The sequence below is a fragment of the Aminobacter anthyllidis genome, from assembly GCF_018555685.1.
Lineage (GTDB): Bacteria > Pseudomonadota > Alphaproteobacteria > Rhizobiales > Rhizobiaceae > Aminobacter > Aminobacter anthyllidis.
In genome coordinates, this window is record NZ_JAFLWW010000006.1 from 112889 (window position 1) to 222649 (window position 109761).

Annotated in this window: 111 protein-coding genes (2 of these 111 only partly in view); 66 read left to right on the plus strand and 45 right to left on the minus strand. The window is 64.5% G+C overall.

What is annotated here, in order from left to right:
• On the minus strand, nucleotides 1–2027 hold the 5' portion of the coding sequence (locus J1C56_RS20680; protein WP_214391954.1) for an autotransporter-associated beta strand repeat-containing protein. It extends 7702 nt beyond the left edge of the window; the window shows 2027 of its 9729 coding nt (coding positions 1–2027); its start codon is at nucleotides 2025–2027; its stop codon lies beyond the left edge, outside the window.
• A gap of 233 nt (nucleotides 2028–2260) precedes the next feature.
• Nucleotides 2261–3112, minus strand: coding sequence for a hypothetical protein (locus J1C56_RS20685; RefSeq protein WP_246591677.1), 852 nt, complete (start codon nucleotides 3110–3112; stop codon nucleotides 2261–2263).
• Between the two features lie 364 nt (nucleotides 3113–3476).
• Between J1C56_RS20685 and J1C56_RS20690 the strand changes: the two genes are divergently transcribed.
• From J1C56_RS20690 to J1C56_RS20700, 3 genes are all read left to right on the plus strand, one after another.
• Nucleotides 3477–4640 (plus strand): efflux RND transporter periplasmic adaptor subunit, encoded by a 1164-nt coding sequence (locus J1C56_RS20690; RefSeq protein ID WP_214391956.1) that lies wholly within the window; start codon nucleotides 3477–3479, stop codon nucleotides 4638–4640.
• Nucleotides 4637–7720 carry an efflux RND transporter permease subunit gene (locus tag J1C56_RS20695; RefSeq protein ID WP_214391957.1) on the plus strand — a complete coding sequence of 1028 codons (3084 nt, stop codon included), beginning with the start codon at nucleotides 4637–4639 and terminating at the stop codon, nucleotides 7718–7720. The genes J1C56_RS20690 and J1C56_RS20695 overlap by 4 nt, the downstream gene beginning before the upstream one ends.
• Nucleotides 7721–7887: 167 nt before the next feature.
• On the plus strand, nucleotides 7888–9018 hold the full coding sequence (locus tag J1C56_RS20700) for a glycoside hydrolase family 3 protein (RefSeq protein WP_214391958.1): 1131 nt from the start codon (nucleotides 7888–7890) through the stop codon (nucleotides 9016–9018).
• A gap of 36 nt (nucleotides 9019–9054) precedes the next feature.
• Here the strand turns inward: J1C56_RS20700 and J1C56_RS20705 are convergent, their stop codons facing one another.
• Nucleotides 9055–10026: a bile acid:sodium symporter family protein gene (locus J1C56_RS20705; RefSeq protein WP_214392358.1), complete on the minus strand. Its 972-nt coding sequence runs from the start codon at nucleotides 10024–10026 to the stop codon at nucleotides 9055–9057.
• A 151-nt stretch (nucleotides 10027–10177) separates the two neighbouring features.
• Here J1C56_RS20705 and J1C56_RS20710 point away from each other — a divergent pair, with 151 nt between their 5' ends.
• From J1C56_RS20710 to J1C56_RS20735, 6 genes are all read left to right on the plus strand, one after another.
• A complete protein-coding gene (locus J1C56_RS20710; protein ID WP_214391959.1) occupies nucleotides 10178–11074 on the plus strand; it encodes a LysR substrate-binding domain-containing protein in 897 nt (298 codons plus the stop codon).
• Between the two features lie 77 nt (nucleotides 11075–11151).
• A complete protein-coding gene (locus tag J1C56_RS20715; protein WP_214391960.1) occupies nucleotides 11152–12399 on the plus strand; it encodes a flavin-dependent oxidoreductase in 1248 nt (415 codons plus the stop codon).
• Between the two features lie 288 nt (nucleotides 12400–12687).
• Nucleotides 12688–13065, plus strand: a complete 378-nt coding sequence (locus J1C56_RS20720) for a COG4315 family predicted lipoprotein (RefSeq protein WP_214391961.1) — start codon at nucleotides 12688–12690, stop codon at nucleotides 13063–13065.
• 119 nt (nucleotides 13066–13184) lie between these two features.
• A complete protein-coding gene (locus J1C56_RS20725) occupies nucleotides 13185–13649 on the plus strand; it encodes a pyridoxamine 5'-phosphate oxidase family protein (RefSeq protein ID WP_214391962.1) in 465 nt (154 codons plus the stop codon).
• A 108-nt stretch (nucleotides 13650–13757) separates the two neighbouring features.
• On the plus strand, nucleotides 13758–15053 hold the full coding sequence (locus J1C56_RS20730) for a glucoamylase family protein (RefSeq protein WP_338001477.1): 1296 nt from the start codon (nucleotides 13758–13760) through the stop codon (nucleotides 15051–15053).
• A gap of 666 nt (nucleotides 15054–15719) precedes the next feature.
• Nucleotides 15720–16358: a class I SAM-dependent methyltransferase gene (locus J1C56_RS20735; RefSeq protein ID WP_214391964.1), complete on the plus strand. Its 639-nt coding sequence runs from the start codon at nucleotides 15720–15722 to the stop codon at nucleotides 16356–16358.
• Nucleotides 16359–16377: 19 nt separating this feature from the next.
• Here the strand turns inward: J1C56_RS20735 and maiA are convergent, their stop codons facing one another.
• Together maiA and J1C56_RS20745 are read right to left on the minus strand one after the other, a co-directional pair.
• A complete protein-coding gene (gene maiA / locus J1C56_RS20740; RefSeq protein WP_214391965.1) occupies nucleotides 16378–17019 on the minus strand; it encodes a maleylacetoacetate isomerase in 642 nt (213 codons plus the stop codon).
• An 11-nt stretch (nucleotides 17020–17030) separates the two neighbouring features.
• A complete protein-coding gene (locus J1C56_RS20745; protein ID WP_246591679.1) occupies nucleotides 17031–17399 on the minus strand; it encodes a hypothetical protein in 369 nt (122 codons plus the stop codon).
• A gap of 212 nt (nucleotides 17400–17611) precedes the next feature.
• On the opposite strand from J1C56_RS20745, the gene J1C56_RS20750 reads away from it, so the two are divergent.
• Nucleotides 17612–18160, plus strand: a complete 549-nt coding sequence (locus J1C56_RS20750; RefSeq protein WP_338001478.1) for a MarR family winged helix-turn-helix transcriptional regulator — start codon at nucleotides 17612–17614, stop codon at nucleotides 18158–18160.
• Between the two features lie 33 nt (nucleotides 18161–18193).
• Here J1C56_RS20750 and J1C56_RS20755 read toward each other — a convergent pair whose 3' ends face one another.
• The 7 genes from J1C56_RS20755 to J1C56_RS20785 all read right to left on the minus strand — a co-directional run bounded on the left by J1C56_RS20755 (nucleotide 18194) and on the right by J1C56_RS20785 (nucleotide 25940).
• Nucleotides 18194–19195, minus strand: coding sequence for an ABC transporter ATP-binding protein (locus J1C56_RS20755; protein WP_214391968.1), 1002 nt, complete (start codon nucleotides 19193–19195; stop codon nucleotides 18194–18196).
• Nucleotides 19196–19204: 9 nt separating this feature from the next.
• Entirely contained in the window at nucleotides 19205–20236 is a 1032-nt protein-coding gene (locus J1C56_RS20760; RefSeq protein WP_214391969.1) for an ABC transporter ATP-binding protein, read from the minus strand.
• Complete coding sequence (locus J1C56_RS20765) at nucleotides 20233–21219, minus strand: ABC transporter permease (protein ID WP_420797425.1); 987 nt, start codon at nucleotides 21217–21219, stop codon at nucleotides 20233–20235. Before J1C56_RS20765 ends, J1C56_RS20760 begins: the two co-directional genes overlap by 4 nt.
• A 31-nt stretch (nucleotides 21220–21250) precedes the next feature.
• The gene (locus J1C56_RS20770; RefSeq protein WP_214391970.1) at nucleotides 21251–22171 is read right to left on the minus strand and encodes an ABC transporter permease; all 921 of its coding nucleotides are present in this window, start codon (nucleotides 22169–22171) and stop codon (nucleotides 21251–21253) included.
• 99 nt (nucleotides 22172–22270) lie between these two features.
• Entirely contained in the window at nucleotides 22271–23707 is a 1437-nt protein-coding gene (locus tag J1C56_RS20775) for an ABC transporter substrate-binding protein (RefSeq protein WP_214392360.1), read from the minus strand.
• Nucleotides 23708–24414: 707 nt separating this feature from the next.
• Nucleotides 24415–25785: an amidase gene (locus J1C56_RS20780; protein ID WP_214391971.1), complete on the minus strand. Its 1371-nt coding sequence runs from the start codon at nucleotides 25783–25785 to the stop codon at nucleotides 24415–24417.
• Nucleotides 25782–25940 (minus strand): hypothetical protein, encoded by a 159-nt coding sequence (locus J1C56_RS20785; RefSeq protein WP_214391972.1) that lies wholly within the window; start codon nucleotides 25938–25940, stop codon nucleotides 25782–25784. The genes J1C56_RS20780 and J1C56_RS20785 overlap by 4 nt, the downstream gene beginning before the upstream one ends.
• Before the next feature lie 110 nt (nucleotides 25941–26050).
• Between J1C56_RS20785 and J1C56_RS20790 the strand changes: the two genes are divergently transcribed.
• Nucleotides 26051–27310: an NAD(P)/FAD-dependent oxidoreductase gene (locus J1C56_RS20790; protein WP_214391973.1), complete on the plus strand. Its 1260-nt coding sequence runs from the start codon at nucleotides 26051–26053 to the stop codon at nucleotides 27308–27310.
• A 14-nt stretch (nucleotides 27311–27324) separates the two neighbouring features.
• On the opposite strand, the gene J1C56_RS20795 is transcribed toward J1C56_RS20790, so the two are convergent.
• Together J1C56_RS20795 and J1C56_RS20800 are read right to left on the minus strand one after the other, a co-directional pair.
• Nucleotides 27325–28089, minus strand: coding sequence for an SDR family NAD(P)-dependent oxidoreductase (locus tag J1C56_RS20795; protein WP_214391974.1), 765 nt, complete (start codon nucleotides 28087–28089; stop codon nucleotides 27325–27327).
• 45 nt (nucleotides 28090–28134) lie between these two features.
• A complete protein-coding gene (locus tag J1C56_RS20800) occupies nucleotides 28135–29607 on the minus strand; it encodes a gamma-glutamyltransferase family protein (protein ID WP_214391975.1) in 1473 nt (490 codons plus the stop codon).
• Nucleotides 29608–29773: 166 nt separating this feature from the next.
• Here J1C56_RS20800 and J1C56_RS20805 point away from each other — a divergent pair, with 166 nt between their 5' ends.
• From J1C56_RS20805 to J1C56_RS20835, 7 genes are all read left to right on the plus strand, one after another.
• Complete coding sequence (locus J1C56_RS20805) at nucleotides 29774–30532, plus strand: iron-containing redox enzyme family protein (protein ID WP_214391976.1); 759 nt, start codon at nucleotides 29774–29776, stop codon at nucleotides 30530–30532.
• Nucleotides 30533–30541: 9 nt separating this feature from the next.
• The gene (locus tag J1C56_RS20810) at nucleotides 30542–30850 is read left to right on the plus strand and encodes a 2Fe-2S iron-sulfur cluster-binding protein (RefSeq protein WP_214391977.1); all 309 of its coding nucleotides are present in this window, start codon (nucleotides 30542–30544) and stop codon (nucleotides 30848–30850) included.
• A gap of 99 nt (nucleotides 30851–30949) precedes the next feature.
• Nucleotides 30950–31249 (plus strand): ferredoxin, encoded by a 300-nt coding sequence (locus J1C56_RS20815; protein WP_214391978.1) that lies wholly within the window; start codon nucleotides 30950–30952, stop codon nucleotides 31247–31249.
• Between the two features lie 53 nt (nucleotides 31250–31302).
• Nucleotides 31303–31596, plus strand: a complete 294-nt coding sequence (locus J1C56_RS20820) for a 2Fe-2S iron-sulfur cluster-binding protein (RefSeq protein ID WP_184769871.1) — start codon at nucleotides 31303–31305, stop codon at nucleotides 31594–31596.
• A gap of 45 nt (nucleotides 31597–31641) precedes the next feature.
• The gene (locus tag J1C56_RS20825) at nucleotides 31642–33096 is read left to right on the plus strand and encodes an aldehyde dehydrogenase family protein (RefSeq protein WP_214391979.1); all 1455 of its coding nucleotides are present in this window, start codon (nucleotides 31642–31644) and stop codon (nucleotides 33094–33096) included.
• A gap of 1 nt (nucleotide 33097) precedes the next feature.
• Nucleotides 33098–33853, plus strand: a complete 756-nt coding sequence (locus J1C56_RS20830) for a sulfite exporter TauE/SafE family protein (protein ID WP_246591683.1) — start codon at nucleotides 33098–33100, stop codon at nucleotides 33851–33853.
• Nucleotides 33850–34764: an ornithine cyclodeaminase family protein gene (locus J1C56_RS20835; protein WP_214391981.1), complete on the plus strand. Its 915-nt coding sequence runs from the start codon at nucleotides 33850–33852 to the stop codon at nucleotides 34762–34764. Before J1C56_RS20830 ends, J1C56_RS20835 begins: the two co-directional genes overlap by 4 nt.
• A gap of 126 nt (nucleotides 34765–34890) precedes the next feature.
• On the opposite strand, the gene J1C56_RS20840 is transcribed toward J1C56_RS20835, so the two are convergent.
• The 6 genes from J1C56_RS20840 to J1C56_RS20865 form a co-directional block, all read right to left on the minus strand.
• Complete coding sequence (locus J1C56_RS20840; RefSeq protein ID WP_214391982.1) at nucleotides 34891–35172, minus strand: hypothetical protein; 282 nt, start codon at nucleotides 35170–35172, stop codon at nucleotides 34891–34893.
• A 77-nt stretch (nucleotides 35173–35249) separates the two neighbouring features.
• On the minus strand, nucleotides 35250–35594 hold the full coding sequence (locus tag J1C56_RS20845; RefSeq protein ID WP_214391983.1) for a hypothetical protein: 345 nt from the start codon (nucleotides 35592–35594) through the stop codon (nucleotides 35250–35252).
• A gap of 230 nt (nucleotides 35595–35824) precedes the next feature.
• Nucleotides 35825–36082 carry a hypothetical protein gene (locus J1C56_RS20850; RefSeq protein WP_214391984.1) on the minus strand — a complete coding sequence of 86 codons (258 nt, stop codon included), beginning with the start codon at nucleotides 36080–36082 and terminating at the stop codon, nucleotides 35825–35827.
• A gap of 167 nt (nucleotides 36083–36249) precedes the next feature.
• Nucleotides 36250–37761 carry a S8 family serine peptidase gene (locus tag J1C56_RS20855; RefSeq protein ID WP_214391985.1) on the minus strand — a complete coding sequence of 504 codons (1512 nt, stop codon included), beginning with the start codon at nucleotides 37759–37761 and terminating at the stop codon, nucleotides 36250–36252.
• Nucleotides 37758–38420, minus strand: a complete 663-nt coding sequence (locus J1C56_RS20860; protein WP_214391986.1) for an anti-sigma factor — start codon at nucleotides 38418–38420, stop codon at nucleotides 37758–37760. Before J1C56_RS20860 ends, J1C56_RS20855 begins: the two co-directional genes overlap by 4 nt.
• Nucleotides 38417–38989 carry a sigma-70 family RNA polymerase sigma factor gene (locus tag J1C56_RS20865; protein WP_184769877.1) on the minus strand — a complete coding sequence of 191 codons (573 nt, stop codon included), beginning with the start codon at nucleotides 38987–38989 and terminating at the stop codon, nucleotides 38417–38419. Before J1C56_RS20865 ends, J1C56_RS20860 begins: the two co-directional genes overlap by 4 nt.
• Before the next feature lie 222 nt (nucleotides 38990–39211).
• On the opposite strand from J1C56_RS20865, the gene J1C56_RS20870 reads away from it, so the two are divergent.
• The 5 genes from J1C56_RS20870 (at nucleotide 39212) to J1C56_RS20890 (ending at nucleotide 43900) form a co-directional block, all read left to right on the plus strand.
• The gene (locus J1C56_RS20870; RefSeq protein WP_214391987.1) at nucleotides 39212–39940 is read left to right on the plus strand and encodes an iron-containing redox enzyme family protein; all 729 of its coding nucleotides are present in this window, start codon (nucleotides 39212–39214) and stop codon (nucleotides 39938–39940) included.
• Nucleotides 39941–40033: 93 nt separating this feature from the next.
• Nucleotides 40034–40513 (plus strand): GlcG/HbpS family heme-binding protein, encoded by a 480-nt coding sequence (locus J1C56_RS20875; RefSeq protein WP_214391988.1) that lies wholly within the window; start codon nucleotides 40034–40036, stop codon nucleotides 40511–40513.
• A gap of 41 nt (nucleotides 40514–40554) precedes the next feature.
• Nucleotides 40555–41568, plus strand: a complete 1014-nt coding sequence (locus J1C56_RS20880; RefSeq protein WP_214391989.1) for a 2Fe-2S iron-sulfur cluster-binding protein — start codon at nucleotides 40555–40557, stop codon at nucleotides 41566–41568.
• Between the two features lie 31 nt (nucleotides 41569–41599).
• Complete coding sequence (locus J1C56_RS20885; RefSeq protein ID WP_214391990.1) at nucleotides 41600–43165, plus strand: carboxylesterase/lipase family protein; 1566 nt, start codon at nucleotides 41600–41602, stop codon at nucleotides 43163–43165.
• Nucleotides 43166–43258: 93 nt separating this feature from the next.
• Nucleotides 43259–43900, plus strand: a complete 642-nt coding sequence (locus J1C56_RS20890; protein WP_184769882.1) for a GntR family transcriptional regulator — start codon at nucleotides 43259–43261, stop codon at nucleotides 43898–43900.
• A gap of 13 nt (nucleotides 43901–43913) precedes the next feature.
• Here the strand turns inward: J1C56_RS20890 and J1C56_RS20895 are convergent, their stop codons facing one another.
• Complete coding sequence (locus J1C56_RS20895; protein WP_214391991.1) at nucleotides 43914–44933, minus strand: substrate-binding domain-containing protein; 1020 nt, start codon at nucleotides 44931–44933, stop codon at nucleotides 43914–43916.
• 355 nt (nucleotides 44934–45288) lie between these two features.
• On the opposite strand from J1C56_RS20895, the gene J1C56_RS20900 reads away from it, so the two are divergent.
• The 5 genes from J1C56_RS20900 to J1C56_RS20920 all read left to right on the plus strand — a co-directional run bounded on the left by J1C56_RS20900 (nucleotide 45289) and on the right by J1C56_RS20920 (nucleotide 51951).
• Nucleotides 45289–46644, plus strand: a complete 1356-nt coding sequence (locus J1C56_RS20900; RefSeq protein ID WP_214391992.1) for an ABC transporter substrate-binding protein — start codon at nucleotides 45289–45291, stop codon at nucleotides 46642–46644.
• A gap of 218 nt (nucleotides 46645–46862) precedes the next feature.
• Entirely contained in the window at nucleotides 46863–47879 is a 1017-nt protein-coding gene (locus tag J1C56_RS20905) for a carbohydrate ABC transporter permease (protein ID WP_214391993.1), read from the plus strand.
• Nucleotide 47880: 1 nt separating this feature from the next.
• Entirely contained in the window at nucleotides 47881–49035 is a 1155-nt protein-coding gene (locus J1C56_RS20910; RefSeq protein ID WP_214391994.1) for a carbohydrate ABC transporter permease, read from the plus strand.
• A 4-nt stretch (nucleotides 49036–49039) separates the two neighbouring features.
• The gene (gene bglA / locus J1C56_RS20915) at nucleotides 49040–50704 is read left to right on the plus strand and encodes a beta-galactosidase BglA (RefSeq protein ID WP_214391995.1); all 1665 of its coding nucleotides are present in this window, start codon (nucleotides 49040–49042) and stop codon (nucleotides 50702–50704) included.
• Nucleotides 50705–50838: 134 nt separating this feature from the next.
• The gene (locus J1C56_RS20920) at nucleotides 50839–51951 is read left to right on the plus strand and encodes an ABC transporter ATP-binding protein (RefSeq protein WP_214391996.1); all 1113 of its coding nucleotides are present in this window, start codon (nucleotides 50839–50841) and stop codon (nucleotides 51949–51951) included.
• Nucleotides 51952–52083: 132 nt separating this feature from the next.
• Here J1C56_RS20920 and J1C56_RS20925 read toward each other — a convergent pair whose 3' ends face one another.
• From J1C56_RS20925 to J1C56_RS20940, 4 genes are all read right to left on the minus strand, one after another.
• Entirely contained in the window at nucleotides 52084–52929 is an 846-nt protein-coding gene (locus tag J1C56_RS20925; protein ID WP_214391997.1) for a metal ABC transporter permease, read from the minus strand.
• A 142-nt stretch (nucleotides 52930–53071) separates the two neighbouring features.
• Entirely contained in the window at nucleotides 53072–53932 is an 861-nt protein-coding gene (locus J1C56_RS20930) for a metal ABC transporter permease (RefSeq protein ID WP_214391998.1), read from the minus strand.
• Nucleotides 53929–54843, minus strand: a complete 915-nt coding sequence (locus J1C56_RS20935; RefSeq protein ID WP_214391999.1) for a manganese/iron ABC transporter ATP-binding protein — start codon at nucleotides 54841–54843, stop codon at nucleotides 53929–53931. Before J1C56_RS20935 ends, J1C56_RS20930 begins: the two co-directional genes overlap by 4 nt.
• Nucleotides 54840–55700: a metal ABC transporter substrate-binding protein gene (locus J1C56_RS20940; RefSeq protein WP_246591743.1), complete on the minus strand. Its 861-nt coding sequence runs from the start codon at nucleotides 55698–55700 to the stop codon at nucleotides 54840–54842. Before J1C56_RS20940 ends, J1C56_RS20935 begins: the two co-directional genes overlap by 4 nt.
• 271 nt (nucleotides 55701–55971) lie before the next feature.
• Between J1C56_RS20940 and J1C56_RS20945 the strand changes: the two genes are divergently transcribed.
• On the plus strand, nucleotides 55972–56193 hold the full coding sequence (locus tag J1C56_RS20945) for a DUF2171 domain-containing protein (RefSeq protein ID WP_214392361.1): 222 nt from the start codon (nucleotides 55972–55974) through the stop codon (nucleotides 56191–56193).
• A gap of 9 nt (nucleotides 56194–56202) precedes the next feature.
• Here the strand turns inward: J1C56_RS20945 and J1C56_RS20950 are convergent, their stop codons facing one another.
• Entirely contained in the window at nucleotides 56203–56427 is a 225-nt protein-coding gene (locus tag J1C56_RS20950) for a hypothetical protein (protein WP_214392001.1), read from the minus strand.
• A 606-nt stretch (nucleotides 56428–57033) separates the two neighbouring features.
• Between J1C56_RS20950 and J1C56_RS20955 the strand changes: the two genes are divergently transcribed.
• Together J1C56_RS20955 and gndA are read left to right on the plus strand one after the other, a co-directional pair.
• Nucleotides 57034–57474 (plus strand): Fur family transcriptional regulator, encoded by a 441-nt coding sequence (locus J1C56_RS20955; RefSeq protein ID WP_214392002.1) that lies wholly within the window; start codon nucleotides 57034–57036, stop codon nucleotides 57472–57474.
• Nucleotides 57475–57609: 135 nt separating this feature from the next.
• Complete coding sequence (gndA, locus tag J1C56_RS20960; RefSeq protein ID WP_214392003.1) at nucleotides 57610–59031, plus strand: NADP-dependent phosphogluconate dehydrogenase; 1422 nt, start codon at nucleotides 57610–57612, stop codon at nucleotides 59029–59031.
• Here the strand turns inward: gndA and J1C56_RS20965 are convergent.
• Nucleotides 59028–60083, minus strand: a complete 1056-nt coding sequence (locus tag J1C56_RS20965; protein ID WP_214392004.1) for a LacI family transcriptional regulator — start codon at nucleotides 60081–60083, stop codon at nucleotides 59028–59030. The two genes, gndA and J1C56_RS20965, sit on opposite strands and share 4 nt — an antisense overlap.
• Before the next feature lie 363 nt (nucleotides 60084–60446).
• Between J1C56_RS20965 and J1C56_RS20970 the strand changes: the two genes are divergently transcribed.
• The 8 genes from J1C56_RS20970 (at nucleotide 60447) to J1C56_RS21005 (ending at nucleotide 68699) form a co-directional block, all read left to right on the plus strand.
• Complete coding sequence (locus J1C56_RS20970; protein WP_214392005.1) at nucleotides 60447–61685, plus strand: ABC transporter substrate-binding protein; 1239 nt, start codon at nucleotides 60447–60449, stop codon at nucleotides 61683–61685.
• Between the two features lie 126 nt (nucleotides 61686–61811).
• Nucleotides 61812–62714 carry a carbohydrate ABC transporter permease gene (locus tag J1C56_RS20975; RefSeq protein WP_214392006.1) on the plus strand — a complete coding sequence of 301 codons (903 nt, stop codon included), beginning with the start codon at nucleotides 61812–61814 and terminating at the stop codon, nucleotides 62712–62714.
• Nucleotides 62715–62739: 25 nt separating this feature from the next.
• Entirely contained in the window at nucleotides 62740–63660 is a 921-nt protein-coding gene (locus J1C56_RS20980; RefSeq protein ID WP_214392362.1) for a carbohydrate ABC transporter permease, read from the plus strand.
• Nucleotides 63661–63664: 4 nt separating this feature from the next.
• Nucleotides 63665–64747, plus strand: coding sequence for an ABC transporter ATP-binding protein (locus J1C56_RS20985; protein WP_214392007.1), 1083 nt, complete (start codon nucleotides 63665–63667; stop codon nucleotides 64745–64747).
• A 26-nt stretch (nucleotides 64748–64773) separates the two neighbouring features.
• Nucleotides 64774–65520, plus strand: a complete 747-nt coding sequence (locus tag J1C56_RS20990) for a sugar phosphate isomerase/epimerase family protein (RefSeq protein ID WP_214392008.1) — start codon at nucleotides 64774–64776, stop codon at nucleotides 65518–65520.
• 12 nt (nucleotides 65521–65532) lie between these two features.
• Entirely contained in the window at nucleotides 65533–66669 is a 1137-nt protein-coding gene (locus tag J1C56_RS20995) for a Gfo/Idh/MocA family protein (RefSeq protein WP_214392009.1), read from the plus strand.
• Between the two features lie 393 nt (nucleotides 66670–67062).
• Nucleotides 67063–68115 carry an L-glyceraldehyde 3-phosphate reductase gene (gene mgrA / locus J1C56_RS21000; RefSeq protein ID WP_214392010.1) on the plus strand — a complete coding sequence of 351 codons (1053 nt, stop codon included), beginning with the start codon at nucleotides 67063–67065 and terminating at the stop codon, nucleotides 68113–68115.
• Between the two features lie 170 nt (nucleotides 68116–68285).
• On the plus strand, nucleotides 68286–68699 hold the full coding sequence (locus J1C56_RS21005; RefSeq protein ID WP_214392011.1) for a Fur family transcriptional regulator: 414 nt from the start codon (nucleotides 68286–68288) through the stop codon (nucleotides 68697–68699).
• Between the two features lie 3 nt (nucleotides 68700–68702).
• On the opposite strand, the gene J1C56_RS21010 is transcribed toward J1C56_RS21005, so the two are convergent.
• The 4 genes from J1C56_RS21010 to J1C56_RS21025 all read right to left on the minus strand — a co-directional run bounded on the left by J1C56_RS21010 (nucleotide 68703) and on the right by J1C56_RS21025 (nucleotide 73354).
• Nucleotides 68703–69332 carry a LysE family translocator gene (locus J1C56_RS21010; RefSeq protein ID WP_214392012.1) on the minus strand — a complete coding sequence of 210 codons (630 nt, stop codon included), beginning with the start codon at nucleotides 69330–69332 and terminating at the stop codon, nucleotides 68703–68705.
• A gap of 1 nt (nucleotide 69333) precedes the next feature.
• Nucleotides 69334–72336, minus strand: a complete 3003-nt coding sequence (gene polA, locus J1C56_RS21015; protein ID WP_214392013.1) for a DNA polymerase I — start codon at nucleotides 72334–72336, stop codon at nucleotides 69334–69336.
• 99 nt (nucleotides 72337–72435) lie between these two features.
• Nucleotides 72436–72912, minus strand: coding sequence for a GNAT family N-acetyltransferase (locus J1C56_RS21020; protein ID WP_214392014.1), 477 nt, complete (start codon nucleotides 72910–72912; stop codon nucleotides 72436–72438).
• A gap of 115 nt (nucleotides 72913–73027) precedes the next feature.
• Nucleotides 73028–73354, minus strand: coding sequence for a winged helix-turn-helix transcriptional regulator (locus tag J1C56_RS21025; protein WP_246591685.1), 327 nt, complete (start codon nucleotides 73352–73354; stop codon nucleotides 73028–73030).
• A gap of 208 nt (nucleotides 73355–73562) precedes the next feature.
• On the opposite strand from J1C56_RS21025, the gene gstA reads away from it, so the two are divergent.
• From gstA to J1C56_RS21085, 12 genes are all read left to right on the plus strand, one after another.
• Nucleotides 73563–74168, plus strand: a complete 606-nt coding sequence (gene gstA, locus J1C56_RS21030) for a glutathione transferase GstA (protein WP_214392016.1) — start codon at nucleotides 73563–73565, stop codon at nucleotides 74166–74168.
• On the plus strand, nucleotides 74165–74560 hold the full coding sequence (locus tag J1C56_RS21035; RefSeq protein ID WP_246591687.1) for a nuclear transport factor 2 family protein: 396 nt from the start codon (nucleotides 74165–74167) through the stop codon (nucleotides 74558–74560). The genes gstA and J1C56_RS21035 overlap by 4 nt, the downstream gene beginning before the upstream one ends.
• Before the next feature lie 24 nt (nucleotides 74561–74584).
• Nucleotides 74585–74794 carry a tautomerase family protein gene (locus tag J1C56_RS21040; RefSeq protein WP_214392017.1) on the plus strand — a complete coding sequence of 70 codons (210 nt, stop codon included), beginning with the start codon at nucleotides 74585–74587 and terminating at the stop codon, nucleotides 74792–74794.
• Between the two features lie 344 nt (nucleotides 74795–75138).
• Nucleotides 75139–76530 (plus strand): dipeptidase, encoded by a 1392-nt coding sequence (locus J1C56_RS21045; protein ID WP_214392018.1) that lies wholly within the window; start codon nucleotides 75139–75141, stop codon nucleotides 76528–76530.
• A 76-nt stretch (nucleotides 76531–76606) separates the two neighbouring features.
• Entirely contained in the window at nucleotides 76607–77224 is a 618-nt protein-coding gene (locus J1C56_RS21050) for a ribonuclease D (protein ID WP_214392019.1), read from the plus strand.
• 81 nt (nucleotides 77225–77305) lie between these two features.
• Nucleotides 77306–77605: a hypothetical protein gene (locus J1C56_RS21055; protein ID WP_214392020.1), complete on the plus strand. Its 300-nt coding sequence runs from the start codon at nucleotides 77306–77308 to the stop codon at nucleotides 77603–77605.
• Between the two features lie 74 nt (nucleotides 77606–77679).
• A complete protein-coding gene (locus J1C56_RS21060) occupies nucleotides 77680–77928 on the plus strand; it encodes a hypothetical protein (protein WP_214392021.1) in 249 nt (82 codons plus the stop codon).
• Between the two features lie 36 nt (nucleotides 77929–77964).
• Nucleotides 77965–78168, plus strand: coding sequence for a hypothetical protein (locus J1C56_RS21065; protein ID WP_214392022.1), 204 nt, complete (start codon nucleotides 77965–77967; stop codon nucleotides 78166–78168).
• A 127-nt stretch (nucleotides 78169–78295) separates the two neighbouring features.
• Entirely contained in the window at nucleotides 78296–78538 is a 243-nt protein-coding gene (locus J1C56_RS21070) for a hypothetical protein (RefSeq protein WP_214392023.1), read from the plus strand.
• A gap of 189 nt (nucleotides 78539–78727) precedes the next feature.
• Nucleotides 78728–80944, plus strand: coding sequence for a transglycosylase domain-containing protein (locus tag J1C56_RS21075; RefSeq protein WP_214392024.1), 2217 nt, complete (start codon nucleotides 78728–78730; stop codon nucleotides 80942–80944).
• Nucleotides 80945–81137: 193 nt separating this feature from the next.
• Nucleotides 81138–82034, plus strand: coding sequence for a DUF2865 domain-containing protein (locus J1C56_RS21080; protein WP_246591745.1), 897 nt, complete (start codon nucleotides 81138–81140; stop codon nucleotides 82032–82034).
• 184 nt (nucleotides 82035–82218) lie between these two features.
• Nucleotides 82219–83073: a hypothetical protein gene (locus J1C56_RS21085; RefSeq protein ID WP_214392026.1), complete on the plus strand. Its 855-nt coding sequence runs from the start codon at nucleotides 82219–82221 to the stop codon at nucleotides 83071–83073.
• An 88-nt stretch (nucleotides 83074–83161) separates the two neighbouring features.
• Here the strand turns inward: J1C56_RS21085 and J1C56_RS21090 are convergent, their stop codons facing one another.
• Both J1C56_RS21090 and J1C56_RS21095 read right to left on the minus strand, forming a co-directional pair.
• Nucleotides 83162–84973, minus strand: coding sequence for a cation:proton antiporter domain-containing protein (locus J1C56_RS21090; RefSeq protein ID WP_214392027.1), 1812 nt, complete (start codon nucleotides 84971–84973; stop codon nucleotides 83162–83164).
• Between the two features lie 192 nt (nucleotides 84974–85165).
• On the minus strand, nucleotides 85166–85615 hold the full coding sequence (locus tag J1C56_RS21095) for a baeRF12 domain-containing protein (RefSeq protein WP_214392028.1): 450 nt from the start codon (nucleotides 85613–85615) through the stop codon (nucleotides 85166–85168).
• A gap of 419 nt (nucleotides 85616–86034) precedes the next feature.
• Here J1C56_RS21095 and cysG point away from each other — a divergent pair, with 419 nt between their 5' ends.
• The 5 genes from cysG to J1C56_RS21120 are packed head-to-tail and all read left to right on the plus strand — an operon-like array spanning nucleotide 86035 to nucleotide 90764.
• On the plus strand, nucleotides 86035–87486 hold the full coding sequence (gene cysG, locus J1C56_RS21100) for a siroheme synthase CysG (RefSeq protein ID WP_214392029.1): 1452 nt from the start codon (nucleotides 86035–86037) through the stop codon (nucleotides 87484–87486).
• Complete coding sequence (locus J1C56_RS21105) at nucleotides 87483–87788, plus strand: DUF2849 domain-containing protein (protein WP_214392030.1); 306 nt, start codon at nucleotides 87483–87485, stop codon at nucleotides 87786–87788. Before cysG ends, J1C56_RS21105 begins: the two co-directional genes overlap by 4 nt.
• A gap of 20 nt (nucleotides 87789–87808) precedes the next feature.
• On the plus strand, nucleotides 87809–89479 hold the full coding sequence (locus tag J1C56_RS21110; protein ID WP_214392031.1) for a nitrite/sulfite reductase: 1671 nt from the start codon (nucleotides 87809–87811) through the stop codon (nucleotides 89477–89479).
• Nucleotides 89454–90212, plus strand: coding sequence for a phosphoadenylyl-sulfate reductase (locus tag J1C56_RS21115; RefSeq protein WP_214392032.1), 759 nt, complete (start codon nucleotides 89454–89456; stop codon nucleotides 90210–90212). Before J1C56_RS21110 ends, J1C56_RS21115 begins: the two co-directional genes overlap by 26 nt.
• A gap of 12 nt (nucleotides 90213–90224) precedes the next feature.
• Nucleotides 90225–90764 carry a DUF934 domain-containing protein gene (locus J1C56_RS21120; RefSeq protein ID WP_214392033.1) on the plus strand — a complete coding sequence of 180 codons (540 nt, stop codon included), beginning with the start codon at nucleotides 90225–90227 and terminating at the stop codon, nucleotides 90762–90764.
• Nucleotides 90765–90801: 37 nt separating this feature from the next.
• On the opposite strand, the gene J1C56_RS21125 is transcribed toward J1C56_RS21120, so the two are convergent.
• Entirely contained in the window at nucleotides 90802–91032 is a 231-nt protein-coding gene (locus J1C56_RS21125) for a hypothetical protein (RefSeq protein ID WP_246591689.1), read from the minus strand.
• Between the two features lie 235 nt (nucleotides 91033–91267).
• Here J1C56_RS21125 and grpE point away from each other — a divergent pair, with 235 nt between their 5' ends.
• The 3 genes from grpE to J1C56_RS21140 all read left to right on the plus strand — a co-directional run bounded on the left by grpE (nucleotide 91268) and on the right by J1C56_RS21140 (nucleotide 94026).
• A complete protein-coding gene (gene grpE / locus J1C56_RS21130) occupies nucleotides 91268–91900 on the plus strand; it encodes a nucleotide exchange factor GrpE (protein ID WP_214392034.1) in 633 nt (210 codons plus the stop codon).
• A gap of 113 nt (nucleotides 91901–92013) precedes the next feature.
• Nucleotides 92014–92646 carry a trimeric intracellular cation channel family protein gene (locus J1C56_RS21135; RefSeq protein ID WP_214392035.1) on the plus strand — a complete coding sequence of 211 codons (633 nt, stop codon included), beginning with the start codon at nucleotides 92014–92016 and terminating at the stop codon, nucleotides 92644–92646.
• A 69-nt stretch (nucleotides 92647–92715) separates the two neighbouring features.
• Entirely contained in the window at nucleotides 92716–94026 is a 1311-nt protein-coding gene (locus J1C56_RS21140) for an NAD(P)/FAD-dependent oxidoreductase (RefSeq protein ID WP_214392036.1), read from the plus strand.
• A 112-nt stretch (nucleotides 94027–94138) separates the two neighbouring features.
• Here J1C56_RS21140 and J1C56_RS21145 read toward each other — a convergent pair whose 3' ends face one another.
• From J1C56_RS21145 to J1C56_RS21175, 7 genes are all read right to left on the minus strand, one after another.
• On the minus strand, nucleotides 94139–94492 hold the full coding sequence (locus J1C56_RS21145; protein ID WP_338001480.1) for an MmcQ/YjbR family DNA-binding protein: 354 nt from the start codon (nucleotides 94490–94492) through the stop codon (nucleotides 94139–94141).
• A gap of 4 nt (nucleotides 94493–94496) precedes the next feature.
• Complete coding sequence (gene olsB, locus J1C56_RS21150; protein WP_214392038.1) at nucleotides 94497–95378, minus strand: l-ornithine N(alpha)-acyltransferase; 882 nt, start codon at nucleotides 95376–95378, stop codon at nucleotides 94497–94499.
• A 150-nt stretch (nucleotides 95379–95528) separates the two neighbouring features.
• Entirely contained in the window at nucleotides 95529–97814 is a 2286-nt protein-coding gene (locus J1C56_RS21155; RefSeq protein WP_214392039.1) for a PAS domain-containing hybrid sensor histidine kinase/response regulator, read from the minus strand.
• 103 nt (nucleotides 97815–97917) lie between these two features.
• Nucleotides 97918–98625 carry an SH3 domain-containing protein gene (locus J1C56_RS21160; protein ID WP_214392040.1) on the minus strand — a complete coding sequence of 236 codons (708 nt, stop codon included), beginning with the start codon at nucleotides 98623–98625 and terminating at the stop codon, nucleotides 97918–97920.
• A gap of 329 nt (nucleotides 98626–98954) precedes the next feature.
• Entirely contained in the window at nucleotides 98955–99446 is a 492-nt protein-coding gene (lspA, locus tag J1C56_RS21165; protein WP_214392041.1) for a signal peptidase II, read from the minus strand.
• A gap of 9 nt (nucleotides 99447–99455) precedes the next feature.
• Entirely contained in the window at nucleotides 99456–100292 is an 837-nt protein-coding gene (locus J1C56_RS21170) for a TrmH family RNA methyltransferase (RefSeq protein WP_214392042.1), read from the minus strand.
• Complete coding sequence (locus J1C56_RS21175) at nucleotides 100289–101398, minus strand: RsmD family RNA methyltransferase (protein ID WP_214392043.1); 1110 nt, start codon at nucleotides 101396–101398, stop codon at nucleotides 100289–100291. The genes J1C56_RS21170 and J1C56_RS21175 overlap by 4 nt, the downstream gene beginning before the upstream one ends.
• Before the next feature lie 343 nt (nucleotides 101399–101741).
• Here J1C56_RS21175 and J1C56_RS21180 point away from each other — a divergent pair, with 343 nt between their 5' ends.
• The 3 genes from J1C56_RS21180 to J1C56_RS21190 all read left to right on the plus strand — a co-directional run bounded on the left by J1C56_RS21180 (nucleotide 101742) and on the right by J1C56_RS21190 (nucleotide 103229).
• Entirely contained in the window at nucleotides 101742–102434 is a 693-nt protein-coding gene (locus tag J1C56_RS21180; protein WP_214392044.1) for a helix-turn-helix transcriptional regulator, read from the plus strand.
• A 67-nt stretch (nucleotides 102435–102501) separates the two neighbouring features.
• Nucleotides 102502–102888: a VOC family protein gene (locus J1C56_RS21185; RefSeq protein WP_214392045.1), complete on the plus strand. Its 387-nt coding sequence runs from the start codon at nucleotides 102502–102504 to the stop codon at nucleotides 102886–102888.
• On the plus strand, nucleotides 102885–103229 hold the full coding sequence (locus J1C56_RS21190) for an EVE domain-containing protein (protein ID WP_338001481.1): 345 nt from the start codon (nucleotides 102885–102887) through the stop codon (nucleotides 103227–103229). The genes J1C56_RS21185 and J1C56_RS21190 overlap by 4 nt, the downstream gene beginning before the upstream one ends.
• 85 nt (nucleotides 103230–103314) lie before the next feature.
• Here the strand turns inward: J1C56_RS21190 and lhpI are convergent, their stop codons facing one another.
• From lhpI to sppA, 4 genes are read right to left on the minus strand one after another with little or no spacing between them, the layout of a single operon-like run.
• Complete coding sequence (gene lhpI, locus J1C56_RS21195) at nucleotides 103315–104280, minus strand: bifunctional Delta(1)-pyrroline-2-carboxylate/Delta(1)-piperideine-2-carboxylate reductase (protein WP_214392046.1); 966 nt, start codon at nucleotides 104278–104280, stop codon at nucleotides 103315–103317.
• Nucleotides 104281–104329: 49 nt separating this feature from the next.
• Nucleotides 104330–104659 carry a DUF1049 domain-containing protein gene (locus tag J1C56_RS21200; protein ID WP_214392047.1) on the minus strand — a complete coding sequence of 110 codons (330 nt, stop codon included), beginning with the start codon at nucleotides 104657–104659 and terminating at the stop codon, nucleotides 104330–104332.
• A 44-nt stretch (nucleotides 104660–104703) separates the two neighbouring features.
• The gene (locus J1C56_RS21205) at nucleotides 104704–104988 is read right to left on the minus strand and encodes an integration host factor subunit beta (protein ID WP_055981346.1); all 285 of its coding nucleotides are present in this window, start codon (nucleotides 104986–104988) and stop codon (nucleotides 104704–104706) included.
• A gap of 42 nt (nucleotides 104989–105030) precedes the next feature.
• The gene (sppA, locus tag J1C56_RS21210) at nucleotides 105031–106005 is read right to left on the minus strand and encodes a signal peptide peptidase SppA (RefSeq protein WP_214392048.1); all 975 of its coding nucleotides are present in this window, start codon (nucleotides 106003–106005) and stop codon (nucleotides 105031–105033) included.
• A gap of 267 nt (nucleotides 106006–106272) precedes the next feature.
• Between sppA and lptC the strand changes: the two genes are divergently transcribed.
• The 4 genes from lptC to rpoN form a co-directional block, all read left to right on the plus strand.
• Nucleotides 106273–106992, plus strand: coding sequence for an LPS export ABC transporter periplasmic protein LptC (lptC, locus tag J1C56_RS21215; protein WP_214392049.1), 720 nt, complete (start codon nucleotides 106273–106275; stop codon nucleotides 106990–106992).
• Nucleotides 106961–107542: an LptA/OstA family protein gene (locus tag J1C56_RS21220; RefSeq protein WP_246591691.1), complete on the plus strand. Its 582-nt coding sequence runs from the start codon at nucleotides 106961–106963 to the stop codon at nucleotides 107540–107542. Before lptC ends, J1C56_RS21220 begins: the two co-directional genes overlap by 32 nt.
• Nucleotides 107543–108364, plus strand: a complete 822-nt coding sequence (gene lptB / locus J1C56_RS21225; RefSeq protein ID WP_214392051.1) for an LPS export ABC transporter ATP-binding protein — start codon at nucleotides 107543–107545, stop codon at nucleotides 108362–108364.
• A 189-nt stretch (nucleotides 108365–108553) separates the two neighbouring features.
• Nucleotides 108554–109761: the 5' portion of an RNA polymerase factor sigma-54 gene (gene rpoN / locus J1C56_RS21230; RefSeq protein WP_214392052.1), read on the plus strand. It continues 325 nt past the right edge of the window; the window shows 1208 of its 1533 coding nt (coding positions 1–1208); it begins with the start codon at nucleotides 108554–108556; its stop codon lies beyond the right edge, outside the window.

The window sequence follows — 109761 nt, forward strand, 5'->3', positions numbered from 1 at the left end:
AGCGTACCGGCGTTGACCGCGGTGCCGCCGGCATAGGTGTTGGCGGCGCCGAGCACCACCGTGCCGGCACCGGATGTGCTCAGCGCGCCAGCGCCGCTGAGCAGGCCGTTATAGGTCAGCGTCATGCCGGCATCAGCCGAAAGCCCGCCGCCGCTGGCGCCAAGGGTCGCGTCGCGGCCGGTGGCGAAGGACGCGGTGGCATTCAGCGTACCGCCGCTGAAGCTCAGCGCGCCGTTGCCGAGGCTGGCGTCGGACGCCACCGACAGCATGCCGCCCGAGAGATTGGTGCCGCCGGTGTAGGTGTTGGTACCGGTCAGGGTGACCGTGCCGGAACCGATCTTGTTGAGCACTGCCGTGCCGGTGAGTTTCGTCGCGTAGGACCCGGCATTGAAGTTGAAGGCAGTCGACGCCTCGATCGTGCCGGCGCCCGTGGCGCTGCCGCCGGTCGAGGTCAGGGTGGCGAGCGAAAGCGTGCGCCCCGCGCCGATGTCGATGGAACCGCCCGTGCCGTTGGTCAGTTCGCCGATGCCGGTCAGGTTGCCGCCCGTCAGCGACAGCGTGCCGTTGTTGTTGAAGGTGACGTTGCTGGCGGTGACGTCGCCGTTCTTCACATTGACGGTGCCGCGATTGACGAACTGGCCCCAGCCGCCCGACAGCGTGCCGCGGCCGTTGAAGTTCAGTGTCGCGCCGGTTTCGTTCGTCCATCCACCGGCAGCGGAGACTGTGCCGGTGTCCGCGACATTGACGGTGCCGTTGTTGACGAAGCCGCCATTTGTCGTTTCGAGCGTCGCACCCGAGGCAACGTTCATCGTCGCGAAGTTGGTGCCCATGTCCAGGCTGAGCGACCTGCCCGTGTCGACAGTGACGAGGCCATAGTTCTTCAGGTCGTAGATGGACCTGGCATTGTTGGCGGCGCTGGCGCCTTGCACCTTCATTTCGGCGCCGCCGTCGATCAGGACCCAGGTCGGCCTGGTGCCGTAGGAATAGGTGCCCGAGATCGTCGTGACGCCGGCGCCGAGATGGATCGCGCCCTGCACCGTGCCCTGGTTTGGGGCGGAGCCCAGGCTGTTGATGCTGTTGGTGCCGCCGGTGATGTAGATCGCGTCCTGCCCGCTGAGCGTGCGCCTGATCGCGCCTGCGGTGCCGATTGTGATGTTCAGGTTCTGGCCGCGAATACCGACACCGCTGGCGCCGCTCGCTGCCCTGTTGCCATTCCAGCCGCCGCCGCCGGCGCCTTCGACACCTGTGACATCGCCATTGACGATGATCGTTGCGCCATTCGGGTCGGTGACCGAGATGCCATGGCCACCACTGCCGCCGACGCCGTGATCGCGTGGGTACAGTGTTCCACCTGGCCCGCCATTGGAGTTTCCGGCTTCCCCCGCTCCTCCCAGGCCACCACGCACGAACACGCCGGCGCCAACCGTTACGGTTGTCGAGCCGCTGGTGCCGCCGATCACAATGCCGCTGCCGCCGCCGCCGCCACCGCCGCCGCCGGCGATCGAGGTGCCGCCAATCTGGACGCCGCCGTAGCCACCCTTGCCGCCTTTGCCGCCAGTCGAGTCCTGGCTGACGGTAACGTTGCCCGAGTTGATCACCAGCCCCGCGCCACCGCCGCCACCGCCGCCGCCGCCGCCAGCGCCGTTATTGCCTGCGCCACCGCCAGCGCCGCTGTCGGCAGCACCACCACCGCCGCCACCGAAGCCGTTGGTGCCGCCGTTGCCGCCGTTGGTGCCGGAAGGCTGGCCGTTGCCCGACTGGCCGCCGCCACCGCCGTTGCCGCCCGCCGCAAGCACGGCACCCATGCCGGTACCACCGGCCCGGGTGCCGGAACCGTTGCCGCCATTGCCGCCGTCTGCGCCAGTGGTCTGTGCAACAGCCGGGCCCGCGGCGGCGGTCATCACCAGCGGCGCCACGAGTGCTGTGCAGGTCAAAAGCGCGGCGCGGTAGAGGCCATGGCGGGACGGCGCGGAGCGATCCCTGGTTGCATGCTGCGCTGCTTCATTTCGACTGCGGGTGCTGCTCACGTGATATTCCCCGGATCGCGGACGCAAACCGGCGGCCGGCGGCGCGCAAGGCTCCGCCGGCGCCGCGACAAGTGCTGTCGGCGCAGTTCACATCGGCTGCTAAGTTCAGCTCCGGCGCCCGCCCAAAAACCCCAAGCGCCGGGATGAGCGGGACCCTATGCCCGCCGCAAAAAGGGGTCAATTGTTAGAAACTGACTATTATTGGGGGGAATTTCGGCCGTTATTGCAGGTGGTTAGCCGATTTCGCGGGCGAGCGAGGCGTCGTACGCCGAGTCGATGACGGCGAGCTTGGCCGCCTGCGCGGCGGCGATTTCGCCGAGGAAACCCCTGGATACCCACATCACCGAACTGCCGCGCTTGCCGCGCCAGCCGATGCTGCCCAGGCTCTCGGCCTCGCGCAACTTGCGGGCGAGATGCGAGCGCGACAATTGCAGCCATAGGCCCATTTCGGCGATCGAGGTGATGCTCGTCGACAGCTGCTCGGCATCGGTGGTGGCTTCCTCCAGCCCGGCGATCAGCCGTTCCATGATGATGCCGCCATTGTTGAGCCAGGTGAACAGCGAAAACGTGTTGGCCGGCTCGCGGATGGCATGCGAGGACAACAGCCCGTCGCAGATCAGCGGTTCGATGCGGGCCAGGCCGTCTGGTGTCGCCAGGTAAGTGGCCAGGCGCTGGCCACCATCGAGGCCGTCGAGCGTCGCCAGATGCACCATCACCCAGCCGTGTATGGCATCGATCGTCGATTGCGACGGACGCACCGGCCGTGCCCGGCGGTCGTCGGTCTCGGGGCAATACTCGATGTAGCCGTAGTTGAGCAGCTCCTTGAGGAAGGCGTCGGCGGTGTTGCGGCTCGCCACCGCATGGGCCTGGGTCATGTCGAGGAAGCGCGACGTCAGGAGCCCAGGCTCGCCGGCTTCGCGCTTGAAGTACAGGGCGAAGCCGATATGGCCCATCAGCCAGCGCTGCTGGGTGGCGAAGACGGAGGACTGCCGGGGATTGGCCTCGTAGGCCATCAGCAATGCTTGCGACTGCCGCCGGATGAACTCCTGCAGCGCGGGGTGGCTGGCGATTTCGTCCGCAGTCATTGCCAAGAATCGGCCCTCGAACTGTTCGCTATATCCACGCTTCGACGGCGTTCTGTCTAGCCCCATCGAAGTAGTCGAACTGGATCGCTCATGAAGTAATGGGAATGGCACGTGGTCGGGCAAATCTATCGCGGCAAATGACCTTCGGCCGGTCTTGTGGCAGGAAATTCAAGCTGCGGATGCAAAAGCTGCGCCCGGCCGGCGTCACGACAGACTGCCGCAATGGTCCCCTGTCATTTGGCAGATCATGAAAGCTGCTCTGGACCAAATATTAGATTGATCAATCGAATAATGATGCGCTGGCTTGGAGGATGCCGGCGGCGGCCATTCTTCGGAGACATCTGACTGTGGAAAGTTTGTACAAATGACGCACTACCTTCACCGCCGGGCGGGGATTGCGGCAGCTGCCGTCGCCCTGCTGGCAAGCGCGGTCATGCCTGCCGTGGCCGACGGCGCCAATGCCGCGGTGCAGGCCGAAACCGCGAAACGTTTGGTGTCGACCTTTGTCGTTGCCAGCGACATGACCGAATGGACGCTGTCGTTTACCGGCATCCTCGCGGCTCGCGAGGAGGTGGCCGTCGGCGCGCCGTTCCAGGAGCAGCGCATATCAAGCGTCGAGGTCGAGGTCGGCGATCGCGTCACGGCGGGGCAGATTCTCGTGCGGCTCGACACGGCGATGCGCGACAACCAGCTGCGCGAGAGCGAAGGCCGCCTGGCGCGGGCCAATGCAGCACTCGCCCAGCAGCAGGCAAAGGCGGCGCAAGCCCTGGCCGCGCTGCAGCGTGCGGCACCGCTCAAGCAGTCGGGCGCCCTGTCGACGCAAGCCTTCGCCGACCGAGCATCCACCGAGGCTGTCGAGCGCCAGGGCGTCGCGCTGGCACAGGCCGAGGTCGACCAGGCCGTGGCCCAGCTCACCGAGTCCCGCCGGCTGGTCGAACGCAACGTCATCGTCGCGCCTGTCGCCGGTGTCGTTTCCGAACGCAATGCCAATGCCGGCGCGCTGACCGGCGCGGATCCGCTGATCCGCCTGATCCGCGACGGTGAGGTCGAGCTGGCGGCGGAGATCCCGGAACGCGAGCTGCCGCGCCTGGCCGTCGGCCAGGCTGCCTCGGTCAGCCTGCCGGGAGTGGACGGGAAGATCCCGGGCAAGGTCAGGCTGATCTCGCCGAAGATCGACCGCGACACCCGTCTCGGCGTGGCACGCATCGCTTTCGAGACGGATACCGCCCTGTTCCCGGGCGCCTTCGCCCGCGCCGTGGTCGTGGTGGCGAATCGCCAGGCGATCGTCATCGCCGATTCGGCGCTTGTCTATGGCGGCAAGGACAAGACCGCCGTCTTCGTTGTCGAGGACGGCAAGGTCGACCTGCGGCCGGTCCAGACCGGCATGCGCAACAATGGCAGGCTGGAAATCCGCGCCGGCCTGAAGGAAGGCGACGTCGTCGTCGCCAAGGCCGGTGCCTCGCTGCGCGACGGCGACGTGGTCGCCACCACCGACATCGGCGCCAAGACCGGAAGCGTCAGGCCATGATCAGCAACATATCCGCCTGGGCGATCCGCAAGCCGGTGCCCACCATCGTCCTGTTCGTCGTGGCGACGCTGGCCGGCAGCGCCGCTTTCATGCGCCTGCCGGTCAATGCCAATCCCAGCCTGTCGTTTCCGATTGTCACCGTCGCGGTGACGCAGCCAAGCGCTGCACCCGCCGAGATGGAAAGCCAGATAACCCGCAAGGTCGAGGGGTCGATCTCCGGGCTCGCCGGGGTCAAGAACATCCGCTCGACGATCAAGGACGGCGTCTCGACCACGACGGTCGAGTTCAAGATCGGCGTCAATCCGGACCGCGCGACCAACGACGTCCGTGAGTCGGTCGGCCAGATCAGGTCCGACCTGCCGCAGTCTGTCCAGGAGCCGATCATCTCGCGTGTCGACGTCGAAGGCGGGGCGATCCTCTATTTCACCATGCAGGCGCCCAACATGTCGGGGCTCGATGCGTCATGGTTCGTCGAAGACATGATCAGCCGCGAGCTTCTTGCCGTGCCGGGCGTCCAGAAGGTCGAGCGGTTCGGCGGCGTCAACCGCGAGATTACCGTTTCCCTCGATCCCGACAGGCTGCTTGCGCTCGGCGTCACCGCCGACCAGGTCAACACCGCACTGCGCGGCATCAACGTCAACGTTCCCGGCGGACGCGGCGAGATCGGCGACAGGGAACAGTCGATCCGCACGCTGGGCAGCGTCACCTCGTTCGACCAGTTGCTCAACCTTTCGGTGTCACTGCCGGGCAAGCGCTGGGTGCAGCTCAGCGACATCGCCACGATCACCGACGGGCCGACAGAGGCCCGCGGCTTTGCCCGTTACAATGGCGAAGCTGTCGTCGGCTTTTCGGTCTATCGCGCCAAGGGCTACAGTGACACCGCTGTCGCCGACGCGGTGACCAAGCGGCTCGGCGAAGTTTCCGCACGCACGCCCGACGTGTCGTTCAACGAGGTGATCTCCAACGTCGAATACACGCTGGAGAGCTACAACGCCGCGGTGACCGCGCTGGTCGAAGGCGCTGGCCTGACCGTGCTTGTGGTGTTCCTGTTCCTGCGCAACTGGCGCGCCACGCTGATCGCCGCGGTTGCCATGCCGCTGTCGATCCTGCCCACCTTCGCGGTCATGGATTTGCTCGGCTATACGCTGAACGGCGTCAGCCTGCTGGCGCTGACGCTGGTGATCGGCATCCTCGTCGACGACGCCATCGTCGAGATCGAAAACATCGAGCGTCATGTCGACATGGGCAAAAGGCCGTATCTCGCCTCGATCGAGGCGGCCGACGCCATCGGCCTGGCGGTCGTTGCAACGACCTTGACCATCGTTGCGGTGTTTGCGCCGGTCAGCTTCATCGGCGGCGCCGTCGGCCAGTATTTCCGCCAGTTCGGCATCACCGTTGCGGTTGCCGTGATGATCTCGCTGGTCGTGGCGCGCCTGCTGACGCCGCTGATGGCGGCCTATCTGCTGCAGCCGAAACCTGCCGGCCATCACGCCGCCGAACCGTCACGCATGTCGCGCCGCTATCTCGCCGTGCTCGGCTGGACGCTCGACCACCGCAAGACGACCTTCGCGCTGGTTGCCGCATTCTTTGCCGGCTCGGTCTTCCTGCTGACCCAGCTTTCGACCGGCTTCGTGCCGGGGACCGACAGCAATATTTCGGAGGCCAACGTGACGCTGCCCCCGGGCACCCGGCTCGATGAGACCGCACGCGTTGCCGACGAGATCGTCAGGCAGCTGAAAGAGCGCAAGGAAGTGGCGAGCGTCCTGGCTCTCACCAGCGATGCCACCAAGGTGACTCTGGTCATCCGGCTCGTGCCGCGAAGCGAGCGCGAACTCAACCGCAAGGAGTTCGAGCTGTCGGCGCTGCCGATCCTGGCGGGCATTCCCGACATCCAGTTCAGCTTCGCCTCTGACAGCGGCGGCAAGGAGCTGTCGATCTTCCTGGCCGGCAACAACCCGGAAGAGCTGAACATGGCCGCGCGCCAGCTCGAAGAAGAGATGCGCAAGCTGCGGCAGCTGGCGAACGTGCTGTCCAACCAGGCTCCGCTGGCGCCCGAACTGCTGGTCAAGCCGCGCATGGACGAGGCGGCGCGGCTCGGGGTTTCGGTGGTATCGCTCGGCACCGTGGCCCGCATTGCGACGCTCGGCGAGAGCGACGCCAATTCGGCGCAGTTCAATCTCGGCGACAGGCTGGTGCCGATCCGCGTGCTGCTCGACAAGTCGGCGCGCGGCGACCTCGAGACGTTGCGCAATCTCAGGGTCGGCACCGATAGTGGTACGGTGGTGCCGCTGACGTCGGTTGCCGACATCGACTTCGGTGCCGAGGAAGGCAAGGTCGAACGGCTCGACCGCAAGCGCATGGTGGCTGTCGAAGCAAACCTGAACGGCGTGACGATCGGCGACGCGATGAAGGCCGTCGAGGCGCTGCCCTTGCTGAAGAACCTTCCCGCCAGCGTCACGAACGTCAAATATGGCGCCTCGGAGGAAATGGGCGAGATGTTCCGCGGCTTCGCGCTGGCGCTGGTGGCGGGCATCCTGATGGTCATGGCAGTGCTGGTGCTGCTGTTCAGGAACTTCCTGCAGCCGATCACCATCCTGATCGCCCTGCCGCTGTCGCTGGGCGGTGCTGCCCTGGCCTTGCTGCTCTACGGGGCCGCGCTCGACCTGTCGTCGACGATCGGCATCCTTATGCTGATGGGCATCGTCTGCAAGAACTCGATCCTGCTCGTCGACTACGCCATCGATTGCCGCGCCCAGGGCATGGAGCGCCGCGAGGCGCTGATGCAGGCCGGCGTCACCCGCGCGCGGCCGATCATCATGACCACGATCGCCATGGTCGCCGGCATGGTGCCGGCAGCGATAGGCATCGGCGCCGACGCCAGCTTCCGCGCGCCGATGGCGGTGGCGGTGATCGGCGGCCTGATCACCTCGACGCTGCTCAGCCTTGTCGTGGTGCCGGTCATGTTCACCTCGATGGACGACCTCAACGCCTGGTTCGCCCGCCACCTCAAGCGACTGACGTCGGTCACCGAGGCGGACCGCGCCGAAGGCGAGCTGATCGCCGAACGGGCGAGGGGCTGAAGGGCGACCTGGCAGGCGGAAATTCCGGCCACCCCCTGGCGCCTCGCATCTTTTGCGGGGCGGCGGAACCAAAACCGATTCCGAATCCCGCGCTCATGCACTAAGAAACTGTTTGCATCGGTCTGCCACATTTTTTGGCACCGGACATCAGGCGGAGTTGGCACAGCATGGATCTCTCTTTCGATCTCGGGCGCGGTCCTGCGTCCTTCGGACACCGGTTCCTCATCGGTCTCCAGCCAGGGCATGTGCTCGGCGACAAGGACAAGCGGCTGCTGTCGTTGCTGAAGCCGGCTGGCGTCGTTCTGTTCCGCGCCAATTTCTTGCCCGACGCGCCTTACGAGGACTGGCTCGACAACCATGCCCGGCTGCTGTCCGACGTGCGCGAATACATCGAGCGCGACGAAGTCATCATCTCGATCGACCATGAGGGCGGCGGCGTGTTGCGGCCGCCGGCGCCGATCACGCCTTTCGCCTATGCGCGCGAATGGCCCAAGCAGGCCGCCGATGTCGGCAAGGCGATGGGCATCGAGCTGCGTTCGCTCGGCTTCAACGTCAATTTCGCCCCCGTCGTCGACGTCAATTCCAATCCGGCAAATCCCGTCATCGGCCAGCGTTCGTTTGGCACGACGCCTGATGACGTGGTGCCGGCGGCGCGCGAGTTTCTCGACGCGATGCAGGCCGAAGGCGTTTTGGGCTGTCCCAAGCATTTCCCCGGCCATGGCGACACGGCGGTGGATTCGCACTATTCGCTGCCGGTCATCGACGTCGACCCCAGGACGTTCCGCAGCCGCGAGCTCGAAGCCTTCCGCCATTTCAACGATGCGCAGACGCGCATGATCATGACGGCGCATATCGTCATCTCGCAGATCGATCCGGGCATTCCGGCGACGATGTCGAAGGTGATCCTGCAGGACATCCTGCGCAAGGAGCTCGGCTATGAGGGCGTCGTCGTCAGCGACGATCTCGGCATGAAGGCGATCTCCGACCGGCTCGACAAGCCCGAGACGACGATCCGGATCATCAATGCCGGCTGCGACCTGCTGTGCATGTGCGCCTACTGGGCCGACACCGAGGTCATCCTGCGCATGATCGACTACATGTCGGCCGGCCTGAAGGCCGGACAGATCAAGGAGCGGGAACTCGAGCAGTCCTTCACAAGGGTCGCGGGCCTGTTGTCGGACCTGCCCAATCACAAGGTCGAAGTGCTTGAAGAAGAGACCTTCCAGCGCCACGCCTCGGTCGCCCCGCTTCGCTCGCGCGCAATACCTGCCAATCACGGTGGCGCCACCAAGATCTGACGTATCGCAAAGCCGAGCGCCTTTGCGCCGGCGCGGCTACTGTGCCGCGCCTTGCGGTTCGGTGACGAGCGCGCGTTCGGCGGCGGTGCGCTCGGCGTAGCGCCGCGCCATCCAGGCGCACACCATCAGCTGCATCTGGTGATAGAGCATCAGTGGTAGCACGATCGCGCCGATCTCCTGGCCGGCGAAGATGACGTTGGCCATCGGCACGCCCGAGGCCAGGCTCTTGTGCGAGCCGCAGAAGGCGACGGTGATCTCGTCCTGCCGGGAAAAGCCAAGGAAGCGGCTGGCGAAGATGGTGATCGCCAGCACTGTCGACAACAGGAAGGCGGCGATCAGCAACAGCACGACAAGCGATTGCAGCGGCAATTGCTGCCACAGGCCGGCGACCATCGCCTTGGAGAAGGCGAGATAGATCACCATCAGGATCGAACCGCGGTCGACGACCGTCACCAGCCATTTGTGCCGGCCGAGCCAGCCGGCGAGCCAGGGCTGGACGAGTTGGCCTGCGATGAATGGCGCCAGAAGCTGCAGCATGATGCCCTCGATCGCCGACAGCGACACACCGCCGCCGCCCGTCCTGGCAAACAGCAGCCCGACCAGCAGCGGCGTCAGGAACATGCCGATGATGTTGGAAGCCGAGGCCGAGCACACGGCGGCGGGAACGTTGCCGCCGGCAAGGGCGGTGAAGGCGATGGACGACTGCACGGTCGACGGCAGCACGCACAAAAACAGCACGCCGGCATAAAGTGCTGTCGGCAGCACTGTCGGCACCAGCAGGCCAAGCGCCAGCCCTATGATCGGGAACAGCACGAAGGTGGTCGAAAACACCAGCAGGTGCAGCCGCCAGTGCGTCATGCCTGCAATCACTGTCGCCCGCGACAGCCGTGCGCCGTGCAGGAAAAACAAAAGCGCTATCGCGATGTTGGTCGCGGTGCCGAAATGGCCGGCGAAACTGCCTTGCGCCGGCAGCAGCGAAGCCAGCGCGATGCAGGCGATCATCAGCATGATGAAGGTGTCTGGACGAAAACGTGCGAACAAACGCGTGATCCCTTGGCAGCGAGCTAAATTTGTATACAGTATGCCAAATGCCGGTTGCATTGTGAATGGCGCATACAAAAATGATGATCATTGCGTTTCGTGAACACTAGGAGGGATCATGTTCGATCCGATACTCCTCCAGACCTTCGTGGCCGTCGCCGGCTCGCGCAGCTTCACCGGGGCCGCCGTGCATCTCAGGCTCGGTCAGTCGACGGTGAGCCAGCACATCCGCCGGCTCGAGGTTAGCGTCGGCAGGCGCCTTCTGGTGCGCGACACCCATTCGGTGATGCTGACGCCCGACGGCGAGGCGATGCTGGGTTTTGCCCGCTCGATCCTCGACGCCAATGAACGCGCCCGCAGCTATCTCCAGGGCGCCAGGCTCAGCGGCCGCATCCGCTTCGGCGCATCGGAGGATTTCGTCACCACCAGGCTCGCCGACGTTCTGCACAAGTTCACCGAGCGCCACCCTTCCGTCGAGCTCGAACTGACGGTGGCGCTGTCGAGCACCTTGTTCGACCTGCTCGACGAAGGTGCGCTCGACCTCGTCATCGCCAAGCGGCGCGTCGGGCTCAACCAGCAGCGCGAGGCGCGCAGCGGCGTTGCCGTGCGCACCGAACGGCTGGTCTGGGCCGCGCGCGACCCCTCCGTGGTCGAGGCCGGCAAGCCGTTGCCATTGATCCTGTTCTCGCGCCCCGGCATCACCCGCGTCGCGGCAATCGAGGCGCTCGACCGCAAGGGCATCGCCTGGCGCATCGTCTGCACCAGCGGCAGCCTGAGCGGGCTGCAGGCAGCAGCCCGCGCCGGCCTGGGCGTCATGGTGCAGCCGCGCGGCATGGTGTCATCGGGCCTGATGGTGCTGCCGACGAGCCCGCAGCTGCCGCAACTCGAGGAGGTCGAGTTCATCCTGACCAGCGCCGCCAACGAGCCGACGGGCGTGGCGGCGGCGCTCGCCAAGGAAATTCTCGACCGCAATGCCCGCCAGGAGTTCGAACTGCCGTTCCGCGAGGCCGTCTAGAGGAGCCCGCGCAGCGTCTTGGGGTCTTTCGAGTCGAAAAATACTCAGTATACTGTCTTTATCTGGTGGAGAGCCACATGGACGTGATGATCATCGGGGCAGGCATAGGCGGGCTGACACTGGCGCTGATGCTGCACAAGGCGGGCGTTCGGTTCCGCGTCTACGAAAGCGCGCAGGAGATCAAGCCGGTCGGCGTCGGCATCTCGATCCTGCCGCATGCCAGCCGCCAGCTGACCGAGCTTGGCCTGCAGGATGCGCTGGCCGAGGTCGCGGTCACGGCGCGCGAATCCTGCTTCTTCAACCGCTTCGGCCAGCTGATCTACAAGGAGCCGGTCGGCACCTTTGCCGGCTACGACTACCCGCAGTTCCAGATCCATCGCGGCGACCTGCAGCAGATACTCTACCAGGCGCTGGTCGAGCGGGCCGGCCCCGAATGCGTTGTCACCGGCTGGAAATGCATCGATGTCGAGCAGTCCGATACCGCCGCCACCGCCCGCTTCGTCGACGGCCGCACTGGCGAGGACCGACCCGTCCAGCATGGTGTGGCCGTTGTCGGCTGCGACGGCATCCACTCCGTCGTGCGCCGCAAGCTCGTGCCCGACGATGGCGGCCCGATCTATTCCGGCGTCAACATGTGGCGCGGCACGACCTGGTGGCAGCCCTTTCTCGGCGGCGCGAGCTATGTCCGCGCCGGCTGGCTGACGCATGGCAAGATGGTCATCTATCCGATCCGCAACAAGCTCGATGCCGAGGGGCGTCAGCTGATCAACTGGGTCGCCGAGATCGAGACGCCTGACTATCACCAGCAGGACTGGAACCGCCGCGGCCGGCTCGACGATTTCATCGGCGCCTTCGCCGACTGGCGCTTCGATTTCCTCGACGTGCCAGGCCTGATCCGCGGCACCGAGGCGATCCTCGAATATCCGATGGTCGACAAGGACCCGCTCGCCCGCTGGAGCTTTGGCCGCATCACGCTGCTCGGCGATGCGGCGCATCCGATGTATCCGCGCGGTTCCAACGGCGCCGGCCAGGCCATCCTCGACGCGCGCGCGCTGGCCGACAGCTTTGCATCGGGCGGCGACGTCGCAAGCGTGCTCAAGTCCTACGAGGACAAGCGGCTGGAGGCGACGGCGACTGTCGTGCGCACCAACCGCACCACCCCGCCCGACGTCATCCTCAAGGAGGTCTACGAGCGCACCGGCGACCGGCCGTTCGCGCGGCTCGACGACGTCATCACCCAGGATGAGCTGGCGGCGCTTTCGAACAGCTACAAGAAGGTCGCCGGCTACGACAAGGCGACGGTGGCCGAGCGGCGAAGGGCGTGAGGGGAAGGCGTTTTAGGACCTTGACGAGGCGTCACTGATGCAAGACCGCTATTGAAGGGACGCTTCCGTCCCAAACATCCGTAGCCGACCGCTCAACGGGATGTTTGCGCTTGGCCCTCAATCAGCCGGGCCCTGAGCCCGCCGTGCGTCTCTAAATAACCCGTCTTCGCCAAAAGTTAAATTTTCAAAAAATCAGATAATTGTGGAAATATCGGAACGGATGTTCCTTGCTATCCGTTGTGGTTACGGCGGTGTTTTTGTCGCCCACCAATAACAAGGAATATGAATATGAAGCGCATTGCATTGGGAATTTCAGCTGTACTTATGACCGCGGGGATGGGTTTTGCAGCTGAGCCGGCAATGATGGCGAAGACACCGAAGGGTGAAATATACACGAACATGAAGGGCATGACGCTCTATACGTTCGACAAGGACAAGGCCGGTGCATCAAGCTGTTACGATGCCTGCGCAACAAGCTGGCCGGCGCTCGAGGCTGACGCCAAGGCAAAGGCCGATGGCGCATGGACTGTGATTGACCGTACAGACGGCACCAAGATGTGGGCGTATGATGGAAAGCCGCTCTACACCTATGCCAAGGACAAGAAGGCCGGCGACATGAACGGCGAAGGCGTTGGCGGTGTCTGGCATATGGCCAAGGCCAGCTAGTCATTATTGTCGGCGGCGTCCAAGGGCGCCGCATCCCTGTGTTTTTTGAAACCGCGTATCGTGCTTTCCGAAAATCGCTTCCGATTTTCGGGCCGAGCGGCAAGCCGAGGAGGCAAGCCATGGTCGTACAGGAGATGACGCGCGAGGAAAGTATCGCCATGCTGTTGTCACGCCGGCTAGCCCGGTTGGCCTGCGTCAGGGACAACCAGCCGTATCTGGTGCCGTGCCATTACGCATTTTCCGACAATCATCTCTACAGCTTTGCGCTGCCAGGGAAGAAGATCGACTGGATGCGGCAGAATGCACATGTGTGTGTTCAGGTCGACGAATTGGGCGCCAATCGCCAATGGCGCAGCGTCGTCGTTTACGGCCGGTTTGAAGAGTTGCCGGAGACCCCGCAATGGCACCGGGAGCGGATGCATGCCTGGTCATTGCTTGAACAGCACGCTAACTGGTGGGAGCCAGGAAGCCTGAAGCCCCCGTTCGCTTCAGCCGAGACCGGATCGGCACTGATATTCTACCGGATCAAGATCGACAGCATCACCGGCCGGCATGCACATGACGAAGACGACGGATCCGGCTAAGAACAAGCATCTTGATGACGTGGTTGGCTGCATACTGTTTCGATGATTCTTGACTCGCCTCCCACGCACGAACTTGCGCCAGATCCATCAACGCTTGCCGATGACGCCTTGCTCGACATCGTGCAGCGGCAGACCGTGCGCTACTTCTGGGAAGGCGGCCATCCCGCCAGTGGGCTTGCGCGGGATCGCCTGAAGACGACAGGCAACGAGCCAAACGATCTCGTTGCGATCGGAGGCTCCGGCTTCGGCATCATGGCGATCATCGTCGCGGTCGAGCGCGGCTGGCTCGATCGTATTGAAGCGCTGGGCCGTCTGCACCGAATGCTCGATTTGCTGGAGGCATCGCCGCGCTACCACGGCATGTTCCCGCATTTCATCAACGGCAGTACGGGCGACACCATTCCGTTCCGACGAAAGGACGATGGCGCCGACCTCGTCGAGACGACGTTTCTGTTCCAGGGCCTGATTTGCGCGCGCGAATATCTGGACCGGGCGGCAGGCGAGGAACAGCGTTTTCGCGGACGCGTGGATGCGCTGCTGGCGCAGGCCGAATGGGGCTGGTTTCAGCGGAAAGGCAAGCTCTATTGGCACTGGAGCCCGAAGCACCAATGGGCAATGAACACCCCGATCGAAGGCTGGAACGAGTGCCTGCTGGCTTTCGTGCTGGCGGCGGGATCACAACATCACGCAATCGACCCAGATTGCTACCACAACGGCTTTGCGGCCGGGCCGGGTTTTCATAACAGTCGTGAACATCACGGCATCGTATTGCCGCTCGGGATGGATTTTGGCGGGCCGCTGTTTTTCGCGCACTATTCCTTCTGCGGCCTCGATCCACGCGGCCTGAAAGACCGCCATGCCGATTATTGGGAGCAAAATGTCCGCCACGCGCGGATCAATCATCGGCATTGCGTGCTCAACCCCCATGGCCATCACGGTTACGGTCCCGATTGCTGGGGGCTTACCGCGTCGCATGGGCCGACGGGTTATGTTGCGCATGCGCCCGACCGGGACGTTGGCGTCATCACGCCGAGTGCCGCCCTGTCGAGCTTTCCCTACATGCCCGCTCAGGCGATGTCCGCCTTGCGCGGTTTCCTGGCCAGGCCGAGGAAGCGCATCTGGGGCCGCTTCGGTTTTGTCGATGCGTTCTGCGAAAACCAGAACTGGTACGCGCGAACCTACCTTGCCATCAATCAGGGCCCGATTGTCGCGATGATCGAGAACCATCGGACTGGGCTTTTGTGGAAACTGTTCATGGGCGCGCCGGAAGTTCGTCTCGGGATGGCCCGGCTCGGCTTCATCGAATCGATGCCGAAAGGGCTGATGCACGTGAGAGCGCAAGCCGACTGCCCTGCTGTGCCCCAAAGGGCGAGCGGCGACCTGCGCGGTCGCGCCTGGAGCTAGGCGAAAAATGCGGTTCTGATCTGCTCCCGTGATGCACCGGGCAGCATTTCCGGTCGCCGCGTGGCAGGCCCCGGATTTCCCACCTATGAGGGTGGCAGCCGCTTCGGTCGTGACATGCTCATCCCGGTGAGTAGCGCCTCGCTGATGCTTTGCGAGTAGGACGCAGTTTCCTCGAGGCCTGAGAAGTGGTTCAGTCGGATCGTGCTGCCCTTCTTGCTCATCACGATGCCAACTTTACGAAGCTGTTCCTGAACTTGCCGGTATGTAAGGGGCACTGGTTCTCCTTCATGGCGCTAGCCGGTCATCGACGAGGACTTAACCCCTGGCGATTGCCATTTCGCAGGCGAGCGCCACGTCCGAGATCGGCTTTGGGCACCAAACGGGGGTGGCACGGCAATGCTGCGCAAGATCGCGCGCACAAATATTAGCATAGCATGAAAGACACCCTGCGGCTGGCATTTTACCGCCGCGGGGCAGTGGCCGAGCCAGACAGGACGCCGGGTTCGCTGCAACGTCGGCAGCCGATGATCTGCGCCAATCGTGGGCGCGGCTGGTTGGCGCCCCTCGTGTGGCAATTAGCCGAGTGCGATCCATCTTTTCTGCAATGTTGCCGCAAGGCTGTCGGTTTAGTCATGGCATTGCTGTCGGGGTGGAGGAGCATGCTGCATGAGCATTTCGAGCGACGCTCGTTTCTGGGACCGGTCGTCACGCAGATATGCCAAATCGGCCGTTGCCGATCAGGACGGTTATGCACGCACGCTGGATCGGACACGTTCGCTGCTGCGCGCCGGCGACCAGGTTCTGGAGCTTGGCTGCGGCACCGGATCGACGGCGATGCTGCTTGCCGGCGACGTGAAAACCTATCTCGCGACGGATTTTTCGCCTGCGATGATCGCGATCGCCGAGGAAAAGCGCCTGGTATGCCCCATAAGGGGGCTCGATTTCCTGACCGCGACGGCCGAGGCTCCCGAACTCGGGTCCGGGCAGTTCGAGGTGGTTCTCGGCTTCAACTATTTGCATCTGGTACGCGATCTGCCCGGCACCTTGCGGCGCATCCATGTGCTGCTCGCCAGCGACGGCCTGTTCGTCTCCAAGACGCCTTGCCTCAGTGACATGAACCCGCTGATCCGCCTCGCGCTGCTGCCGGTGATGCGTGCCACTGGCCTTGCGCCCCATGCCGGCGCCTTCAGCACGGCGGAACTGGTCAGGCTCGTCTCGTCCGCTGGCTTCGAGGTCGTCGCGACCGAAAACCACGCGACAAAGGGCAACGATGTCAGGCCTTACATCGTCGCGCGCAAGCGGTGATTGCCGAGGCTTGCCGTGCCTAGAATGCGTCGGCCTGCAAGCTTGGATGTGCCGCCTCAAAGGCCGGCAGCGCGGCGGCGCGGTCGGCAATGGCGACCGACAACGGGAAGGCGGCCAGGTCGCACAGGAAGCGCCGGGCATTGGCCACCTGCGGCACCAGGCAGATGTCGGCGATGGTGACGGTGTCGCCGAGGCAGCAGCTGCCCGACAGGCCTGATGCTGCAAGCGTCTCCTCGAACGAGCGGAAGCCCTCCGCGATCCAGTGGCGGTACCATTCGCTGGCGTCGTCGTCCGACAGCTGCCAGCGTGCCTTCAGGTATTTCAGCACCCGCACATTGTTGAGCGGGTGGATGTCGCAGCCGATGACCTGGGCGAGGCCCCTGACATAGGCGCGCCCGCTGGCATCACCGGGCAGCAGCGGCGGTTCGGGATGCGTCTCGTCGAGATATTCGAGCACGGCGAGGCTCTGGGCGAAGACCTTGCCGTCCTCGACCAGCGCCGGCACCAGCCCTTGCGGGTTGAGCGCCATGTAGTCGGGCGTGCGGTGCGCCATGTTGGGCAGGCTGACAAAGCGGGGCTCCCAGTCGAGTCCCTTGAGCGCGAGCGCGATGCGCAGCCGATACGAGGTCGACGACCTGAAGAAAGTGTAGAGCGTGCGCATCGGGCTCGCCCTCAGTGCGCCGCGGCGTTGAGGATCTCGTCGGGCGTTGAGGAGACGACCTCGACATATTTGGGCACGAACTTGCGTCCCTCGATCAGGCCGACGAAAGCCGGCTTGAGTTCTTCCGCCAGCACCTTGCGGATCTTGGCGTGCTCGACGATGTCCGACCATTCGGCAATGAGGAAGAAGCGCTGCGGGTCCTCGGTGTCGCGGCACAGCACGCCGTCCTTCACCTGGGCCCATGATTTGTGCATCGGGTTGCCGTCGGAATAGTCGAACTCCTCGAACAGCCGGACGAATTCGTCCTCGCGGCCGGCTTCGACGCGGAAGTCGTAGATGTGCAGGAAGTTGCCTTTTGTCGCCAGTGGTTCCTGGGCCATGGAGCTCTCCTTTTCTCGTGTTCCCAATATTACTCAGTATACCGCCTTTTATTGTGCGCGCAAGACGCAACGCCTTGCCGGACAAGGGCTTGGTGGTGGCTTCGTCCCCTTCGATCTCCGCTTGAGCGGGGGAAAACATGAGGCGGTACCGCTCTTTCCCGTCGACCCTGCAAGGGCTAGACAGGGAGCAATCGGAAGCGAGGACACAAAGCGTGGCCAAGTCGGCGAAGACGGAAAAGAAAAAGGCCGCCGCAGTCGAAGGCGCGCTCAATCCGGAATTGCAGCAGCTGATCGAGCGGCTGCCGCTGTGGAAGCGGCCGGGCTATCTCATCCGCCGGCTGCACCAGGTCCATTACGCGCTGTTCTTCGAGGAGTGCCAGGAGTTCGGCATCACCCCGGTGCAGTACGGGCTGCTCACCATCCTCTCCGGCAATCCCGATTCCGACCAGATCTCGCTTGCCCAGGCGCTCGGCATCGACCGCACCAATGTCGCCGACGTGCTGACGCGGCTGGCCCAGCGCGGGCTTGTCGAGCGCACCCGCAGCATCGAGGACAAGCGCATGGTGCTGGCGCGGCTGGCACCGGAAGGCGAGAAACTTGTCGCGGCCATGCATCCGGCGATGAGCCGGGCGCAGGAGCGGCTGCTCGACACGCTCGGCGAGCGCGAGCGCGAGGCGTTCCTGGCGACGTTGCTCAAGCTGCTCGAGGCCAACAACAAATATGGCCGCGCCGCACTCGCCACGTCGAAGTTCGGCGACTGACTGACAGCCGTCAGATAGCCGACACGCCGCCGATTACCTGTTCCAGCAGGCGACGAGATGGCGGGGCGACCGTTCCGTGAGCTTCGGTGCGTCCTTGCGGCACTGCTCGGTCGCCAGCGGGCAGCGCGTCGAGAAGCGGCAACCGGGCGGCGGGTTGACGAGGTCGGGAACCTCACCGCCATAGACGATGCGCTTGCGCTGGCGTTGCGTGCGCGGATCGGGCACCGGCACCGCCGATAAAAGCGCCTCGGTATAGGGGTGGATCGGATGGTCGTAGAGGTCGTCGCGGTCAGCGATCTCGACCATGCGCCCGGCATAGAGGATCGCCACCCGGTGCGAGATGTGGCGCACCACCGACAGGTCGTGGGCGATGAACAAATAGCCGAGGCCGAGCTCCTTCTGCAGGTCCTGCATCAGGTTGACAACCTGTGCCCGAACCGACACGTCGAGCGCCGACACAGGCTCGTCGGCGACGATGAACTCGGGCTGCAACGCCAGCGCCCGGGCGATGCCGATGCGCTGGCGCTGCCCCCCGGAAAAAGCGTGCGGGAAACGGTCATGCGCGTCGGCGGGCAGGCCAACGACGCGCAGAAGCTCGGTGATGCGGTCGCGTGCCTCGTCAACGTGGCGGATCAGCCCGTGCACCAGCAGCGGCTCGGCGACGATGTCGATCACCCGCATGCGCGGGTTGAGGCTGGAATAGGGGTCCTGGAACACCAGCTGCATGTTGCGGCGAAGCTTGCGCAGCGCCTCGCCATCGGTCCGGGTGATGTCGTTGCCCTTGAACACGATCTTGCCGGCCGATGTCTTGATGCGGCGTAGCACGGCGCGGCCGGTGGTGGTCTTGCCGGAACCGGATTCACCGACAAGTCCAAGCGTCTCGCCGGCATGGAGGTCGAAGGAAATGTCCTGCAGCGCGTCGAAGGATTTCGGCCTTCCCCAAAAGCCCTGGGCGCCGGTCTCGTAGGTGACACCTAAGCCCTGGACGCTGAGCAGCGGGGCATGCGGCGCCGGGGCTGATACGGGATTGAGCATCGGTGCTTCCTAGTGCGAAATCGAAGGCGTCATCAGCGGTGTCGCCCATGCCGGCGTCGAAGGCTGCCAGCAGGCAGCCTCGGCGTCGGGCCGGATATGGGCAAGCTGCGGCGCCTTCTTGCAGGCTTCGCCCGACAGCGGGCAGCGCTGCTGGAACGAACAGCCGTCTGGCGGCGTCACCAGGTTGGGCGGCGTGCCGTCGATCGAGATCAGCCGGTCCGAAACCTCGTCGAGCCGCGGCGTCGAGCGCAACAGGCCCTGCGTGTAAGGATGCGCCGGGCGCTCGAACACGTCTTCCGCCTGGCCGGTTTCGATGATCTGTCCGGCGTACATCACCGCAACCCGGTGGCAGAGGCCGGCGACGACGCCGAGGTCGTGCGTGATCAGCACGATCGACAGCCCGAGCGACTGCTGCAGCTCGGCGAGCAGTTCGAGGATCTGCGCCTGGATGGTGACGTCGAGCGCCGTTGTCGGTTCGTCGGCGATCAAAAGCTGCGGCTCGCAGGCGATCGCCATGGCGATCATCACGCGCTGGCGCATGCCGCCTGAGAACTCGTGCGGATGCTGGTCGAGCCGGCGGCCCGGCGCGCTGATGCCGACGGCGGCGAGCAGTTCCTCGGACCGGGTCCGCGCCTGCTTGCGCGTCATGCCGAGATGGCGTTCCAGCACCTCGCCGATCTGGGTGCCCACCCTCAGCACCGGGTTGAGCGAGGTCATCGGGTCCTGGAAGACCATCGCCACTTCCTTGCCCCTGATGTCGCGGGCGTAGCGCTCGCCGTCAGCGCCCAGCAGCGAGCGGCCCTTCCAGCGGATGTCGCCCGACGCGATGCGGCCCGGCATGTCGATCAGGCCCATCACCGCTTGCGCGGTGACGCTCTTGCCCGAACCGGATTCGCCGACGACACCCAGCGTTTCGCCGCGGCCGATCGACAGCGTCACGCCGCGCAGGCCCTGGACGAGACCGCGCCGTGTGTCGAACTCGACCTTCAGCCTGTCGATTTCGAGCAGCGGTTCATTGTTGCTCATGGCGCTGATGTTCATGACCGTCCTCCATGGCTGCGGGCTGCTGGGGTGGGCTGGCGGCGCTTGCTGCGAGCCGCCGCCTTGGCGCGCTGGTAGGCAAAGCGTTTCTCGCGCTCCTGCGGGTCGGTGGTGACGCGCACCCAGGAGGCGAACAGGTTGACCGCAAGCACTGTGGTCGCGATCGACAGGCCGGGGAAGGTGATCAGCCACCAGGCGACGAAGATGTAGTCCCGGCCATTGGCGACATCGAGGCCCCAGCTGGTTGCCGGCGGTTGTACGCCAAGGCCAAGGAATGACAGCGCGGCTTCGGCCAGCACGATGTTGGTGAATTCGAGGATTCCGAGCGTCAAAAGCGGCGACGTCAGGTTGGGCAGGATATGGCGGAAGATGACCCGCGAAGTGCGGCAGCCGATCATTTCGGCCGCTTCGACATAAGGCGTCTGCCTGACCGACAGCACGATGCCGCGCACGACGCGGGCATAGACCATCCAGTTGGTGACGGCGAGCACGATCACCATCGTCGTCATGCTTGGGCCGATCACCGAGATGACCAGCAGGATCAGCAGCAGGCCGGGGAAGGCGACCTGCACGTCGACGATGCGCATGATGACCGCGTCGGTGCGTCCGCCCTTGAAGCCCGACCACAGGCCGAGCACGACGCCGAACGTGCCGGCGAAGAGCACCACCAGGACACCGACGATCAGCGAGGCCCGGGCGCCATAGATAACACGAGAAAGCACGTCGCGGCCGAGATGGTCGGTGCCGAGAAGATGCTCCCACGTGCCCTTTGGCAGCCATGCCGGCGGCTTGAGCCGCGACATCACCGATTGCGCGGCGGGATCGTAAGGTGCGATCAGCGGCGCGAAGATCGCCATCAGGACAAGCGCCACGATGACTGCGAAGCCAAGCGTGCCGAGCTTGTCCTGCCACAGTTCCCGGCCGAGTTCGTCGAGCTTCGCCATCAGCGTCGGGCGCTGCACGGCTTTGCGGGTGGTCGCCACCGGCGTCGTCACAGGCATGGGGATAGCCATGTCAAGCCAACCTTATGCGTGGGTCGATGAGTTTGTAGATGACATCGAGGCCGACATTGATGATCACGATCAGCACGGCCACGATGAAGACGATAGCCTGCAGCAAAAACAGGTCGCTTTTCTGGATCGCCTGCATCGCCGTCAGCCCAAGTCCGGGCCAGGCGAACACAGTCTCGACGACCACGGTGTAGCCGGCGAGCGCGCTGATCAGCTCCCAGCCGGCCAACGTGACGAATGGCACCAGCGTGTTGCGCATGGCATGCACCATGACGACGCGCCTGAAATGCAGGCCCTTGGCGCGGGCGGTGCGGACATATTGCTGGTTCAGTTCGTCGATCATCGACGAACGCACCAGCATCACCAGCCGTGCCAGCGACGGCAGGGCAAGCGTGATCGCTGGCAGGATGTAGTATCGCGCCCCGCCCATGCCCGAAGTCGGCAGCCAGCCGAGCGTCACGGCGAAGAACACGATCATCAAAAGGCCGAACCAGAACTGCGGCAGCGACAGGCCGAACAGGCCGACAAACACTGTCGTTCTATCGACCCAGCCACCTGGACGGAGGGCTGCGATGGCACCGAGCGGCAGCGACAAAAGGATCGCCAGGCCAAGGCCGGCGCCGATCAGCTTCAGCGTGTTGGGCAACCGTTCGAGCACGACGTCCAGGGCCGGCCGGCGCTGCCACAGGCTTTCGCCGAAATCGAGCCGGGCCATGTCGCCGACGAAGTCGACGAACTGCGCCCCGATGGGACGGTCGAGGCCGATCTGCTGGGCAAAGGCCGCGCGCTGCGCATCGGTCGCCGATAGCGGCAGCATCACCTTGACCGGATCGCCGACCATGCGTGTGGCGATGAAAACGATCAAGGTCACGCCGATGACGACAAGGAGACCTTGTCCGATGCGGCGGAGCAGAAAACCACCCATATTCCTCTCCATTGGCTGGAGCCGGCTACCCCTTGTTGAGCCGGCTCCAGAACTGTTGGGGTTCGCTTATGTTTTTGTTCGAACCCGCAATTGTCGCTGTTACTCCGTGACCTTCATCTCCTTGACGAGGAGCTTGGAGTCGACGCGCGGTTGCCATTCGAGTCGCTTGGAGAAGCCGTAAATGTCTTGCTGGTTGAGCAGCGGGACGAGGTACGACAGGTCGTACGACTTCTTGGTGATGGCGTCATACATGGCCTGGCGCTTCTCGATGTCGGTCTCGGTCCTGGCGGCGCTGATCTGGTCCGACATTTCCTGGTCGCTGTTGGACGCGGAACTCGCCTTGCTCTGCAGCACGGCCGTCATTTCACGGTCGACGTCGAGCAGTTCGTTGGAGTTCGACAGGAAGATCGCATCCGGCCGCGTGTTCTTGTCGAACAGCTGGTTGAGATATTCGCCGAAGTCCTCGATCTTGATGTCGACATTGAGCCCGGTTTCCTTCCAGTAGGCGCCGACGGCCTCGATCAGCTCGCGGTCCTTGAGCCAGCGTCCGGCCTCGCCGACGAGCTTGATGGTCTTGCCCTCGGCGCCCGCTTCCTTGATCAGGGCCTTCGCCTTGTCGAGGTCGAACACGTAGTCGGGCAGCGCCTTGTTGTAGCCGAAGGCCTTGGGGTTGACGACCTGGCCCTTGGCCGGCGTAGCGTAGCCGCCGAACAGGCTCTCGGCCAGCGCCTTGCGGTCGACCGAAATGTTCAGGGCCTCGCGGACGCGCGGATCCTTGGTCACCTCGTTGTCGGTCGATACGATCATGAGGGTCGTTTCGAGGCCGCTGACGGCTGCGAATTTCGGCGCCTGCTGGGCGAACTCCGGCAACAGGTTGGTGATGACGTCGAGCTCGCCGGCCATCAGGCCGGAAAGGCGCGTGCCGGATTCCCCGACGAAGCGGTAGGTCACCTTGTCGATCGACGCTGCATCGCCCCAATAGTCGGCGTTTTTCTCCAGCACGATGTCCTGGCCGCGGCTCCAGCTGGTGAACTTGTAGGGGCCGGTGCCAACCGGTGCTTCGGCGAACTTGGCGTCGGCCGCATAGGTCGCGGGGATCATCTTCATCCAGTACATGCGCGATGGCAGGATCGGATCCGGACCCGAGGTGAGGATGCGCACGGTGAGGTCGTCGACCTTCTCGGCGCCGGTGATGGTGCCGAAATAGGCGGCCTGCTCCGACTTCAGCGCGGGATCGATGACGCGCTTGACGCTGTTGACGACGGCATCGGCATTGAACGCCTCGCCATTGTGGAACTTGATGTCGGGCCTGAGCTTGAATTCCCAGGTCTTCGCGTCGACCTGCGTCGGCGCCGCTGCCGCGAGCCCTGCGATCAACTCGCCGTCGGGCGTGCGCGCCATCAGCGTCTCATAGACATTGTCGTTGATGGCGCGTTCGCCGCCATCGTCGCGTATCTGCGGATCGAGCGTCGAAGGCTCCGATCCGATCGCGATGGTGATGTCGGCGGCGAGCGCCGACAGCGGGGAAAGTGCCATGATTGCCGCAACCGCGGCGCTACTTGCCAGTTTCGTCAGTAAGTTCATTGGTCCACCCATTCGCCAAAGACAACAAAATCGACCTGATGCGCGCAGTCTGTGCTGCGTTGATAGTGCGGGCCGCCACATCCCTCGGCCAGAAGAGTGGATTGTATGCAATCGACTGTCAAGCGATTGTTGATCAACTTTACTGGCGATGCCGTCCGGGAATTGAACGGACCGCCATTTTCCTCAGTAAATTATTGAAAATGCACAAAATTTAGAACGTGATTGCTGAAATTTCGTTCATGAATGGCATCTCGTTATCCTGATCAATCGCGATTTCTGGCAATTTCTTGCATATAGTATACCAAAAATGACAAGCAAATGGCTTATGCGATCGACGTCCTGGCAGACTGGGTGGCATCGAATCCGGGAAATACAACACCGCGCCAGATACCGGCATGACAGTGTTCGGCCGCAAGAGTGCAAAATCTGCCCGCGTGTTGGTGCAGGGGGCGGTTCTATCCTGTTTGGCTGATCTCGGCAGCGACACGCAATTGCAGCGCTATACTGATTGCGGGCAAGAAAGTGCTTTCTTGCGCTGTTATCGCGTTTCTCGGCAACCCAGCCGCCGACCAGCATGCCGGCGGGCGGTGCTTGCCCTGGGCATGGCGATCGGAGTGACTGGTGCGGGTTCGAGGTGGGTGACCGCCGTCGCGCGGCTATCAGCCGAAATAGCGCGGCGGCAGCTTGAGCGGATCGGGATCGAGCCGCTCGAACATGGCGGCGATATCGAACAGCCGGTCTTCCGTGCCGGCCGCGCCGACGATCTGCAGTCCCGACGGCATGCCGTTGCCGGCCTTGCCGAACGGAAAGGCGAGCGCGGGATGCCCGGTCAGGTTGGCCAGGATGTTTGGGATCGGCTCTTCGAGGAAGTAGAACTTGTCGACGGTCCTGAGCGGTCCCGCCGATGCCAGAGCGCCGGGCATCAGGATCGCATCGACAGTACCGAGGCTGCTGTCGAGCCTTTGCCTGAGCACCGCCCGCATTTTCTGCGCCGCGGCGAGGTCGGCGGCACCAAGGCATTCGCCCGCAAGCGCGCGTCCCCGGAACATCTCGCCGAAAGCGGAAAAATTGCCGCGCACCTCGTCGCCATACTGTGCCGCGATCTCGGCCATCATCACCACCGCGCCCGGGGCGTGAAAAGTTTCGAGCGGCGGCAGGTCGAGCTCGACGACGGTCCCGCCATGGTCAGCGAACAGCGCAAGCGCGCCTTGCAGCGCCGCTGCCATTTCGGGGCGCAGCTTTTCGCCCAGGCCCCAGCCGCAACTGGAGACGCCGAGCCGCATGCCGGCAAAGGACGGCGCTTCGACGGAAGCCGGCCGCTTCGCCCTGGTGCCCGACATCGCGGCATACAGGGCGCGGCAATCCTCGACCCGCGCGCCGATCGGCCCGCAATGGTCCATCGAGCGCGCCAGCGTGTCGACGCCTTCCACCGAAACGACGCCGAAGCCCGGCTTGAAGCCGACCATGCCGCACATGGTGGCCGGCAGGCGGATCGAGCCGGCGGTGTCGGTCGCCACCGAGCCCATGCACAACCCGCCGGCGACGGTGACCCCCGAACCGCTCGACGAGCCGCCAGGGAACATCTCCAGGTTCCATGGGTTGCGCGCTGGCGGGAATGGCAGGTCGAAGGATGGACCGCCGAAGGCCAGTTCATGGCAATTGGCCTTGCCGAGGATGATCGCGCCCGCCTCGACAAGCTTGCGCACGACGGGCGCATCCTGCGTCGGCCTGCGGCCGAGCCGCGAATGCGAGGCGCCGGTGTTGGGCATGGAGGCGACCTCGACGATGTCCTTGACCGAGATCGGCACGCCAGCGAGTGGGCCGACGGCCTCTCCGGCGGAGAGGCTTTCGTCCAGCCCTCGTGCCTGCGCCAGCGCTGCCTCTTCGGCGACATGGACGTAGCCGGAAAGCTCGCCGTCGAAACGTGCGATCCGGTCAAGGAAATAGCTGGTCACTTCAACGGCCGAGATATCGCGCCGGGAAACGGTAGCGGCGAGGTCAGCGACGGGCAGGCACTCCAGTCGGTTCATCGGCCGTTCTCTTTTTCATGCGCGCGGGCCAGTTCGGCGACGCGTTTGGCCAGTCGTTCGAGCACGGCGATGCCACGGGCGAAATCTGCCGCCTCGCTGGCGCTTGCCTCGGGCGGCAGCGTGATCGCTTGGGGTTTCGGGGCGGGTGGGGTCACGTCGCGCGCCTTTCTTGAATGGCCGAGAAATTGGAATTGATCAGTATACGTCTGTTATGCATTGTTGGAAGTGACTGGGTTGGAACCGGTCGGGGGATCAGGTGGGCAGCGTGAAGCAGAATGAAAAGCCGTTCGACGTGGCCGTTGTCGGCGGCGGCATCGTCGGGCTGTCGGTGGCGCTTGAAGCGCAGTCGCGTGGCCTTTCCGTCGCCATCGTCGATCCCGGTGTCGCCGAGGCCCGCGCATCCTACGGCAATGCCGGCGTGCTCAGCCGTGGCTCGATCTTTCCGATGGCCGCGCCCGGCATCCGCTCCCGCTTGCCGCGTTATGCGTTGGGGCGCGACATTGCGGTGCGGGCGCGCCTCGGCTCGTTGCCCTTCATGCTGCCCTGGCTGACGCGATTTCTGCTCGCCGCCGAAGAGGGAGCCTGGCGCCGCGCGGCGGCGGCGCTCAACCCGATGGTCGCCGAGGCGTTCGACCGTCATGTCGCCATGGCCGATCTCGTCGGCGGCCGGCACCTGATCAAGCGCAACGGCTGGCTCCGGCTCTACCGCAGCCAGCAGGCCTTCGCCGGCAGTGCGCTGGAACGCGAGGTACTGTCGGAAAACGGCGTCCGCATCGATTGCCTTGGCGAAGACGAGATCCGCCAGCTCGAGCCGCATCTTGCCCACCGCTTTTCCAATGGCATCTTCTTTCCCGACACAGGCTCGGTCGAAAGCCCGGGTGAACTGGTCGAGCTCTATCGTACTGCCGCCGAAGGTCGAGGCGCGGTGCTTGTCACCGGCAGGGCCGACAACATCCTTGATGCCGGCGAGAACATGGCGGTCATGGTGGCTGGCCGCGGAATCGAAGGCCGCCACGTCGTGCTCGCCGCCGGTGCTCATTCGGCAGTGCTGGCGAGACCGCTCGGCTATCGATTTCCGCTTGCCGCCGAGCGCGGCTATCACCGCCATTTCGCGCTGGCCGACGGCGTCGAGCTGCGCCGCCCGGTCTACGATGCCGCCGGCGGCTACGTGCTGTCGCCGATGAACGGCAAGGTGCGCCTGCTCTCGGGCGTCGAGTTGGCCCGGCCCGACGATCCGGCCAACACCGCGCAGATCGAGGCCATCGAGCCCGATGCGCGCCAGACGCTGCGCTTCACCACGCCTGTCGAGGACAAGCCCTGGCTCGGCAGCCGCCCATCGACGCCCGATGGCTTGCCGGTGATCGGCCGTGCCGCCCGCCATCCCAGGCTGATCTTCGCCTTCGGCCACGGCCATATCGGCTTCGCCAACGGTCCGATGACCGGAGCGATCGTCGCCAGCCTGGTCCAGGGCGAACGGCCTTTGGTACCGATAGCGGCCTTTGCTCCGGCGCGCTTCGGCGGCTAGGCAACGAAGGGTCGTCACGGCAGCGTCAAGCCGCCGTCGACATGCAGCGACTGGCCGGTGATCTGCCTGGCATCGCGCGACAGCAAAAACAGGATCGCCGCCGCCACGTCGGCCGGCTCGGTCAGCCGCCCTGTCGGGGTCACGGCGACGGCCTTTTCGAGTGCCGAGGTCGTCGCGGCGAAGTGGCCGGTCGGATCCTTGCGGGTGAAGCCCGGCACGACGCAATTCACCGTCACGCCTTTCGGCGCGAGCTGGACGGCCATCGATTTCGCCAGCGCCTCGAGCGCGCCCTTGGCGGCCGACGTCGCCGGAAAATGGATGTCGGCGGTGCCAAATATGTGGGCGACGAAGGAACTCACCACCACGACGCGTCCGCAGTTAGAGGCGACAAGGTCGGCAAGTGCTGCATCGACAAGGCGCAGCAGCGCGGTCGGCATCGTTTCGAAAGCCTGGGTGAGATCTTCCGGCCTGACTTCGCCGAGTGTCGAGCGCGTGGCCTGGGCCGCGTTGCTGACGATCTGGTCGACCCGCCCGAAGCGGGCGCGGGCGGCTGCGACCATGGCTGCGGGCACAGCCGGATCGGCAAGGTCGCCAAGCACGATCTCGGTCATCGCCCCCGAAGCCTGGCAGGTCTCGGCGACGGCCTTCAATCCGTCGGCGTTCTTGCGAGTATGCAGCACGAGCCCCATTCCAGGCGCTGCCAGCCGCCGAGCCGTTTCGGCGCCGATGCCGCTGCCGGCGCCTGTGATGAGCACGATGCGATCGAATGATGTGGTCAAGGTTTTGTCCCCGAGTGATTGAGATCGATGTTGCAGGCGGTCGGCTCAGGCGCCTAGGGCCACGCCGTCCTTGCGCTTGTCAGAGCCGCCGAGCAGGCTGCCGTCGTCGTCGCGCACAACGAACTGCGCGCCGCCGAAGTCGCTGCGACCGGCGAGTTCGCCGGCGCCTTCCGGATCGCTGTAGCCGGCCTCGCGCAGTGTCTTGACGACCGCATCGGCCGTTCCCGGCTCGATCGCCAGCGCCTTGTCGCCCTCCAGCCGCCAGCGCGGCGCGTCGATCGCCGCCTGCAGCTTTTCGCCCCAGGCGGCGAGACGCACCAGAAGTTGCACATGGCCCTGCGGCTGCATCGCGCCGCCGACGACACCGAAGCCGGCATGGAAGCGCCCGTCCTTCAGCGCCGCACCCGGCACCACAGTGTGATAGGGCCGCCTGGCCGGCGCCGGTCCGTTGACGTGGCCGGGCTCGGAAAAGCCAGAACCGCGGTTCTGCAGCACAAAGCCGCAATCAGGCACGGCGATGCCGGAGCCGAAGCGCTTGAAGACGCTGGTCATCAGCGTCACCGCAAGCCCATCGCGGTCGACGACCACGGTCGCGACAGTGTTTCCGGCGGGATCGGCGACGGTTTTTTTGGCTTGCGCCATGGCCCGTCCGACGGCTTCTACCATCGCCAGCGTGGTGGCCGGATCGTCACGGTCGAGCGCTAGGACGTCAAGTTCTTCCAGCGCATCGAGCACGGCGACACCATGCGTATTGGGCGGGCATTCGAGAACCGTCAGGCCGCGGAACTTGCGTTCGAGCGGCAATACGAAATCGCCATGATGCCTGGCGAAGTCCTGCGCCGCCAGCACACCGCCCTGGGCCTGGTTCGCTGCTGCCGCCTGCCGTGCCGGGGCGCCGAGATAAAAGGCATCGGGCCCGTCGGCCACGATTGCCCGCAATATTGCCGCAAGCTCGGGATTGGCGAAACGCTCGCCCGCGCGTGGCGTGTTGCCTGCGCGATAGAGCTTGGCGCAGGCGGGATCGCGTTTGATCACCGGTTCGAACACCGCCCATTCGCGGGCGGTTATCGGCAGGACGGCAAAGCCATGCTCGGCGAGCGCGATGGCCGGAGCGAGCAATTGGGCAAAGGGCAGGCGGCCGTAGCGGGCGTGCAGGTCGAACCAGCCGCGCACCGCGCCGGGCACGGTGACCGACAAGGCGTGCCGCTCCGGGATACGCTGGTTCGGCAGCTTCTCGATCACCTCGGCCGAAAGTGCGGCCGGCGATCGTCCGCTGCCGTTGTAGCTGATGGCGTGGCCATCTGGCTCGACCAGCATCGCCAGCAAGTCGCCGCCTATGCCGGTCGCCATCGGCTCGACCACGCCGAGGATGGCGTCGGCTGCGATCGCCGCATCGACGGCGGAACCGCCCGCCGCCAGCATGTCCTGGGCAGCGCGAGCCGCCAGCGGGTGGCCGGTCGCCACCATCGCGGTGGCGCTGCGGACGCCGATGCCGGCATGTGTTTCGGAGCTGTCCATTCCTGTCTCCCGAGCCCTGACTTTGGCGCCTGATCATCGCCAGCGCAACATACTGTATGCGCAGTGCGGCAAGCGGACCTGTCGCAACAGTAGAATGCGGCTTGCGTCGATGTCAATTTGGTATACAGTATTCTAAATCGAGTTTGAGAATCGACAGGGGATCCGAATGACTGTTGCAATGAACCCGGACGAATTTCGCACCGCGCTGGAAGATGCCATCAAGGGCAAGAGCGCCAACAAGTCGCCCTTCAGCATGGCATGGGCGAGCGGCAAGCTCAGCCGCGACCATCTCTCGCGTTGGGCCGAAAACCACTATCACTATGTCGGGCCGTTCGCTGATTACCTCGGCTACATCTACGCCCGCATGCCCGAGCAGTATGTCGAGGCCAAGGATTTCCTGCTCGCCAACATGTACGAGGAAGAGATCGGCGGCGACCGCCACACCGACCTCCTGATCCGCTTCGGCGAGGCTTGCGGCACATCCCGCGAGCGCATGACCGACCAGGAGAACATGTCGCCGACGACGCGTGGCCTGCAGAGCTGGTGCTATGCGGTGGCGATGCGCGAAGACCCCATCGTCGCCGTTGCCGGCCTTGTCGTCGGCCTCGAATCCCAGGTGCCGTCGATCTACCGCAAGCAGACGCCGACCCTGCGCGACAGCTACGGCTTCACCGACGAGGAAGTCGAGTTCTTCGACCTGCACATCGTCTCCGACGAGATCCATGGCGAACGCGGCTACCAGATCGTGCTTGAGCACGCCCGCACCGTCGAGATGCAGCAGCGCTGCCTCAGGATCTGCGAGGTCGGCGCCCAGATGCGGCTGCTCTACACCACGGCACTCTACAACGACTATGTCGCCGGCGACGTGAAGCTTGGGCGGGTGGCGCCGATGGAGCCGGAACTCGCCGGCATCGGCGGCGTCTGAGCAACGCACATGCCGACAGTCGTGATCCACAGCAAGGGCGAGGCCTATAGCGGCGAGGTCAAGGAGGACACCAACCTCGTCGTCCGAGCCGGCATCAAGCAGTTTCCCTATCCGCACCTCGCCTACAAATGCGGCATGGGAAAATGCGGCACCTGCGCCAGCCGCATCCTGGCTGGCGCCGAACACCTGCCGCCGCCCAACTGGAAGGAAAAGAAGCAGCTCGGCGACAAGATCGACGAGGGCTTCCGGCTCGTCTGCCAGCTGTGGATCAAGCACGACATCGAGCTTCGCCAGGAGAAGGTGACGGAGCAGTCCTAACCAGAAGATACGCCGCCTGCGTGGCGGCAGGAAAAAACTACGGCCGTGGTGCGCCCGTGCACCCGGTCGTGCGAGCAAAAATCAGCATGAGGTGGACAAATGTATGTGGTTCTGACGACCAAGCCGGGCGAGTTCCGGACCGAGATGAGCCCCGGCGTGCAGCCGGTCGAGACCTACGACTACATCTTCTATGGCCGCAAGCGCGCGAGCTTCACCATCGCGAAACTCACCGACCAGGTGCAGACCCGCATCCGCATCGTCGAGGATGAGCCGCCACAGATCGAAAACAACGTGCCTTGCAAGCTGTTCGAGAAGTTCGATTCGGTCGAGGAAGCCCGCCACGAACTCAAGACGCTGACCACCTACGGCAGCATGGACATCCAGCTCAAGCGCGTCTGACGCCTTGGCCGGCCGCCGTTCCTTCCAGCATCTCCCACGCCCCGAATGCGCCGATGATCACCATCACCTTCATCACCAATGACGGCAAGCAGGCGACCGCGCCCGACAACAGCAATCTGCTGCGCGTGTCGCTGCGTGAAAAGGGCGGCATCCCGTTCAAATGCGGCGGCGGGTTGTGCGGCACCTGCAAGTGCAGGATCGAGACCGGCATCGAGAACACCGACGCGGTCAAGCCCAAGGAACGCAACCACCTGACGCCGGATGACCTCGCCGCCGGCTTCCGCATGGCCTGCCAGACCTTCGTGCTCGGCGACATCAGCGTCTCCTGGGTTCCCAAGGCACGCTGAGACGCATTCTCCGAAAGCAGAACGACCTCGAAAGCAAGATGACCGATGACTGAGCGACACCTGAACTACATCGCCGGTGAATGGCAGCCCGCTTTCGGCGGCGCCACCTTCGAGGACCGCAATCCGGCCGACGAGCGCGACCTGATCGGCCTTTTCCCCGACTCCGCTGCCACCGACGTCGCCGCGGCGGTGGCATCGGTTGCGTCCGCATGGCCGGCCTGGGCGGCGCAGTCGCCCGAGGTGCGCGCCGACGTGCTGTTCAAGGCCGCCGACCTGATGTCGCTGCGCGCCGACACGATTGCCGCCGAGCTGACCCGCGAAGAGGGCAAGACGCTCAACGAAGCGCGCAATGAAGCCCGGCGCATCGCCGCCAACTTCCGGCTTTATGCCGGCGAGGCGCTGCGCCTCAACGGCGAGACCTATCCCAGCGAGGTCGCCCAGCTCGTGCTGTCGCTGCGCCAGCCGGTCGGCGTCGTTGCCGTTATCACGCCGTGGAATTTCCCGCTGTCGATGGCCGCGCGAAAGCTCGGCCCCGCACTGGCCGCCGGCAACGGCGTCGTCTTCAAGCCGTCCGAGATCACGCCGCTGATGGGCCAGCGCCTGGTCGAGGTGCTGCTTGATGCCGGCCTGCCGCCGAAGCTCGTCGCCCTCGTCCAGGGCAAGGGCGCCAAGGTCGGCCAGGCGATTACCGCTCAGGCCGGCGTCGATGCGCTGACCTTTACCGGCTCTTACGCGGTCGGCAAGCAGATCGCCGCGTCGCTTTCCACCGACACCCGCGTCCAGCTCGAAATGGGCGGCAAGAACGCCACCGTCATCCTGGCTGACGCCAGCATCGACAAGGCGGTTGCGACGATCGAGCGTGGCGCCTTCGGCCTCACCGGCCAGGCCTGCACCGGCACCAGCCGCGTGCTCGTTGCCCGCCCGCTCTATGCCGAGCTCGTGGCTCGGCTGGAGAAATCCGCCGCCGCCATCAAGGTCGGCCCGGGCACATCAGAGGGCGTGCAGATGGGGCCGCTCGCCACCCGCGCGCAATACGACAAGGTGCGCGCCTATGTCGGCATCGCCCGCGACGAGGGCGGCCGGGTCGTCGGCGGCGATGCGCTGCCCGAAACCGATCCGGCGCTGGCGCATGGCTATTTCGTCCGCCCGGCGGTTGTTTCCGACCTGCCTGAAAACAGCCGGCTGTGGCGCGAGGAAATCTTCGGACCGGTGGTCGCCATCCGTCCGATCGACAGTCTCGACGAGGCGATCCGGCTGGCCGACGACACCGAATACGGCCTCGCCGTTTCGCTCGTCACCGGCGACCTGCCATCGGTGCTGCGCTTTGCCCGCGAGACCCAGCACGGCATCGTCAAGGTCAACAGCCCGACGACGGGCGTTTCGCTCAACGCACCCTTCGGCGGCCTCAAGCATTCGAGCAACCAGGCGGCAAAGGAGCAGGGCGGCGCCAACGTCATGGACTTCTACAGCCGCATCAAGACCATCTATCTTGGGGCCTGACATGCTTGACAGCCTGATGTCGTTGATGCCCGGCAGCTTCGTGCCGGGTCATCTTTTCGGCATGGGCGCGATGGTGTTTGTCGCGGCATTGCTCCAGGGCATAGGCGGGCTCGGCTTCGCCATGGTCTCGGCGCCGCTCGCCGTACTGTTCTTTCCCGAGATGGCGCCCGGGCCGCTGCTGGTGCTTGGCGCGGGCCTTGCGCTGCTTGGCGTGATGCGCGATTTCGACGCCGTCGACTGGGCCTCGGTCACCACGCTGATGGTCGGCCGCGCAGGGGGCACGCTGCTTGCCGGCGCCACGCTAGCCGCACTGCCCACCAACGCCTTCTCGATCGTCTTTGCGCTGTTGATCCTCGTCGGCGTCGGCCTCAGCTTTGCCGGCTGGAAGGTCAGGGCCTCGCATCCCAACATGGCGCTGGCCGGCCTCGCCTCCGGGCTGATGGGCACCATCACCTCGTCGGGCGCGCCGCCCTTCGCCATCGTCATGCAATATGTGCCGCCACGCGAGATGCGGGCCACCGTCAGCTGCGTCTTCTTCGCCGGCGCCATCCTGTCGCTGCTGATGCTGGCCTATGTCGACCGCTTCACCCTCCCGCAATTCTGGCTCGGCATCCTGCTGTTTCCGCTGATGCTCGGCGGCTTCTTCGTCTCGAGCCGCTTCGTCGGTTATTTGTCGCCGCGCGGCGTTCGCATGCTGCTGCTCACCATGTCGGGTCTCGGCGCGCTCGGCATTCTCGCCCGGACGCTGGTGCCATGATCCACGTCACTGACCAGATGGTCGAAGCCGTGGTCAGCGCCGCCGACGCCCGCGCCGTATTGGCCGATGCCTTCCGGCAGTTTGGCCAGGGTGACGCGGCGATGCAGGCGCGCATCCGCAGCGAGGCCGGCGGCGTCAAGCTGTCGACTTTGGGCGCCGTCATCCCCGGCCAGGAGGTTCTGGGCGCCAAGGTCTACAGCACGATCAAGGGCCAGTTTTCGTTTGTCATCCTGCTGTTCTCGTCGGTCGACGGGCGCGCGCTCGCCACTTTCGACGCCGGCGCCATCACCCGACTCCGGACCGCCGGCTGCTCGGTCATCGCGGCCCAGCATCTCGCGCGTCCTGAGGCGTCGACACTTGCCGTCTTCGGATCGGGACCGCTCGGCCGGGCGCACGCTATGCAACTCGCCGAGGTCTTCCCGCTCAGGCAGGTGCTGCTCGTCAGCCGCTCGTCCGACCCGGCTCTGGCCGCCGAACTGGAAGCCGCTTGCGGCATCCCGACCCGCATGGCTTTGGCCAACGAAGCGGCCGCCGAAGCCGACATCGTCGTCACAGCCTCTCGCTCCGCAACCGCACTGTTTCCTGGCGACCTGCTCAAGCCCGGTTGCTTCGCCGCCGCCGTCGGCTCGAGCCTGCCCAACACCCGCGAGCTCGACGACCGGGCGATGGCGCGTGCTTCGCTCGTCGCCGTCGAGTGGCGCGACCAGAGCCTGCGCGAGGCCGGCGACCTCGTGCTTGCCGATCCGGAAGCGTTGCCTCGGGACAAGATGGTCGAACTCGGCGAGCTTCTCGCCGGCAAGGCGCGCGGCCGCGCGACCGACGACGAGATCACCATCTACAAGTCGGTCGGCGTTGGCTTGCAGGACATCGCGCTGGCGGGCCTGGCCTACAGGCGGATTGTCGGCGGCTAGCTACGATCACGCCAAGCGACTTGTACCAGTCGCGATGATCACAAGGCACGTTGCCATGACGGCATCTGTTGATCGGCCTCGGCGGTCAAGCGCAGAGCAGCCGCTCCGGGCGTGTGATCGGCTTCATTACTGGTTCTTGAAGCAGCGCAGCTCGACTTCGTTGCGATAGTCTTCGACAGCGCGCTGCTGCATTGGCGTGGTCGAGAATCGTGGATGCTCATAGGCCGCCAGAATTTCATCCCGCGTGCCGGCGCCGGGCGCCTTCTCCAGGTGCAACTGGCCGCTCAGCGGAAGACCTGCCTGCCGAGCGGACATGATGGTTGCCGCCCAGGACCCCCTCAGGTGGCAAATCTGGTCCGGGCTGTGGTTGTTGGACAACGCTTGCGCGGGAAGGAGCGCCAACAGCAAGATGGTAAGAACTGTCCTGCGCACTGCTGGGCAAACCTCCTGTAACGGCGAGCGCATATTGGGAAAGTCTGGTGCGCTCAGCGCCCCTGCAGCACGCGGATCAGCTTGCTGTTGTCGGCTGTGCTGGAATCGAGGTTGCGGTAGTCCTGGTAGGTGATGCGGTTGCTGGCCATGCCGTTGATCATGCGCTTGCAGAATGTTTGCGCGTAGGTGCTCGGATTGATGTTGAACACCGCGGCCATCTCGGCCTTGTCCTTGGCCGAGCGTGCGTTCTCGTCCTTGATGCAGCTCGCCATGATCTCGCGCTTCAGCGAGGGACTGCCGCTGAGGGCCGTCTGCGCGGTCTTGTATTCGCCTTGCGACATGGTCGTGCAGCCCGCGACAATTGCGGAAAGGCCAAGCAAGATTACCCTACGGATCATGTCGTGCATCCAGATGCGAAAATGATTGAAGCAAATGATCAGAACAGGTCGCCTACTGCAACAGGTCAGGCGCGCTCGTCAACTGACAGTTGAAAATAATGTGGTTCAGCGGTTTGCATGAATCCAAAACGATCGCACGCTCAGTGTTATTTAGAATAAGCTATATTAGAAAATATTGAGCGATCTATGCCTCGTCTTGTCGCAGCGCGACCGGCGGCGTAGCTATGCGATCACCAGCCCAGCTGGCTTCCGCAGACGATGAGGTAGCATTCGGCGTAACGCTTGTACTCCGGCGTGCCGTATGCCGGCATCGTACCGCTGTCGTTGTAGCTGTCGAGCAAGCTGGCGCACATGACCTTCTCGAATGGCGGCCAGGAACTGACGGCCAGGGCTTGTGGCGACGCCAGCGCAATGGCGGCGAGGATGAAGCATCCCAGGCTGGCAGCTGCAAAAAGAGAAGCGTTGCGCATGGAGATGACCATGTACATGGTCGCAACATCGCCGGCAATGGGAGAGCAATGTCATGATGAACGGAGTAATTCATCGCCGCGATGGTGAAAGCACCAAGATGCGTGGCAGACCAAGCGACGCGGCACAAGGATGAGTGTCGGCTGAGAGCGCCGCTGGCCTCGCGCAGTTCTGCGCCACGCTTTGTCTATTCCTTCGTTGCCTCAGCCGCCTTGGTGTTGATCAGGCCGAAGCCGAAGTCGGTGTCGCGGCCCTTGTCGCCGAGGTCGGTGGCGGTGCTGGCAAGCGCCTTTTCGATCGAGTCTGCGCTGCGCTCCGGTTCGTTGTGCAGCAGGTTGGCGATCGCGCCGCTGACGACGGCCGCGGCAAACGACGTGCCGGTGACGAGGTCGGTGCCGCCGCCGACAGGGGCCATCAGGTCGACGCCGGGCGCCGAGATGTAGACGTAGGGGCCGCGGTTGGCCTGCTTCATGATCGCGTCCTTGGCGTCCGTAGCTGTGACCGCGATCACCCCCTTGTAGGCGGCGGGATAGCCATAGGGCGCGCCCGGGCCGTTGTTGCCGGCGGCAGCGACAAGGATCATGCCGCGTGCGCGGGCGCCCCGGCTGGCCTGCTCCAGCAGCGCGTTCTTGGGCCCGACAAAACTCATATTGACGATCTGGACGTTCTGCTCGGCGGCCCAGTCGAGGGCGTTGAGAATGATCTCCATTGTCGACTTGCCGCCTTCGAACGCGCGGGCGTGGAAAATCTTCGACCCCGGCGCCATGCCCTTGAAGTCGCCGGTGCCTGATATCAGCCCGGCCACCGAGGTGGCGTGGTCGCGGGCGGTGACTGCAACGCCCGGCATGGCGTCGAAGCTTTGCGCGATGACGCCCTTGAGCGCCGGATGGGTTTCGTCGATCGCCGTATCGATGACCGCGACATTGACGTTTTCGCCATTCGCCGCCGCCTCGTCGAGCGAGATGCGCTGGAAGGCGAAGCTGGGCGCTGCCGCTGCCTGCTGCAGCTCGTAGATGTGGTTGGGCTCGCGCGCGCTGGTGCGGCCATCGCCGGCCAGTTGCGCCAGCACCACGCCGACCGGACGGCCGTCGGGAATGCCGAAGCGCACGAGGCTGGTGCCGAGCAAGGCCGACTGGCGCTGCGAGCGGATTTCAAGGCCATAGGCGGCGGCGAGGGCCTGCGCATCGGCCGCGCCGCCATCGACTGTCACCAGCACCTCGTCGGGCACGAAGGCGCCCGAGATGGCACGCGGCGGCGCGGTGATGGCGGGGCCGGGCGGCGCAGCGTCGGCTGCAGGAGGTGTCGGCGGCGGAGATCCGGCCTGCCCGCCACCGCCGGTAGGGGCGGCACCGCCGGCGGGATCGCGCAGCGGGTTGGGCGTCGGCACTGGCGTTGCCGGCTGGCCGCCCGAGGCGACGCCGGGAAAGTCGCCGGGATTGGGAAACAGGTCGACGATCAGCTCGGGCAGGCCGACGGCGCCGGGCAGGCCACTGCCGCCCGAGGCACCACCCGGGGCGGCGCCGCCAGGTGCCGGGCCACCCGGTTGCAGGCAATTGGCGTTGCCGGCCGCAGTCGTCTGGTTGAGGCAGTCGAGCTGCTGCGGCGTCAGGCTGGGGTCGTTGGTCTGGGCGAAAACAGGCGTGGCGGCGAACAATGCCGCCGCCAGCACAAGCCGTGCAAATCGCCTCGACGTCATCATCCAGCCGGTTTCCTTCCTGCCGTTACCGTGTCGGCAAAGGGTGCCGCCGCGATGACGCCGACGATGCGATCGTAGTCGGCGACCGTCTCGGCCGGGATGGCGATGCGGAACACGCCGCTTGCCGTCGGGCCGTCGATGATCGAAGCGCCATTGTCGCCGAGCAGGCTGGCGATGTCGGCCATCTTGGCATCCGGCTTGAACGTCACCAGCGCGAAGGGCAGCTTCGCCTGGTCCTCGCCGGTCCCGGCAACCTGGACATCGTTGCCACGGCCACCGGGCTCGAGCACCGACTGGACCATGACCAGCGCCAGCAAAGCCGCCGCTGCTCCCCAGGCGACGCCCACCGGCAGGCCCATGAAACGTTCCCAGACGCGCGACAGCAGCGATTGTGCCTGCGGCTCGCGAACCGGACCGGCCTCGGTGTCGAGCAGCTTGGAGAAGCGGCTCAGCGCATCGGCGGGCGGCCGGATCGCCTCGTTGGAGGCCATCGTGCCGGAGAATTCGGCCTCGGCGGCTTCAAGGGCAGCGGGTGCCGCCGGATCGCTGGCGAGCCAGTCTTCGACAGTTGCCAGTTCCGACCCTTCGAGCGTGCCGTTCAGATAGAACGGCAGTAGCGTTTCGATCTCGTCGCGGCGCGACATCTTTTCGGCAGCGCTCATGGCCAGCCCCTGTCGTATCCGGCGGCCTTCAAGGCTTCGCCGAGTTTCTTGCGGGCATAAAACATCCGCGTCTTCACGGTGGCGACCGGAATGTCGAGCACCTCGCCGATCTCGGTGACCGATTTGCCATGGTAATAGGCCAGGTCGATGACAGTGCGATGCTCCTCGGCAAGCGCATCGACGAAGCGGCGTAGGGCTGCACCCTTGTCCGTCTTCATCGTCGCCACTTCGGGCGTGTCGTTGTCGTCGGGCACCGCCGCCGCATCGTCGTCGTCGAGCCACTCTTCCTTGCGCTTGCGCAGCGACGACAGCGCCTTGAAACGCGCTATGCCGAGCAGCCAGGTCGAGACTTCCGAGCGGCCTTCGAATTTCGGCGCCTGGCGCCACAATTCGAGAAACACTTCATTGGCTACGTCATCCGCCATCGCTTCCGACCCCGTCTGGCGCGCCACGAAACGGTAGACCCGTGCGTGGTGCCGCGTGAACAGGAGCCGCAAAGCGGCGCGGTCGCCGTTCGCGACGCGGCTCACGAGATCACGATCGGACATGGGGTCTGATGCGATGTTCATGGCCGGTGCTACCGCCGGGCTCCTGTCTGCTTGGTCGTTGTTGGCCGCAAAAAGGTTCACCGGAATGTTTCGGATGAAAGAAAGCTAGCCGAACTTCCGCGGCATGGCCAGTCCGCCGCGCCACCACACTGTCGGCATCCTTTACCGGCCCTTGCGCTCAAGCTATTTTGGTATACAGTATTCCAAAATGGCTTTGCAGACGATATCTCAAGGGAGCACTGAATGACCGTTGCAATGAATCCGGACGAGTTCCGCACGGCGCTCGAAAACGCCATCAAGGGCAAGAGCGCCAACAAGTCGCCATTCAGCGTCGGCTGGGCGAGCGGCAAGCTCAGCCGCGAGCATCTCGCCCGCTGGGCCGAGAACCACTACCACTATGTCGGGCCGTTCGCCGATTACCTCGGCTACATCTACGCCCGCATGCCGGAGGGCTACACCGAGGCCAAGGATTTCCTGCTCGCCAACATGTATGAGGAAGAGATCGGCGGCGATCGCCACACCGACCTGCTCGTCCGCTTCGGCGAAGCCTGCGGCACGACGGGCGACAGGATGCGCGACCCCGACAACATGTCGCCGACGACCCGCGCCCTGCAGAGCTGGTGTTATGCGGTGGCGATGCGCGAAGACCCCATCGTCGCGGTTGCCGGCCTCGTCGTCGGTCTCGAATCCCAGGTGCCGTCGATCTACCGCAAGCAGACGCCGACGCTGCGCGACAAGTATGGCTTCACCGACGAGGAGGTCGAGTTCTTCGACCTGCACATCGTCTCTGACGAGATCCATGGCGAGCGCGGCTACCAGATCGTTCTGGAGCATGCCCGCACGGTCGAGATGCAGCAGCGCTGCCTCAAGATCTGCGAGGTCGGCGCCCAGATGCGGCTGCTCTACACCACGGCACTCTACAACGACTATGTCGCGGCCGAACTGCCGCTCGAGGAACTCCTCGCCGCCTGATCCCGCCATAGTGGGGAGCGCGCGGGGCGGCAAGCCTGCCGCGTGCGTTCCCCCAGTGGCCCAAAATACCAACCATTGCCGGACGAAAACGACGTGAAACAGGTCCTGAAACTCGAACTTGAAGAAGCCCGTGTGATGGTGGCCGCGGCGGTCGCCAAGGCGCTGGAGCTCAACGTTCCAGAAACCGTCTGCATCGCCGATGACGGCGGCTATCCGATCGCGCTGGAGCGCATGAACGGCGCGCGCGTCACTGGCCCGCAGATCGCCTGGAACAAGGCCTTCACCGCCGCCGGCCACAAGCGCTCGACGCATCTGTTCACCACCCCGCCGAATGGCCCGGCGCTGCCCGGCAACGAAGCCTTCGGCATCCAGCTCAGCTTCGAGGGCCGCTTCGCTGCCTTCGTCGGAGGCTTTCCCGTCGTCGTCGACGGCGAGGTGATCGGCGGCGTCGGCCTGAGCGGCGGAAACGGCGAGCAAGACATTGCCTGCGGCGTCGCGGCACTCGCCGCATTGCAGGCCATGCTGGAACCCTTGGGGCACAAGGTCATGGTCCAGGCCGACATCAAGAAGTGACCGAAGCGGCAGCGCCGCATCCAACCGTTCAGGAGACATGGATGGACCATGTTGTGCGCGTCCTCGAAACCGAGGACCAGTTTACTGTTGGCTCGGAAGAATCCGTGCTGATGGCGGCGATCCGCCAGGGCGTTCAGCTGCTGCATGACTGCACCGAAGGCGGCTGCGGCACCTGCCGTATCAGGCTGATGGAAGGCTGCGTCCGCTACGAGGAATACCCGCTGGCGCTGACGCCGGAGGACGAGGAGGAGGGCTTCGCGCTCGCCTGCCAGGCGCGGCCCGAAAGCGACCTGCTGATCTCGACCGAACGGCCGATGGAACCGTGCTCCGACCCCGAACGGTATACCGCGACCGTGGAATCGGTCCGCCATCTCGGCCGCGACGTCGTCCACCTGACGCTTGCCATCCCCGGCGCCGAGCAACTGGTCTACCGGCCCGGGCAGTATCTCAACCTGCTGCTCGCCGACGGCAACAAGCGCAGCTTCTCCATGGCTTCGGTGCCCAACGGCAAGACCGTCGACCTGCACATCCGCCGCGTCCGCGACGGCCATTTCACCGGCGGCCAGCTGCTGCGGCTCAGCCCCGGCGACAGGCTCGACGTCGAACTGCCGCACGGCCTGTTCTGCTGCCGCAAGGAGGATTTCAGGCCCATCCTGATGGTGGCGACCGGCACCGGCCTGGCGCCGATCAAGAGCATACTGGAATCGCTGATGGACGATCCCGATTGTCCGCCCGTGTCGCTCTACTGGGGCATGCGCAGCGAGGAGGACCTCTACCTGCACGACGAGATCCAGTCCTGGGGCGAGCGCCTGTGCGACTTCCAGTACATCCCGGTGCTGTCGCGGCCTGGCCCGTCATGGACAGGCCGGCAGGGTTACGTCCAGGAGGTCGCCACCGAAGACATCGGCGACTTCTCCGAGCACGCCATCTACATGTGCGGCTCGCCCAACATGATTTCGAGCGCCAAAAAACTGTTCGTCGAGCGCGGCGCCAATCCCGGCTTCATCTACGCCGACGCCTTCAATTTCCAGCACACGCTCGTGCCGGCCGAATAGCGCCAGACAACAGTCGCGGGCGATGGGCAACATGGAAATCTCGGTCGAAACGCCCGCCGGCCGCCTCGCCGGGCGACGGCATGACGGCGTCGACCATTTCCTCGGCATTCCCTATGCGGCCGCCCCCGTCGGTCCTTTCAAGCTGCGCTCGCCCAGGCCGGCGCCGAACTGGGCCGGCATGCGGCCGGCCGATCATGTTGGTGCTGCCGCGCCGCAACATCTCGCGGGCAGCCAGACCTGGCTCAACGAGCCGATCGCGCGCATGGACGAGGATTGCCTGACGCTGAATGTCTGGGCGCCTGCCGATGCCAGCGATGCCCCCGTCCTGGTCTGGTTCCATGGCGGGGCGACGCGCAACGGCCATGGGGGCGCTGCCGCCTGCGACGGTTTTCGCCTCGCAAGCGAGCACGGTATCGTCGTCGTCACGGTGAACTACCGGCTCGGGCCGCTGGGTGGTCTGGCGCATCCTGATCTCACCGACCCGGAAACCGGGACCTGCGCCAACTGGGGCCTGCAGGACAAGATCGCGAGCCTGAGCTGGGTGCGCGAGAGCATCTCAGCCTTCGGCGGCGATCCCCGCAAGGTGACGATAGCAGGCCAATCTTCAGGTGCTGCCAACGTCGTCTTGATTGCCCAGAATCCTGATTGCCGCAGCCTGTTCCGCGCCGTCATCGCCCAGAGCCCGCCGCTGTTCCAGCCGCCGATGTTCGTCGGGCTCGACGCCGCGGTCGAATACACCGAGGCGGTGGCAGCGTCCCTCGGCACCTCGGTCGCGGGCTTGCGCGATCTCGACGGCACCGACCTCGTCCGCCGCGAAGCCGCATTGCTGCGCGACGCCGATTTCGCCAGGCGGTTCCCCAGGCCGCGCACCGCGCCGACGCTCGACGGGGCGCTCGTCCACGCCTGGCCGCATGATGGCGTGCTCGCCGACGTGCCGCTGCTGATCGGCTTCACCCGCGACGAGGCAAGATTCTGGTACGACCTCGCTCTGCCCGACGGCACCAGGCTTTCGGCGCTTTCGCCTCCCGGGGCCGGCGCGCCGGTCGACGTCGCGCTCGCGCGGCTGATCGCGCTGCATTATCCCTTCGAACCGGCGCCGTCGCCCGCGGCGATCCTCGCCGGCTACCGCGCCACTATGCCCAACGCCGGCTCCGATGCGATCTGGCTGGCGATCTATTCCGACCTCGTCTTCCGCGCGCCGATCTGGCGTTGCGCTGCCCGGCACGCGCGGCGCGGCCCGCCCGTCTTTCTCTACGACTTCGCCTGGCCGCTCGCGGTTACCGGCGGCACGCCTCACGCAGCCTGCGTGCCATTCGTCTTCGGCACCCATCGCCATCCGCATCTTGCCGCCAAGATCGGCGCGAATGAGACCGCCGATGGCCTTTCCGGGGCCATGATGGCTGCCTGGGCGGCATTCGTCCGTGATGGTACGCCGGCAACGCCAACTCTCGATTGGCCGGCCCTCAACCCCGGGTTGCCAGCCGACACTTCTGCTGCAATGACAATGGATGGCAACGGTATGCTGTTTGGGCCGCTTTATGGCGCAGCGCGGCTCGCTTCCTGGCCGGCGATCGGCATTTTGGATGGCGCGGATTGAATATTGTACTCCAAAGCCCGGACGCTGTATCATCTGGCACAAGGCGTTGCTTCCGCAGGTTGATTCGACCCTTGCCACAGGAAGTGTAAGACCATGACCGTCGTACTCGGGGAAATCCACGCTCCGCTCACCAAGCTGATCACCGCAGCGCTGCGCGAACGCATCGTCAGTGGCGAAATCGGCGTTGGCGAAAGGCTGGTCGAAGGCCGCCTCTCCGAGGAGATGGGTGTGTCGCGCATGCCGGTGCGCGAGGCGCTGCGCGAGCTTGCCGCCGAGGGCATCGTCACCATCGAGCCGCGCCGCGGCGCGTCGGTCACGGTGTTCAGCGAAGACCAGAAGCGCGAGCTGGTCGAGGTTCGCGCCACGCTCGAGGCGCTCAACGCCAAGCTGGCCGCCAAGCGCCACGATCCCGAACAGATCGCCGCCTTGCAGCGCATCCTCGACGACGGCGCCAAGCTTGCCGACACCGACGATCCGGTGCTGTTGTCGCGCCAGAACACCGAGTTCCACGAGGCGCTGGCGACGGTCGCCGCCAATTCCGTGCTGCAGGACATGGTGCGTTCGCTGCGCGACCGCACGGTGATGCTGTTCGCGCCGATCAGCAAGCGTCGCGGCCGCCAGAACTGGGAAGAGCATGCCGGCATCCTGCGCGCGGTGATCGCCGGCGACAGCGAGCTCGCCGCCCTGCTTGCCGCCCGCCACGTCTACAACGCCGCCGAGATGCCGCAGGAATAGCGGTCGCGCGTTTCTACCGCACCCCTGAAATAGACCCGCGCACCACCAGGTCGACCGGCCAGACCTCGCCGCGCGCCCCGTCTTCCAGACCCGAGATTCGTGCCGCCAGCCGCTCCGCCACGCGGGCACCGGCAGCGCGGATCGACGAGCGCGTCGTGGTCAGCGGCACCGAAAAATGCTCGGGCTTCAGCCAGTGAAACACGTCGTCGTGGCTCACCAGCGAGAGATCCCGCGGCATCGTCAGATTGAGGTCGCGCGCCGCGCGCACGATGCCGAGTGCCATCAGCAGGCTCGAGCAGACGATCGCCGTCGGCGCGTCGGATCCCTCCAGCAGCCGGCGCGCGGCGCGATAGCCGTTCTCCTCGGTCATGGCTACCGAGCGGATGTTCCTGGGCTCGAGCACCAGCCCGCTTTCCGCCAGCGCGCGTCTCACGCCGCGCTCGCGGAAGATGGCGAAGGTCTGTGTGTCGTCGCCATTGATCAGCGCCACCCGCTTGTGGCCGAGCTGGACGAGCAGCCGCGTCGCGTCGTGGAAGGCGCCTTCATTGTCGATGTCGATGAACGGATAGTCGAAATCGAGCCCTTCGCTGCGGCCATGCACGATGAAGGGGATGCCGAGCTGGTGGGCAAGCGCCACGCGCTTGTCGGCGTTGTAGGGAGCCGAGATGTAGAGCGCGTCGACCTGCTTGTTGGCGACGATGCGCCGGTAGGTCGTCTCCTCGTCCTGGGCGTCTGCCGGGCTCAGCACCAGGTCGAGCTCGTGGCCGCGGGCATAGTCGCCGAGGCCGGAGAGGAACTCGACGAAATGTGGATCGATGTCGACGGCGGCACCTGTCGGCATGACGTAGCCGATCATGCCGGCCTTGCCGGTCGCCAGCCTGCGCGCGCTTGGGTTCGGCCGGTAGCCGTGACGCTTGGCGGCGTCGGTGACCCGGCGGCGCGTCTCTTCGCTGACCTCGGGATAGCCGTTCAGCGCACGGCTCACCGTCGTCTGCGAAAGTTCGAGCATCAGCGACAGTTGCTTGAGGTTCACCTCGACTCCAATTCCCAAAGCGCTTTCAATTGAGCTCCCTCCGATCGTCGGGCGAAGCAGGCGCGTCACGCCAGCAAGAATACGCGCCAGAATGCTTGCTTTGAAGCGAAATCTACTAGTGCGATGCCCAAAAAGCATGTTGCAGCGCACGCTCCTGCCAAGTTTAAATCGATTAGTTGGCCAAGCCTCTTGACTCCTGACAATTCCGGTGGCGTGATGAGGGCATCCAAAGCGCTTTGAAATGCCGTTGCGTGATGTATTGCAGCTTGCGCAAGACTGGGGCACAGTTCGGGGCGGTGCAGGCGGGCGGAATGGAGGTTCCGTCCGGAGTTTTCGATCCACTGGGAGGAAGACCATGAGGAAGACCCTGTTGCTGGGCGTGGCTTTTGCTGCCGTCGCCCTGAGCGCGCCCGCGTCGGCGGAGCTGAAGTTCAAGCCGGGCGAGGACGCCCGTTTCACCTGGGCAAATTTCGACGAACTCAAGAAGGTCGACCTGAAGGGCGAGACGCTCTCGATCTTCGGGCCGTGGCGCGGCGAAGACGAAGCGCTGGCGCGTTCGGTGCTCGACTATTTCAGCGAGGCCACCGGCGCCACGATCAATTATTCGTCGTCCGAGAATTACGAACAGCAGATCGTCATCGACACCCAGGCCGGCAGCCCGCCCAACATTGCCATCCTGCCGCAGCCGGGCCTGATCCAGGATCTGGCCTCGAAGGGCCTGCTGACCCCCCTCGACGAGGGCACCGCCAGTTTCGTCAAGGAAAACTACGGCGCCGGCCAGTCCTGGGTCGATCTCGGCACCTACAAGGACAAGGAAGGCAAGCCCGGTTTCTACGGCTTTCCCTTCAAGGCCGACCTGAAGTCGCTGGTCTGGTACGTGCCGGAAAACTTCGAGGAAGCCGGCTACACCGTTCCCAAGACCTGGGAGGAGATGCAGGCACTGACCGACAAGATCGTCGCCGACGGCGGCGTGCCGTGGTGCATCGGCCTGGGTTCGGGGGGTGCCACCGGCTGGCCGGCCACCGACTGGGTTGAAGACATCATGCTGCGCACCCAGGCGCCCGACGTCTACGACAAGTGGACCAAGAACGAGATCCCGTTCAACGATCCGGCTGTGGTCAACGCGCTCGACATCTTCGCCAAGATCGCCACCAACGACAAGTATGTCGACGGCGGCAAGGCAGCCGTTGCCGCAACCGACTTCCGCGACAGCCCCAAGGGCCTGTTTGCGGTTCCGCCCAAATGCTACCTGCACCGCCAGGCATCGTTCATCTCGTCCTTCTTCCCTGAGGGCACCAAGCTCGGCGAGGGCGCGGACTTCTTCTACCTGCCGCCCTATGCCGCCAAGCCCGAGCTCGGCAATCCTGTCCTCGGCGGCGGCACGCTGTTCACCATCGCCAAGGACTCCAAGTCGGCGCGCGCCTTCATCGACTTCCTGAAGATGCCGCTGGCCCACGAGATCTGGATGGCGCAGTCGGGCTTCCTGACCCCGCTCAAGACGGCGAACAAGGAGGCCTATGCCAACGAAGCGCTGAAGAAGCAGGGCGACATTCTGGTCAATGCCTCGACCTTCCGCTTCGACGGCTCCGACCTGATGCCCGGCAAGATCGGCGCCGGCGCCTTCTGGACCGGCATGATCGACCTCGTCGGCGGCAAGCCCGCAGCCGATGTCGCCGCCGACATCCAGAAGAGCTGGGACGCGATCAAGTAGGCTTGGCGCAAGCCAAGCCCTCTACCGGCCGCTCCGCGGCCACCTTCTCCCCGCCGGGGAGAAGGTCCGGCGGCGCCGCTCCCGGTTCCCCCTCCCGCCGGGAGTGGGCTGCCCCGGGGTGTTACGGAGAACACCCGGAGTCGCGGAGAACGGTTGAGGCCGGCGTCCATCAACACTGGCAGTCTGCTCGAACCAGCCCGTTGAAAGGGACTGATCCCATGACGGCACAGATACTTTCGGCCATTTTCACCATCATCATCGGCGTCGGCGGTTGCGTCGTCTACTACTGGGGCGCCAACAAGATCCTCGACGCGGTGTTTCCGTCGCGCGGCGTCTCGGGTGCCGCCGCGGTCGACAATCTTCGCCGCCAGGGCCTGATCCGGCCATGGCTGTTCGTCGGCCCGGCCATGCTGATCGTCACCGTCTATCTCGTCTATCCGGTGATCGAGACGCTCAGGCTCTCCTTCATGGACCGCGGCGGCGAGAACTTCGTCGGTTTTGCCAACTACAGCTGGGCGTTCGGCGACCGTGAGTTTCGCAACTCGATCTTCAACAACCTGCTCTGGCTCGCTGTCGTTCCGGCCGCCTGCACCTTCTTCGGCCTGATCATCGCCGTGCTCACCGACAAGATCTGGTGGGGCAATATCGCCAAAAGCCTGGTCTTCCTGCCGCTCGCCATCTCGTTTGTCGGCGCCAGCGTCATCTGGAAATTCGTCTACGAGTACCGCGCCGAAGGCCAGACCCAGATCGGTATTCTGAACGCTGCCGTGCAGTATCTCGGCGGCAACCCGCAGGTGTGGATCTCGACGCCATTCTGGAACAACTTCTTCCTGATGGTGATCCTGATCTGGATCCAGACCGGCTTTGCCATGGTCATCCTGTCGTCGGCGCTGCGCGGCATTCCCGAGGAGACCATCGAGGCGGCCGTCATCGACGGCGCCAACCCGTTCCAGATTTTCTGGAAGATCATGGTGCCGCAGATCTGGGGCTCGATCGCGGTTGTCTGGACCACAATCACCATCCTCGTGCTCAAGGTCTTCGACATCGTTTTGACAATGACCAACGGCCAGTGGAACAGCCAGGTGCTGGCCAATCTGATGTTCGACTGGATGTTCCGAGGCGGTGGCGATTTCGGCCGCGGTGCGGCAATCGCCGTCATCATCATGCTCGCTGTCGTTCCGATCATGATCTGGAACATTCGCCAGGCCAATCGCGAAGGCGGGGGAGGGCACTGACATGGCAAGCTCAAGCGGAAAGTCCTTCCTCGGCCGCTTCGGCGTCCACATCGCGGTGTTCGTCTTCGTCGCCATCTGGACGATTCCGACGCTTGGCATCCTGGTCAGCTCTCTGCGCGACAAGGATCAGCTTATTGTCTCGGGCTGGTGGACCGCACTCTCGACCTCGTCGCAGACGGAAGCCGGCCGCCTGCCGGGTGCTTCGGCCCAGATCGAAAAGGACGGGAAATTCGTCATCGAAGGCAACATCTTCGGTGACGGTCCGGCTCGCAACATCAGCGCCTTCGGCATCAAGGCGCAGCAACCGACGCAATACGAAGCCGGCACGGTTGCCGATCTCGGCGAGGGCGTTTCGCTTCAGCTCAACGCCGACGGTTCCTTCGTCATGCAGTCGCCCAAAGCCTTCGAGGGCGACCGCGGCCAGCGCGTCTACTACGCATCGTCGGCACCACCGCGCTTCACCACCGACAACTACCAGACAGTGCTGTTTTCAGAAGGCATCGGCCGTTCGTTCATCAACTCGCTGACGGTGACCATTCCGGCGACCATCATCCCGATCCTGATCGCCGCCTACGCAGCGTATGCGCTCGCCTGGATGCGTTTTCCCGGCCGTGCGCTTTTGATCGCCGTCATCATCGGCCTGCTGGTCGTGCCACTGCAGATGTCGTTGATCCCGCTGCTCAAGCTCTACAATGGCGTTGGCCTGTTCTTCGGCGTGCCGGCCAAGACCTATCTCGGCATTTGGCTCGCGCATACCGGCTTCGGCTTGCCCTTCGCCATCTATCTCCTGCGCAGCTACATCGCAGGTCTCCCGCGCGAGATCATGGAATCCGCCCGCATCGACGGCGCCAGTGACTTCGAGATCTTCGTCAAGATCGTGCTGCCGCTGTCCTTCCCGGTGCTGGCCTCCTTCGCCATCTTCCAGTTCCTCTGGGTCTGGAACGACCTTCTCGTGGCGATGGTCTTCCTCGGCTCAGGCTCCGACCAGCTGGTGCTCACCGGCAAGCTCAACGCGCTCCTCGGCTCGCGCGGCGGCGATTGGGAAATCCTCACCACCTCGGCCTTCGTCACCATCATCGTGCCGCTGATCGTGTTCTTCTCGCTTCAACGTTATTTCGTCCGCGGCCTGCTCGCGGGTTCAGTCAAGGGAGGCTAGCTCGATGCAAGCCGCAATGCGCAAGATCGAAAACCCTGAAATCGCAGTGGACCGCGACTGGTGGCGGGGGGCGGTGATCTACCAGATCTACCCCCGCAGCTACCAGGACTCCAATGGCGACGGCATCGGCGATCTCCAGGGAATCATCGAGCGGTTGCCGCACATCGCCGACCTCGGCGCGGACGCGGTCTGGATCTCGCCCTTCTTCAAGTCGCCGATGAAGGATTTCGGCTACGACATCTCCGACTATCTCGACATCGACCCGATGTTCGGCACGCTTGATGACTTCGACGCCATGATCGCTGAGGCGCATCGCCTCGGCCTCAAGGTGATGATCGATGGCGTCATCTCGCACACCTCCGACCTGCACCCCTGGTTCAAGGAAAGCCGTTCGAGCCGCGACAACGCCAAGGCCGACTGGTACGTCTGGGCCGACGCCAAGCCGGACGGCAGCCCGCCCAACAACTGGCTGTCGATCTTCGGCGGCTCGGCCTGGCAATGGGACACCAGGCGCATGCAGTATTACCTGCACAACTTCCTGTCCGAGCAGCCCGACCTCAACTTCCACAACCGCGACGTCCAGGACGCGCTGCTCGACGTCGCCCGCTTCTGGCTCGACCGCGGCGTCGACGGCTTCCGCCTCGACACCATCAATTTCTACTTTCACTCCGCCGGGCTCGAAGACAATCCCGCATTGCCGCCGGAACAGCGCAACGACCAGACCGCACCGGCGGTGAACCCCTACAATTTCCAGGACCACATCTACGACAAGAGCCGGCCCGAGAACCTCGAATTCCTCGCCCGCTTCCGCGCCGTGCTCGACGAATACCCGGCGGCTGCGGCCGTCGGCGAAGTCGGCGACTCCCAGCGTGGGCTCGAGGTCGTCGCCTCCTACACCGCCGGCGGCGACAAGGTGCAGATGTGCTACGCCTTCGACTTCCTCGCACCGGAGAAGATCACCGCCGCCAAGGTCCGCACCGTGCTCGAGGACTTCGGCAAGGCTGCAGCAGACGGCTGGTCGTGCTGGGCCTTCTCCAACCACGACGTCGTCCGCCACGCCTCGCGCTGGGGCATGGGCGAGGCCGATGGCACCGCCTATCTCAAGGTGATTTCGGCACTGATGATGTCGCTACGCGGCTCGGTCTGCATCTACCAGGGCGAGGAACTTGGCCTGACCGAAGCCGGCCTCGCCTTCGAGGATTTGCAGGACCCCTACGGCATACGCTTCTGGCCCGAATTCAAGGGCCGCGACGGTTGCCGCACGCCGATGGTCTGGAACAAGGACGCCAAAAATGGCGGCTTCTCCTCAGCCAAGCCGTGGCTGCCGGTGCCGGCGGACCATCTGACCAAGGCTGTCGACACGCAGGAGGGCGACGCCGCCTCGCTGCTCGAACATTACCGCCGCTTCCTCGCCTTCCGCCGCGCCCATCCCGCACTCGCCAAGGGCGACATCTCGTTCCTCAAGGCCGATGGCGACACCGTTGCCTTCACCCGTAGGGAAGGCAACGAGGAGATCGTCTGCGTCTTCAATCTTGGCAGCACAGCGGCTAACGTCGACCTCGGAGGTCGAGGCCTGCAGCCATTGCCGGGATACGGACTCGATGGAAATGCCAATGCCGGCGCAGTCCGGCTCGGTGGTTACGGCGCCTGGTTCGGGCGTTTCGTCTGACCGCCACCGCATCGGTCCGAAAATCGGTTCGATTTTCGGAAAGCACGATGCGGAGATTCAAAGTGCTGGAGCGTCCTTTGCGCGTCCAAGTGGACGCGCGGCGCTCCAGAGAAAGAAAAATCTGGGAGGAAACCATGGCCGATCTAACGCTCAGGGACGTCAAGAAGTCATACGGCAATCTGCACATTCTCCACGGCATCGACCTCGACATCAAATCGGGCGAGTTCATCGTCTTCGTCGGCCCCTCGGGCTGCGGAAAGTCGACGCTGCTGCGCTCGATTGCCGGGCTTGAGGAGATCACCGGCGGCACGCTCGAGATCGCCGGCGAGAAGGTCAACGACATCCCGCCGTCCAAGCGCGGCATCGCCATGGTGTTCCAGTCCTACGCGCTCTACCCGCACATGACGGTCTACGACAACATGGCTTTCGGCATGAAGATCGCCAAGGAAAGCAAGGCCGAGATCGACAAGCGCGTCCGCGCGGCGGCCGAAATCCTGCAGCTGACCAAATATCTCGACCGCCTGCCCAAGGCGATGTCGGGCGGCCAGCGCCAGCGCGTCGCCATCGGCCGCGCCATCGTGCGCAATCCCAAGGTCTTCCTGTTCGACGAGCCGCTGTCCAACCTCGACGCGGCCCTGCGTGTCGCCACCCGCATCGAGATCGCCAAGCTCAAGGAGTCGATGCCCAACACCACGATGATCTACGTCACCCACGACCAGGTCGAGGCGATGACGCTGGCCGACCGCATCGTCGTGCTCAAGGACGGCCGCATCGAGCAGGTCGGCACGCCGATGGAGCTCTACAAGCACCCCGGCAACCTGTTCGTCGCCCAGTTCATCGGCTCGCCGGCAATGAACATCGTCGGCGGCACCATCGACAGGACGGGCGAGACCAGCCTGGTCAGCCATGTCGGTGGCCACAAGACCTCGGTGCCGGTGGCAACCCCCGCCGAGGCCCAGGGCAAGGCGGTCAGCTTCGGCGTGCGGCCCGAGGACCTCTATGTCGCGACCGGCGACGACTATCTGTTCGAAGGCCTCGTCGACTATGTCGAGCAGCTCGGCGAGGTCCAGCTGGTTTACATCGACATCGGCCGGGCCGACCAGCCGCTGGTGGCGAAGCTGCCGGGCAATGCCGAGGTCAAGCGCGGTGCCAAGATCCGGCTCGCCGCCAGCCCCGACGAGCTACATATCTTCGACAGCGACGGCCACTCCTTTGCCCGCCGTCGGCTTGCTGCTGCGGCGGCGTGACCGCCTTTACCCTCCCCCTTGTGGGGAGGGTCGGCGCTGAAAGCGCCGGGGTGGGGGTAGGTGGTGGTGGTTCACCCCCACCCCGCTCCGCTTCGCGGATCGACCCTCCCCACAAGGGGAGGGGAGCCCAGCTCAATCCGCCGCCATCACCTGCCGCTCGCGCAGCGCTGTCCGGCGCTTCGAGACGAAGAAGGCGGCGACGAACGCAAGGCTCATCAACAGCACGATTGTCGGCGCCGGCGCGCTGTCGATGAAGAAGCTGACATACACGCCAAAAAACGAGCACAGCACCGCCACCAGCACCGACACCATCAGCATGCGCTCGAAGCGGTCGGTGAGCAGGTAGGCGATCGCGCCCGGCGCGATCAGCATCGCGATCGCGATGATGATGCCAACGGCCTTTAAGGCGCCGACGATGGTCAGCGACAGGATCGTCAGCAGCCCGTAGTGCAACAGCTTCACCGGCAGGCCGATCGCCTGCGCGTGCTGCGGGTCGAAGGCGTGCAGCAACAGATCCCGCCGAAACAGGCCAATGGCACCTGTGGCGATCAGCGCGATCACGGCCGTCTGGCCGACATCGCTCCAGCTCACGCCCAGCATGTCGCCGAACAGGATGTGGTCGAGATGCACGTCGGTCTGGATCTTGGTGTAGAGCACGATGCCGAGGCCGAACATGCCGGAGAAGACGATACCCATGACGGTGTCTTCCTTGATCCGGCTGTTCTGCTTGAGGTAGCCGGTCGCCAGCGCGCAGGTCATGCCGGCGGCAAAGGCGCCGACCGCCAGCGGCAGGCCGGCGATATAGGCCAGCACCACGCCAGGCAGCACCGCGTGGCTGATGGCGTCGCCCATCAGCGACCAGCCCTTGAGCACCAGGAAACACGACAGCAGCGCCATCGGCACCGCGACCAGCAGGGCGATGACGAACGCCTGCTGCATGAACGGGAAGGCGACGGGGAGGAAGAGGTTTTCGATCATGAATGTTCGCCCCTCATCCGCCTGCCGGCACCTTCTCCCCGCAGGCGGGGAGAAGGGACGAGCTTCGACGTTGACGCCCCCCTCGCCCCGTTTACGGGGAGAGGGTAAGGGTGAGGGGCAACTGCGACGGTCGGATAGTAGCTCATACCCCCGCCTCCAGTTCCAGCCTTGCCCGCCGCCGCGACGCAAGCAGCCCGTGCTTGGGTGCGAAGACAAACGCGATCAGGAAGATCAGCGTCTGGGCGACAACGATGATGCCCCCCGTTGCGCCGTCGAGGAAATAGCTGGCATAGGCGCCGACGAAGCTGGTGATCGAACCGATGGCGACGCTGATCATGATCAGCCGGGGAAAGCGGTCGGTGAGCAGATAGGCAGTCGCCCCCGGCGTCACCACCATGGCGATGACCAGGAAGGCGCCGACAGTCTGCAAAGCCGCCACCGTAGAGGCCGACAGCAGCATGAAAAACAGCACCTTGAGCAAATCGGGCCTGAGCCCGATCGAACGGGCATGGTTTTCGTCGAAGAAGGCGACCATCAGGTCTTTCCACTTGGCGAGCAGGATGGCCAGCGAAATGCCGCCGATCAGCACCAGTTGCAGCGTGTCCGAAGGCGTGATCGCCAGGATGTTGCCGAGCACGATGGTCTGGATGTTCACCGAGGCAGGCGACAGCGAGATCATGAACAGGCCAAGCCCGAAGAAGGAGGTGAAGATCAGCCCGATGATGGCGTCTTCCTTGAGCTTTGTGCGCTGGTTGAGGAACAGCATCGCGCCCGCCGCCAACCCGCCCGAGATGAACGCGCCAAGCGCAAAGGGCAGGCCGAGCATGTAGGCGCCGGCGACGCCTGGCACGATCGAATGCGAGAGCGCGTCGCCGATCAGCGACCAGCCCTTGAGCATCAGATAGGCGGAGAGGAAGGCGCAGACGCCGCCGACAAGGGCGGACACCCACATGGCATTGAGCATGTAGCCGTAGCCGAACGGCTCCAGGAGCATGGCGATCATTTCTTGCGCCCGCCCTTCTTGGCCGCACCGTCATTGCCGTTGTCGTCGCCATAGATGACAAAGGGGCGCTCGTCGTCGGTCAAGACAGTCACCTGGCGCGTGTCGGCGGCGTCCTGGTGCAGTTCGGCGCCGCCGAGGATGAACTGGCGCAGTACCCCACCAAAGGCCTTTTCGAGATTGGCCTTTGTGAAGGTTTCAGCCGTCAGCCCGGAGGCAAGGACAGTGCGATTGACCAGCACGGCGCGGTCGCAGAAGCGCGGCACCGAACCCAGATTATGCGTCGAAACCAGCATCACCCGGCCCTCGTCGCGCAGGCCCTGCAACAGCGTGATGATCGCTTCTTCGGTGCGCACGTCGACGCCGGTGAACGGCTCGTCGAGCAGGATGACCTGGCCTTCCTGGGCAAGGGCGCGGGCCAGGAAAACGCGTTTCTTCTGCCCGCCCGACAACTCGCCGATCTGGCGCTTGCGGAAGTCGGCCATGCCGACGCGTTCTAAAGCTGCATCCACCGCCTCGCGGTCAACAGTGCGGGTCATGCGGAAGAAGTTCATGTGGCCGTAGCGGCCCATCATGACCACGTCTTCGACCAAAACAGGAAAGTTCCAGTCGACATCCTCGCTCTGCGGCACATAGGCAACGAGGTTCTTCTTCAGCGCTTCGCGCGCCGGCTCGCCGAAGATGGACACGCTGCCTGTGGCGAGCGGAACGAACCCCATGATCGACTTGAACAGGGTCGACTTCCCTGAGCCATTGACCCCGACAAGTGCCGTGATGGTGCCGCGCGGAATGGCGAAGGAGGCGTTGCGGAGCGCAGTGTGGCCGTTGCGGTAGGTCACCGAGATGTTGTCGACACGCAGGCCGTCGCCGCCCTGCGCAGTGGTGGCGGGGCGGCCTTTCAGCGGCACATTCATTGGGCGAGCCCCTTGACGATGGTCTGGGTGGTGACGCTGAGCAGGTCGAGATAGGTCGGCACCGGGCCGGTGGCGTCGCTCAGCGAGTCGACATACAGCACGCCGCCATATTTGGCGCCGGTCTCCCGCGCCACCTGCTCGGCAGGCTTCGACGACACCGTGCTTTCGCTGAACACCGCCGGAATGCTGTTGGCCTTGACGAGGTCGATCACCTTGCGCACCTGCTGGGGCGTACCTTGCTGGTCGGCATTGATCGGCCAAAGATAGACCTCCTTCAGGCCGAAGTCGCGCGCCAGATAGGAGAAGGCGCCTTCGCTGGTGGCGAGCCAGCGCCGCTGCTCGGGAATGGTCTCGATGGCCTTGTGGATCGGCGCTACGGTCGCCTTGATCTTCTCGGCATAGGCCGCGGCGTTTTTGGCGTAGACCTCCGCATTTTTCGGGTCCTTGGCGGCAAACGCCTTGCGGATGTTTTCGACATAGATGAGCGCTGCCTCGGGCGACATCCAGGCATGCGGATTGGGCTTGCCGGTATAAGGCCCTTCGGCGATGCCCATCGGCGCCACGCCATCCGACACCACGGCCTGCGTTACGCCATCCAGGTTTTCGAAGAACTTCTCGAACCACAATTCGAGGTTCAGCCCGTTCCACAGCACCAGGTCGGCCTTCTGGGCCCGGATGATGTCACCCGGCGTCGGCTGGTAATTGTGGATCTCGGCATTGGGCTTGGTGATCGATTCCACCTCGGCGGCGTCGCCGGCGACGTTGCGGGCGATGTCGGCAATGACGGTAAAGGTGGTGACCACCTTCATCTTGCCGCCGGCCTCGCTCTCCTGCGAGCAGGCCGATAGTCCGAGCATAACCGCCAGCATGGCGATGGCGGCAAGGGTGAAACGAAGCGCTGTCATGGAAATCCCGTTCGAAAAGCCGCGCCGAACGGGCGGCAGGTACGATGCCTTACCTAATGGCACGTCGCGGCCTTGTCAATGCAATTGCAAATCGTTTGCAAGTAGAAATGCAGCTGCCGGCTGGCGTGCATCCAATTGGCGGCTGGCGCGTTGTCGTTCTTTCCAGCCCCAACGCCAGTCTCAACCAGGGAGAACGATCGTGTCCTCAGATATTCGCGAGCATATGGAAGTGATCGGCGCCGACGGCGTCCACATCGGCACTGTCGACAGGGTCGAGAACGGCCGCATCAAGCTGACCAGGAAGGACAGCGGCGAAGGCAGCCACCGTGGCCACCACCACTATATTTCCACCGCTCTCGTCGCCGAGACCGAAGGCAACAAGGTACGGCTGTCGGCCAATGCCGATGTCGCGGTGACGTTCGAGGAAGAGGGCAAGTTGGGCTGAGCTCTAAGGCTAAAGATAACCCACCGCCGCGCCGGCGGACTTTGATTGGCTGATGGAAGGCTTTTCCACGCCGGAAGATTCTTCTTGGGCGTCGAATAGCCGGCATGAAAGCGGGTTGGCGAGGAGCGCAACAATCACGAAGTTGCCTGTGACCGTTAGCATAGCGGAATGGTCACGGCATGCCGTGATGTCGAAGCTGCCGCTGTGGTGCAGAGCCGCAAGCGACGACGCCAAAACTGTCACCCTCTGTCAGCATCCACCGTGGATAGCCGCCCCCGTTTCTCCACACCCTCGAAACCTGCCGTACAATTCTTCCCAGTTCCTCCCATGGGAACGCCGGTCGCGACGGTGATCTGTGGGGAGGAACCGGCGCCTCCGATCTTGGGCTAACGTGGCTCTTGATCCGGGGAGGTTCTGTCCAAGGGTTCCCCTCCGGGCACTACGGCCCGGGTGCGCTGGACGATGCGCTAGTGGGACCGCAAACAGGCGCCAATGCCTCAAGCGGTCTGCGGAAGCGGAACGGACGGGAACAGAAATCGCCGGCGGTGCGCGAGGTTCGTTCCACATACTATCAATCGGAAGGCATGGCCTCGCGCCCCGCTTCCCGAAATACCTCCTGCAAGGGAGCGTTCCTTGACAATGGCCAGACCGGAAACGGGGCGTGGCGGTGAAGAAACTTGGCTCACCCTCATCCTGAGCTTGTCGAAGGATGCGCTTGTCGAAGGATGACAATAGCCAGGCGCGAAAGCGGGCGTGGCGGTGAAGATCTGCATCTTCTTCTGGGGATGAACGCCGACATAATCTTTTGCAACTGAGTGTCATCTGGCACATAGTCGCACCATGACGAAGACTGCGACAAAGCCTGTTCCCAGGAAGCCCGATTACGAGAAAGCGCTGCGCAAGGCGGGCATCCGCATCACGCGTCCGCGCAAGATCATCCTGAACATATTGGGCGAGACGGAAGACCATCCCGACGCGCTGGAAATCTTCCGCCGTGCTGAACAGATCGACAAGAGCATCTCGCTGTCGACGGTCTATCGGACGATGAAACTTCTGGAGGAAATGGGCGCCATCCACCGCCACGCCTTCGAGGGTGGACCGTCGCGCTTCGAGCAGGCCGGTGGCGACCACCACGATCACCTGATCGACATGGACACTGGCGACGTCATCGAATTCCGCTCCGACCGCATCGAGCAATTGCAGCAGGAAATCGCCCGCCAGCTTGGCTATGACATCGTCCATCACCGGCTCGAGCTTTACGGCCGACGCCGCAAGGATTGATGACGCTGGGTCAGGCCACGACGAGTTGATCGCCAAGCAACGCGTCCCGCCGGGTGTCGAGTTGACCTTGTCACTGGCGCGGTCAATCATGCCGCGACTTTCGAAGAGCGCAATCAGCAGACAGGAATGGCGATCATGGAAAAAGCCGAAATCGGACTGATCGGATTGGGCACTATGGGCTCGAACCTGGCGCTCAACATCGCCGAAAAAGGCCACCGCATCGCTGTCTTCAACCGGACGCCGGCCCGCACCCAGGCGTTTGTCGAATCTGCCGGCGCGTTGCGCGACATGGTGGTGCCCTGCGCCTCGATCGAAGAGCTGACCGATGCCATCCGCCCGCCACGTCCCGTCATCATCATGGTGCTGGCGGGCACCCCGGTCGACGAACAGATCGCGGCACTGCGCGGCGTCATGTCGGCCAACGACATCATCATCGACGCCGGCAACGCCAATTTCCGTGACACCATGCGCCGCTTCAAGGAGCTCGAGGGTTCGGGCCTGACCTTCATCGGCATGGGCGTTTCGGGCGGCGAGGAGGGCGCGCGCCACGGTCCTTCGATCATGGTCGGCGGCACGCCTGAATCCTACCAGCGTGTCGAAGGCGTGCTGACCGCGATCTCGGCCAAGTTCAAGGGCGAGCCCTGTGCCGCCTGGCTCGGCACCGATGGTGCCGGCCACTTCGTCAAGACCATCCACAACGGCATCGAATATGCCGACATGCAGATGATCGCCGAAATCTACGGCATCCTGCGCGACGGGCTTGGCATGAGGCCCAAAGAGATCGCCCCGGTCTTCGCCGGCTGGAACAAGGGCCGTCTCGAATCCTACCTGATCGAGATCACCGCATCCGTGCTCGAAGCCGACGATCCCAAGACCGGGCGTCCGGTAGTCGACATCATCCTCGACCGGGCCGGGCAGAAGGGCACCGGCAAATGGTCGGTGATCGAGGCGCAGCAGCTCGGCATCCCGGCGACGGCGATCGAGGCGGCGGTCGCGGCGCGCGTGCTGTCGTCGATGAAGGACGAGCGGCTGGCGGCCGAGAAGGCCTATGGCGCCAACGCGCTGAAGTTCGCAGGCGACCGGGGCGACGTGCTTGGCGATCTCGAGCTTGCGTTGTTTGCCGGCAAGATCGCCGCCTATGCTCAAGGGTTTGCGGTGATGGCGGGCGCTTCGAAGGAGTTCGGCTGGAACCTGCCGATGCCGACGATCGCCAAGATCTGGCGCGCCGGCTGCATCATCCGCTCGCAGTTCCTCGACACCATCGCCGAGGCCTTCGGCAAGGCTGACCCGTCGACAAACCTTCTGATGGTGCCGGCCTTCGTCGAGATGATGGGCAAGGCGCATCCCTCGCTGCGCCGCATTGTTGCCCGTGCCGCCGAAGCAGGACTGCCGGTGCCGGCGCTGTCGTCAGCACTTGCCTATTTCGACGGCTATCGCCAGGGCCGCGGCTCGACCGACCTGACCCAGGCGCAGCGCGATTTCTTCGGCGCCCACGGCTTCGAGCGCATCGATGCGCCGGGCGCGTTCCACGGCCCGTGGGGTAGCGGTGCGGCTTAAGCCTCGTAGGCCTCGACCGCGCTCGGCTGGCTGAGGCTCTGCAGCGCGGCGATGTCGCGGCCGGCGATGCGGCCGAGTACCGCGCGGGCGAGCTCCGCGCCGGCCAGTCGCACGTCTTCATTGACGACATAAAGCTGCGGCCTGAGCAGGTGCAGCAGCTTTGACGACTGCTTGGAGACGATGTCGACGTCCTGGCCGAGCTTGAAGCCCGCATCCTCGACACCGGCGACCAGCGCAAACGTGCCGGCGCCCGCGCCGCTGACGAAGCCATCGGGGCGGTTCGGCCGGCGCATCAGTTCTGATGTGACCGCACGGATGTCTTCGATCGAGTGGTCGACAGTCGCCGTGGGGAACGGCACCTCGCTGAGACCGTGTTCCATCAAGGCGTCGGCAAAGCCGTCGCGCATGTGCCTGTAGTAGCTGAGGTTGGAAGGCGGCGCGAGCAGCGCCAGTCGCTTGCGCCCGAGGGCGGCGAGCTTCTTCACCGCCTCGACCGAATAGGCGTGGTTGTCGAAATCATGGAACGGGTGGTCGATGCCCATATGGGTGCGGCCATGGGTGGCGAATGGCATGCCGCGCTCGGTCATGTAGCGCACGCGTTTGTCGTCGGGCTCGGTGCGCGAGATGATGACGCCGTCAGCGGACGCGGTCTCGACGACATAACGCACCGGCTCGAGCGGATCGTTGTTGCGCGAATAGGGCGTGACGACGAGATGATAGGGCGTCTGCGCCAGGGCTTCGGAGATGCCGTAGATCAGATCGGAGACGAAGCCGCCGATTTGCTCTTCGGTGTTGAGCACCAGGGAGATGACGTTGGTCTTGCCGGTGCGCAGGCGCACGCCGGCGCGGTTGGGCCGATAGCCGATCTGGCGGGCGACGAGCTGCACCCGCTGCCTGGTCGCCGCGCCGATTTCGGGCGCATCCTTGAGCGCCCGCGACACCGTGGTGACGCCGAGGCCGGTCATGAAGGCGATGGTCTTCAGCGTCGGCGGATTGGCCTCCCCGCCAGCGGTCGGTTCGGCACTTTCGTCCGGCGGTGTCTTGTCGTTCATGGCCGTTGCCCCGCCATATTATCTGCTCGGCGCATATCGCATTTGCATGATGAACCTTGCAAGCGCTTACCGCAATAACTGTAACGTTTCAGGTTGTGCTAATTTTGCCCAAAACCGGGCCTTCGCCGAGTCGGTGGCGCGCCCGGGTATCGTGCATTGCAGCACCGGTAGTTGTCGTTGATTCATCTGTACATTCTGCTTGATAATGCTGCATCGCAGCGGCTTTTGCTAAGCCTGGAGGTCGTCGTCAAGATTGCCGCTTTAGTTCGGGTAGCGAAGAAAATCACGGGATACCCATTGCGGCGCCCAAAAACATCGCATAACGTCCGCACCTGTAACGTTTCAGATTCAGGGAGGAGTACGATGCGTTATAGGCTGACGACCGCTGCATTTGCGGCAGGAGTCGTGTTTGGGGCTGTTGGTTCGGCCTCCGCGACCGATCTTGAAGTGACGCACTGGTGGACCTCCGGCGGCGAGGCGGCGGCGGTTGCCGAACTTGCCAAGGCCTTCGACGCCACCGGCAACAAATGGATCGATGGTGCGATTGCCGGTTCCGGCGACATCGCCCGGCCGATCATGATCAGCCGCATCACCGGCGGCGACCCGATGGGCGCGACCCAGTTCAACCACGGCCGCCAGGCGGAGGAGCTTGTCCAGGCCGGCTTGATGCGCGACTTCACCGAACTGGCCGAGAAGGAAGGCTGGACCAAGTTCATCCATCCCAAGAGCCTGCTCGACGGCTGCACGCTCGACGGCAAGATCTACTGCGTGCCGGTCAACATCCACTCGCAGCAATGGCTGTGGCTGTCGAACAAGGCGTTTGCCGACGCAGGCGTCGCCGTTCCCAAGAACTGGGACGAGTTCGTGGCGGCGGCTCCGGCGCTGGAAAAGGCCGGTGTCGTGCCGCTCGCCATCGGCCAGCAGCCCTGGCAGACGACGCTCGCCTTCCAGGTGATTCTCGTCGCGCTTGCCGGTCCGGAAACGTTCCAGAAAGTGTTCGGCGACAAGGACGCGACTTTGGCCGCCGGCGCCGAAATGGCCAAGGTCTTCGCCGCCGCCGACCAGGCGCGCAATATGTCGGCCAAGTCCAACGTCCAGGAATGGAACCAGGCCACCAGCCTGGTGATCAACGGCAAGGCCGGCGGGCAGATCATGGGCGACTGGGCCCAGGGCGAGTTCCAGGTCGCGGGCCAGGTTGCCGGCAAGGACTACACCTGCCTGCCCGGCCTCGGCGTCAACGAGATCATCTCGACCGGCGGCGATGCCTTCTACTTCCCCAAGCAGACCGACCCCGAGAAGGCCAAGGCACAGGAAGCCCTTGCCTCGGTGATGCTGTCGCCGGCGACGCAGGTTGCTTTCAATCTCAAGAAGGGCTCGCTGCCGGTGCGTGGCGACGTCGACCTGAACGCCGCCAACGACTGCATGAAGAAGGGGCTTGAGATCCTTGCCAAGGGCAACATCATCCCGGCGCCCGACCAGCTGATGTCGGCCGATGGCGTGACCCAGGTCAACGACCTGTTCGTCGAGTTCTTCGCCAACAAGGAGCTTTCGGCAGCGGACGCGCAGAAGCGTTTTGCCGAAATCATCGCCGCTGCGGACTAGGGCAGGCTCTCCGGGTTTCCCGACCCGGTCCCTGCTTGAGATGCTGCAGTCATGACAGCGGCGTTCTGCCGGCCCCGACGTGTCGGGACCGGCAGATTGCCACACGATCCGGATGGGTGCCGACCGATGACCCCGATGTATCAGGGCCGACCGAGCCGGTTGTTTCGCAACCTGAACGCCAAGATCGCCTCGATCCCGATGATCCTGACCGCGCTGGTCATTTTCGTCGGCGGCACCGCGTGGACCGTGTTTTATTCCTTCACCAATTCCAAGCTTCTGCCGCGCGCAAGCTTCGTCGGCCTCGAGCAATATGAGCGCCTGTGGGCGACGCCGCGCTGGCTGACGGCGGTCGAAAACATCGCCATCTACGGGGTCTGCACCTTGGTCTTCTCGCTGGTCATCGGCTTCCTGCTGGCGGCGCTGATGGACCAGAAGATCCGCTTCGAAAACACCTTCCGCACGATCTTCCTCTATCCTTTTGCGCTGTCCTTCATCGTCACCGGGCTTGCCTGGCAGTGGATCCTCAACCCGAATTTCGGCATCCAGCAGGTGGTGCGCAATCTCGGCTGGACGAGCTTCACCTTCGATCCGCTCTACGATGCAGACATCGTCATCTACGGCATCCTGATCGCCGGGCTGTGGCAGGGCACCGGGCTGATCATGTGCCTGATGCTGGCCGGGCTGCGCGGCATCGACGCCGATATCTGGAAGGCCGCCCGCGTCGACGGCATCCCGACCTGGAAGACCTATGTCTTCATCGTCATTCCGATGATGCGGCCGGTGCTGGTCACGACGCTGGTCATCATCGCAAGCGGCATCGTCAAGGTCTACGACCTCGTCGTCGCCCAGACCAGCGGCGGTCCGGGCATCGCCTCGGAGGTGCCGGCGAAATACGTCTACAACTACATGTTCCTGGCGCAGAACCTGGGCCAGGGCTTCGCCGCCTCGACGATGATGCTGCTTTCGGTGGTCATCGTCGTCGTGCCCTGGGCGTATCTCGAATTCGGGGGCAAGCGGCGCCATGGTTGAGCAGGTTTTCCGCGCAGTGCCCGACATGGCGGCAGTCGCGCCGGCGGCAAGCAGCGCTGGCGGTCTTGTCGGACCCAGCGGTCCAAGACCGCGGCGCACATTCTCCCGCCGCAACATCTTCATCTACGGCACGCTCTTCGTCGTCGCGATCTACTACCTGCTGCCGCTCTACGTCATGGTGGTGACGTCGCTGAAAGGCATGCCCGAGATCAGGTTCGGCAACATCTTCTCGCCGCCTGTCGAGATCACTTTCGAGCCCTGGGTCAAGGCGTGGTCGACGGCCTGCACGGGTCTCAACTGCGACGGGCTTTCGCGCGGTTTCTGGAACTCGGTGCGCATCACCGTGCCGTCGGTGTTCCTGTCGATCGCCATTGCCTCGGTCAACGGCTACGCGCTCGCCAACTGGCGCTTCAAGGGCGCCGAGGTGTTCTTCACCGTGCTCGTCGTAGGCGCCTTCATCCCCTACCAGGTGATGCTCTACCCGATCGTCATCGTGCTACGCGAGATCGGGCTCTATGGCAGCCTGTGGGGGCTGGTGCTGGTGCACACCATCTTCGGCATGCCGATCCTGACGCTGTTGTTCCGCAACTATTTCGCCTCGCTGCCGGAAGAACTGTTCAAGGCCGCGCGCGTCGATGGCGCCGGATTCTGGACCATCTACCTCAGGATCATGCTGCCGATGTCGCTGCCGATCTTTGTCGTCGCCATCATCCTGCAGGTCACCGGCATCTGGAACGATTTCCTGTTCGGCGTCGTCTACACCAAGCCCGACACCTACCCGATGACGGTCCAGCTCAACAACATCGTCAACGCCGTGCAGGGCGTGAAGGAATACAACGTCAACATGGCGGCGACACTGCTGACGGGTCTGGTTCCGCTTGTGATCTATTTCGTTTCCGGCAAGCTTTTCGTCCGCGGCATCGCCGCTGGCGCGGTGAAGGGATGAGGCGATGACGAGTGTCGTGGTCAAGGATGTCTCGCTCAGCTTCGGCGCCTATGACGTGCTGAAGGAGCTCAATCTCGACGTGCCGGAGGGTGAGTTCCTGGTGCTGCTCGGTCCCTCGGGCTGCGGCAAGTCCACCCTGCTCAACTGCATCGCCGGCCTGCTCGATGTCTCCGACGGACAGATATTCATCAAGGGCAAGAACGTCACCTGGGAGGAGCCCAAGGACCGCGGCATCGGCATGGTGTTCCAGTCCTATGCGCTCTATCCGCAGATGACGGTGGAGGGAAACCTGTCCTTCGGCCTGAAGACGGCGGGCATGGCGAAGGACGAGATCGCAAGACGTATCGCCCGCGCAGCCGAGATTCTGCAGATCGAGCCGCTGCTCAAGCGCAAGCCGGCGGCGCTGTCAGGCGGCCAGCGCCAGCGCGTGGCGATCGGCCGGGCACTGGTGCGTGATGTCGACGTTTTCCTGTTCGACGAGCCGCTATCCAACCTCGACGCCAAGCTGCGCTCGGAGCTGCGCGTCGAGATCAAGCGGCTGCACCAGAAGCTCGCCAACACCATGATCTACGTCACCCATGACCAGATCGAGGCGATGACGCTGGCTGACCGTATCGCCGTGATGAGGGGCGGCGTGATCCAGCAGCTCGACGCGCCGCAGGTGATCTACAATCGCCCGGTCAATCGCTTCGTCGCCGGCTTCCTCGGCTCGCCCGGCATGAATTTTCTCGACGGCGAGATCGAAGGCGGTGCGGAGCCGGCCTTTGCCATTGCCGGAGCAAAGATCCCGCTCGATCGTTATGGCTTCGACGCCGTCGCGGCTCCCGGCAAGGCGGTGCTGGGTATCCGCCCCGAACACATCGCACTCGGCGACGTGGCGCGCGCCATGCCGTTTTCGGCTGATGCCGGCGTCGAGCTGGTCGAACCAATGGGCTCTGACACGCTGGTCTGGACGAAGCTCGGCGGCCAGGGTTTCGCCTTTCGCGTCGAGGCCGAGCGCCATCTGGCATCTGGCGATCAGTTGCGCATCGGCTTCGACCCGGCGCGCGCCTCGTTGTTCGACGGCCAAAGCGGCAATCGCATCTGACATCCCCCAAGCAAACGGACAGAACCATGGACTGGTCATTCCAACTCTACAGCGCCCGCAACTTCCAACCCTGGGACAAGGTGCTCAAGACACTGGGTGCCCTCGGCTACACCCAGGTCGAGGGCTTTGGTGCGGTCTACGAAGAGCCCGAGGCTTTTCGCGCCGAGCTCGACAAGAACGGTCTCGCCATGCCGAGCGGTCATTTCGGCTTCGACATGCTGGAACAGGACTTCGCCAAGGCGGTCGACATTGCCCGCACGCTCGGCATGAAGCTGATTGCCTGCCCCTGGCTCGAGCCGGCGGAGCGGCCGACCGACGCCGAAGGCTGGCGGGCGTTCGGCAATCGCCTCGCCGCCATCGGAGCCAAGGCCAGGGACGCTGGCTTCGACTTCGCCTGGCACAACCATGACTTCGAGTTCGTGCCGGTTGAGGGTGGGCTGGTGCCGCAGCGCCTCATCCTGGAAGCCGCGCCTGATATCGGATGGGAGGTCGACATTGCCTGGGTGATCCGTGGCGGCTCCGACCCGTTGCACTGGATCGAGGAGTTCGGCCCGCGCATCCTGGCTGTCCACGTCAAGGATATCGCGCCGCAGGGCGAGGCGGCCAACGAGGACGGCTGGTCCGATGTCGGCCACGGCACGGTCGACTGGGCCGGGCTGGTGACGGCTTTGCGCAAGAACACGCCGGCGAAGTATTTTGTCATGGAACACGACAACCCGGCTGATTTCGACCGCTTCGCAAGCCGTTCGATCGCAGCCGCCAAGACCTTCTAGGGGGAGCAGCATATGGCAAGGAAACTCGGGGTCGGGGTGATCGGCTGCGGCAACATCTCGAAGACCTATTTCAAGCATGCGCCTGAATTCAAAGGCATCGAGATGCGCGCCTGCGCCGACATCAACATGGATGCGGCCAGGGCGAGGGCAAGGGAGTTCAAGCTGCGTGCCGAGACCGTCGATGACCTGCTCAAGGCCAAGGACATTGACATCGTTGTTAACCTGACCATTCCGGCGGTGCACTACGAGGTGTCGAAGCAGGCGATCGACGCCGGCAAGCATGTCTATTCGGAAAAGCCCTTCGTGCTGGCGATCAAGGACGGGCTCGACCTCAAGAAGCGCGCCGACAAGAAGGGCGTGCGCATCGGCTCGGCGCCCGATACCTTCCTCGGCGGCTCGCACCAGCTGGCGCGGCACCTGATCGACTCGGGCAAGGTAGGCAAGATCACCTCGGGCACCTGCCATGTGATGAGCCACGGCATGGAGCACTGGCACCCCAATCCCGACTTCTTCTTCCAGCCCGGCGGCGGACCGATCCTCGATCTCGGGCCGTATTACATCGCCAATCTGGTCCAGCTGATCGGGCCGGTGAAACGCGTGGCAGCACTGGCCTCGATCCCGGCCAAGGAACGCACCATCTCGTCCAAGCCGCGCGCCGGTGAAAAGATCCCGGTGACGACGCCGACGACGATCCTGGCGCTGATGGAGTTCGAGAACGGGGCGGCATTCACCTTCAACGCCAGCTGGGACGTGTGGGACAGCGGCCATGCGCCGATGGAGCTTTATGGCGAGCAAGGCACCATCCACATGCCGGACCCCAACTTCTTCGGCGGTGATCTCAGCTACACCAGGGGTGAAAAGGCGGTGAAGACGCTCCCGAAATGGGACCATCCGTTCTCGGTGGCCAACGAAAAGCACCCGCACGGCATGATGGCCAACTACCGCGCCGCGGGCCTGGCCGACATGGCGCTGGCGATCATGCAGAGCCGGCCACACCGCTGTTCGCTGGAACTTGCCAACCACGTCATCGACATCATGACCGGCATCCTGAAGTCGGGCGAGACGAAGAAGTTCGTCGAGATGCAGACGACCTGCGAACGGCCCGAGCCGCTGGGGCCCGCTGCTGCAAGGGGGCTGCTGGCCAAGTAGCTGTTGGTCGGTCTGGTCGTCGTTAGTTCGCCGACAGGGTTCAGCTCAGCAAATACCCCACCCCTAACCCCTCCCCACAAGGGGGAGGGGGACCTTGAGGCCCACCGAGCAATCTCTGCGGAAGCGTTGTCGGCCGAACGAAGGCTCCAGGGCGGGGTGTCCCCTCCCCCTTGTGGGGAGGGGTTAGGGGTGGGGGTACCCTTGCCGCGCCCTGTCCACCCGACCGCGCCCAGGTGGACAGGTGGTGGTGCAACCAAGTATCTAGGTCGCGAAGCACCGTTGCTGGCTCCCATCTCGTCTCTCGCATGTCGCGTGGCGCCATGCATCGCGACCCTTCCCGCAAGTGGCAAGGTAGGGCGGCATCGGCGCCACGCCCAATCTGAAGGACCTGATATGTCTTATGCGCCCGCCCCGAACCGTTACGAAAACATGGTCTACAATCGCTGCGGCAGGTCGGGCCTCAAGCTGCCGGCGATCTCGCTTGGCCTGTGGCACAATTTCGGCGAGGACACGCCGCACAAGACCAAGCGCGCCATCTGCCAGAAGGCCTTCGACCTCGGCATCACTCATTTCGACCTCGCCAACAATTACGGCCCGCCGCCCGGCTCGGCCGAGACGGCCTTTGGCGACATCCTGCGCACCGATTTTGCCGGCCTGCGTGACGAGATGATCATCTCGACCAAGGCTGGCTACGACATGTGGCCGGGGCCGTATGGCGAGTGGGGCAGCCGCAAATACGTGCTGGCGAGCCTCGACCAGAGCCTGAAGCGCATGGGCCTCGACTATGTCGACATCTTCTATTCGCACCGCTTCGACCCCGACACGCCGCTGGAAGAAACGATGGGCGCGCTCGACCATGCCGTGCGTTCCGGCAAGGCGCTTTATGCCGGCATTTCGTCATACAACGCCCAGCGCACCCGCGAGGCGGCCGACATCCTGCGCCAGCTCGGCACGCCCTGCCTGATCCACCAGCCGAGCTATTCGCTGATCAACCGCTGGGTCGAGGATGATGGCCTGCTCGACGCGCTCGACGGACTCGGCATAGGTTCGATCGTGTTCTCGCCGCTGGCGCAGGGCATGCTGACCGGTAAGTACCTTGGCGGCGTGCCGGAAGGCAGCCGCGCGGCGCAAGGCAAGTCGCTGCGCCCAGCCTTCCTCAACGACAAGAACCTCGCCAACATCCGCGCGCTCAACGCGATTGCCGAGCGGCGCGGCCAGACCCTGGCGCAGATGGCGCTGGCCTGGGTGCTGCGCGGCGGCCGCGTGACGTCGGCGCTGATCGGCGCCAGCCGCCCCGAGCAGGTCGAGGATTGCGTCGGCGCGTTGAAGAACGCGGCCTTCAGCGAAGCCGAACTGGCCGAGATCGACACCTACGCCCGCGAGGCCGACATCAATCTGTGGGCGCGCTCGTCGGAGCGCGAAGGTCCGGCGCGGCAGAAGAAGTAAGCCGGCGCGCTTAAGCTCCGAACGTGCAGGCGGCGGGCGTTCCCGCCGGTTGCCGTTGGGGCAGATTGTCTTTGCCGGCGGGACGCGCTAGCAAAACCCTTGTCCTGTCGCCATCTTAGGCGATGGATTGTTCCGTCCGGCCACCTGGCCGGGCAACGAAGGATGAAAGCATGGCGGCGCGGGTTACGCTGACGAAGAACCAGCAGAAGGTACTGGAGAAGCTGGAAGTGGCGACCGGGCCGCTCAGCGCCTACACGCTGCTCGACCAGCTGCGCGACGAGGGTTTTCGCGCGCCTTTGCAGGTCTACCGTGCCCTTGAATCGCTGATGAAGGACGGGTTCGTCCACCGCCTCGAAAGCCTGAATGCCTTTGTCGCCTGTACCGAGCCGCACGACCACAGCCATCACAACCGCCGCATGACCGCCTTCGCCATCTGCGACGCTTGCGGCCAGGTCACCGAGATCTCGGACGAGGCGATCGGCAAGCAGCTCGACGACTGGGTCGGGTCGACCGGTTTCGTCGCCAAGAAGGCGGTCATCGAGTTCCGCGGCACCTGCGCCAAATGCGCTGCGATCGCCGCCTAGCGGCTACCGCGCCGTCGAAAACGCGAACCAGATCGCCACCGCTGCCAGCAGTGCCGAAAGTGCGCGCCGAGCGATGCCTTCGATACGCGCGTCGTTGAGCAGCGGTTCGAGCCGGCTTGCCAGAACGACGATCAGCGCATGGATGCCGGTTGCGACCGCGACATAGATCGCGGTCAGCGTAATCGTCTGCGCAAGCACCGGACGGTCGGCGACGATGAAGGTCGGCAGCACGGCGACGTAGAAGATCGCGGCCTTGGGATTGAGCAGGTTGGTCAAAAGCCCGCGGGTGAAATAGCGCCGGTCGGCACCAGCGTCATTGGCGACAGCCTCGCTGCGGCCGACCCAGCCTTCCCATGCAAGATAGAGCAGGAACAGCACGCCGGCCCAGCGCAGCCCATCGTAGAGCAGGTTCGAAGCCTGGATCAGCTCGGTGACGCCGAGCGCCGCGACCACGCCGAGGACAGCGAGGCCCAGCGCAATGCCCGCAACCGTGGCAAAGCCTGCCCGCCGGCCTTCGCTGGCCGAGACCAGCGCCAGATAGGTCATGTTCGGCCCCGGCGTCAGCTCGATGATCAGCGAGGTCAGCGCGAAGGACAGCAACGTCGAAAGGTTCGACGACGTTGCAAGCTCCATCTCAGTGCGCCTCGTCCCAGTTGTCGGCGGCGCGGGCGTCGACATGCAGCGGCACCGACATCGACGCCGCCGGCATGGCGGCGTTTTCCATGACGTGGCGCACGACCGGGATCGTCGCTTCGACCTCGCTCTCGATGGTCTCGAAGATCAGTTCGTCGTGCACCTGCAGCAGCATGCGTGCCGACAGCCTGGCCGCGACCAGCGCGTCGTCCATGCGGATCATCGCGCGGCGGATGATGTCTGCGGCGGTGCCCTGCAGGCGGGCGTTGATCGAGGCGCGTTCGTTGAAGGCGCGCACCGAAGGGTTCGACGAGCGGATTTCCGGATAGTGGATGCGGCGGCCGAAGATGGTCTCGACATAGCCGTTGTCGCGGCAAAACGCCTTGGTCTCGTCCATATAGGCGCGGATGCCGGGGAAGCGCTCGAAATACTTCTTGATGTAGTCGGAGGCCTCCTCGCGCGGGATCGACAGCTGGTTGGCGAGGCCGAAGGCCGAGATGCCGTAGATGATGCCGAAGTTGATCGCCTTGGCGCGGCGGCGCACTTCCGACGGCATGCCTTCGACCGGTACCGAAAACATTTCCGACGCGGTCATGGAATGGATGTCGACACCGTCGGCGAAGGCTTGCTTGAGCTGGCCGATGTCGGCGACATGCGCAAGCACGCGCAGCTCGATCTGGCTGTAGTCGGCCGAGATCAGCTTGTTGCCCTTGTCGGCGATGAAGGCGGTGCGGATCTTGCGGCCCTCGGCGGTGCGGATCGGGATGTTCTGCAGGTTCGGGTCCGACGATGACAGGCGCCCCGTGGTGGTGGCGGCGAGCGCGTAGGAGGTGTGGACGCGCTTGGTCTCGGGGTTGATGAAGCCGGGCAGGGCGTCGGTGTAGGTCGATTTCAGCTTGGTCAGCTGGCGCCAGTCGACGATCTTGCGCGGCAGTTCGTGACCCTCCGCGGCGAGGTCTTCGAGCACCTGCGCCGAGGTCGACCACTGGCCGGTCTTGGTCTTGGTGCCACCGGGCAGGCCCATGCGGCCGAAAAGGATGTCGCCGAGCTGCTTGGGCGAGCCGATGTTGAAGCGTTCGCCGGCAAGCGTGTTGATCTCGTCTTCCAGCCGCGCCGCACCCTGGGCAAGCTCGCCCGACAGCCGCGACAGGATCTGCCGGTCGACCGAAATGCCGCGCTGCTCCATCTCAGCCAGTACCGGCACCAGCGGCCGCTCCAGCCTTTCGTAGACCGAGGTCAGCCCCTTGGCGGCGAGGCGCGGCTTGAGCACGCGCCACAGGCGCAGCGTCACGTCGGCATCCTCCGCGGCGTAGGCGGTCGCCTTGTCGATCTCGACCTGGTCGAAGCCGACGAAGCTCTTGCCGGAGCCGGCGATGTCCTTGAAGGCGATCGGCGTATGGCCGAGCCATTTCTCCGACAGCGGGTCCATGCCGTGGCCGCCATTGGTGCCGCCGTCGAGCACGTAGGACAACAGCATCGTGTCGTCGAACGGACGCACGTCGACGCCGTGGCGGTTCATCACCACCAGGTCGTATTTCAGGTTCTGCGCGATCTTCAGCACCGAGCCGTCTTCGAGCAGCGGCTTGAGCACGGCGAGGGCGTCGCGCACCGGAATCTGGTTTTCGACAAGCCCGCCGCCGAGCAGGTCGCCGCGCCCGCTCTTGTGGGCGAGCGGCACATAAGCGGCGCGGCCGGGTGCGGTGGCGAAAGAAATGCCGACGAGCTCGGCCTGCATCGGATCGAGCGAATTGGTCTCGGTGTCGAATGCCATGACACCGGCCTCGGTCGCCTCGGCCACCCAGGCCTTCAGTGTCGCGAGGTCACGGATGGTGACATAGGCGGCGTGGTCGAATTTTTCCGCTGCCGCGGCTGCTGCCAGCTTGTTGGCGAGGGCTGTCGGGGTGTCTTGCCCCTCACCCTTACCCTCTCCCCGTAAGGACGGGGCGAGGGAGGCGTCGGCGTTGCGGCCATCCTCCTTCTCCCCATTTTTACGGGGAGAAGGTCCGGTAGGGGATGAGGGGCTCCAAACTGGCGTACCCGAGCCGACATCGGGCCCATGCGCATCCGCACCCCATTGCACGGCAACAGGCACGGCCTCGATCTCGCCGGCCTCGGTACCGGTGGCTTCGGCGACGCGCCTGGTCAGCGAGGTGAACTCCATCGTCTTGAGGAAGCCGATCAGCTTTGGCCCGTTGGGCGGCTGCAGCACGAAGTCTTCGAGCGCATCGGTCACCGGCACGTCGAGCTTGAGCCGCACAAGTTCGCGCGAAATGCGCGCCTTGTCGGCATTGTCGATGATCGACTGGCGGCGCTTGTCCTGCTTGATCTCGCCGGCGCGGGCGAGCAGCGTGTCAAGGTCGCCGAACTGTTCGAGCAGCTGTGCTGCCGTCTTCGGTCCGATGCCGGGAACGCCGGGCACGTTGTCGACCGAGTCGCCGGTCAGCGCCTGCAGGTCGATCATCTTTTCGGGCGGCACGCCCCATTTCTCGATGACTTCGGGAATGTTGATCTGGCGGTCCTTCATCGGGTCGTACATCGTCACCGTCGGACCGACGAGCTGCATCAGATCCTTGTCGGATGAGACGATGGTGGTGTCGCCACCGGCCTCGCAGGCGAGCCTGGCGTAGGTCGCGATCAGATCGTCGGCCTCAAAGCCCTCCATCTCGATGCAAGGCAGCTCGAAGGCCTTGGTCGCCTGGCGGATCAGGCCGAACTGCGGGATCAGATCCTCGGGCGGCGCCGAGCGGTTGGCCTTGTATTCGGGGTACAGCTCGTTGCGGAAGGTCTTCGAAGAATAGTCGAAGATGACGGCGAAGTGGGTCGGCACGACACCGGCGTCGGTGTTGCGCGCGTCGAGCATCAGCTTCCACAACATGTTGCAGAAACCCGAGACCGCGCCGACCGGCAGCCCGTCGGACTTGCGGGTCAGCGGCGGCAGCGCGTGATAGGCGCGGAAGATGTAGCCGGAGCCGTCGACAAGGAAGAGATGATCGCCTTTTTTCATGGCGATACGGGTAACTTGGCACGGCGCGGCTGTCCATGGTCAAGCTGGCCTTGCCGCCGTCTACTGACAAGTCGTTGACGGGTATCGGGCGACTGGCGTCTAGATAGGCGCGAACCGCTTGGAGATGGTCTCTGGCCCCTCGCGATAGTCGGTGAAGCCTACCCCCTGATAGAATGCCTGGCCGCCGGTGTTTTCCTTCCGAATGGTCGCGTCGATGAAACTGACGCCTGCCTTCTTTGCCGCCTCCACTGTGTTGTCGAACAATGCCCGTCCAGCACCTCGCTTGTGCGCGTGCGGATCGACGAAGGTTGCGATGACGCCCCAGTCGGCGGGCAGCCGATCGCCCGGCCAGTCCGGGTCGGACCAGTCGAGTGACTGGAACCCCAGCAGTTGCTCGCCGTCCACCGCCACGAAGCAGCTGATTCCGAGTTTTGGCGAGATGAAGTAGTTGATGATGCGCGCTTCATCGAAACGCTCGCGATGCGCCGTCGTCCCACCGATCTCTATGATTTCGTTCAGGATTCGCGCCATCGCGCTTGCGTCTTGCGGCAGGGCGGCTCGGACATGCAGGGGCATGGTAGGTCATTCCAATGTTGGTTTTTCAGGATTTGCGCGAGACTAGGCGGGCCACGCCTGTTCTGCAAAGGGCGGGATTTTCTCTGCTGACGCTGAGCGCCTGCTTGCACCGATGTCAGGCGGCAGGAATCACCACGTCGCCGGACCGGTCCGGGGCCTGGGCGGCCTTGCGCTGCTTGAGCTTGTGGCCGACCGCGACGATCGTCGAAATTGCCGGCAGGAATTCCTGCCCCAGCTCGGTCAGCCCGTATTCCACCGAAGGCGGCGATGTTGGCATCACGCGGCGCCAGACAGCACCCTTCTGCTCAAGGTCGCGCAGCCGCGCGGTCAGCACCTTTGCCGACACCACGGGGATGTCGTGGCGCAGTTCGCCGAAGCGGCGCGGGCCCGCGCTGAGATACCAGATGATGTTGGGCGTCCAGGCGCCACCGAGCAGCGACATGCACTCGCTGAGCGGACAGGACTCAGGCGGCTCAGGGGCTCTGTTCTTGCGGACCTTCAGGGCCATGATCTTGTTGAGTTACCTCCAGGACACCGGCGTTACCGCTTGGATACCTGAAAGTGAAGGTAACCTCAAGTTACCAGGTATCCAAAGGTGATGGCGGTCTGCTAGCCATGCCACGTCAACCCGTGACGCAAGGAATGCATCCATGAAACTCTATTATTCACCCGGCGCCTGCTCGCTTTCCCCGCATATCGTGCTGCGCGAGCTGGGGCGTGATTTCGACATCGAGCGTGTCGACGTCGCCACCAAGGTGACCGAAAACGGTGCGGATTTCCGGGCGATCAACCCCAAAGGCTACGTGCCGGCGCTTCAGCTCGCTGATGGCGAGGTGCTGACCGAGGGGGCCGCGATCGTCCAGTACCTCGCCGACAGCAATGCAGCGCGGCACCTGGCGCCGGAGCCGGGTACGCTTGCGCGGGCCCGCCTGCAGGAGCACCTGAACTTCATCGCATCGGAACTGCACAAGGCTTTCGCGCCTCTGTTCCACGGTGCGACTGGCGAAGCGAGGGACGCGGCCGCGGCGAATGTCGGGCGGCGCCTCGACCATCTGGAAAAGCAGTTCTCGGACGGCCGTGCCTATCTGCTCGGCGACGGTTTTTCGGTGGCGGATGCCTACCTCTTCGTCGTCGCCACCTGGACCGGCCCGACAGGGATCGGCCTGACGCAATGGCCGCGCCTGGCAGCCTTCGTCGAGCGCGTGCGCCAGCGTCCGTCGGTCGTGGCTGCCATGGCGGCGGAGGGACTGGCATGAACGTGATGACGGACCACGCCGCTGCCTATGCTGAAGTGGCCGCGGCGCTCGCGGACTATTTCGACGGGCTCCATTTCAGCGACACCGAACGGCTCAGGAAGATATTTCACCCCGAGGCGATCTACGCTTGCGCGACCGAGGGCAAGCTTTTGCATCTGACCATGGCGGAGTACTTCCCGATCGTCGACAAGCGGCCGTCGCCGGCCAGCCGCTCGGAGCCCAGGGTCGACCGCATCGTTTCGATCGAGTTCGCCGGTCCGGTGACGGCCTTCGCCAAGCTCAACTGTGCCATCGGCCCGAAGCATTTCACCGACTTCCTGACGCTGGTGAAGCTCGATGGCCGCTGGCAGATCATGGCGAAGGTTTTTCACTTCGACCTGCAGTCGAACTGAGTGGTTGGAAGCGAGCGCACAAGAATGCCTTACGTCAATATCAAGATCACCCGCGAAGGCGTGACCCCGGAGCAGAAAGCCGCGCTGATCAAGGGAACCACCGATCTTCTCGTCGACGTCCTGGACAAGGATCCGGCGACTACATTCGTGGTTATAAATGAAGTCGATTTGGAGGATTGGGGCGTCGGCGGAATGCCGGTCGAACAGTACCGTCGCGCGCTCGGCAAGGGCTGAACAGGGCGGCGGGCCGATCACGCGCATGTTACAAAAGTGTAATCTTCGTGCCCTTGAATCGCCACGTTCAAAGGAACAAATGTAGGGCATCGGCAGTTTTTGCCGAAGTCCGGTCTCAGGCCCGTCCCCCGCCTATCCGGACCCTGCGGCAGCCTCATCCCCCTCTCCGGGCTGCCGCACCGTTTAAGAATGTGCCGCCGTGGCTCCCCCCTCCACCACGGCGGCACTTTTTTGTCCACTTCACAGAGCTTTCGCAGCGTCGGCCACTGGCCCAATCCTGCCGTCTTTTCGTTTTCCTGTTGGCCAACTAGGTTGCGCCCCAGAAGAATCGAAAGGCACCCCAAATGTCCGCTGTCGCACCCGTTCTAGATCGCCTCGACAAGAATCTCGACCAGTCCCTGGAGCGCCTTTTCGAGCTGCTTCGCCTCAAGTCGATCTCCACCGACCCGGCCTTTGCAGGCGACTGCCGCAAGGCCGCCGAATGGCTGGTCGCCGACCTCAAGACCATCGGCTTCGACGCCAGCGTGCGCGACACGCCGGGCCACCCGATGGTCGTCGCCCACCATGACGGCCCCGAAGGCTCGCCGCATGTGCTGTTCTACGGCCACTACGACGTCCAGCCGGTCGACCCGCTGAACCTGTGGGAGGACGATCCCTTCGATCCCAAGATCAAGGAGATCGCGGGCGGTATCAAGGTCATCACCGGTCGCGGCTCTTCCGACGACAAGGGCCAGCTGATGCTGTTCGTCGAGGCCTGCCGGGCCTGGAAGGACGTGCATGGTGGCCTGCCGTGCAGGATCACGCTTTTGTTCGAGGGCGAGGAGGAGTCGGGTTCGCCGTCGCTCAAGCCGTTTCTCGAGGCCAATGCCGAGGAGCTGAAGGCCGACTTCGCCATGGTCTGCGACACCGGCATGTGGGACCGCGAGACACCGGCGATCTGCGTCGGCCTGCGCGGCCTTGTCGGCGAGGAGGTGATCGTGAAGGCCGCCGACCGCGACCTGCATTCGGGCGAATATGGCGGTGCTGCCGCCAACCCGGTGCGCATCCTCGCCAAGATCCTGGCCGCCATCCACGACGACGATGGCAGTGTCACCATTCCCGGCTTCTATGACGGTGTCGAGGAGACGCCCTCGCAAGTGCTGAAGTCGTGGGAAACGCTCGGCGAGACCGCCGAGAACTTCCTCGGCGAGATCGGCCTGTCGATTCCTTCCGGCGAAAAGGGCCGCTCGGTGCTCGAGCTGGTGTGGGCCCGCCCGACCGCCGAGTTCAACGGCATATCAGGCGGCTACACCGGCAAGGGTTTCAAGACGGTCATCGCGGCGGAAGCTTCCGCCAAGGTGTCGTTCCGCCTCGTGCACAAGCAGGACCCCGAGAAGATCCGCGCCGCCTTCCGCGCGTTCGTCAGGGCACGCATCCCGGCCGATTGCAGCGTCGAGTTCCACGAGCATGGCGCCGGGCCGGCGATCCAGCTGTCTTATGACTCGCCGTTCCTCGCCAAGGCCAAGGACGCGCTGTCGGACGAGTGGCCGAAGCCTGCAGTCATGCTCGCCATGGGCGGCTCGATCCCGATCGTCGGCGACTTCCAGACCTTGCTCGGCATGGAGTCGCTTTTGGTCGGTTTCGCCCTGCCCGACGACCGCATCCATTCGCCAAACGAGAAGTACGACCTAGCCTCGTTCCACAAGGGCCAGCGCTCCTGGGCCCGCATTCTCGACGCCTTGACCAAGCGTAGCTGAGCTCGAAGCCAAGGTTTCTGTTGATTTTTTCTCCGATCGCGGCAAGTGAGAAACCAAGCCGCGATCGGAGAAGACAATGACCATCCGTTTCCACAAGAACGACCTGCCCGACCTCACCCATTACAATGTCGATGCGGTTGCCATCGACACCGAGACGCTGGGCCTGAACCCGCATCGCGACCGCCTCTGCGTCGTCCAGATCTCGCCTGGCGACGGCACCGCCGACGTCATCCAGATCGCGCCCGGGCAGAAGAAGGCGCCGAACCTCGTCAGCCTGCTCAAGAACCGCAAGGTGACGAAGCTGTTCCACTTCGGCCGCTTCGACATCGCCGTGCTCTACAACGCCTTCGGCGTCATGGCCGAGCCGGTGTTCTGCACCAAGATTGCCTCGCGCCTGACCCGTACCTATACCGATCGCCACGGCCTCAAGGACATCTGCAACGAGCTTTTGGGCGTCAGCCTGTCGAAGCAGCAGCAGTCGTCCGACTGGGCAGCCGAGACGCTGTCGCCCGAGCAGCTGGAGTATGCCGCCTCGGACGTGCTCTACCTGCACCGTCTGCGCGACGTGCTGGCCGGCAGGCTTGAACGCGATGGCCGTGCCAGCGAGGCCGAGGCCTGCTTCCGCTTCCTGCCCGTCCGCGCCAAGCTCGACCTGATGGGCTGGGACGAAGAAGACATCTTCGCGCATAGCTGACGTTGCGGCAGGTTTTTTGAGGGAACGAAGCGACGGTGTTGGCCGTTTGGGCTGTGTAATCTAGTGAAAGGATGCACCCGAATGGCCACGACCCGTGAAGAAATCCAGACCGAGCTTGAAGACCAGGTTTCCCAGCTGACCAAGCAGGTCGCTTCCTTGACCAAGGCTATGTCCAAGCGCGGCTCAGCCGCGCTCGCAGACAGCCGCGAGAGCGCCTCCGAGCTCTATGAGGGCTTCTACGACCGCTTTACCGAGGCCCTGCCGGCGATGCGCAAGCAGGCGCGCGTGGCGCAGAAGACCGCCCAGGACAACCCGATGACGACCGCGCTCGTGGGCGTTGCTGTGTTTGGCCTTCTCGCCGCACTACTCAGCCGTCGCTGACAATTGCCGCCCGCGTGGCTTTACCGGGCCGCGCGGACGTCTATCGTTGCAGGGCAGAATCCGAGGGGAACTCCATGAGCGCCAAATTGCCGATCGCCACCGCGCCTACCGATGGCACGAAGGTAACAGTCTACTGGACCGACCGCGACGGCCAGGAAAATGAATCGGTCGCGCAATACAGGTCGCTCGCCCGGCTGAAGGTTGCCGGCGGGCAGTGGGACGACAGCGACGAAGGCTGGTGGGCCTATGTCGACAGCGACACCCAGAAACGTATCGTCCCGCACTCGTGGTCCAAGGCTGGCGGCGACGACGACGACGAATAGGCGTATGCTCTGGGTTGCCAGCCAGGAGAAACAGCCATGGCCGCCGAAAAACCCGATCGAAAAGAACATGAGTTCATGGTCGCGGCTGTCGAGCCGGCCAAGGACGATACGCTTGATGGTGTCGCGGTGACGCTTGTCGATGCCCGCGGCGGCCGCGTTCGCCTGCACATGGACACCGACATGGCCGAGATCCTGCGCGAGCGTATTTCGGCTGCGCTAAGCAAGACGGTCGGGCCGTAAGTTCTTGCCCCCATCCTCCGGTAGCCTGAGCAAGCCCGAAACAATTCGAAAAATCCTTTGAACCTTTTCCTGCCCCACGACGACCCAGTCTCGTGAGGTGGGAAATTTCATTTCAAAGGAGAGAACCGTGAGTGCACTTCGTAACATCATTCTGGCCGTCGTCGCCGCTTCGGCGGTGACCGCGTGTCAGTCGACCGAGATCCGCCGCTGCGAATGGAAGCCGAAGGATCCGCGCTATCTGCAAAGCAGCAATTGCTGCGACAAGAACGATCCGTCGAGCCCTTGCCACAAGGGCAGCGACAAGCCGGATCGCCCCGACAAGCCGGACAAGCCGAACGACCCGGGTCCGAATGATCCGATCCCCGGTTGATCGAGGCTGCTTCATTGGGCGCCGCCGTTCGAATGAACGGCGGCTTTGCCATGTTGCCCCTGCTTCCGGTGAGACGGCAGGCGATGCTTTGCCCACAGGTGGCGAGCCCGCCTGACTTAACGCCCCCTTAAATCGCCGCATTTACTGTCCAACCGGAACGCCATTGGCATGGGGGCCGGACAAGCAGGTATGGCGAACCGGAACGACAGACGCATCGAGCCCAGCTTCGACGGACCGCGCAATGCTGCGGACGACGATGACTTTTCGGTGCGCGAGGAGGATCGCGTCGTGCCCAGCCGCCGCAAAGCCCCGGCCAAGCGTAAATCTTCCAAGGCGCGCGCCACACCGCGCGGCCGCTCGCGCAAGCCCAAGCGCGGCCTGTTCGGCATCTTCGGCCGGCTGGTCTACTGGTGTTTCGTTCTCGCCATCTGGGGCGGCATCGCCGCCGCCGGCATCGTCGTCTACTACGGCGCCAAGATGCCGAGCTCGACGACCTGGGCCATTCCCGACCGCTCGCCCAACATCAAGATCGTCGGCGTCGACGGCCAGCTCGTCGCCAATCGCGGCATGACCGGTGGCGAGGCCGTCGGCCTGCACCAGATGTCGCCTTACATCCCGCAAGCGGTGATCGCGATCGAGGACAAGCGTTTCTATTCGCATTTCGGCTTCGATCCCATCGGCCTGGCGCGCGCCGTGTCGACGCGGTTTCTCAACGGCCGCTTCACCCAGGGCGGCTCGACGCTGACCCAGCAGCTGGCCAAGAACCTGTTTTTGAAGCCCGACCGCACGCTGGAGCGCAAGGTCCAGGAAGTGCTTCTGGCGATGTGGCTGGAGCAGAAGCACACCAAGGACCAGATCCTTGAAATGTATCTCAACCGGGTGTTCTTCGGCTCCGGTTCCTATGGCGTCGAGGCCGCGTCGCGCCGCTATTTCGGCAAGTCCTCGCGTGACGTGACGCTGGCCGAGGCGGCCTTGCTCGCCGGCCTGCTCAAGGCGCCGTCACGCCTGTCACCGGCACGCGACCCCAAGGCTGCCGGCGACCGCGCCCAGCTGGTGCTGGGGGCGATGCGCGACCAGGGCATGATCGGCGAGAAAGAACTGGCCAACGCCATGATCGCGCCGGCGACCCGTGTCGCCTCGTTCTGGACCGGTTCGGAAAACTACGTCGCCGACCGCGTCATGCAGGAGCTTCCCGAGCTCATTGGCGAGGTGCAGTCCGACATCGTCGTCGACACGACAGTCGACATGACGCTGCAGGAGCTGGCCGAGAAATCGATCCGCCGCCTGATCGACGAGAATGGCCAGAAGCTGAATGTCAGCCAGGGCGCGCTGGTGTCGATCGACAATTCGGGCGCCGTGCGCGCCATGGTCGGCGGCTACGACTATTCGACAAGCCAGTTCGACCGCGCCTCCGAGGCGCGGCGCCAGCCGGGCTCGGCCTTCAAGCCGTTCGTCTACATGGCGGCGCTCGAGCAGGGCCGCACGCCCGACAGCATGCGCAACGACGCGCCGATCAAGATCGGCAAGTGGACGCCGGAAAACTACAACGGCAAATATTATGGCCGGGTGACGCTGAAGACGGCATTGGCGAAATCGCTGAACTCGGTGGCGGCACAGCTGGCCATGGAAGTCGGGCCGAACGCGGTCGTCGAAGCCGCCCATCGCATGGGCATCGAATCCGAGCTGCAGCCCAACGTCTCGATCTCACTCGGCACCTCCGAAGTGACGCCGCTGGAACTCACGGCTGCCTACGTTCCCTTCGCCAATGGCGGCTATCGCCCCGAGGTGCATATCATCCGCCGCGTCACCACCACCGAAGGCAAGGTGCTGTATGAGAACACCGCCGGCGGTGGCCCGCGTGTCATCAGCCCCGAGGTCGTCGGTATGATGAACGCGATGATGACCGGTGCGGTCGAGGAGGGCACGGCCAAGAAGGCCGCCTTCGCCTGGCCCGCTGCCGGCAAGACCGGCACCAGCCAGAACTCGCGCGATGCCTGGTTCGTCGGCTTCACCGCCAACCTGACCACCGGCGTGTGGTTCGGCAATGACGACGGCAAGCCGATGAAGAAGGTTACCGGCGGAGCACTTCCGGCGCTGGCCTGGCATGAATTCATGGTGGCGGCCCACGAGGGCGTGCCGATGGCGGCCTTGCCCGGCTCGTGGACTCCAGGCAGCGTGGCGCCCGAGGTTGCGGTGGAAAGCCAGCCGCTCGACGAAAACACCTTCCCTGCGGCACCCCAGCCGGTGCAAAAGCCGCGCCCCGCGCAGCAGGTCGGCGCCGCCCCCCGGGTGGAACAGGAGCAGTCCTCGACCGCCTCCATTCGCCGCCCGGTTCCTCCAGGCGAAGTCGGCGGCCCGACCCAACGTCGCGAGACGTCGATCCTCGACGTGTTGCTGGGGAACTAGGCTCGCTCGGATACGCGGCCGGGCCTCTGCCACTGGTGATGGCAGCCCGCCTGAGCTGACCGAAGTTCTTGCGCTGATGATCCGCAGCTGTTGCGATCGAGATGTTAACGCAGATGACAGGTCCAGTTTTGAAGTAGTCGACAGTCATGGTAATGACGAAGTCTTGCTGAAGACTGGCGGGGCTTTGGGCAGTATGAAGCTATGTAGATTAGCTCTTTGTGATATTCGAGCCGCTCTTGCCTGGTCGACGATTTTCCTGCTGGCAGGCCTCTCCCAAGCCCAAGCCCAAGCCCAAGCCCAAGCCCATGCCGATGCCTGTAGCGCCCTTCGCGCCCAGCTCGGCGGTGGCAGCGCGGCGCCCGCGCACCTGACCAGGCAACTCGCGGCGATCAAGGCGCTCGAGCGCCAGCGGCAATGCAGCGGCCGCAGCAGCGGCGGGTTCTTCGACCCCTGCCGCGACCTTGCCGGTCGCCGTGCAGGCGTCGAGCGCGAAATCCAGACCGCGTCGGGCCGAGGCAACAACGCGGCGATCAGGGCGCGGCTGTCGGCATTGGGTTGCACCCAGATGGCGGCGCGTCCTGACCGTCGCAAGTCGGAGCGGCCTTTGTCTTATGCCGGACAGGCGATGCTGTACTGCGTGCGGCTGGCGGACGGCTACTACTTTCCCGCGCCCAATGCGCAGTTCGTCAATGCCGGCTACTACGACAACACGCTCGATCGCTGCCGTTTCATCTGCAACGACAAGGCGATGGATGTCTTCGCGCTAGACGACATCGGCCTCGAAACCGAAGAGATGACCTCGGTCAAGACGCGCCAGTCCTACAAGGATCTGCCAGCCGCCTTCGCCTATCGCGACAAGGCCGATTTCCAGAGCTGCGACCTGCCGCGTTATTATCGTCGCGCCAATGAGATGCGCGCGCGGACGGTGACGCCAAAGAACATGGAAGCAGCGATAATCCCGGTGCCTCAGGCCAAGCCCGAAATGGTGCTCGACAAAACAGTCACCGCCTTCGTGCCGGAGACGCCAGGGGCAACGCCAGCAACCACACGCAAGGTGCGCGTGGTGGGGACGCCATTTCTGCCGAACTGATCGATCTTTAGATCAGTGCCGTTGCACGGCGTGCCATGCGCGTGCGTCGCGGCGCTGGTGTTGCGAGAATGTGTCAGTCCCGCCAAAACCAGCCAGGGTTGTGGTCAATTGCCAGCCTGCATCTTTCCCTTAGGTAATTTAGCGATATGAGATGTTGCATCGCGTTCTTGCTGAGGGGCCATCCATGAAGAAACTGCTCGCTGCCGCCGGGCTTGCCGTGCTCGCGACGCCGGCATTCGCCGCCGATCCGACGCAACCGGTCGAGGAAACCGTTCGCCAGGTCTCCGGCTATGGCCAGATCTATGGCGGCGGCCTTTGGCTGAGCGAACTGACTGACGACACGCTGTGGGCGGCCGGTGGCGCGGTGCGCATCAACGTGCCGTTTGCCGAGCGCTGGAATGCCCAGGGCGACTTCACCGTCGACGCCATCGGCGTGGATGGCGAGAGTCTTCATGGTGTCGGCGGCGCGGCGCACGTATTCTGGCGCGACCCGGCTTCCTATGCCTTTGGCGGCTTCGCCCAGCTCAACACCTTTGGCTCGTCGAGCAGCTCGGACATCGACATCTGGGACTGGAAGGTCGGCCCTGAAGCTCAGGCCTATTTCGGCAATGTAACGGTTTACGCGCAGGCCTATTATGGTGGCTTTGAAGCGGACTTCCTGCCCTATGACGTCGACCTCATGGGCATCCGTGGTGTGGTCCGCTACTTCGCCCAGGACAATCTGCGCTTCGACGGCGAACTCGGCTTCCATCGCACCAATCTGAGCGTCGGCAGCCTTGAGGCCAATTTCGATACGATCGCCGCAGCCCTGCAGGCGACTTACCGCTTCGACGGCACGCCCTGGTCGGTGTTCGGCCGCTATCAGTATGAGAACACCTCGATCTCGGAAGGCCCCGACTCGGAAAGCTTCGATTCGCACAAGCTGATGGTCGGCCTGCGCGCCAGCTTCGGCAGCACCACGCTGATCGACGAAGATCGCAATGGCGCGACGATGGACACCTATCAGCCCAACTTCGTCATGCCGTTCCCCTTCCTCTGAGGCAGGCCGCGGGCTGTGCCCAATCACCAAAGAAAAAGGCCGCGCTGATGCGCGGCCTTTTTCTTTTTGGTTAGGCTTGGCGTGCCGTTCAGGCAGCGGCCGGCGGGGCGTCGGGCTTCGGATCGTTGGCTGGCGGATTGCCTGTGCCTTCAAGAATCTGCTCGACGATGCCGCGGGCGATCTCGCGCTCGCCCATGATCACCTTGTCTGCACCGAGCCCGGTCAGGTGGTCGACCTCGGCGTCGGAATGGGCCCGCGCGATGATCACCATTCCGGGGTTTGCCGCCTTGGCCTTGAGCACGATCTGGCCGGCCTCGAAGGCGTTGGGAATGGCCAGGATCAGGCGCTTGGCGCCGGCGGCATTGGCCGCACCGAACACCTCGCCCTTGACTGCGTTGCCCGCGACTGTCTCGACGCCTTCGGCCATCAGCCTGGCGATTGTCTTGTCTGAGTCCTCGATGACCAGGAACGGCAGCTGGGCGTCCTTGAGCGACTGGCCGACCAGCGAGCCGACGCGGCCATAGCCGATCAGGATGGTATGGCCGGTGAGCTTGGTCGGCGGCGGCGTGTCGTCGTCGACCGCGGCCGTCGCCACCTGCGTGGTGGTGGCGACTTCACCGGGCTCCGTTGCCGGGCCGATCGGCACGGCTTCGACAGCCTCCGGCACCTTGCCCGAGCGCTTCTCCAGCCACGGCTTCAGCCGCCCGACGCCCGCGAAGACCAGCGGGTTGAGCACGATCGACAGGATGGCGCCGGCGAGGATGAGATCGCGGCCCTTTTCGGGCAACAGGCCGAGCCCCACGCCGAGTTCGGCGAGGATGAACGAGAATTCGCCGATCTGCGCCAGGCTTGCCGAGATGATCAGTGCGGTGGCAACGGGATAGCCGAAAGCTATGACGATCAGGAAGGCGGCGACCGACTTGCCGATGATGATGATGAACAGCGTGGCGAGGATTGGCCAGGTGTTGCTGAGCAGGCTTGTCGGGTCGAACAGCATGCCGACCGAGACGAAGAACAGCACCGAGAACGCGTCGCGCAGCGGCAGCGTTTCCTCCGCGGCCTGATGGCTGAGCTCGGATTCGCTCATGATCATGCCGGCGAAGAAGGCGCCCAGCGCCAGCGACACGCCGAACAGCTTGGCGGCGCCAAAGGCAACGCCGAGCGCGATCGCCAGCACGGCGAGACGGAACAGTTCGCGCGAACCGGTGTGGGCGACGTAATGCAGCAGCCATGGGATGACACGGCGGCCAACGACCATCATGAACACGACGAAGGCCACAACCTTGGCCAGCGTGATGCCGATGACGCCCCAGATGCCGAAGTCGAAACGCAGGGCCAGGATGTCGGGAGCCTGGGTCGTCTGCGCCTCGCCGCCGAGCACGCCGGCAAGCGCCGGCAGCAGCACCAGCGCCAGCACCATCGCCAGATCCTCGACGATCAGCCAGCCGACGGCGATGCGGCCGCGTTCGGTCTCGATCATGCGCCGCTCTTGCAGCGCCCGCAAAAGCACGACCGTCGAGGCGACCGAAAGCGCCAGGCCAAACACCAGGCCGGCGCCGATCGACCAGCCGAGCATCCAGGCAAGGCCGGCGCCAAGGGCGGTGGCGAAGGCGATCTGGACGATCGCACCCGGCACGGCAATGGCGCGGACGGAGAGAAGATCCTTGAGCGAAAAATGCAGGCCGACGCCGAACATCAGCAGGATGACGCCGATCTCGGCGAGCTCCAGCGCTAGCTCCTGGTCGGCGACGAAACCGGGCGTATTCGGCCCGACCAGAACGCCGGCGACGAGATAGCCGACAAGCGGTGGAACCTTGAAGCGATTGGCGAGTGCGCCGAAGATGAATGCCAGCCCCAGACCGGCGACGATGGTAGCGATGAGGGGCGTGTCATGCGGCATTGTCCCGGCGGCACCTTTCGAAAATGAGCATTGTTTTGGGGTGCGGCGGTGAAATCCGCTGCATTTCCAATATGGTGGACGCAGGCGCGCATGCGCAACCCTAAGCGGCCAAGAAACTTGGCCGATGTCGAAAAAAGTGCCGGCAATCGCTGCCGGCACCCGTTGGAATCCGCTTTGACCCGTTGCGCGGGATCAGGCCGCCATCAGGATTGCCTCGATGTCGGCGACGCTGTGGTTGGTCAGTGTCTTGGCCATTTCGGCCGAGACACGCTCGTCGACTTCCTTGTGCAGCTTCTTGCGCAACTCACCGAGTACCAGTGGCGGCGCGACCAGGATGATCTCGCGGAAATCGCCGGCATGGGCGAATTTGTAGAGCCGCGCGGCGATCTCGTCGGCGAAGCGTTCCTTGGCGACGCGGTGCCAGTCGGTGTCGTCGACGGCGCTCCTATGGATCGAGGGGCCGTCGCTGTAGCGGCCGGGACGATCGCTGCCCTGTTCGCGCGTCGGCGGGTTGTCCTGCTCCATCTCGCGCACGACTTCGAGGTTCGGATATTTGGTGTCGCCCTTGTTCTTCAGGAACAGCGCCTTCTCGCCATCGGCTACCAGCACCCAGATCCCGTGCTTCAGATTGATGTGCGTCATGTCGTGCTCCTTTGCTGCCAGCCCTTTTGGGGAGCGTCGGGCGTCGGTGGATGTTCCGGATCTACGGCAAATCCGGCTTGGAGCGCTCTCCGGCTTAATTCTACTAAGTTAGTAGAAATTAGGAAAAACGCGCCCGGGCCGATTTGCGTCCCGTCGCGCTCCGGCGGCACAGCTGGCGTACAGCAACAGTGGCAAACACCGGCGATTTCAAGGGCTGCGGGCGCCAAGCCGGCACCTCGTCGTCATGGCCGCAGGCGCTGCCCCGAAACATGCTCGCCGGCCTGAGGTGGAATAATTTTCTCTTGGCGCATCGGGCCGGGCAAAAGCGATTGCCTCCCCTGTCGGCGCGCGCGAGTGCATTTCTTCTGCGGCGCAGCAATGGCGGCTAGAAATGATGGGTATCCGGAACCTGTCGCGTCATGACCCAAGCCGCCGCCAAGCTCAACGCATTCCCGATCTTTCTCAAGGTCGAAGGCGAAGCCGTGGTCATCGTCGGCGGTGGCGACGAGGCGCTGGCCAAGGCTCGCCTGCTGGCTCAGTCGAGTGCCGAAATCCGCATCATCGCCGACAATGTCGAGCCGCATCTGCGCGACTGGATCGCCGCCAATGGCGCAACCCGCATCCACGCCGCCTACGACGCGTCGCTGATCGAGCGGGCCGTGATGGTGTTCGCCGCGACCGGCGACGAGGCGCTCGATCGCCGCATATCTCGCGACGCGCGCGCGTTGGGCATCCCGGTCAACGCTGTCGACCGTCCCGAGCTCTGCGATTTCTTCACCCCGGCGCTGGTCAACCGTGCGCCGGTTGCCATTGCCATTGGCACGGAGGGAGCAGGGCCGGTTCTTGCCCAGATGATCCGCGCCCGTGTCGACCGCATGCTGTCGCCGCAGCTCGGCGCGCTGGCAACGCTTGGCGCCAGCTTCCGCGACGCTGTGGAACGGCTGCTGCCCAGGGGCAACATCCGCCGCGGCTTCTGGCGCGAGTTCTTCGAAGGTGCGCCGGCACGTGCGCTCGACAACGGCCAGCTTGCCGAAGCGCATGACGCGGCGACCGAACTGCTGCTGCGGCAGGGCGCGATCAAGGGTCATGTCGCGCTCGTCGGTGCCGGCCCTGGCGCCGAGGATCTGCTCACCCTGCGCGCTCACCGCCTGCTGATGGAAGCCGACGTCATCGTCCATGACGCGCTGGTTCCCGAGGCAGTGATCTCGATGGGCCGCCGGGATGCCGAGCGGTTGCCGGTCGGCAAGCGCAAGGGCTGCCATTCCAAGACGCAATCCGAGATCAACGACCTGCTCGTCGAATTGGCGCAAGCCGGCAAGCGCGTGGTGCGCCTCAAGTCGGGCGACCCGCTGGTGTTCGGCCGTGCCGGCGAGGAAATGCAGGCGATGCGCGATGCCGGCGTCTCCTACGAGGTCGTGCCGGGCGTGACCTCCGCCTTCGCCGCCGCTGCCGATTTCGAGCTGCCGCTGACGCTGCGCGGCGTTACCTCCTCGATGGTGTTCACGACAGGCCACGACCTCAAGGGCGGCTCGCTGCCCGACTGGGCCAAGCTCGCCATTTCAGGTGCAACCGTCGCCGTCTACATGGGCCGCTCGGTCGCCGCCGACGTCGCCGGCCGCCTGATCGACGCCGGGCTGTCGCCCGATACAGCGGTGGCCGTCGTCGAGAATGCCAGCCTGAAGAACCGCCGTCGCTTTCACGGGACGCTCGCCGACCTGCCGTCGCTGGAAGCGCGCAGCGATCTCGACGGTCCGGTCATGACCATCATCGGCGACGCTGTCGCCGGCGCCAATTTTGAACTTTCCGAGCCGCTCGCGGCACACAGGCACGAACAGGCCGCCGCAGCGGTGCTCGAAGGAAGCAGGGCATGAAGATCCTTACCGCCAACCGGCTGACCGACGGCGAGGCTGTATGGTTCGCGGCCGACGGCAGCTGGGCCGAGACCATCGATGTCGCCGAGACCGTTGGCGACAAGGCCGGAGAAGCCCGCCTCGAGGCGATCGGCAAGGCCGCCTATGACAATAACGAAGTTGTGGACGTCAATCTCATCGACGTCAGCGTCGTCAACGGCGCGATCCAGCCGCTCAGGCTGCGCGAAGTGATCCGCGCCGCTGGTCCCAGCAATCGACTCGACCTTGGCAAGCAGGCCCGGCCCGCCGCCGGCGCCGCCTGAACACAGACCGGAAGACGACCATGTACCGTTACGACGAGTTCGACCATGATTTTGTGAAGGCCCGCGTCGCCGATTTCAGCGACCAGGTCGAGCGTCGCCTTGCCGGCGAGATCACCGAGGACCAGTTCCGGCCGCTGCGCCTGATGAACGGCGTCTACCTCCAGCTGCACGCCTATATGCTGCGTATCGCCGTGCCCTATGGCACGCTGAGCTCGAAGCAGATGCGCATGCTCGGCCACATCGCCCGCAAGTACGATAAGGGCTATGGCCACTTCACCACGCGCCAGAACATCCAGTTCAACTGGCCGGCTCTGTCCGACATCCCGGCGATCCTCGCCGACCTCGCCTCGGTCGAGATGCACGCCATCCAGACCTCGGGCAACTGCATCCGCAATGTCACCGCCGATCATTTCGCCGGTGCCGCCGCCGACGAGGTTGCCGATCCGCGTCCCTATGCCGAGATCCTGCGCCAGTGGTCGTCAGTGCATCCGGAGTTCTCGTACCTGCCGCGCAAGTTCAAGATCGCGGTGACCGGTGCCGAGCGCGACCGCGCCGCCATCCAGACCCACGACATCGGCCTGCACCTGAAGAAGAACGAAAAGGGCGAGCTCGGCTTCGCCGTCTATATCGGCGGCGGCCAGGGCCGCACGCCGATGGTCGCCAAGAAGATCCGCGACTTCCTGCCCGAACAGCACCTGCTGTCCTACACCACCGCGATCCTGCGCGTGTACAATCTGCACGGCCGCCGCGACAACAAGTACAAGGCGCGCATCAAGATCCTGGTTCACGAGACCGGCGTCGACGAGATCATCCGCCAGGTCGAGCATGAGTGGCAGGCGCTGAAGGACGGCGAGCTCAAGCTGCCCGAGGCCGATGTCGCCGCGATCCAGTCCTACTTCGCACCACCGGCGCTGACGGCGCGGCCCGAGGGCGACGAGGCGATCAAGCTGGCACGGCTCGATTCCAAGAGCTTCGGCGACTGGGTCGACCAGAACGTCTTCACCCATGGCAACCCCGACTATGCTGCTGTCACGATCTCGCTCAAGGGCATCGGAGAAGTACCGGGCGACGCCACCGACAGCCAGATGCACGCGGTTGCCGACATCGCCGAGAAGTTCGGCTTCGACGAAATCCGCGTCAGCCACGAGCAGAACCTGATCCTGCCGCATGTCGCTCGCGCCGACCTCAAGGCGGTCTACGACGCGCTGGTGGCGATCGACCTGGCCACCGCCAACTCCAACCTGATCAGCGACATCATTGCTTGCCCGGGCCTCGATTACTGCGCCCTGGCAAATGCCCGTTCGATCCCGGTGGCGCAGGAAATCTCGAGGCGCTTTGCCTCGCTCGAGCGCCAGCGCGACATCGGCGAGCTGAAGCTGAAGATTTCAGGCTGCATCAACGCCTGCGGCCACCACCATGTCGGCCACATCGGCATCCTCGGCGTCGAGAAGAAGGGCGCGGAACTCTACCAGGTCACGCTTGGCGGCTCGGCCGACGAGCACACCACGGTCGGCGAGATCATCGGCCGCGGCTTCGGTCCGGAAGAGATCACCGACGCCATCGAGACGATCGTCGAGACCTATCTCGGCATCCGGCTCGACCGTTCGGAAAAGTTCCTCGACGCCTATCGTCGCGTCGGCCCAGCGCCGTTCAAGGAGGCGCTTTATGCTAGCGAAGCCAAGGCAGCCTGACGCCGAGACCGAAGCGCAGGTCCTCGCCGAGGCCGCGGCGCTCGACGCGCTCTACGGGCATTTGACGCCGGTCGAGATCATCGCGCGCGCCGCAACCGAGCGCTTTGCCGGCGAGATCGCGGTCGTATCGTCCTTCGGGGCGGATTCGGCCGTCCTGCTGCACATGATCGCTGAAGTCGACAGCAAGCTGCCGGTGATCTTTCTCGACACCGGCAAGCATTTCGGTGAGACGCTCGATTACCGCGACGCGCTCGCCGCCGATTTCGGCCTGACCGACATCCGTGTCATCGCCCCTGATGAGGCGGCGCTGGCCCGGATCGATCCGACAGGCAACCTGCACCAGACCAGCACCGACGCCTGCTGCGACGTGCGCAAGGTCGAGCCGATGGCGCGTGGCGTCGAGCCGTTCCGGGCCTGGTTCACCGGCCGCAAGCGCTTCCAGGCCGCCACCCGCGCGGCTCTGCCGGTGTTCGAGCAGGTCGGCCCGCGCTTCCGCATCAATCCGCTGGCGCGCTGGACCACGTCCGACCTTGCCGACTACATGCGCAAGCATGCGTTGCGCGAGAACCCGTTGGTGGCATACGGTTATCTGTCGATCGGCTGCTTTCCATGCACGCAGATCGTCAAGCCGGGCGAGGACGCGCGTAGCGGACGCTGGGCCGGACAGGCCAAGACCGAGTGCGGCATCCATCTCTCCGGCCTCGAACAGTCGCTGACCGACGCATCACTTTAGGAATTCTTTTTCATGACCGAAGCGACACCGGCGCCGCGCCTTTGGACCCCCGAGGGCTTTCGGGACGATGGCTGGACCCATGCCGAGGATAAGAGTGCGTTGGCCGGCAACAGCCGGGTCATCCTGCCACTCCATGCTTTCTTGGAACTCACGGCCGACCAGCGCGAAGCGGCGAAGGAACGCCTTGGCGTGCTGCTCCAGCCCGGCGACCAGCTGGAGGAAATTTCCGACTCGCTTGACCAGCTGTCGCTGGTTGCGCTTGCCTTCCCGGCCTTCAACGATGGCCGTTCCTTCTCGAAGGCCGAGTTACTGCGCAGCCGCCATGGCTTCGAAGGTGCGGTGAGGGCGACGGGCCAGGTACTAGTCGACCAGCTGCCGCACATGCTCCGCGTTGGCTTCAACGAGTTCGAGGTGTCGCATCCGGTGCTGCTGAAGCGGCTCGAGGCGGGCGAGGTAGGTGGCTTGCCGCTGTATTATCAGCCGACGGCCAAGCCGGCCGAAGTCTCCGAGAAGGGCGCGAAGTACGCCTGGCGCCGCGCTGCCGGCAAATGAGTTGCCCTTGGCGCCCTCGACGCGGGCGGGTGGCGCGCTAGTTTGTGCTGAACATCTTGCGGAGCGGCTTGTCCTGTTCGGCGGCATCAAGCCTGTCGAGCAGGCGGCGGAGCTTCTTGGGCAGGCGGTCTTCGGCCTGGAATGCCGGCAATGCTTCCAGCACACGCAGATTGCTTTCTGTGACGAGCTCGCGCCTGATATTCGTCGCTACCTTGGCTGCGGTCTTGTTGATGCGTGTGTTGGGCATGACTGAGGGCCTGTTCTTCATGGGGAGAACTCCTGCCAGATGCAATTGGTTCCGATATCGTTCGCCCACCACGGACATGGTCCGCCTCTATGGTAAAGCTTGAATTAATATTGAATTGTTGGTGCTTGCCGAACCGCCGGCTGAGGCCACGCAGGGCGCGGCATCCCGTCCTTGCGGCCCTTGCCCCTTGATTTTTGGCACCTAAACCTCGATATCGGGCGCAAGTTAGAACGTGTCCAAACAACGGGAATTGGCGATGAGCGACCAGGCAAAAGACGAACGCACGCCCGATGAGGCGGCGGCTGCCGAGGCCCAGGCCGAAAAGATCGAGGGCAGCATCGAAGGCGACTACGAAGCCCTCGTACGCCTGCTGAAAGAAAACGAAGAGCTGAAGGACCGCGCCCTGCGCGCCGCGGCCGAGATGGAGAACCTGCGCCGCCGCACCGCGCGCGACGTGCAGGACGCCCGTACCTATTCGGCGGCGAACTTCGCCCGCGACATGCTCTCGGTCTCGGACAATCTGCGCCGGGCGATCGAGGCTGTGACGGACGAGGCCAAGGCAGCCGGTGGGGCTGGCCTGGCCAGCCTGATCGAGGGCGTCGAGGTAACCGAGCGTTCGATGCTGTCGGCGCTCGAGCGTCATGGCGTGCGCAAGCTCGATCCTCTCGGCGAAAAGTTCGACCCGAACTTCCACCAGGCGATGTTCGAAGTGCCGAGCCCGGACGTCGTGGCCAACACGGTCGTTCACGTTGCCCAGTCCGGCTACACCATTGGCGACCGCGTGCTGCGCCCGGCCATGGTCGGCATCGCCAAGGGCGGCCCCAAGCATGTCTCCGAGGCGCCGGCCGAGCCCGGCCCGGTCAACGAACAGGCTGAAAAAGACGCATGACAGTGAGTAGCGAATAGGGAGTAGCGAATAGGGATTTGAAAGATACTGTAGGTCCCAATCGACCCTGATCTTTCTTTCTTGCTATTCGCTACTCACTATTCCCTATTCGCTCCATGAACCCACTGCTCTACCTCGACTATGCCGGCGTGGCGGTGTTTGCCGCTACCGGTGCGCTTGCCGCCTCGCGCAAGGAACTCGACGTCATCGGTTTCCTGTTCCTGGCGAGCTTTACCGGCATTGGCGGCGGCACCGTTCGCGACGTCATCCTTGGCCTGCCGGTGTTCTGGGTGATCAATCCCGCCTATGTGCTGGTCTGCGCCGCGGTTGCGGTGCTTGTCTTCTTCACCGCCCACCTCGTTGAATCCCGCTACAAGCTGTTGCTCTGGCTCGACGCGCTCGGCATGTCTGCCTATGCCGCCATAGGTGCCGCCAAGGGCCTGGCCGCGACCGGCTCGCCGACGGTCGCCATTGTCATGGGGCTCTTGACGGCGACCTTCGGCGGTATCCTGCGCGATCTTCTTGCCGGCGAGCCTTCGGTCCTGCTCAAGCCTGAAATCTATGTCTCCGCGGCGATGGTGGGCGCGGGCATCTACACGCTCGCCGACATCGCGGAACTGCCGCCGGAGGTGTCGACAGTCGTCGCCTTCGTCGCGGCCTTCATGGTGCGCGGCGGGGCGCTTAAGTTTGGCTGGACCTTTCCGGCCTATCGCAGCCGTCCGGGCCGCCGCCCCGAAGACATTCCCTGAGAAACCAGGCTCTATGCCTGTCCGCGAAGCTGGTTCTACTATGCGCCGACAAAGCAGAGGACAGATTCGATGCAGCATCGCGTAGTGGTCGTGGGCGCCGGCTTCGGCGGACTGGAAGTCGTCAAAGGTCTGGCGGGTGCTGCGGTCAGCATCACCTTCATCGACCGGCGCAACCATCACCTGTTCCAGCCTCTGCTCTACCAGGTGGCGACGGCCTCGCTGGCCACGTCCGAAATCGCCTGGCCGATCCGCTCGCTGGTCTGGAACAGGCCGGAGGTGACGACCATCCTGGCCAACGTCACCGGCGTCGATGCCGAACGGCGCCACGTCCTGCTCGAACGCGGCGAGACGGTGCCTTATGACAGCCTGGTGCTGGCTACCGGTGCGCGCCACGCCTATTTCGGCCACGACGAGTGGGAACGCTATGCACTTGGCCTGAAGACGCTCGAGGACGCGACGACGATCCGGCGGCGCATCCTGGTGGCGTTCGAATGTGCCGAGCGGGAGACCGACCCGGAAAAGCAGGCGGCACTTCTGACCTTCGTCATTGTCGGCGCCGGCCCCACCGGGGTGGAGCTGGCAGGAACCATTGCCGAACTGGCGCGGGATACGCTGCCACGCGATTTCCGCAACATCGACACGGGCCGGGCGCGCGTGGTGTTGATCGAGGCCGGGCCGCGTGTCCTCGGCGGGTTCCCCGACGACCTCTCAGAATATGCCCTGCGCTCGCTGCGCAAGCTTGGCATCGAGGTCGCGCTCGGTCGCGCCGTCTCCGACTGCACCGCCGACAGCGTCACCTATGGCGATGTCAGGCTGGCGACGAAGACGATCATCTGGGCTGCCGGCGTGCGTGCGTCCCCCGCCGCCGAATGGCTTGGCGCTCCGGCCGACAAGGCGGGACGTCTCCAGGTCATGCCCGACCTGACGGTGCCCGGTCACCCCGAGATTTTCGCCGTCGGCGACACGGTGACGGTGAACGGGCCGAACGGAAAGCCGGTGCCCGGAATTGCGCCTGCTGCCAAGCAAGAGGGCAAGCATGTGGCCACCACCATCAAGGCGCGGCTGCGCGGCGATGCCGGGCCGCGACCGTTCCACTACCGCCATCAGGGCAGCCTGGCGCAGATCGGCAAGCGCCGCGCTGTCATCGATTTTGGCTGGACCAAGCTGCGCGGTGCCCTGGCGTGGTGGCTGTGGGGCATCGCCCACATCTACTTCCTCATCGGCTCGCGGGCGCGGCTCAGCGTCGCCATCAACTGGCTTTGGATCCACGCCCGCAACCAGCGCGGCGCCCGGCTGATCACCCAGGGCGAGGCGCGGATCGATGCGATCGGGGTTGCGGCCGGCGAGGAGACGGCCGGGGCGAATGGACCGCGAAAGTGACAGCCGTCTCGATCCGCATGGTCCCGGCAAAGGCGGGGTCGTCCGATTCGAATTCGACAAGCTCGACGACGCGCCGGCCCGGCACCAACTCGGCAAACCCTCGCCCTGTGGATTAATTGGCCGCTTGCCGCGCCTTGAGCAGGCTCTTTGGCGCCTGCATCAGCCAGGCGCGCTCGAGCCGCGCCCTCAGCTGGTCGGGCGGGATGTCGTGGATGCGCACCAGCACGACCGGCCAACCCTTGTAGTGGGCAGTCTCGAAATAGAGATGCGGATCGGCCTCCATCAGCATCTCCTTTTCCTCAAGCGCGCACATCACCGCCACCGTGTGGGCATCCTTGACGCGGCAGAGGAACTTCTTGCGGACATGAAGCGACGGCGTGCCGTAGGAGGTGCCCTCAACCACCTCCGCCAGTCCTTCGGCCGCTGCGCGCAGCTTGTCGAAGGCGGGCTGGAGGTCGTCGCTCACTGATCTAGGCGGCGAAGCGCTGGGTTTCGCCGCCGTAATAGTTGATGTAGCGGGCGCCGATTTCTTTGACCGGCATGACGATGAAGACGTCGGTCGTGCCGAAGTCATGGTCGATGACACAGCCATCGCCGATCTTGGCGCCGACGCGCAGGTAACCCTTGATCAGCGGTGGCATCGCGGCGATCGCGGACTTGGCGTTGACCGCTTCGATCGGCATCAGATCCATGGCGCAATAGCGCCCGTCCACCGCCCGCACGTCCCAATCCGCGCTGGTGCGGCAATGGTGGGCGAGATAGGTCAGCGCCTCGGCATGTGCCGCCGGCACAGTGCCGTGGAAAGACGCACAACCGGTCATGACGTCGATGTCGTAACGGTTCAGATAGGCCCAGATGCCTTGCCACAGCGCCTCGATGGTACGCTTGGAACGGTACTCGGGCAGCACGCAGGAGCGGCCGAGCTCAAGGAAGCGCTGGCCGGGGTGGCGGGCGATGAGCTTGTTCAGCTCGAATTCGTCGTCGGAATAGAAGCCGCCGGCTTCCGTCGCGCGCTCCTGGCGCAGCAGACGGTAAGTGCCGACGATGCGGCGATGCTCGGGCCCGTTGATCGAGGTGTCGAAGACCAGCAGGTGATCGCAGATGTCGTCGAAGCGGTCGGCGTCACGCCGCTCGATTGAATGCAGCGCCTGTTTCCTGGCGCCGAGTTCGTCGAAGAACACGCGGTAGCGCACTTCCTGGGCGGCAGCAATTTCCGACTCGTCGCGGGCGAGGCGAACCTCAAGCGTCCCGATCCGTCCGAGCGGTGTCCCTGGCAGTAAAGGTTTGGAAGGCACTGTCACCTTGGCGCCGTTGGCTTTCTGAGTGTCACTGTCCGGCAAGGCTGTATGCACGGGTGATTCTCCTTCGAGCCATCCCTCCTGGCGCGGGGATACGGTGTCGGTGCTACAGGATTGTGACAGTATCGTGATCAACCTGTCGCGGCAAGACTGGGCGGGCAAGCAACGGCGCCTAGCCGGCTAGGAAAATGGCCCCGAATTAGTTCAGGCGGCAGCGCGCTGCTCGACAAGATTGATCAGGACATCGGGGTCGAGCGGCTTGGTGACGAAGCCGCTGGCACCATGGGCGAGCACTGCGTGGCGGGTCTTTTCCTGGCTGTCGGCGGACAGCACCATGATGGGGACGGCACCGAGGCCATGTTGCTCTTCATGCCGACGGATGGCCGAAATCGCGTCCAATCCGTCCATTACGGGCATGTGCATGTCCATCAGCACGACATCATAGCGCCGCTTGCGGCTGGCGCCTGTCACCGCCTCGACGGCGGCCTTGCCGTTGTTGACGACGTCGACCCGATGCCCTGCCTTCACCAGAACGGCGCGGGCGAGCATGGCATTGATGTCGTTGTCCTCGGCGATCAGCACCGACAGGCCACGCTGGTGCGGACGATTCGCGGGCTTGGCAGCAGTGCGTCGGCTCGCCAGCTGAGGCTTGCCCTGCACGACGCCCTGATTCGCCAGCAGGACCCGCAGCAGGGTCTCGCCCCGCACGGGCCGGGCGAGGAAGGTCACATAGCCGCTGGCGCGCAGCTCGCCGAGCAGCCCGCGGTCGGTCGGCGCAATCAGCGTGACGGCTTCGCTGGCGGCGAAGCCGCTTTCGCGCAACTGCTTGAGCGTGCGGCCGTCATTTTCCTCAAGTGCAGCATCGACCAGAAGCGCGTTGCAGCCTTCGGCGAAGGCGGCGGCCTGCTCGGGCGTCACCGCAATGTCGGCCCGGCCGCCATGAGCGCGAATGGTTTCGGCGAGTGCTTCCGCCTCGGTGGTGTTTTTAGACAAGATGACGGTGCGTCGGCCAGCCAGTGCATCGGCGTCGGTCTGGGGCGTGTCGGTCGCGCCAAATGCCGGCAGCTCGAAGGCGAATTCCGAGCCTTCGCCGGGCAGGCTGTTGACAGTGATCGTGCCGCCCATCGCGGTGACCAGGCGCTTGGAGATGGCCAATCCAAGTCCAGCACCGCCATGCGAGCGTGTCGAGGTGCCGTCGGCCTGCTCGAATTCCTCGAATATGCGCTCCACGTCTTCGGCGCGCAGGCCGGGTCCGGTATCGCTCACCGTAAAGCGGATCTTGCCGGGATCATTGTCGCCGGTGCGCTCGACATTGAGCCGGACACCGCCGGCATCGGTGAATTTTATCGCGTTGCCGATCAGGTTAAGCAGCACCTGGCGGACGCGGCCAGGATCGGCCGTGATCATTTGCGGCACGTTGGGCGCGACATGGCAGCCGAGTCCGATGCCCTTGCCGAACGCGCGCGCGGCCAGCAACTCGACGACATTGTCGGCGATTTCGCGCGGCGACATCGGTTGCGGTTCGGGGTCGAAGCGGCCTGCCTCGATCTTGGAATAGTCGAGAAGATCTTCGATGAGCGCCAGAAGCGCGCTTGCGGAGGTCGAGACGGCGCCGACATAGGTGCGCTGCTCGGGCGACAGCTCGGTATCGTGCAACAGCTTGGCCATGCCCATGATGCCGTTCATCGGCGTGCGGATCTCGTGGCTTACCGTTGCCAGGAAACGCGACTTCGCCTGGCTGGCAAACTCGGCGCGCTCGCGTGCGCCGATCAGGGCCGCTTCGGCGCGCTTGCGGGCAGTGATGTCGCGGGCGATCGCCCGGTGCGAAACCACGTTGCTGGTCTTGTCGCGCACCGAAAGCTCGATCCATGAGAACCAGCGCACGACGCCTATGGAGCGGATGCCGACATCTGTCGAGCTCAGGCACTCGCCGTCGGAGAAGGCAGCGTCCGGCACCACGCCGACATCGACGCCGAGTTCCGCCAGGGTGCGGCCGGCGAGGTCTCGCGGGTCCTGGCCGATGAGTTCGGCGAATACCTTGTTGGCATAGACGATGCGGCCGTCGCGGTCGCGGTGGACGACGAGGTCGCCCAGCGCGTCGATGAGGCCGCGGAAGCGCTCTTCGCTTTCCTGCAACTCCCACATCCGGTCGGCGAGGGTCTCGATCTCGGCGCGGTTGCGGGAGGCGTTCTCGGTGATCGCTTCCGCGGCCCGCGCGCGCTCGCCCAGGCTGCGCGAAAGCAGAACCATGCCGGCAAGGCCGATGGCGAACAGGCTTGCGCTGATGAAAACAGGTGCGCCGGTCAGATGCGCAAGGCCGGCAAGCACCAGAACCGCAACGAGGATCGTGAAGTAGAGGCCGCGCGGCGGCTCCTTGGGCAATGCCGGTGCAAGCGATGGCGGCGTGATGATTCGGCGATGCGACTCGGTGTCGGCCATCGCCGCACCCCGCGTCGTCTTTTCATCAGTTGTGCCGGACTCCGTCATCATGGCGGAAGCCTAGCACCGAGAGCTTAGGGAAGATTTTGGCAGATATATCGAATTTTAGCGGTCGTTCGGTTTTCGCAGATCCGACGGCCGGGAAATACTACGATTACTGGACGTAGCTCTTGTAAACGTAGCCGCGCTTGCCGTTGAAGACAATCTCGCACCATTGGGTGCAAGAAACCAGTTCGACGGAGGTCTTGGCCGGGATCACGCCAAGCACCGCCCCACCTTTTTGCGGTTTGGCGCGCATGTTCACCGAGCGCTTGATGATGGCTTCCTTGCCACCCTGGCTGGCTTCGGCAGGCTGCGTCTCGGCTTCGATTGCCTTGACCGCAGCGGTTTCGGCGGGGTCGGTCTTGGCGTTGGTTTCAGTAAGTGCCAGCGCCGCCGTCTCGGTCGGGTCCTTGGCGATGACCTTTTCGGCGCCGGGAATGGCAGGCATGGCTTCGAGCGGCTGCGTTGCGCCCGCCTTCACCACCTGCGCCCAGCGCGGGTCGGCGGCCAGCGGCATGTCAGACGCTTCCTCGGCAACGGCGTCGGAAACGATGATCGAGCTGGCGGCGGAAGCGACGCGGCTCTTTCGTCCGGTCGGTTCGGCGATGATGGTGGTGATCTTTTCCTTGGACGGCTCGGCCTCAGCCTGCCTGGCTTCCTGCACGGTGTCGGCGGAGCTCTGGCCCATATGCGGTACGATGAAGAGGGCGGACACGGCGGTGACGCTCATCAGGGCGGTCATCGCCAATACGGCGCAGACCAGGCCGCGGTTCGGCGCGTTCTCGCGCCAGGAAGCCGGCTCGGCTTTCGTGAACATCATAGTGGAGCGCGGCTGATTCGCTGCGCCCAACCCGAAGGGCATTTTCACTAGCAACTCTCCACTCAGGCCCCAAAGCGCTCGGAATAGCGAGCTCCCCCACCTGTCGTTTCGACCCGCAAATCTACGCCGCGTAGCCGCAAGACAGTTCAGTCGGTACCTTTCGGCCCGTCCACCAAACGCACCATGATGAGCGATTGTGGCAGACCTTGGACCCGATTGCGACCTTAGTGAAAAAAATCTTAACCGCTTAGTCAAGTCTGTGGGTAAGCTGCAGATGACCTCACGCCTCTGTCACATATTGTATTGTGACTTGATCGATGCTGGTGCCCCTATTCGTCGGCGGCCTTGGGCTCGCCGCGGCCGCGCCGCCAGGCCAGGAATTCGTCGAGAACGACCAGCGCCGCACCGACCGAAATGAAGGCATCGGCGAGGTTGAAGATGGCAAACGACCACACCGGCGTGTGGAACAAGATGTAGTCGATGACGTGGCCATAGACGGTGCGGTCGATGAGGTTGCCCAGCGCACCGCCGACGATCAGCGCGAAACCGAAGCGCGAGATGATTTGTGCCGGCGTGGTCTTGATGGCCAGATAGGTGACGAAGGCGACGACGACCGCCGTCAGCGCGATCAGCCCGGTGTCGCCGACGCTGGAGAACATCGAAAAGGCGATGCCGGTGTTGTAGGTGCGGTAAAGCGCCAGGAACGGCAGCAGGTCGACCTTCTCGTGCATGACGAGATTGGCCTCGACGAGAACCTTGATCCACTGGTCGAGCGCGACGGCAAGTACAGTCACAAGCCCGTAGAATGCGGCTGGCTTCACGCAATGCTCCTAAAGCTTCAGCGCGCCGCGCCGGATTTCGAACAGCATGACGCCGGTGGCGACCGCGAGATTGAGCGAATCGGCGCGACCCGCCTGCGGGATGCGCAAAAGCTTGTCACAGGCATCAGCCAGATTGTCGGGCAGGCCCTGCTGCTCGTTGCCCATCATCAAAAGCACCGGGCGGTTGCCGAAATCGACGGAACGGTAGTCGACCGCGCCCTTGAGATGCGTGCCTGCGACGGTGCCGGCAAAATCCTTGCGCCAGCCAAGAAATGCCTCCGGACTGGCCTTGGCGACGGGTACCGCGAAGATCGAGCCCATCGTCGCCCGCACTGTCTCGAGCGAGAACGGGTCCGTCGTCTCTCCAACCAGGATCACGCCCTTGGCGCCGGCAGCGTCGATGGTGCGGATGACGGTGCCGAGATTGCCGGGATCGCGCACCCGGTCGAGCGCCACCCACACGTCATTGCCCTTCGGGCGAATGTCCTTGAGCGGCACGAAACGCTGGCTGAACACGCCGACAACCGCTTGCGGATTGTCGCGCCGGGTGATCGCCGTCAGTACTTTTTCCGAGACTTCGAGCACGTCGCCGCCCAAGGCAACGGTGCGCGCCGCGATCTTTTCGACAGCCGCGTTGCCGAGCGCCGACTTGGCGAAGATCAGCGTCTTGATCGTCCAGCCGAGATCGAGCGCGTCGATGACGAGCTTCAGCCCTTCGGCCATGAAGGCGTTCTGCTGGTCGCGGAATTTCTTCAGCGCCAGCGCCTTGATGTCCTTGACCAGCGGGTTGGCGAGGCTCGTCACTTCCTTGACGCGGCCCGGCGCCCCGGTGCGGTGTTCGCTCATTTGGCCACCCAGCGTGAAAACAGCGATGTCGACAGCGCCCGTCCCGCCGATTTCTCGCGGATGACAAGCTCGCCCGACTCGATGGTGCCGCCCATGCCGGCGAAGGTGTCGCGCATCAACGCATGGATGGCGAAGAACGAGGCACGGATCGAATAGGCGGTCAGAACCACAGCCAGCGGCTTCGGCGTCAGGATCGAGCGGCAGATGTCGGTCATGGCGGGCAGGCTCTCAAACAGCTGCCAGACCTCGCCCTTGGGGCCGCGGCCATATGCCGGCGGGTCGAACAGGATGATGTCGTAGCGGCTGCCGCGGCGCTCCTCGCGCTCGACGAATTTCATCGCGTCCTCGCAGATCCAGCGGATCGGCTTGTTGGCAAGGCCGGCCATCTCCTGGTTTTCGCGGGCCCAGCCGATCGCCTTCTTCGAGGCGTCGACATGGGTGACCTCGGCGCCGGCGCGGGCGGCGACAAGAGAGGCAAGGCCGGTGTAGCCGAACAGGTTGAGCACCTTGACCGGGCGCTTGGCGTCCACGATCAGCCGGGCCATGTGATCCCAGTGCGTCGCCTGCTCGGGGAAAACGCCGACATGGCGGAACGAGGTGAAGCGGCCCTGATAATGCAGCCCGTCATGGCGCATCGGCCAGGTTTCGCCGAGCGGCAGCTTGGGGAAGCGCCAGCGGCCGAGCCCTTCCTCGTCGGTGTCGCCGGTGAAGACGGCATCGGCGCGTTCCCATTCCTTGGCCGGAAGCGCGCGCTGCCAGATCGCCTGCCCCTCGGGCCGCACGATGCGGTAGGGGCCGTATTGTTCGAGCTTCTCGCCGTCGCCGGAGTCGAGCAGGGCATAGTCGTCGTTGGGCGCGACCTCGAGGATCAGCGGCAGGCGCTCGGCAGGAAATGCGCCTTCGCGGCGAACTAGCTTGCGCGGTTCCAACCTTGGCTCGGGCTGATGCTTCGGCTCGGACTGATGGTCCTGGCGTGGGGCAGGGCGCTGCTCCGGCTTGCGCTCCTGCTGCCGCTCGACACGGTCGCGCGTCTGGGCGGGGGCGGCTCCGCCCTTGCGGGGCGGTTGCGGGCGGCTGTCGCGGCGTTTGTCGCGCGGGTGCTTCAAGGAACGGCGTCTCCGGATAGTTGGCCGCTTTTGGCACAGGCCACCGTACACCGCAACCGGACGGGCCGTCGCGGGGGGGGCGGGGTGGTGCGAGGCCTCGATCATACGGCTAGTGAAGATACCCCCACCCCTAACCCCTCCCCACAAGGGGGAGGGGGACTTGTTAGCGCTCTCTGTTCCTGTCGCCGATACGGGTGCAGCGGAGCTTGGACGCCGCGACGGCATTCCCCTTCCCCTTGTGGGGAGGGGTTAGGGGTGGGGGTACTCTCCGCTCAAATTTTCAAACGCCTTCCGCCCTTGCGCGCCCCAGCATATCCTCTCCGCCACAACCCGCACGAGAATCATGTCGCGCTCCGAACGCCTGCTCGACCTCATCCAGATCCTGCGCCGCCATCGCCGGCCGGTCAGCGGCTTGACGCTTGCTGGCGAGTTGGACGTCTCGATCCGCACGCTCTACCGCGACATCGCCACCCTGCAGGGGCAGGGCGCGCCGATCGAGGGTGAGCCGGGCGTGGGTTATGTGCTGAAGCCCGGCTTCATGCTGCCGCCGCTGATGTTCACCGACGAGGAGATCGAGGCCATCGTGCTCGGCTCGCGCTGGGTGGCGAAACAACCCGACACCAGGCTCTCGGCAGCGGCGACCGATGCGCTGGCCAAGATCGCCGCTGTACTGCCCGACGATTTGCGCGAGGAGCTCGATGCCACTGCACTTCTGGTCGGGCCGAGTGCGGAGGCGACGCGCGAGGGCGCTGATCTCGGTATCATCCGCAAGGCGATCCGTGCCGAGCGTAAGCTGGAGATGACCTATGAGGACGCTTCGGGAGCGGGTTCGCGCCGCATCGTCTGGCCATTTGCGCTCGGCTTCTTCGACAAGGTCAGGGTGATGGTGGCGTGGTGTGAGATGCGCGAGGACTACAGGCATTTCCGCGCCGACCGCATCGCCGACCTCGCCGCCACCGACACGCGTTACCCGCGCCGCCGCGCCGTCATGCTCAAGGAATGGCGGGCGACGCTCGAAACGTCGAGGAAGCTTTGAACGCCACTGCCAGAATCTGACAGTGGTGCCGACTACGGTCCTCCTCGTCCCAACAAGGAGAACATAGATGCGCAGCCCCAACTTCATCATCCTCTATGTCGACAGCGCCGAAACCAGCGGTGCCTTCTATGCCAATCTGCTCGGCCGCCAGCCGGTCGAAGCGTCGCCGACCTTCGTCATGTTCGTGCTTGATGGCGGCTTCAAGCTCGGCCTGTGGTCGCGCCACACCGCCCAGCCGGCAGCCGCCACCGCCGGTGGCGGATCGGAGATCGTCTTTGCCCTCGACGCGCAGGATGCGGTGGACGCGACCCATGCCGAGTGGTCCGGCCGCGGGCTCAAGATTATCCAGGCGCCTACGGAGATGGATTTCGGCCGCACCTTCGTGGCACTCGACCCCGACAATCATCGCCTGCGTGTCTACTGCCTCGACGAAGCAGCGACAGCGCGGCCATGAGCACGGCCAACTGGCTCGCGGTCGCTTCTGCCGAACATGTCAGGCGCGGCCGTGCCGGTGGCTTCATGCAGGTCTGCCATGGCAAGGCAGGCCCGCTGCGCCGGATCGGCGCCGGTGATGGTGTTGTCTACTATTCGCCGTCGACGGTCATGGGTGGCAAGGACGGTCTGAAGGCCTTCGCCGCCATCGGCCGGGTGCGCGAAGGCGATCCTTACCAGCTCGACATGGGCGATGGCTTCCGGCCGTTCCGGCGCGATGTCGATTGGGTGGCGTCTCACGAGACGCCGATCGCGATGCTGCTTGGGCAGCTCGATTTCACCGCAGGCGGCAACTGGGGTTAACAGCTGCGGCTCGGGCTTTGCCAGCTCAGCGAGCATGACTTTCGCCTGATCGCGGAAGCCATGGAGGCGGAGGTTCGTCTCGAAATCAGCTCTTGAGCGCCTTGTAGACGGCAATGCCGGCGGCGAGGTCTTCAAGGGCGGCGCCCACCGACTTGAACAGGGTGATCTCGTCCGCCGACTGGCGGGCGGGCTTCTGGTCGCGGGCGAGCTCGTGCAGGTCGGCGACGATGTCTTCGGCCTTGAGCACACCTGCTGCGATCGGCTGGACGATGTCGCCGGCTTCCTTGGTGGCGCCGGCGCGGGTGTCGACATAGACGCGCGCCTTTCTGATCGCATCGTCATCGGCCTCGCGCATGCCGGGCGTGAAGCCGCCGACGAGATCGACGTGGCAGCCGGGCTTGAGCCTGGCGCCCTTGACCAGCGGGGTCGTCGAGATCGTGCCGGCGGTGATGATGTCGGCCCAGCCGAGTTCGGCATCGAGGTCGGAGACGGCAGTCGCCTCAAAACCTTCGCTGCGCAATGAAGCAGCCAGCGTTTCGGCGTTGGCGAGCGTCCGGTTCCAGACGCGGATCTGCTTGATCGGGCGAACGGCGGCATGGGCGCGCGCCAGGAACTTGCACTGCGCGCCGGCACCGATCACCAGCAGTTTGGAGGCATCCTCGCGGGCCAGATAGGAGGCGGCGAGGGCCGAAGCGCAGGCCGTACGCCACTGGGTCAGGCGCGGGCCGTCCATCAGCGCCTGCGGCTCGCCTGTGACGCCGTCAAGCAGCAGGTAGAGCCCGACGACGGCCGGCTTGGCGATGTCGTTGTTGTCGGGCGAGACGGTAACGATCTTGACGCCGATATGCCCGTCGGCGCCGGCGCCCGCAGCCTTGAAGTCGGTCCAGGCCGGCATCAAAAGCAGGGTCGAATCTGTGCCTTCGGCGCGCTCGACGGTGTGATGATGGCGCACCGGCTGCACCGCGCCCTCGCGGAAGGCCGTGCGCAGCGTCTCGACCAGTCCGGGAAAGGTCAGTGCGCGGTCGATGTCATCGGCCGAAAAATGCAGCATAAGGTTCTCCCTGAAAGGTCGTCGCGCCCGAGCGAGTCAGTTGTGCGGATCAGTTGGGGCGCGGCAGCGCCGGACCTTGCGCGACCGGCGGCCGCTGGGCCGCTGCCTGGCGCAGGCTCTCGGCTTCGAGGCCGCGCTGGCGGGCGACCTTGCGGAAGCGGCCCTGCTTGAGCCAGGTCACCGCGCCGCCGAGAATCACCCCGAGCGCCAGCGCCAGGAACAGCAGCACGAACAGCGGCGCCTGGATGGTCAGCGCCGGGTTGCCCGGATTGAACGGATCGAGCGTGAATGCCGTCGGGGCGCGGTTGGCGACGGCGAGTGCGATCAGCACGATCGCCACCGGCACGAAGACAACGATGAGCATGAAGCGGTTGAACATGGATATTCCCGTTTAAGACCCCGCCGCCACAGCCGACTGGCGGTTTACTTCGCCGAGTTCAGCCGCTCGCGCAGCTCTTTGCCGGTTTTGAAGAACGGCACCCACTTTTCCTCGACCTCGACGGATTCACCGGTGCGCGGGTTGCGGCCGGTGCGGGCAGGGCGGTTCTTGACCGAAAACGCGCCGAAGCCGCGCAGCTCGACACGATTGCCATCGGCAAGGGCATCGGTGATTTCGTCGAAAATGGCGCTGACGATGTTCTCGACATCCCGCAGGAACAGATGCGGATTGCGTGTGGCAATGATTTGCACCAGTTCAGACTTGATCATGAGCTCGGTCCCCGTCGAGATGGTGATGATTTTATTTGTTTTTCAGCCGCCTGACACGGCTTTTTCAGCCTGCCAGAGCGACAGCATACCGTCAAGGAACAAGCGGTCGGCGCCCATTTCCTTGATCAGTTGCGACGAGAAGTCGCCAATGCCGAGCGCGCGGCCAAGGGCCTGGGCGACGGAACTTGGCAGCAAGAAGCTGCCTGTGCGGGCGGGCTTCCACTCGATGACTTCCAGCTTGGCATCGATCCCCTTGGTGCCGAGCCAGGCGATGGCCTGGTCCTCGCCGCCGACCTCGTCGATCAGCTTGTTGGCGAGTGCCTGGCGCCCGGTCCACACCGAGCCGTCGGCAAGGGCTGTGGCTTCGGCCTTCGACATCGAGCGGCGTTCGGCGACGATGCCGACGAACCAGTCGTAGCTGTCCATGATCATGTTGCGCATCATGGCGCGCTCTTCGTCGGTCGTCGGATTGAACGGGTTGGGCTCAGCCTTCAGCGGCGACGACTTGATCTCCTCGAGCTTGACCCCGAGCTTGTCCATCAGCCCGGTCAGGTCGGGAAACTGTACCAGGACACCGATCGAGCCGACGATGGACGACTTGCGCGCCACGATGTGATCGGATGCCGTGGCGATCATATAGCCGGCGGATGCGGCAAGCGTGCCGACCTGGGCGACGACGGGCTTTTCCGCCGCGAGCTTGCGCACCGCGTCGAAGATCGCCTCGCCGCCTGCGGTCGTGCCGCCGGGCGAATCGATCGACAGGATCACGCCCTTGACGGAGGCGGACTTGCGGACCTCGTCGAGACGGCGAAGCAGGTCTTCGTCCTCGGTGATGGTGCCTTCGATCCGGACCTTGGCGATATGGTCGGTGGTCACGCCGGGAATGCGCTCGCCGGCAAGCCATGTCGACATGGCGACGATGGCGAGCGCTGCGATGAGAAAGGTTACGATGCGCCAGAAGGTCAGCTTGCGCCGCAAGCGGCGTCGGTCGATCAGATCGTCGGCTTTCATGGACATGGCGTGCCTCGCATGCTGTGCAGGCTTGCGCTTTTAGAGCAACGCTTTGGCGAGAGCCACAGCTTTCCTGCCGCAGCTGACGTTGCGGGATTTGGGTTTTGTAAGGTAAATAGCCATATAGGGGTTTGCAGTTCGGCAGCCGGACGCGGGGCATCAGTGCGTTCGGCCGCAACTCTTTGACCTTATGGTCATATTTTCGTGGCTTTCATCCGCTTCACCGTGCCGGCCTGAAGGCAGGCTTGGATAGTTCGAAGAAGGACATTTGCGTTGGCGCGACCAATCGAGACGAGCGGCGGCGGCAGTGGTGTTGCGGTTGACACCGCGATTGCGCTTGCGACGTCGCGCGCCGATGCTTTCGACCTCGCGGCACGCCATTCGCGCCGCGTCCGCTTTCTCAAGCTCGCCTTGCCGCTTGCCGCCGTCGCGCTTGCCGTGCTGTTCGGCGGCTATACCTATCTTGCCGCGCCCCCTTCCATCCAGGTCAAGGCGGAAGGTGCCGCCTTCTCCGAAGGCAAGCTGGTGATGGCCAAGCCCCAGCTCAGCGGCTTCACCCGAGACAACCTGCCTTATTCGATGACCGCCGACCGTGCCGTGCAGGATCCGGCGAACCAGGGCGTCGTCGAATTGCTCGGCATCGACGCCAACCTGCCGATCTCGGCCGACAACATTGCCAAGGTCGACGCAGTGCGCGGCATCTATGATCGCGAAGGCAATACGCTCAATCTGACCGAGCAAGTAATCGTAAAGACCAGCGACGGTATGGTCGCCAAGCTCAAATCGGCGTATCTCGACATGGGCAGCGGCGCGATGAAGTCTGACGAACCGGTTGAAATAAGCCTTGACGGTTCGAAGATCACGTCCGATTCGATGTCCATGCTCGATAACGGCAAGGTTGTCGTGTTCGAGAAAAAGGTACGCGTGGACATCGATCCCGCGCGGATGAAGGCGGCGCAGAATGGCAGCGGAGGCGGGAGTGCGGCAAATTAGGTCTTGGCGGTCATTGGCCGCGTTAACATGCGCGGGCGTCGTGCTTTGCACCGCCGGCGCTTTTGCGCAGGATAGCCAGAGCAGGCTTTCGGGCCTCAAGCTCTCCGGCGACCAGCCGATCCAGATCGAGAGCGACAAGCTCGAGGTTCGCGAATCGGAGAATCTCGCGATCTTCACCGGCAATGTCAGCGTCACCCAGGGGCCGACTGTCATGAAGTCGGGCAAGATGACCGTCTATTACGCCAAGGATGGCGGTTCGGCGGCCACCGGTTCGGCCAACATCGACAGGCTTGAGGTCGACGACAAGGTCTATGTGAAGTCCGACAAGCAGGTTGCCACCGGCGACCGCGGCACCTTCGACATGAAGACAGAGGTGCTGGTGATGTCGGGCAAGGAAGTCGTGCTTTCCGAAGGCGATAACGTCCTGGTCGGCTGCAAGCTCACCGTGCAGATGAAGACCGGGCTTGCCCAGGTCGACGGCTGCAACAAGGGCACCAAGGGCAATGGTCGCGTCATGATGTCGATCACACCGGGTTCGCAGAAGAAGTAAATGACTGAGGCATCTTCGCTGTTGTCGCGTCTGAAGCCCGGCTCGGCGCAAAAACTTGCCGCGCCCGCGACGACAGGCAGTGCCAAGAACGGCAAGTTCAAGGGCACGCTGATCGCCAAGGGGCTGACCAAGAGCTACAAGGGCAGGCAGGTGGTGTCGGGCGTGACGCTCGGCGTCCGCGCCGGCGAGGCTGTCGGCCTGCTCGGCCCCAATGGTGCTGGCAAGACGACCTGCTTCTACATGGTCACCGGGCTCGTTCCGGTCGACCAGGGCACCATCGAGATTGACGGCTTCGACGTCACGGCGATGCCGATGTATCGACGTGCCCGTCTTGGCATCGGCTACCTGCCGCAGGAAGCCTCGATCTTCCGTGGCTTGTCGGTCGAAAACAACATCCGCGCCATTCTCGAAGTGGTCGAGAAGAGCCGCAAGGAGCGCGAAAAGTCGCTCGATGCGCTGCTCGAGGAATTCCACATCAGCCACTTGCGCAAGGCGCCGGCGATTGCCCTTTCGGGCGGTGAGCGCCGCCGCCTCGAGATTGCGCGCGCTTTGGCCAGCCGGCCCAACTACATGCTGCTCGATGAGCCCTTCGCCGGCATCGACCCGATCGCTGTCGCTGACATCCAGCAGCTCGTCCGCCATCTGACCAAGCGTGGCATCGGCGTCTTGATCACCGACCACAACGTCCGCGAGACGCTTGGCCTGATCGATCGCGCCTACATCATTCATGCCGGCGAGGTGCTGACGCATGGCCGCGCCGACGAGGTCGTCGCCAATCCCGACGTCCGCCGGCTCTATCTCGGCGAGGGCTTCACGCTCTAGGGCTGCTTGCCGGGACGCAACGTGCCGGCGAAATGCGCAGCGTTCATTGGCGATTGCCGGGCAATGCGCCGGCAATCGCGTTGCCAAGCCCCAATCTGCTTGACATGCAAAAGCCGGGCCAGTTTTATCGCGACTGGCGAGCGAGCCGATTTTCGGCCGCGCCTGATCGGGATTGGACCACTTCAAGCAATGGCGCTGTCGGCGAAACTACAGCTACGGCAGTCGCAATCGCTGGTGATGACACCACAGCTGATGCAGTCGATCAGGCTGCTGCAGTTCACCCATACCGAGCTTGAACGTTTCATCGACGACGAGATCGAGCGCAACCCGCTGCTTGAGCGTGTCGAGGCGCCTGAAGACGCGCCCGACCAATTTCCCAAGATCGAAACCCAAAGCGAGTCAAATCCCGCCGCTGGCGAAGACTGGTTCGAAGGCGAAGCCGGCTGGAGTTCGGAGGCGATCTCCGAAAAGCTCGATACGTCGCTCGAAAACCTGTTTCCCGACGATCCTGGCGCTGTCGAGCACATCGGCCCCGACCTTGCCATGCAATGGAAGTCGTCCTCCCCGGGCTCGAGTTCTGGCGGCGCGTCCGAAGGTTTCGACATGGAGGACATGGCTGCAGCCGCTGTCACCCTGCGCGACCACGTCGGCGAGCAGATCTCTTTCGCCTTTGTCGACCCCGCGGAGCGGCTTGTCGCTGCCGAACTGACCGACTGGCTCGACGAAGCGGGCTATTTTCGCGGCGAGGCTGACGAAATCGCCGGGCGCTTCGGTGTCGATGAGGTGTTTGTGCTGAGGGTACTGAGCGGTTGCCAGGGCTTTGATCCGGCCGGCCTGTTCGCCCGCGACCTCGCCGAATGCTTGCGCATCCAGCTCATTCGCCGCGACAGGCTCGACCCGGCTATGGCCGCGCTGATCGACAATCTCGACCTCCTGGCAAAGCGCGATTTCCAGAGCCTGAAGCGCATCTGTGGCGTCGACGAGGAGGACCTGCTCGCCATGCTGGCCGAGATCCGCGCGCTCGATCCCAGGCCCGGCGGCGCCTTTTCTGGCGGCTCTGCCGACACGATCGTGCCCGATGTCGAGGTTCGCCAGGCGGCCGACGGCAGCTGGGCGGTGGAGCTCAATCCCGACACGCTGCCGCGCGTGCTTGTCGACCAGGTTTATTTCGCCCAGGTCACGGGCCGCACCAAGGATGCTGCCGAGCGCAATTTCCTCAGCGAATGCCTGCAGAACGCCAACTGGCTGACCCGCAGCCTCGACCAGCGCGCCAAGACCATCCTCAAGGTCGCCTCGGAGATCGTTCGCCAGCAGGATGCCTTCCTGGTCCACGGCGTGCGCCATCTCAGGCCGCTCAACCTGCGCAACGTGGCCGACGCCATCGGCATGCACGAATC

Excerpts from the sequence above, each read along its gene's own strand:
- J1C56_RS20685 (WP_246591677.1), bottom strand. The coding sequence starts at position 3,112 with ATGACTGCGGACGAAATCGCCAGCCACCCCGCGCTGCAGGAGTTCATC.
- J1C56_RS20690 (WP_214391956.1), top strand. The coding sequence starts at position 3,477 with ATGACGCACTACCTTCACCGCCGGGCGGGGATTGCGGCAGCTGCCGTC.
- J1C56_RS20695 (WP_214391957.1), top strand. The coding sequence starts at position 4,637 with ATGATCAGCAACATATCCGCCTGGGCGATCCGCAAGCCGGTGCCCACC.
- J1C56_RS20700 (WP_214391958.1), top strand. The coding sequence starts at position 7,888 with ATGGATCTCTCTTTCGATCTCGGGCGCGGTCCTGCGTCCTTCGGACAC.
- J1C56_RS20705 (WP_214392358.1), bottom strand. The coding sequence starts at position 10,026 with ATGCTGATGATCGCCTGCATCGCGCTGGCTTCGCTGCTGCCGGCGCAA.
- J1C56_RS20710 (WP_214391959.1), top strand. The coding sequence starts at position 10,178 with ATGTTCGATCCGATACTCCTCCAGACCTTCGTGGCCGTCGCCGGCTCG.
- J1C56_RS20715 (WP_214391960.1), top strand. The coding sequence starts at position 11,152 with ATGGACGTGATGATCATCGGGGCAGGCATAGGCGGGCTGACACTGGCG.
- J1C56_RS20720 (WP_214391961.1), top strand. The coding sequence starts at position 12,688 with ATGAAGCGCATTGCATTGGGAATTTCAGCTGTACTTATGACCGCGGGG.
- J1C56_RS20725 (WP_214391962.1), top strand. The coding sequence starts at position 13,185 with ATGGTCGTACAGGAGATGACGCGCGAGGAAAGTATCGCCATGCTGTTG.
- J1C56_RS20735 (WP_214391964.1), top strand. The coding sequence starts at position 15,720 with ATGAGCATTTCGAGCGACGCTCGTTTCTGGGACCGGTCGTCACGCAGA.
- maiA (WP_214391965.1), bottom strand. The coding sequence starts at position 17,019 with ATGCGCACGCTCTACACTTTCTTCAGGTCGTCGACCTCGTATCGGCTG.
- J1C56_RS20745 (WP_246591679.1), bottom strand. The coding sequence starts at position 17,399 with ATGGCCCAGGAACCACTGGCGACAAAAGGCAACTTCCTGCACATCTAC.
- J1C56_RS20755 (WP_214391968.1), bottom strand. The coding sequence starts at position 19,195 with ATGCTCAATCCCGTATCAGCCCCGGCGCCGCATGCCCCGCTGCTCAGC.
- J1C56_RS20760 (WP_214391969.1), bottom strand. The coding sequence starts at position 20,236 with ATGAACATCAGCGCCATGAGCAACAATGAACCGCTGCTCGAAATCGAC.
- J1C56_RS20770 (WP_214391970.1), bottom strand. The coding sequence starts at position 22,171 with ATGGGTGGTTTTCTGCTCCGCCGCATCGGACAAGGTCTCCTTGTCGTC.
- J1C56_RS20775 (WP_214392360.1), bottom strand. The coding sequence starts at position 23,707 with ATGGCACTTTCCCCGCTGTCGGCGCTCGCCGCCGACATCACCATCGCG.
- J1C56_RS20780 (WP_214391971.1), bottom strand. The coding sequence starts at position 25,785 with ATGAACCGACTGGAGTGCCTGCCCGTCGCTGACCTCGCCGCTACCGTT.
- J1C56_RS20800 (WP_214391975.1), bottom strand. The coding sequence starts at position 29,607 with ATGGACAGCTCCGAAACACATGCCGGCATCGGCGTCCGCAGCGCCACC.
- J1C56_RS20805 (WP_214391976.1), top strand. The coding sequence starts at position 29,774 with ATGACTGTTGCAATGAACCCGGACGAATTTCGCACCGCGCTGGAAGAT.
- J1C56_RS20810 (WP_214391977.1), top strand. The coding sequence starts at position 30,542 with ATGCCGACAGTCGTGATCCACAGCAAGGGCGAGGCCTATAGCGGCGAG.
- J1C56_RS20815 (WP_214391978.1), top strand. The coding sequence starts at position 30,950 with ATGTATGTGGTTCTGACGACCAAGCCGGGCGAGTTCCGGACCGAGATG.
- J1C56_RS20820 (WP_184769871.1), top strand. The coding sequence starts at position 31,303 with ATGATCACCATCACCTTCATCACCAATGACGGCAAGCAGGCGACCGCG.
- J1C56_RS20825 (WP_214391979.1), top strand. The coding sequence starts at position 31,642 with ATGACTGAGCGACACCTGAACTACATCGCCGGTGAATGGCAGCCCGCT.
- J1C56_RS20830 (WP_246591683.1), top strand. The coding sequence starts at position 33,098 with ATGCTTGACAGCCTGATGTCGTTGATGCCCGGCAGCTTCGTGCCGGGT.
- J1C56_RS20835 (WP_214391981.1), top strand. The coding sequence starts at position 33,850 with ATGATCCACGTCACTGACCAGATGGTCGAAGCCGTGGTCAGCGCCGCC.
- J1C56_RS20845 (WP_214391983.1), bottom strand. The coding sequence starts at position 35,594 with ATGATCCGTAGGGTAATCTTGCTTGGCCTTTCCGCAATTGTCGCGGGC.
- J1C56_RS20850 (WP_214391984.1), bottom strand. The coding sequence starts at position 36,082 with ATGTACATGGTCATCTCCATGCGCAACGCTTCTCTTTTTGCAGCTGCC.
- J1C56_RS20855 (WP_214391985.1), bottom strand. The coding sequence starts at position 37,761 with ATGATGACGTCGAGGCGATTTGCACGGCTTGTGCTGGCGGCGGCATTG.
- J1C56_RS20860 (WP_214391986.1), bottom strand. The coding sequence starts at position 38,420 with ATGAGCGCTGCCGAAAAGATGTCGCGCCGCGACGAGATCGAAACGCTA.
- J1C56_RS20865 (WP_184769877.1), bottom strand. The coding sequence starts at position 38,989 with ATGAACATCGCATCAGACCCCATGTCCGATCGTGATCTCGTGAGCCGC.
- J1C56_RS20870 (WP_214391987.1), top strand. The coding sequence starts at position 39,212 with ATGACCGTTGCAATGAATCCGGACGAGTTCCGCACGGCGCTCGAAAAC.
- J1C56_RS20880 (WP_214391989.1), top strand. The coding sequence starts at position 40,555 with ATGGACCATGTTGTGCGCGTCCTCGAAACCGAGGACCAGTTTACTGTT.
- J1C56_RS20885 (WP_214391990.1), top strand. The coding sequence starts at position 41,600 with ATGGAAATCTCGGTCGAAACGCCCGCCGGCCGCCTCGCCGGGCGACGG.
- J1C56_RS20890 (WP_184769882.1), top strand. The coding sequence starts at position 43,259 with ATGACCGTCGTACTCGGGGAAATCCACGCTCCGCTCACCAAGCTGATC.
- J1C56_RS20900 (WP_214391992.1), top strand. The coding sequence starts at position 45,289 with ATGAGGAAGACCCTGTTGCTGGGCGTGGCTTTTGCTGCCGTCGCCCTG.
- J1C56_RS20905 (WP_214391993.1), top strand. The coding sequence starts at position 46,863 with ATGACGGCACAGATACTTTCGGCCATTTTCACCATCATCATCGGCGTC.
- J1C56_RS20910 (WP_214391994.1), top strand. The coding sequence starts at position 47,881 with ATGGCAAGCTCAAGCGGAAAGTCCTTCCTCGGCCGCTTCGGCGTCCAC.
- bglA (WP_214391995.1), top strand. The coding sequence starts at position 49,040 with ATGCAAGCCGCAATGCGCAAGATCGAAAACCCTGAAATCGCAGTGGAC.
- J1C56_RS20920 (WP_214391996.1), top strand. The coding sequence starts at position 50,839 with ATGGCCGATCTAACGCTCAGGGACGTCAAGAAGTCATACGGCAATCTG.
- J1C56_RS20925 (WP_214391997.1), bottom strand. The coding sequence starts at position 52,929 with ATGATCGAAAACCTCTTCCTCCCCGTCGCCTTCCCGTTCATGCAGCAG.
- J1C56_RS20930 (WP_214391998.1), bottom strand. The coding sequence starts at position 53,932 with ATGATCGCCATGCTCCTGGAGCCGTTCGGCTACGGCTACATGCTCAAT.
- J1C56_RS20935 (WP_214391999.1), bottom strand. The coding sequence starts at position 54,843 with ATGAATGTGCCGCTGAAAGGCCGCCCCGCCACCACTGCGCAGGGCGGC.
- J1C56_RS20940 (WP_246591743.1), bottom strand. The coding sequence starts at position 55,700 with ATGCTCGGACTATCGGCCTGCTCGCAGGAGAGCGAGGCCGGCGGCAAG.
- J1C56_RS20945 (WP_214392361.1), top strand. The coding sequence starts at position 55,972 with ATGGAAGTGATCGGCGCCGACGGCGTCCACATCGGCACTGTCGACAGG.
- J1C56_RS20955 (WP_214392002.1), top strand. The coding sequence starts at position 57,034 with ATGACGAAGACTGCGACAAAGCCTGTTCCCAGGAAGCCCGATTACGAG.
- gndA (WP_214392003.1), top strand. The coding sequence starts at position 57,610 with ATGGAAAAAGCCGAAATCGGACTGATCGGATTGGGCACTATGGGCTCG.
- J1C56_RS20965 (WP_214392004.1), bottom strand. The coding sequence starts at position 60,083 with ATGAACGACAAGACACCGCCGGACGAAAGTGCCGAACCGACCGCTGGC.
- J1C56_RS20970 (WP_214392005.1), top strand. The coding sequence starts at position 60,447 with ATGCGTTATAGGCTGACGACCGCTGCATTTGCGGCAGGAGTCGTGTTT.
- J1C56_RS20975 (WP_214392006.1), top strand. The coding sequence starts at position 61,812 with ATGACCCCGATGTATCAGGGCCGACCGAGCCGGTTGTTTCGCAACCTG.
- J1C56_RS20980 (WP_214392362.1), top strand. The coding sequence starts at position 62,740 with ATGGCGGCAGTCGCGCCGGCGGCAAGCAGCGCTGGCGGTCTTGTCGGA.
- J1C56_RS20985 (WP_214392007.1), top strand. The coding sequence starts at position 63,665 with ATGACGAGTGTCGTGGTCAAGGATGTCTCGCTCAGCTTCGGCGCCTAT.
- J1C56_RS20990 (WP_214392008.1), top strand. The coding sequence starts at position 64,774 with ATGGACTGGTCATTCCAACTCTACAGCGCCCGCAACTTCCAACCCTGG.
- J1C56_RS20995 (WP_214392009.1), top strand. The coding sequence starts at position 65,533 with ATGGCAAGGAAACTCGGGGTCGGGGTGATCGGCTGCGGCAACATCTCG.
- mgrA (WP_214392010.1), top strand. The coding sequence starts at position 67,063 with ATGTCTTATGCGCCCGCCCCGAACCGTTACGAAAACATGGTCTACAAT.
- J1C56_RS21005 (WP_214392011.1), top strand. The coding sequence starts at position 68,286 with ATGGCGGCGCGGGTTACGCTGACGAAGAACCAGCAGAAGGTACTGGAG.
- J1C56_RS21010 (WP_214392012.1), bottom strand. The coding sequence starts at position 69,332 with ATGGAGCTTGCAACGTCGTCGAACCTTTCGACGTTGCTGTCCTTCGCG.
- polA (WP_214392013.1), bottom strand. The coding sequence starts at position 72,336 with ATGAAAAAAGGCGATCATCTCTTCCTTGTCGACGGCTCCGGCTACATC.
- J1C56_RS21020 (WP_214392014.1), bottom strand. The coding sequence starts at position 72,912 with ATGCCCCTGCATGTCCGAGCCGCCCTGCCGCAAGACGCAAGCGCGATG.
- J1C56_RS21025 (WP_246591685.1), bottom strand. The coding sequence starts at position 73,354 with ATGTCGCTGCTCGGTGGCGCCTGGACGCCCAACATCATCTGGTATCTC.
- gstA (WP_214392016.1), top strand. The coding sequence starts at position 73,563 with ATGAAACTCTATTATTCACCCGGCGCCTGCTCGCTTTCCCCGCATATC.
- J1C56_RS21035 (WP_246591687.1), top strand. The coding sequence starts at position 74,165 with ATGAACGTGATGACGGACCACGCCGCTGCCTATGCTGAAGTGGCCGCG.
- J1C56_RS21040 (WP_214392017.1), top strand. The coding sequence starts at position 74,585 with ATGCCTTACGTCAATATCAAGATCACCCGCGAAGGCGTGACCCCGGAG.
- J1C56_RS21045 (WP_214392018.1), top strand. The coding sequence starts at position 75,139 with ATGTCCGCTGTCGCACCCGTTCTAGATCGCCTCGACAAGAATCTCGAC.
- J1C56_RS21050 (WP_214392019.1), top strand. The coding sequence starts at position 76,607 with ATGACCATCCGTTTCCACAAGAACGACCTGCCCGACCTCACCCATTAC.
- J1C56_RS21055 (WP_214392020.1), top strand. The coding sequence starts at position 77,306 with ATGGCCACGACCCGTGAAGAAATCCAGACCGAGCTTGAAGACCAGGTT.
- J1C56_RS21060 (WP_214392021.1), top strand. The coding sequence starts at position 77,680 with ATGAGCGCCAAATTGCCGATCGCCACCGCGCCTACCGATGGCACGAAG.
- J1C56_RS21065 (WP_214392022.1), top strand. The coding sequence starts at position 77,965 with ATGGCCGCCGAAAAACCCGATCGAAAAGAACATGAGTTCATGGTCGCG.
- J1C56_RS21075 (WP_214392024.1), top strand. The coding sequence starts at position 78,728 with ATGGCGAACCGGAACGACAGACGCATCGAGCCCAGCTTCGACGGACCG.
- J1C56_RS21080 (WP_246591745.1), top strand. The coding sequence starts at position 81,138 with ATGAAGCTATGTAGATTAGCTCTTTGTGATATTCGAGCCGCTCTTGCC.
- J1C56_RS21085 (WP_214392026.1), top strand. The coding sequence starts at position 82,219 with ATGAAGAAACTGCTCGCTGCCGCCGGGCTTGCCGTGCTCGCGACGCCG.
- J1C56_RS21090 (WP_214392027.1), bottom strand. The coding sequence starts at position 84,973 with ATGCCGCATGACACGCCCCTCATCGCTACCATCGTCGCCGGTCTGGGG.
- J1C56_RS21095 (WP_214392028.1), bottom strand. The coding sequence starts at position 85,615 with ATGACGCACATCAATCTGAAGCACGGGATCTGGGTGCTGGTAGCCGAT.
- cysG (WP_214392029.1), top strand. The coding sequence starts at position 86,035 with ATGACCCAAGCCGCCGCCAAGCTCAACGCATTCCCGATCTTTCTCAAG.
- J1C56_RS21105 (WP_214392030.1), top strand. The coding sequence starts at position 87,483 with ATGAAGATCCTTACCGCCAACCGGCTGACCGACGGCGAGGCTGTATGG.
- J1C56_RS21110 (WP_214392031.1), top strand. The coding sequence starts at position 87,809 with ATGTACCGTTACGACGAGTTCGACCATGATTTTGTGAAGGCCCGCGTC.
- J1C56_RS21115 (WP_214392032.1), top strand. The coding sequence starts at position 89,454 with ATGCTAGCGAAGCCAAGGCAGCCTGACGCCGAGACCGAAGCGCAGGTC.
- J1C56_RS21120 (WP_214392033.1), top strand. The coding sequence starts at position 90,225 with ATGACCGAAGCGACACCGGCGCCGCGCCTTTGGACCCCCGAGGGCTTT.
- J1C56_RS21125 (WP_246591689.1), bottom strand. The coding sequence starts at position 91,032 with ATGAAGAACAGGCCCTCAGTCATGCCCAACACACGCATCAACAAGACC.
- grpE (WP_214392034.1), top strand. The coding sequence starts at position 91,268 with ATGAGCGACCAGGCAAAAGACGAACGCACGCCCGATGAGGCGGCGGCT.
- J1C56_RS21135 (WP_214392035.1), top strand. The coding sequence starts at position 92,014 with ATGAACCCACTGCTCTACCTCGACTATGCCGGCGTGGCGGTGTTTGCC.
- J1C56_RS21140 (WP_214392036.1), top strand. The coding sequence starts at position 92,716 with ATGCAGCATCGCGTAGTGGTCGTGGGCGCCGGCTTCGGCGGACTGGAA.
- J1C56_RS21155 (WP_214392039.1), bottom strand. The coding sequence starts at position 97,814 with ATGATGACGGAGTCCGGCACAACTGATGAAAAGACGACGCGGGGTGCG.
- J1C56_RS21160 (WP_214392040.1), bottom strand. The coding sequence starts at position 98,625 with ATGATGTTCACGAAAGCCGAGCCGGCTTCCTGGCGCGAGAACGCGCCG.
- J1C56_RS21170 (WP_214392042.1), bottom strand. The coding sequence starts at position 100,292 with ATGAGCGAACACCGCACCGGGGCGCCGGGCCGCGTCAAGGAAGTGACG.
- J1C56_RS21180 (WP_214392044.1), top strand. The coding sequence starts at position 101,742 with ATGTCGCGCTCCGAACGCCTGCTCGACCTCATCCAGATCCTGCGCCGC.
- J1C56_RS21185 (WP_214392045.1), top strand. The coding sequence starts at position 102,502 with ATGCGCAGCCCCAACTTCATCATCCTCTATGTCGACAGCGCCGAAACC.
- J1C56_RS21190 (WP_338001481.1), top strand. The coding sequence starts at position 102,885 with ATGAGCACGGCCAACTGGCTCGCGGTCGCTTCTGCCGAACATGTCAGG.
- lhpI (WP_214392046.1), bottom strand. The coding sequence starts at position 104,280 with ATGCTGCATTTTTCGGCCGATGACATCGACCGCGCACTGACCTTTCCC.
- J1C56_RS21200 (WP_214392047.1), bottom strand. The coding sequence starts at position 104,659 with ATGTTCAACCGCTTCATGCTCATCGTTGTCTTCGTGCCGGTGGCGATC.
- J1C56_RS21205 (WP_055981346.1), bottom strand. The coding sequence starts at position 104,988 with ATGATCAAGTCTGAACTGGTGCAAATCATTGCCACACGCAATCCGCAT.
- sppA (WP_214392048.1), bottom strand. The coding sequence starts at position 106,005 with ATGTCCATGAAAGCCGACGATCTGATCGACCGACGCCGCTTGCGGCGC.
- J1C56_RS21220 (WP_246591691.1), top strand. The coding sequence starts at position 106,961 with ATGGCAGCGGAGGCGGGAGTGCGGCAAATTAGGTCTTGGCGGTCATTG.
- lptB (WP_214392051.1), top strand. The coding sequence starts at position 107,543 with ATGACTGAGGCATCTTCGCTGTTGTCGCGTCTGAAGCCCGGCTCGGCG.